This is a genomic window from Candidatus Gracilibacteria bacterium (assembly GCA_041661045.1).
Taxonomy (GTDB): domain Bacteria; phylum Patescibacteriota; class Gracilibacteria; order UBA1369; family 2-02-FULL-48-14; genus 2-02-FULL-48-14.
In genome coordinates this window covers 692,059-807,401 of sequence record JBAZVE010000001.1, presented here as the reverse complement: position 1 = coordinate 807,401, position 115,343 = coordinate 692,059, and the positions used below count along the sequence as shown (strand labels likewise).

Sequence of the window (115,343 nt, the reverse complement as noted above, 5' to 3'; positions counted from 1 at the left end):
ACTCCGATCAAAGTGGTTTTGCCCGCCCCATTGGGTCCCAAGAGCGCAAAAAAATCTCCTTGTTCGATTTCAAGATTAATATTCTCCAAGGCGTGCACGCCATTGGAATAGATTTTGGAAAGTCCTTTGAACGAAAGAGCGGGAGCAGAGTTTTTCATGTGCGGACATCATAGCACCTTCTTGCCACGGACAAACGCAGAAACGGAGCGGAAGAAAATAAACAGAATCGGCGTGGTGAACAGCGAAGTGATTCCGGAAGTGAGCAAGCCAAACATAATAACGAGCGAAATGGAACGATACTGTTCACTGAGGACGGCAAGGGGCGCGAGCGAAGCGAGCGCCGTAAGTTTAGTAAGGATTACTGCGCGAAAACGGACTCCGGAAGCATAACTGATGGCTCGAACTTCATCCCACCCTTCATGAATTTTTTGTTTGGCCGCATCAATAAGGAAGATCGCCACATTCTCCACCACTCCCACCAAAATAATGAGTCCAATGATTTCGAGGAAGCCGAATTGTCCTCCACCAAACAAAGCAAGCGCCGGAAATACTCCCAAAAAAGTGAGTGGAACCGTGTACAAAATAACCAAAGGCTGAGTGAAGGACTCAAAGAAAACCACCAAAACGACATAAGTAATAACAATTGCCAATGCCAAAGCCGTGAACAATTCTTGAAACGAACGGATGAATCCCGCCGTATCTCCTTCACTGTATTGCTCCATCTCCACCCCATTGTCCAAAGGATTCTCCTCATAAAAGTCCAAAACCACCTGAGCTGCCATGGCAGCGGACCCAGGATCTCCATGCTCGTCAGTAAGTCGGCCCTTCACCACCGCAATGGTTTCTCCATTCACGCGTTGAATACTGGATTGACTCTGCTTCTCCTCAATGCTCGCAATGTCTTTCAAGCGAAGCACCGTTTCCCCCTGTGCAAAAAGCACCGTGTTTTTAATTTCATCAATGGAAACCGGATCTTTCGCCATTTTTTCCAAAACAATGTCCAAATCTTTTCCGTCCACAGTGATTTTTCCAACCGCGTCTCCATTATTGATGCTAAACAAGTTTCGAAGCACCGCGTTCACATAAGCGGTGAGCGGAGCACCCGGGATGGTGAGTTGAGCCGCTTGAAGTTTTTCCCGATCCAAAATCACTTCAATCACTGAAGTTTCTTTCCCGGCATAGCCATCATCCACTTTGGTGATCACCCTTTCGCCTTCACAAGAAGCATTCATACTAAAGGCATTGGATTCAAAACAAAGATTTTCAAGATCGCCTCCCACCTCCTGCGCCGCCTTCTGCAAATCCTGCAAATCAGAAGACTTGAGGGCCAGAGCAATCTGATAATTGGCCGTGGGGGGCCCGTTGGAAATCACCCCAATTTGAAGATCAAAGAAATCCTCAAGCAAAGAATCTGCAAAGACTTCATTGAGGTCCTCCGCAATGTCCACCGAAAGCGTGTCCCCTCGTTCAAGCGCCGGCTTAAGCAAAGCCATATACACATCCCCTGGCATGGGGAACACTCCCAAAACTTCTTCATTGGCCACAATAGTTTTTAAAACTTTCTTCTCCAAGCGAACCCGCTCCGATGCACTCGTATCCGACTTATGCACAAACCCAAGCTGCAAATAATCCGCATTGTCACTGCTCGCAAATTGCACACTTTTCACCGCTCCACTTTGAAACGAATACCCCGCAACCATAAGAGGCACCACCAGTGCCACAAGAATAATCAAAAACCGCAAAAACCGGGAATGATTGAGCACCCATTCATTAATAGCAATCACAAGTTTAGCAACGCCCCACAAGTTTTCTTCTTCATCCCCTGTCTTTTTAGGATTGGGCTTCAAAAAGAATCCACCCATCCAGGCCAAGAAAACCAAAGGAACAATATAAGATCCCACTACAGCGGGGATGATGGTCATAGGAATATACGCAATAATTTGTCCTAAAATCCCGGAGACCACTCCAAAGGGAACGAACACAATGATGCTGGTGAGACAGGCTAAGAAGAGTCCCATTCCGGTGTCTTTGACCGCAGCAATCGCCGCTTCCTTCCCACGAAGCCCTGTGTCCACTTTTCTTTGAATGCTTTCCAGCAGAACCAAAGCAGGGTCCACCACCAAACCAATGGCCAAAACCAAAGAAAAGAGCACCAAGGTGTTCAAATTTTCTCCAATCGCATAAACGAAAAGAGTGGAGAACATCAAACTGAGCGGAATGGCCAAGGCCGCCACAATGGCCGCACGAAAGGAAACAAAAAGCACCATGACTAAAAACACCAACTGCATCCCTCCCAAAAACCATCCGGCATAAGACCAAGGCGCATCTCCATGCAGTTCTCCACCAATCAAACCCGCAACCACTTCCTCCACTTGTCGTTTATTGTCGTTGTTGACGGAATAATCCTCAATCACCAAGGCCTGCTCAAAGCCTTCCTCGAATTCAAAATTCTTCACCAACTGCACCGTGCCCAGCTCTTCAAAAACCGCTTCCACTTGTTCAGTGTAATCTCCCATATCGGTGTTCTTAACCGCCTTCACTTGAAAGTGCAGTGCCTTAAGCACCAAAGCATCCCCATCACTATGAATACCAATAAAAGACTCCTTATCTCCCACGAACGCATAATCCCAATCTATTTTTGCAAAATCTTTAAGCCGAGCAACCCCAAACGAGAGATTCTTAATATCTTCCAAGTCTTCCTCATCAAGCCGCGTCAAAAGACTACGATTCTCCCCATCCAAATCCAAATCCGAGGCCACGGGTAAAACTTCTCCAAAAGAAGACAGTGCCTGCTGCACCTGCATGGCCGTGAGACCCAAACTTGCCATCTTGCTTTGATCCAAAATAATCAAAAGTCGTTTCTCAATGGCCGTGAGCGGCGCCACTTGGGCGGTTTCCGGAATCTGCAAAAGCTCCGCCTCAATCGACTCATACAAATTGTAGAGTTCTTCTTCATCCTTAGAAACCAAGGAATACAAAATATCCGGCCCTGCAATAGAAGGAACACTCACTTCAGGTTCTTCACTGCCCTCCGGCAACTGCACGCTGCTGAGCGCCGCATTCAACTTGGTCACCACCGTATCCGTCTCAAATCCATCCGCCACCGTGACTCCTATAAAAGAGAAAGAATTGTTGCTGGTGGAAGTAAAACTGTGCACCCCGGGGACATCGCGAATCGCGGCTTCCAGAGGTGCCGTGACCTCCTGCGCAACGGTTTCGGAAGAAGCCCCAAAATACAAAGTTTGAATTGAAGCAAATTTAAGATCCGGACTCGGGAAACCTGTTGTTTTGAGCAAAAGGGCACTGCCCACCCCCAAAAGGACCAAAAACAGGAGACACAAAACTGTTAAACGATTGTTGTGAAGAAAGAACGAACTGAGTCGAGTATTGAAATCCATAATTTGAAACGGTATTATCCACAAAGAACCCTCACCTGTCAAGATTCCCATGAAGAAACCGCTTATCCTTTTCACCCTCTTCGCCCTCTTACTCAGCTTCAGCGCGTGCTCAAAGGAAGAGCCTTTGCATGTAGACATGCAGAGTGAGCTCAGGAAACGACCCACAATAAATTTGAGTTTGGAGGATGGAACTTCCATACCCGGAATTTCGGGAAACTACTGCACCGCCATCGTATGCATGAATTTTCCGGATCCCGATTTTTCCACGCTCTCTTACACTCCCTACACCAATGGAACGGACCTCTTCTTCACCGTGGAATTCACCGACTCCATCAACGCGCTCGGTATTAAAACACTAAACACAGCGGGTGAAGTTACGCACCGTGAATTGCCTTACACCATGCAAGATGCAAATACATTTGTTTTTGAAGAACCTTTTCCCGACGATGAAAAAGAAATCGTGCTGCACATTCTTATAGATTTTGTGAACGAAGGCCGTGCGCATTATTACTTCCCGCTGCAACTGCAGTAATAAAAACCGTATAACAAAAAACTCCACCCGGAGGTGGAGTTTTGGCGTAGAGAGGGCTTAACGTCGTTTTGCAGCCTTCTTCTTTGGCGCTGCTTTCTTCACAGCCTTCTTAACAACTTTCTTAACAACCTTTTTTACGGGTTTCTTAGCAACCTTTTTCTTAGGTGCAGCCTTCTTGGCTGGCTTAGATGCTTTCTTCTTTTTTACCGGCATGGCGTTGTGGGTAATGAAGTAAAAAAAGAACTACAAAAAATCTCCTCTTTTTCTCATCACTCGACAAGGAGGATTTTTCAAAATGACTCACGCAAATGTAAATTTATTTTCTAAATCAGGTCTATGTACTCAGAATCACAAAATCGTGCTACACTACAAAAAATAAACATGCAGTAATTTTTTTAAAAAGCGATCTTCATACACAATGAGTCTCATTCATCGTGCCAAAATCGACCCCAAAGCATTCACACAATTGTATGAAGAGCATGTGCAAGCCGTGTATCAATATTTTTTGATTCGTTTACACACAAAAAGCGAAGCGGAGGATCTCACCAGCATCGTGTGGGAAGCCGTTTTAAAAAATATTTCGCACTTAAATTCCAATAAAGAAGTTGTGTTCCGCGCATGGCTCTTCACCATCGCACGCAATGCGCTGAATAAATACTTCAAAGAAAAACAAAACCAAAAAGTCGTGGAGCTTGATGAAGAAAAAAACACATTCAAAAGTTCTGAACGGTCTCCGAACGAACTCGCGGAAGAGAACGAAGACGCAAAACAAATTCAAATTTTAATTGAAGCGCTTCCAAGCGAACAACAAGAAACACTGACGCTGAGATATTTTTCGGATTTAAAAAACAAAGAAATCGCCAAGCTGCTTTCCGTTTCACAAAAAACAGTAGCCTCCAACCTGTCCCGCGCCCTAAAAACGCTGAGGGATCGCTGGAAAAACCTGCAGTAATTTTTAATTTTTCTTCTCTCTATAAGCATGAAGCACTTCTCTTCCAATAAAAAAATCTTGAAGGCCCTGCAGGCCAGTCGAAAACCCGCAGATCCCGCTTTTGTGGACGCACTCAAGCAACGCTTGCTCATGCGAGCGGAAGAAATTTTATTGGGGGATAAAGCTTCGAGCTTAGACTTAATCCTACATTCCATGAAACGGTATTCATTTATATATGTAAGCGCACTGGTGCTTGTGGCCATGGGCATTATCATCACCGTACCAAAACAAATAAACTCGCAGGAATTTTTAGTGAAAGCCTCCGAGCTCTACCAAAATCAAAATGGAATTTTTCACGAAGAACGATTGAGCCAACGCTTTGAAAATGGAGTCGCTGTGGAAGCATCTTTGGAAGAAGTATGGACCGACGACGAAAATTTCCTTCACATCGTTCGCAATCCGGACACCAAAGAAATCGAACAAGTGGTACTGGAGAACATGAATGAATTTGGAGACAATTTCTCTTTTCACTCCACCTCAGCCATAGAAGAGCATGGACTCATTGTGGAGGAAGGGGATGAATGGTCACAAATTTTTATGGGAGAAAAATATATTTGCGCGCAAATAGAAGAGACTGTGGACGCTCAAATCAGCTCGCTCCTGCGCATCGCGGAAGAAGATCCCACTGTTTACATGGTGATCAATGATAGCATTCCTTTAAACGAACAAGGTCAAGAAGAGGAAATAGATACCGAACACATTCTTGGAGAACTGCTCAGTGGAGAGAACTCTGCTTCAAACATGCAAGAGATATTGGAAAATGCAAAAGCGTACCGTGAGGATGGCTACCTAGTGTTTCGACAAGACTTGCGCGCTCGCGATGGCGATGGAGTTCACATGCGCACCCTCTACGCGTACTTCAACGAAGAAACTTACAAACTTGAAAAACAAAAACTCACCTTTGCTGATGAACCCAATCGTTATGACCTCACCACTTTCCTCACGCAAGGGTATGAAGAAGGGCTGAACGCGGAAGAGATTTTTGATCCTTCCAAGTACGATGTAGAAGCCACCGGAATGAGTTTTTCTGCAAATGTTCCGGAATTCGTGCAAGAGAATGGTTGTTATTATAAAGGAGAGAAAATGAGCGAAGCGGATGCAGCAGCCTTGTTGAATCAAGTGCCTGAGGACGGAATTCGTGAATGGAACGCAGGTTTTACGGATCTTGTGGAAGAGCTTTATAATCCCAGCAATTCCGGCAATGAATATGAGGGCCTTGTTGGACAAGAAGTCGACGAAGCCCAAACATCAACTGAAGAAATCTTCACCGGAGATTTGGCTTCCATCTTCTCTCTCTTGATACCAAGCCAAGGCTCGTTAACTCAAGGATTCACGGAAAGGCACAACGGAATCGATATCGCAAATGCAGAAAAACCAACCGTTTGGGCCGCAGCAGATGGCGTGGTGGTCTTTACCTCCGCAGACGGAGGCTGGAATGGGGGCTACGGAAATAATATTTGGATCGATCATCAAAATGGATTCATGACTCGTTATTCTCATTTGGACAGTATTTCTGTACAAGTGGGAGATACCGTGAGCAAGGGCCAAGCAATTGGAGTCATGGGGGCCACAGGACGAGTGTATGGAAATACAGGAATTTTATTGCACTTTGAATTGGAATTGGACGGCATGAAGGTAAACCCATTGGACTATTTCGAAATCTAAAGGGAACTGCTAAGATGGGCTCGTGAAAATAAAGAAAAGATTTATCTTTCTCGGGCTCATCTTGGTTTTGTGCGGGGTTATATTTTTTCCGGCGCTGCTTAAAGTAGCGGAAAGCGGAAAAATCTACAGCGCGGAAGAAAATATTCCGGCAGCACCGGTGGCTTTGGTTTTTGGAGCGGGATTGAATGTGAATGGACGGCCATCGGATGCGCTGGCCGATCGCCTCATCGTGGCGGCGGGCCTCTATTTAAACGGAACCGTGGAAAAAATTCTGGTCTCGGGTGACAATATAACGGACGAATATTACAACGAGCCCGCCGCCATGAAGGAATTTTTGGTCTTGTGGGGAATCCCAGAAGATGCCATTGCGGAAGATTTTGCGGGCGCGCGGACTTATGATTCCTGCCTCCGTGCCAAAGAAATTTGGGGCATCGAAGAAGCCGTTCTCGTCACGCAAAAATTTCACCTCCCGCGCGCCCTCTTCACTTGCAACGCGCTCGGTGTTCAAAGCATCGGCATGATCGCCGACCGACAACCCTATGTTTTTGAAGATTACTACGATCTTCGCGAATGGTTCGCAGTCTACAAGGCTTTGTTGGATCTTTATATCAAGAGTCCGGAAACCATCGGTGGTGAACCCGAAACTCTCTAAACCCTCCCACTCCAATGTTCAAAAAAATCCTTCCGGCTTTCCTTCTCATTATTACCGTTGTCCTCTTCTTTTTGGACATCAATCCTCCTTCGGACAGCAGCAGCTCCTATGAAGAAGTCCTGGAAGCCACGGTCGTGGAACTCACCACAAGCGAGCAACAAGAAACGGTGGATGGACCGCAATACTATCAAGTACTGCAAATGGAGGTGACAAGAGGTTCCCTCAAGGGAGAAATCGTGGAAGTGGAGAATGGAATCATGCCCAGCATCTATTCTCAAGAATATAAATTGGGGGATCGCCTGGTGCTCCTAAAATCCGCGAGCGGTTACGACGAAAATATTTTTGCCATTGTAGACACCGTGCGCCGCCCCCTTTTATTTTGGCTTTTCCTCTTATTCATAGCTGTTGTCCTAGTCGTCTCTCAAAAACAAGGTCTCCGCTCTTTGCTCGGCATGGTGTTCTCTTTCTTCGTCCTCTTCCGACTCGTACTGCCGCTCATCCTTGCGGGATTTAGCCCCGTATGGGCGGCCATTTTGGGTTCGGCTCTCATCATTCCGGCAAGTTTTTATCTTTCTCACGGCATCAATCGCAAAACCACCGTGGCCATTCTTGGAACTCTCGTGACTCTCATTTTAACAGGACTCTTGGCCGGCCTTTTCGCCAACTGGGGCAGTCTCACCGGACTGGCGGATGAAGCCGCCTCTTTCCTTAAATCTGATACAGGTGAACGGATCAACTTCCAAGGCCTCCTCCTCGCCGGAGTGCTCATCTCCATGCTTGGAGTTCTGGATGATGTCAGTATTTCCCAAGCCTCTGTGGCCGAGCAACTGCAAGGCGCCAAGGAAAACATTTCCTTTTTTGAACTCTACAAACGAACCATGAGCGTGGGTAAAGATCACATCGCGAGCATGGTGAACACTCTGGTTCTCGTCTACACGGGAGCTTCCCTCCCTCTTCTTTTACTTTTCATCGATCACTCTCACAGTTTTTACGAAGTCCTGAATTATGAATTTGTGGCCGAAGAAATCATTCAAACCTTGGTGGGCAGCATCGGACTGATTTTAACGGTGCCCATCACCACACTTTTTGCCTGCACAAAGATTTCCACTTTCAAAAGTCTCAACTTAAGGAGACAATAGTAAAAACCACAAAGAATGAAAAGTAACCCCGTACTGGAAGTGGAGAATCTAAGCATCATGCTGGGCAAGCATCGTGTGCTTGAAGAAATCAGCTTCAGCATTCAAGCGGGAGAATATGTGGGGATAGTGGGACCCAATGGCGGGGGAAAAACAACACTATTAAGAGCCATGCTGGGTTTGATTCCATTCGACAAAGGAGAAATTTACATCAAAGGAAAGAAGAATAAGAATTTTGCGGCTCGTAAAAACATTGGCTTCGTACCGCAGCACTTCACCACCAGTTCCTTCCCTTTTGCCATGAGCGTGCATGAAGTAGTGGCCACGGGGCTTGCAAGCCGTCGTGGATTCGGATGGTTGGACAAGGAGGATCAGCGCGCCATCGATGAAGCGCTCGAAGTGGTTTCCGCGAGCACACTCAAACGACGCATGTTTTCGGATCTTTCGGGCGGACAACGCCAACGAGTGGTGATTGCCAGAGCCATGGTGAGCAAGCCTTCCATTCTTTTTTTGGATGAACCTCTCAGTGCCGTGGACCTTCCCTCTCAAAAACATTTCTATCAAATTCTTTCCGATCTCAATAAAAAGAAAAAACTCACCATCGTAATGGTCACCCATGATTTAGAGATGGTCACCGCAAAAGCATCTCGAGTCCTTTGCCTCAATCACCGTTTGCATGCCAGTTGCAAACCGGCAGAACTCAGCACCCACGGAATGTGGGACAGAACTTTTGGAGAAGAATTTAAACCCATAAAACACAGCGCGCATCATGTTTGATTTTTTTGAATACAGTTTCATGACCAGAGCCCTGGTGGCGGGACTCCTTGTGGGAGCCTCCGCTCCCCTTTTGGGAACTTTTCTGGTGGCCCGTCGCTCCAGTATGCTCACGGACACACTCTCACACACCGCCTTGGCGGGAGTTGGAGTCGGCATGGTCGCCGGGGTCTCTCCTTTATTGGGCGCACTTTTCGTGAGCATTTTAGCCGCAACCGGAATTGAAAAGATCGTGGCACGGGGCAGATTGGGAACCGAAGCCGTGCATGCGCTCTTCCTCTCGGGAGGATTGGCTCTCGCCGTAGCCCTCATCAGTCTTTCTCACTCCACGCTTTCTTTCGAAAGCTATTTGTTTGGAAGCATCAGCACCGTCAGCACACAAGATCTCGTGCTCTTGAGTCTGCTTGCCGTGGGAAGTTTTGTAGGCATAGGCCTATTCTGGTGGCCCCTCGTCACTTTGGCTTTTAATGAAGAACTGGCCGAGGCCTCCGGCCTCCGTGTTCAGTTTTTCAAAACAGGTCTCGGCATTTTGGCCGCTCTCACCGTTTCCCTCTCCTTAAAAATTATCGGAGGCTTGCTCATCGGCGCACTCATGGTCATCCCGGTGCTCGCGGCCCTACAAATGGCCAACAGTTTCCGCTCCACCGCCGTTCTGGCCATTCTTTTCGCAGAAGCCGCCGTCCTCATTGGACTCATTCTCTCTTATATAAGCTCTGTTCCCAGCGGAAGCTCCATCGTATTGGTCTGCATCGTCGGATTCTTTATTTCTCTCATTTTAAAGCCCGTAATCAAGTAGCCCTTGCTTTTTTAAAAAATTATAGTAATATAAGTCCTTAATTTCATCTTTTAAACCCTTTCTATGAAAAAACTTATCTCCTTACTGAGCCTCGCCATGTTGATGGCCGGCAATGTGGCGTTCACTGCGGTGGCCGCCTCCACCTACTCCGGCGTGGACAACTCCAACGCCTTCGCGGATTCCGTTATTTATACGGAAGGCGTGTCCACCTTCGAAAAAACTTCGGATGCCGCTGACGCCAACTCTTCCGATGTGATTGTGGGAGAAGCAGTGGGAGATGACTTTTATTTTGGCTTTGCCCAAGCCTTCGATGGAGTTTCCATTGATATCGGTACTTCGGCAAGCAGCGGAGAGTTCATCACTGAATATTGGGATGGAAGCTCTTGGGAAACCTTGCTCGCCAACAGCACAGATAACATTCAAAACGACAGCACGAGCGGAATTTTTGCGCTGGAGTGGGAACGACCAAGCGACTGGACCAAAACCACCGTTGAAATCGATTTCACTGCGTCTGGAGAAGTAAATGTCCCAAGCCCAAGTCTCTACTTCGCTCGCATCCGAATCACCAACGATTATTCCAACACCATCAAAGCCGACCAACTCGGAATTTTGGATTACAACGCCGTGTTCAATGTGGATTCTGAATTGGGTGACTGGGTGAGCATGGGGGAAGGCGATGTTTCTTTCAGTTCTTCAACAGGAGACACCACCATCTACGCGGAAGGATTTGTACACGATGATTCTTATGCCTACGCCCTCTACACACCAAGCACAACCACCTACACCGCCACATTCACTGTGGATGGTTTTGTACAAAAAAGTGCATCCGTTTCTTTAAGTGAAGCCGTACGAACCACAAGCATTGAATTGCAATACACCCAAGTACTCGTGGCAGAAGATCCTGATACCGGAAACGGAGTGGAAATCGACTCTGCAACTGCAGGTACAACCGGTGTTGCCTGTGTGATGGACAACGATAAAGCCTACTGTCCCGTTACTGCCGCAAATGACAATTCCACCGCCACTATTTATGCCGATGGATACGCGCCCACCAGCATCGCTCTTCAAGATCGAAGCAGTGACAGCAGCGCACAAGTCACCAACACAGCGGTCCTCAATTACGCCTACATCGCAACCGTAAAGGATGAAGATGGAGACACCGTGAGCAACGCCAGTGTAGAAATGGGAAGCAGTTTTGATATCGATTGTGAATACATTTCCGCCGGTCAATACGGATGCGTGGTTCCAACGGACGAAGATGCAGAAATTCGTATCAGCGGAAGCGGTTTTGATACCGTGACCAGCGAATTCTCCAGCACTCGTGACTCCAACTCCGATTCTCAAGTTACAAAAACATTCACCGTTGGAGAAAACACCACTTCCGATGGTCCGGATCTTTCCGTAGAAACCATGGATTGGGACAGTGATGGAGACTTCACATTCACTCTTCAAAATGAAGGGAACGAAGCCGTTAGTAGCAGCGAAAATGTTTATGTGGCGATTTATGTCGACGGAGACCGTGAATACTACGAATACTTCGAAAACGAATCCGGTGACGATTGGTTGGATGCCGGTGAAGAAGAGGACTTCGATCTTGGCGACAACTTCTTTGATGACGAAGACGAAGAGTACGAAGTGGAAATCTGTGTGGATTCCACCGACACCGTGGATGAAGAAGATGAGGACAACAACTGTATGGAAGAAACACTCAGCATCAACGGTAGCGGAGATGGAGTGGATCTTGAAGTGGAAGACCTCTACTTGGAATCCGACGACGACCTGATTGTTGTAGTAAGCAATACCGGAGACGACGATGTAGATGACAGCGAAAGCGTGAAACTCTATGTCTATGTGGAAGGAACGGTGGAATACACCCTTGTGATTGATGAGAGCGATGATACATCTGATTTCTTCCAAAGCGGAGACAGCAGCACCATCAATGTGGGTGATAATCTCCTCGATGATCATGGAAGCCAGTACGATGTCGAGGTGTGTATCGATGTGGGAGACAGCGTGGATGAGGATGACGAAAGCAACAACTGTCGTGAAGAAGACGAAGATGAACTCGAAGAAGATCCTGAAAATGGCTCATGTGGAGATTTCGTGGACATCGACGGTCACTGGGGTGAAGAGTACATCTGCAATCTCTACGATCGTGATGTCGTGGATGGGTACAACCAATACTACTTCAAGCCCGATGATGATGTGAGCCGTGCGGAATTCCTCAAAATGGCTTTGCTCGGAGCGGAAAAAGATACCTACGACACTTCAGTCTATTACGATGATGTGGATGACAGCGATTGGTTCTACGAATTCGTGAGCTACGCCACCACCAAGGATTTCGTGGAAGGCTACAGCGACGGAACATTCCGTCCCAACGAAGACATCAACCGTGCCGAAGCGCTCGTGATCATGTTCCGCATCGCCGGTGAAGAAGACTACGATTACAGCTCCAGCGATATCGATTTCTCTGATGTGAGCTACAGCAACTGGTTCGCTTGGGCCGTGGTACTCGCCGATGACCTCGACATCATCAACGGTTACAATGACGGATCCTTTGGTCCTTCCAACGACCTCTCCCGTGCCGAAGCCGCCAAGATCATCGACCTGGCTTACGAAGAGTTCTACAATTAGTCCTGCACTAAAAACCTAAAATTAAAGAGACCGTGAGGCGCTAAAGTTCATCTGCGCCGGAGCGGTCTCTTTTATTTTACCACCCTCATTCTGTGTTCCTGCACCTTCACATTAATGGAGTGTGCAATGAGGTGATGTTCTTTGCAGAGTGGTGCTAAGTAGTGCGGATCGTGCCGATGACTGAGCGCAAAGGTTTGCGTATGATGAAGCTGCTCGGAGGGTTTTTGGCAACCTGGAACAGAACACTTACTGCCGTGTTCTTTTTCGAGGACTTTTTTGGTTCGCACCGGTACATGACGGGACTGCGTTTCAGGCAGGCTTACTGCAATGGCTTCTTTTTCCTCCGCAATTTCCTCTTCATGGCGGTCAAGCAATTCCGTGAGCAAAGCACTGACATCTATTCCTTTCTCTTGCAAGTGCTCGAGCCTGCTTTTGACAGCATCCGAAATTTGTAGCGGAACCCTTTGCCCGGGCAAAGATTTTTCATCCCGCACCAAAGTCTCCAAAGCTTTTTTGGGAAGAAGCTGAACCTGCTGCGCCCAAAAAGATTCATTCTCTGCGGTGACCACGGATTGAATACGAACCAGCTTATTCACACTCACCTCACCTCGTTCCAAAAGAGCCTTCAAAGCAGGCAGGTCCGAAAACCGTTTTTCCAGGTTCAACGCCATTCGTACTTGCTCTTCACTCAGTCCGGCCAGCTTAAAAGCAAATTCAAACACAGAACCAAAACCCTTCACCAGGTAGAGCCGACGCTTCTCCACTTCCGGCAGTAAGCCCATGAACTTCCTCCGCCACAACAGGACATTCTTTCCATAAAGTTTGGCTTTTTCATACAGTTCTTGGTCTGTCATAGTGGAGGGGTTAAGGAAACTCAATTCTACCACAAAACCACCCAATTAACAGATTCAAACCCTCATTTCCACATGACAAAAACCATGGTGAGGGTATAGTCACCTTTGCCCCGCCGGCCTATTTCAAATTCGGCCTGATCCGCGAAACATACACGGCATAAGTGCATTTTTCCTGCGCCGCGTAGTACGCCTTGCGCTCCTCTTCCGGCAAGTCCGCGACCCCTTTGCACTCCGGTGTACACGCGCCATGCATGCGCTCACGGCAAGCCTCACATTGTAAAAAAAGCAAATTGCACGCCGCGTTGGCGCAGTTCACATAACGATCACAGCGCACATCACATTGATCGCACTCACTGAGCACATCCGGCGTGATACGCTCACTAATCCGTTCATCAAACACATAATTGCTCCCCTTGAATTTGGACGGCAGGCCTTTCTGCTCAATCTCGTGTTTGTACGCAATAATCCCACCGTGCAATTGATTCACATCCTTGAATCCTTGATGCTTAAGGTAAGCGCTGGCCTTTTCACAACGAATGCCTCCCGTGCAATAGAGCAACACTTTTTGATCCTCCTTTCCCTTCAGGGCCTCCAAAGCCATCGGCAACTCTTCCTTAAAAGTATTGCTGTCCGGGCACACCGCTCCCTCAAAATGACCAATCTTGCTTTCGTAAAAATTGCGCATGTCCACCACCACCGTATTCGCATCCTCCAGAGCCTTATTGAACTCTTCTGCCGTCAGATGATTTCCCACTTGCGAAAGGTCGTAGCTGTCCTCCGGAAGTCCATCCGCCACAATCTGATTTTTAACCTTAATGGTGAGCTTGTAAAAAGACTCGCCCTGCTCCACCCCTATCTTGAGCGGCATCGCCTTAAAGGCCGCGTGGCTCTCCAAATTGGCTTTAAACGCCTCAAACTGCGGCTCCGGCACACTCATCTGTGCGTTGATCCCCTCTCGAGCCAAATAAATCCGCCCAAACACACCCAACTCACTCCACTCCCTATACAGTTGATCCCTAAAATCCCGCGGATGCTGAATCTTGGTATATCTGTAAAACGATAGCGTAATCCGTTTAAACGGCTCCGCCGCCAAATTTTTAAGGCAAGTCGCCTTATCGAGTTTATTTTTTAAGGTAAACATAAATGCCCCCGGATTTTAATGAAGCCCCGTGGAGATGTAAAGAGGCCTAGACCTCCGCTTGGGGATAAGTAGAGGGCTTTCCATAAACCACGACCCTATCACGACCAGGCAGCACATTCCGTTCCAAAACGCGGTCCTCAGCATCGAGTCGATGCCCCTTGGCCAAATGCAAAGCGGCATCAGCCTTACGATAAGGAGCATCCGTAGCAAGATCAGCTCCCGTACAGTGAGCCAATCCAATAGACAGGGTTTTCTTGATCTCCGTTCTGGTTCCACTATTCGTGGGCAATATAAAGGTACTCTCTGCCACTTTATTACGAATCAGTTCTGCAACCTCCTCCGCGCGACCATCCCCATTGGGAATCAAAACCCCAAACTCATCTCCACCCCAACGACAAATATCGTCATAACGAAGAGTACTTGAAAGATCACTGATAAAGCCACCGAGTTGATACAAAGCCTTATCTCCGGCCAGATGACCAAACTCGTCATTGAGGTCCTTAAATTTATCCAAATCAAAAACCATAAAGACAAATGGAGCCGCCGGCTGCTCTTGAGCTATTTTGCGCATTCTTTCCTCCATGGCTCTCCTGTTTGGAAGAGTGGTTAAGCTGTCGGTAAGAGAATCCGCCTGAGCCTCCTCAAAACGGCGTCTAAAGTGGTCTCTTTCATCCCCTACCGCATTGAGATCCTCCAGGAGCTCATCTATTTTATTTTTTGCCGCCGCCCGTTCACGCAAAAGGAGCACATCTTTTTTAATATCCCGTTGAAGCGCTCTCAGATTGGGACGAACATACTCAAGCCAAAAATTTTGCGGCAACATATTCTTCAAATTCACTGCTGGCAAATCCATCACCTCATCCATAAATCCACGCAAGCTCTGGCGAAGGTAAGATCCCGAAGCCCCCGACGAAAATTCCGGCCCAAACTGTTCTTTTATACAAGTGAGGGCAACCCTACTAAGACAGGAAGGAAAACGAAGGCCAGGTTTGAGAGAGTTGAGCCCAGCTTCAACAAGAAATCGTTCAGCAACATTATCCGGAAATTTAAAGTCCAAAGGGAACATCCCCTCTATAGCGGCTTCAGCTTCAGTTCCAGCATCCGCCTCCCAATCCGCCACTTGTGCTTCAACAGTCATTTGGATTAAAATAAGATTACCTAACCTTAATATTATACCACAATACAACTTTAAATCAAGAGGGTGGCGCTGGGCAGTGGTTTTGCTCGTTTTAGCGATCGGAACAGCTGCAGTGGCGGGAGCATACTGGAGTAGAGAAAAAATTCAAGTGCTCCGAGCGGAAAGGTTGGAGGGTCCGGTGGCACCGGTGGCAATAGATCTGGAGGATCTGCCCCAAGTGCAAGAAACCCTCCCCGCGCAAGTCAACATCGATATGCCTTTTTACACGCAAGCCCCCTACTCCAACTGGGATTACCCCTGGCAGGAGGCTTGTGAGGAAGCCAGCGTGCTGTTGGTGGCCAACGAGTATAAAGATATGAATTTGGATCGGGAGGCTTACAACGCGGAACTCTTGCGTTTGGTGGATTGGGAAATAGAAGTGTTTGGAGCCTACGAACACACCACAGTAGCCCAAACGGTAGAGATGATTGAGACGCAATACGGACTCGAAACCGTGGTGCACGAGGATCCGAGTTTCGAAGATTTTCAAAAGATTCTGGCCAGCGGTCACCTGATTATTGCGCCTTTTGCAGGGAAACTGCTCTACAATCCCAACTTTCAAAATGGAGGTCCCATCTACCACATGGTCGTGGTGAAAGGGTACGATGCGGATAAAATGCAGATCGTGACGCACGATGTGGGCACACGCAACGGCGCGGATTATGTCTACAGTTGGGAAACCATCCAAAACGCCCTGCACGATTACCACGACACGGATATTTTATTGGGCGAAGCTCGCATAATTGAGGTTTTACCCTGATGCTTTCACACGCACTAAAAAATAAGATCGTTTGGTCCACCGTGGTGCAGCTTTTTGGGAAAGTGGCGCAAATAGTGCTGGGAATTGTGAGCATTAGGATGGTGACGCATGCCTTGGGGCTGGAAGAATATGGCGTGTATGGCAAGATTTCCGAGTACGCCTTGTTCTTTTCTGTGGTGGCAAACTTGGGGATTTTTGGAAACACGGTGCGCAAAATGTCCGAGAGCCCACACGATGGAAAACTCTTTGTAAACGCCCTGGTGCTGCGCATGGGTACAGCCGGCACTTTTTTTGCGGTGGGAGCCCTTTTCGCTTGGATCTGGATTCCAAACAGCATCTTTTTCTTCGGCGTGCTCTTTTTTATGAGCTCTTTATTTTTGGATTACATCACCTCCGTTTGCGACGGAATGCTGCAGGCCAATTATAAAATGGGGCGCGCCACAGCGGCCCTGGTGCTCGGCCGAGCCGCCAGTCTGGGGCTCATCGCCTTATTGATTTATTTAGAAGCGCCCGCGAGCGCACCCCTTTTCTTTTTAGGCCCCCTGACGGGGGCCGCCGTGGCCAGCACGCTTTCTCTCCTTTTTGTCCGCCAACTGATCCGCTTTGAATGGAAGCTGGATCCCGCCCTCATGAGAATGCTGCTGCTCACCGCTTTGCCCTTCGGAATCATCAACATCCTCAACAATTTGTATTTCCGCTTTATGCCCAGCTACTTCATTTCGCAAACCCTCACGGACGCGCAATACGGCTCCTACAATCTCAGTCTGCATCTTGCCAGCACGGCGAGCCTGCTGTCCACACTGCTCATGTTCTCTTCCCTCCCCGCCCTCAAACAGGCCATTCAACACAAGGAAAGTAAAAAAATCTGCGACCTTTTCCGCACCCTCAAAAAAACCCTGCTCCTCATGGCCCTGCTCATGATTTTAGGGGGCTCCTTCGTCGCCCCCACCGCCATCGAACTCCTCAGCGGCAAAGACTTCATCCTCCCCGAACTTTGGTTCCTACTCCCCCTCCTCCTCATCCTCGCGGGCGTTTCTTATTTTTATGATCTGGTCCTCATCACCCTTTTCGCCTACGAACAAGACCTCTGGCTCCTCAAACGCGAAGGCCTCGCTCTCCTGGTCTTCCTCATCATCCTAGGCCTCTCCCTACCCCTCCAAGACCCGATCCTAAAAACCTTCCTCATCCTCTTTTCCGCCATCGCCGCGGAGAGCACCGTGACCCTGCTCGGACTTAAAAGGATTTCGCAAACGATAAAAATCTGCTAAAACAGTTGCATGTCGGGGTGTAGCGCAGTTGGCTAGCGCGCTTGGATGGGGTCCAAGAGGTCGTGGGTTCAAGTCCCGCCACTCCGACCATTTTTCTTTGACTAAGAAAACGATTCTGTTAAAATCACCCCTTACCTAAAACTTATCACTATATGCACCGTTTGGATTCCTTAGAGGGTATAACCAGATTGAAGGATCAAATAACGAGAAGCTCAGTACTCCAAAAAAGAATAGACGACATGCTGACCGATCCCAAAAAAATGATTGCCTTTACTAAGGCGGGAGGAATAGAGGAAATCATGGAAATCCTTGGGATTGAATACGCATTTGAAGTTGAAGTAAAGATGATGCGAAGCCCAGAGTATAAAGCCTTTGCAACGAAAAAAGCACTCCTTAGACTGTCGACAGTACCTATAAGACTGCCAATCTATTTACTCCAAAAACATACCAAAAAAACAATACTAGCTATCTTGATGGCCACACAATTGGATGGGTGCCAACACGCACTTCACCTGCCAACGGAAGTAGATTATATCGATTTCTTTAACAAACAAGGGGACCTTGATCTAAAAGTCGGACCCGCTGCTTGGGATGTGGAATTAGATCAAAGTCAAGGGGAATAATATTAGTATTTCCCATTTCGTCCAATTCAGATATTCTATAGGTTTTTCAACTGTTTTTTCGTACTACTCTGCAGATAATTCCCCTTTGAAATCACGCTTCGTCCCAATTCCTTTTCTGCGTGCTTGCGGGCACTACCCGCCACTCCGCCTCCATGTCTAGCCACTTTTTTATGCTCCACCATCACTTTTGGCTTTTCTTCGTGAGAAATTTCGGTTGTCATCTTTTCTCCGAGCATCGTGAAAATCAGTTCCAAGTCCGTCATGTTATCGTGTAAATTTGCTTTTGTTTTCTCGGGGATATTTTTGTATTTCTTGTATTCGCTCGGCGTCATGCCAAACGAGGCTTTAGAGATCTCAGCAGTCAAAATCACATAATCTTTTTCGTGCGTTAAGCCGCGATTCCTCCATTCATCCGTCAAATTCTGCCGAATCGCAATCCCACGCAAGCGCTTATCAATCCAATCTTTTGAATATCCTTTCTTTTCATACAATGCTTTCATCCGTTCTTGCGCCAATTCTGGATTTTCTATCTCATCAAGCCTCTCTTTCCCAATCTCAGCAAGCCACATTTTGAATGGCTCTGCTTTTGGAGAAGGGATGGATTGAATGGCTCTAAGTAAATCCTGAGTTGAAAAACAGTCTGTTAAATATTTTTTGCCATCAGATGAAGTCAATTTCAGCTGTACGATTTTTTCGTACAACTGACTTCCTTCTTTATCGAGTTTTTTTAAGATCGCTCCAATATCTTCTTGGCACTGTAGACTCCGTCAACACAGCGATCACATCAACGATTGAAAAATACCAAATCTTCCCCAGGTCATCCCAATGTCTGCGGATGCCATTCTGTTTAAACATGATAATCGAAGTCACTTTTTCACTCATAAGTTGAGAAATTAAATACAATCTCATTGTAGGTGAGCATCTACTCACCGCCAAGGCCTTTTGCGACATACACCATCACTCATTCTCGCTTTTCCCCCAATTCAGTCGTAAAATGTACTGGAATTTCCCTAACCCCACCCCCATGAACAAAGTCGTACATTTTGAATTCCCCTGGGACGACAAAGAACGAGCAAAGAAATTCTATGAGGGTGTTTTTGGATGGAAGCCTACCGAGTGGGAACAGTTCGGCTACACCAGTTGGCAGACTGGACCGATCAACGAGCAAATGCAGCCCAGCGAGCCCGGTTTCATCAATGGTGGATGCAGCAAGCGCGATCCGGAGATGCCTCACCCCATGTTTTACATGGATGTGGACAACATTGACGAAACTCTGGAGCAAATCGTAAAAAACGGCGGCGCCGTGGTCCGTGCCAAAACTCCTCTTGGCGAAGGCGGCTCCATGGGTTACCTCGCTTGGTTCAAAGATTCCGAAGGCAACATTTTGGGCCTCTCTCAATACACCAAGCCCGAGTAAATCCTTGCCCGGGCACAGATTTTGCCTCAATTCATGGCTTAAATAAGCCATTCTCTTTCATATTCGCGCTTTTCTTGACAAAAGCCAGCATCAGCCCGTAATATGCGGTCTCTTAAAAAGATCGCATGACTCTACTCACAGGATTTCCAGATCCAGATGCCGTAGAAGAAGAACCCTATGAGTTTCCCACCCCTCCAAAGGGTATCGAAAAAACATGGGACCTGGATGCAAGTGCACACCCTCTCATACTAAAGACGCGCACGCGCGTAGCTGGAGTTGAAAGTCTCCCCCCTCAAAGCACCGACGAGTTCTAAACCCTCACTTCTTTAAATAAGCCTTCAAAGTTGCGGCTGATTTTTTAAGTTGTTTCTTTTCGAGTCCATTCAGGGGAAGTTCAATGATTTGGGTCACGCCCGTGCTGTCGAGCACACATGGAACGCTGAGCGCCACGCCCTCCACTCCCCCAAAGCGATGGCCTTTTTCAAGGGGAATCGAAAGGGGCAAAACAATCCGTGAGTGTTGGAACACATGCACCATCAGCTCCTTGATCACCGTTCCAATCGAATAACAGGTGTAGCCCACATCATGAATGATGCGATACGCCGCCTCGCGCGTGTCTTTGTAAGATGCGCTCGCCATGCTTTTTGTGAATCCGGGCATCTTGGCCAGCGGCATCCCACCCACATTGGCACTGCTCCACACCGGGAAAGAGGTGTCGCCGTGCTCCCCCAAAACAAAGGCCTCCACACTTTTTGAGCTCAAACACAGTTGCTCCGAAAGATGAAAACGCAGGCGTGCGGTGTCGAGCATGGTTCCCGTTCCAAAAACCCGGCCCCAAGGCAATTTCGTCATTTTATAAAACTCATAAGTCAAAACATCCACAGGGTTGCTCACCAAAACAAAAATCGCCTTGGGCGAAACTTTTATGATTTTGCCGGCAATGTCTTTTAAAATGGCGCGGTTCTTGGCAATCAGATCCAAACGCGTCTCACCCGGCTGTTGCCGAGCCCCCGCCGTAATCACAACCAAGTGGGAATTTTTCGCATAAGCATAATCATCCGTCCCCAGCACTTTTGTGTAATTGAGGAAAGACATCGAATGTTCCATGTCGAGGACCAAGCCCTCCGCCTTCTCTTTGTTACGATCCAAAAGCACCAACTCCGTCGGAGTCCCATCCATGAGCATGGCATAAGCCGCCGTGGCCCCGACATTCCCCGCCCCAATCACGGTCACTTTGAATTGCGTTTGAAAAGAAGGAAGAGTGCAAGCGTTGGGCATGGTATATTGGCTAGATGGATCCAGTATAGCACCAAGTCTCTTCTTTTCTTGTAAGATTTTTGCTAGGCTGGCGTTACACCTAATGTTAGGCATTTTATGTCGACTCAAGAGAAGTTTGCCGAGGCGTACGACAAGTATGCGGATGCCATCTTTAGACACTGCTTCATCCGAGTCTACGACAGGGAGCTGGCCAAGGAGCTCATGCAAGAATCGTTCATGAAAGCCTGGAAGCATTATGGGGAAACGGGCGAAGGAGACATCGAAAATCTAAGAGCGCTGCTCTACAAGATTGCGACCAACCTCATCATCGACCACAGTCGTCGCCCCGGATCCAAAAAAGCAGCTTCCCTCGAAGATCTTGTGGAAGCGGGACTGGAACCCGGAGAAGACCACAGCAAGCAAATGAAAGATCAGCTGGATGCCAAAGAAGCGCTCAAGAGTCTAGACCTCCTGAAAGAAGAATACCGCGAAGTCCTCACCCTCCATTATCTGCAAGACCTCCCCTTGAACCAAACCGCCGAGATTCTAGGGATCAGTCCAAATTTAGTCTCCGTACGGCTCAACCGGGCCATGAAAGAACTCCGTAAACACTTTAAACACCATGAAAGAACTTAATCCGCTCAAAACCGCACTCGGCATCGTCCGACTCACCGTTCAAGAAAAAGAACAGGGTCGCCGCGAATTCATTGCATTCATGGAAAAAAAGAGCTTCTTAAGCCGATTCTTTGGTTCCATGCGCCGCCCGGCCATGTCCTTGGCCGCAAGCCTCGGAATTCTTGCCGTGTTCAGCAGCGGAGTTTCTTATGCCGCCGAATCTTCCCTCCCCGGAGACACATTGTATCCCATTAAAGTGGAGGTGAATGAGGAAGTTCAAGAGTTTTTCCGTTTCACCCCGGAAGCCAAAGCCGAATGGGACTTGGAACGGATGGCCCGCCGAATGGCCGAAGCCGAAGAACTTTCCACCCAAGGAAAACTGAGCGAAAAGGCTAAAATCGAGCTCAAAGCAAAACTGAAAGAACACGGGGATGAAATGAATTTCCGATTAGAAGAGCTCAAAGCCTCCGGCGCGGAAGAACAAAGCACCCAGCTCAGCGACAAACGAAAAGCTCTCTTCGACCTGCACCAAACAGCTACCCAAGAACTGCAAGCACCTTGATGTGCTCCCGTACCTCTCCCGCAACAATCATCCAAGCGGTATGGTGTGAATAATAGGCACGCCACAGGCAGAGGAACTCTTCCGCGGCAATTTCAATGCGCGCCCGCAAAGGATCATTGAGGATCAAAATCAATCGTTCCCCCTCTTCTTCGCGATACCCCACCACCACGCAATAATGACCATCCATATGCTCCGCACGCTTTCCATTCGGCAAAGGAAAATCTTTTATATTATGGAATTGCCACGCATCCGGATTCTTTGAATTCGGATCCCCCTCATCATAGGGAATCAAGAAGTTGATCAAAACCGGGTGACCCTCATCAATGGCTTCCACAATTTCCTGAATACAAGCCCCCTGCCTCACCCTGCAGTCAAAAAGTCGCATGAGGATAGTCGCCAAATCATCATTATCCACATCGGCTTCCTTACTGTGGCACAGCCCTTCTTCATCCACATGCTTCCAAGGCAGCTTTATGTTGTCTCCCGCACGAAACCGCCAAAGCATCTCAGCAGAATGCTTCCCACACCCATAGTGCTCATACGGTTGCCCCTCTAGCGGAACGGCCAACATCACCTCCATAAACCTGTTTTAAAACACAATCCTAACTCATCCCCCTTCCCCCTTCAAGAACTTTGCATTACACTGAGGCCCATCGGGGTGTAGCGCAGTTGGCTAGCGCGCGGCGTTCGGAACGCCGAGGTCGTGGGTTCAAGTCCCGCCACTCCGACCAATTCAAACTCATGCTCACCCCCATAAAAACCCGTTACGAAGCCTTCCACGAACTTTTCCCAAATGAAAAGGCCTTTCGTTGGAAGCAAATTGAAGAGAACCTTTTTAAACCTGAAAAAAAGGGGTGGATGGACATCACCAACCTTTCCAAGCCCATGCGTGAAGTTCTTGCGGAACAAGTTCCCTGGCTGGCCTACAAGGGCTCCCAAATCATGCGCAGCGCCAAAGGGGATACCCACAAAGCCCTGCTCGAGTTGGAGGACGGACAAAAAGTGGAAACCGTGCTCATGGAAAACAAACGAGGTGATTGGACCATTTGTGTATCGTCCCAGGTTGGCTGTGCCATGGCCTGCACTTTTTGCGCCACCGGAAAAATGGGTCTGCTCCGCAGCCTGACCAGCGACGAGATCACCGATCAATATCGATTTTGGCAGCATTTCATCGCCGCCGAACTCCAGGGCGAGCAGCGCATTTCCAATGTGGTGTTCATGGGAATGGGCGAACCACTCGCCAATTATGAAAATGTAAAAAAGACCATCCACACCTGGCTCAAAAACACCGATCTGGGCCCCACTCATATCGTGGTTTCCACCGTGGGTGTGCTCCCCATACTCGAAAAAATCCTCATCGATCCCGACTGGCCCGATGCCCGCCTCGCCATTTCCCTTCACAGCGCCGATCCCATCACCCGTAAGGAAATCGTGCCCAGCTCTTTTGAAGAGTTCATCCCCAAGCTCAAAGACTGGATCCAACGCTACCAGCAGATCCACGGCAACCGCCGCCACCACCTGTCGTTTGAATATGTCATGCTGCGCGCTGTCAATGACACCGACCACCACGCCGAAGTCCTGGCCGACCTGGTCCGCGAACTCAGCCAAACCCGCCGCCACGCCCACGAGCCCCTCAAAGTGAACATGATCCCTTACAACTTCACCGACATCGGCCTCGAGCGCTCCACCCGTGCCCAAATCGACCGCTTCAAAGCCATCCTCGAATCCCGCGGCGTCCCCGTCACCCTCCGCAAAACCATGGGCGACGACATCGCCGCCGCCTGCGGCCAATTGATAGTGCTGGGCGGGAAGAAGGGAGCTTAATCTTGAGAAGCTCCGTCTATCAAGCGCTTAAACTCATGACCCAACTGGCTTGCTATATTTTTCGTTGCCTCCACTGGATGTTTCCGTGCCCCATAATCAGTGAAATCGCTTACCATTGCATCAACAATGCATGCAGCCAAAGCTACATCTCCAACAACTTGATCACCAGTCCTTGTATAAACCCGTTCCCCACCAACATCAACAGCCACATAAGCTACACCAATCTTTACAGTAACCCCTCCACTGGAAGTATCTGTAACCGTAAGTAAATCATATCCGCTATATCCAGGCCCATGCTCACTCCGCTGTTCAATTAAATAAGATTTACCGTTTATTGTAATTTCTCTACTCAAGAACTGAAGCACTCCCTGAGTCTGAGCTTCTCCTATATATGGAGTCAACAACAGAACCTTCCAAATCGAAGCTTCCAAGACACCAGTTTGAACTTCAGGAGCTCCTGAGACAGCTTCTTTGTTACTCATCATTTAAAGGGTTAGTATTTTAAGTATAATATAATTAACAAAAAAGTCAAGTCGCCCACCCCGATGCAAGTGCTTTAGCCAACCCCTTTGCATCTTTCTTTAAAATGGTCTAAATTACCTCCATCTAAAAGCGAACGAGTCTATGCAGGACGACTTAAGGGACCGATTTGCACGCTTAAAAGAGAAGGTGCTTATAAAAAGACCTGTACTTAACGCCATTCTAAAGAAACGAGGTTCAAAAAAACTCTTCGAATACTCCCATGATTATGTGGATGTGAACCTGCCCCCTACCATTCCTCGAAGACAAAATGAATTCCTGGGTGTAATAGCGGAAGTAGTGGAAGCCCGTTTTGGTAAGAAATTGGCAGATTCCGTGGTCAATCAGCTTAAGAAATACTATTTCGTTTCTACCGCCGATCACGATGGCCCCATCACCCACCCCTTCTTTTTGAATTCCAATTTGCTGACGGCAGCAGCCATGGCTGATCATTCAGACTCTGCGATTCAAAATGTCATAGTGCTGGCTTGCGCCAATATTTCCGTGGACAATTCTTCCTTTCCCCGTGGACTCTTTTTTCACAATGTACGAGAAGGAAAACTGCAAACTCACCGCATGTCTTTCTTCTCCGCCAACACTCGCCCCGCCGCTGTTTACACCCTCCCTCCATATACCAAGGTAGAAGTGGAAAAAATTCTAAAAGAACTCAAAATCAAGCTCGATAAAGCTGAGATTGGCTCTATGGAATATGAAAAAATGAGTCAGCTCATGAAAGAAGTCTACGACCAACCCGAAGTGTACAACTCAAGTACTTACACAGAGCAAATCAGCAAAACCAATTTCAAACTTTGGCCACGACTCTTCGAAGCCAGCAAGGTGAAACTCCCCAACCTGGTTTACCTGGAATTGGAGGATATTGTCGTCCGCCTGCTCATCAAGCATCACCTCAATCAAGACACCATCTTAAACCACATCCTCTTTGACCCCACTTACGAACCCTACATCAATCAGTACTTTGAAGGGATTTTTGGATCTTTCTCACGAGCCGATGAATCAGGAACCTATCTGTTCTGGGCCCTGCCCAAAGGGAGCAAACACAATCTTCAACTCTGGAGAAAGGGCAATTTCTTGGTTTCCAAAGATGAATCTTACAAGATCGAACTCAAGCCAGAAATTATTCAAAAAGCCATGGAAGAAAAAGAACTTATCCCAGGTCTCTTACTGGCTTTTTCAACCGTTTCTTTTTACTACGGCGTGAAATGTCTTGGGGGATTCAACCAAGTGAACTACCTCACTCACATGAAGAACGGATACATTAAAATGAATGTAGATATTGGGAATTACCGCAGTATTGAAGTCTGCGCTCGGGCTCAAACCAAGGAAATCTGTGACGGACTCAGCTTTGCCTTTATGGAATATGGCGATCACGAGGTAGCCCTGGCCAGTGGCCCCGATTTAATTCTTTATGGTAAGGAGGACAGCTGGCAACGCCTGGTAGATTCCGCCAAACAAATCACTTTCGAAGAAGCCCTGACCCCACTGATGCCTGAAATGTACAAAATCTCCTACGACAAATCCGAATGGGACCCCGATTTGGAATCGATAACCGAGAAGGACCTCAACACCATGATCGGACTTCACGATAAGGCTGAACCTTGTATAGAGATTCCAGAAGTTTAAAGCACCATCTGTCGGCTCACTTCTACTGGAGCTGAATACCACCAGTCATCATTTCCCTCGAGAGGTTTCCCAAATGGGGGTGGCATAATCAAGTGCCCCCTTCTAGGAGCCAAGATTGGTGACCGCCCTTGTTCAGTAGCGTCAATCATTACAGGCTCTCCTTCTTGTACTTCCGCATAAGGTTCGAATTCGCGAGCCATAGTATAGCCAGCAGGTGCCCAAGCCCAGTCGGTAACCGTGTATAAGCGTTGTTCCATTTCTCTTGACTTTAATCCATAACGGCTAGGATCAATCATTCCCAATTGAGCCATAACAGAAAGCGTTCCTTGAGCAACGGTTTGACGCACTCGAGGGGTTTCTTTACCTCCTCCTTCTATTTCAGCAACTGGAATAGGATTATGCAAACCTCCGATGTAGTTTCCAAAAGCCACAGTCTTAGGTCCAGTAGGATTCTCTGCATCAAACTGGTTGTTGGTGATGTCAGCAATAAAAGTTTCAAGACCAATAGCATTTGCAAAAGCAGGATCACCCTTCTCGTGGAGTTTAAATCCAGGAATCTTTGAATGAGGGATAGTATGGAGATCCAAACCGTGTGTTGCTTCAAGTAAACCTGCTTGTGCCAACGCTCGCATTCTTTGAATATCCACAGAAGGATTATTCACATGAGCTTGAGCTAGAACATCATCTGCGGGAAGACGGTTGTAATTCAATCCACCAGGTATCACACGCTTTCCGTTTCGCGCTGCAGCAAGATTATTGGCCGCTACAATCACACGACCTCGCTCCAGTTGAACTTTTCCACTCATAAGTGCAGGGAGAATCGCACCTGATCCGGGTTCATCTCCATGAGTATGAGTACCAATGAACAATACTGGATCAGAAGGTCCAGCTTGCTCTCCGCGGAATTCTTTAACCCCGGGAACTCCTCGGTATTCTGAATCCATCAATCCCTTATTAGCTCTGTCGAGAGTTCGCTTTGAGTAATCAAATTGGCTTGTTTCCATTGGATAAGGGAGTTATAGTTGCTAGCTCAGGAGCATATAACATATTAACTTGCTTGTCAAATGCTAAATCAAGCCCCAGGCAGAACGGAGTACACAAGAGCTGCCGAACTCAGCGCTCGAGAAGATGTTTTACAAGAGCCCGTTACTGAAGAAGTAGCGGCTCTTCGGTCTAAAATCATCTGTTTGTTACAAATGGAAGCCGAGGGAAAACTGCAATCCAGGCCCGTTAATCTTGCCAACTATGGTTTAGAAGAAGCCCCCACCGATGCCGTGGTGGATGCTCAACTGTCTTATTTAGAAGCAGTGGTGAACGGCCTGCGGGACGACTGCCCTGAGGAACTGCTGGCCAAACAGACACTTTTGGAAGTGTATTATGTAGGTTTCGATGGCTTGACTCATAAGGGCCAAATAGTGGTGGATGAGGAGCTGGCAAACGAGGTGGAAGAGGTATTTGCTGCTGCTTTTAAGACAAAGTTTCCCGTCCGATCCGCTATCCCCGTTTCCCAGTTTGAATGGGATGACGATGCCTCCATGCTGGTAGACAACAGCTCCGGCTTCAATTACCGCACTATTGCAGGCACCACCATCATGTCCCGACACGCAAAGGGGCGTGCGGTGGATATCAATCCCCTGCTGAATCCCCATTACCGCAAAGACGGCAGCATCGTCCCCGAAGGAGCCATTTATGAAGCAGGAAAGCCAGGAGTACTTGTTGACGGTGACGCCGTGGTATCCACATTCAAAGCCAAAGGTTGGGAGTGGGGCGCCGAATGGAACGGGGAGCAAGATTGGCAACACTTCGACAAAGCATAGCAAGACCCAGCCAAACCCGTTATAATCACAGAGCATCTATGTTTTTTCTGCAATCCCAAGCCGGTACAAGCCCAGCTGAACAGAAGGCGTTCATATTCGAAAAACGCCCTCTGCTTAAAGAGTTGATCGAGAAATATGGGGATCTGTCTTTAAAGGACTTTGCCATTGCCAACCTGAAAAACCTACCTACCCCCGCCCAAGAACGCCAGGAAGAGTTTTTACGCAGCTTTCATAAAATCGTAGCTAGCCGCCTGAGCATAGCCAAAGCCGACGAGGTCAAAACTCAACTAGAGCATTATTACGGAGCCTCCAGCGCCGATCACCACGGAACCCTCAACTCCAGCCTGCCAACCAGCGCCGACCTGATGCTGGCCGCAGCAGCCGCTGAACTCAACGACCCCGTGCTAAAAAATGTGGTAGTACTGTCCTGTGCCAGCGTTTCTCTCAATAACGAAGACTATCCCCGTGGCCTTTTGTTCCACTCAGAAAAAAATGGTTCCTATGAACTCCAAAAGCTCTCTATTTTACCAAGCAACAGCCACAGCAGCCTGGTTTATGGTTTCAGACCCTACACTCTGGAAGAAATTGTAAAAATTGAGAAGGCCCTGCATGAGAAAGTGCGGAACGGAGAAGTCAGCCCTCAAGAAGCCGACAAACTCTTTGCGGTACTCACGGAAATTTATAAAAAGCCTGAAATCCTCTCAGCGCCTTCTTTATGTGATCAATTCACTCAGATCAACTATGAACTGTGGGAAAAAATCTTCAAAAACGAGCCCCAGGCCAAAAGCCTTATTTATGTGGATCTGGAAACCCTGGTCACAGAACTGCTCCTAGAGAACCACCTGCAAAGCGAAAGCCTCATCCATAAACTGATCTTCGACCCCAGCCAAGCCACATTCCTGGACTCCCTCACAACAGCCATGGAAGAATTTTTGCGTCAAGGCAACCTGGCTACCCACCTCTTTTGGTGGGTGAATCCAGAAAAAAATACTCGAACTAAACTTCAAAAAAAAGACGGCCAGCTCTGCACCGAAGACGGCGCTTTCAGCCTCCCCTTCACCCCCGAGGCCGTGGCCCAGGCTTTGCGGAAAAAAGCCCTCATGCCCAACCTGCTGCTCATCTACACGGTGATACACCTGTATTACGGCTTCAACTGTTTGGGCGGCTTCAACCAAATGCACTACCTAGCGTCCATGAAAGAAGTCTACAACCGAGCCGGAGCCGACTCAGACCTCTGCCAAGCCAACAGTACTTTATATAACTACGGACTCAACACCCTTTTCTTGGAAGCGAAGCGCCCAGCCCTCAACCTGGACCTCCTGCTCCACGGCACAGGAAAGACCTTGGAGGAATCTCAAGAAGCTCTAAGCAAGATCATTCTTGCGAATGCCTTTGAAAGCAACTGGCCAATTATTTATGATATCCTGTGTAACGAACCCCAACCCTAATGATCATCTGCATCAACGGAAAATGGATGAACGATAAACAAGCCAAAATATCTGTTTTGGACAACGCTTTCCTCTATGGCGATGGTTTTTACGACACCATGCGCACCTACAAAGGCAAAGTCTTGGAACTCGAATTGCATGTCCAAAGGGTTTTACACTCCGCTCAAGTCATGAATATTGAGCTTCCTTGGACAGAGAAGCAGCTCAAAAATTGGATTCAAGGAACCGCCGATCGAAATAAAGCAAAGTCAGCACGAGTACGCATCACGATTTCTCGAGGAGTGAATGATTTTGATTTCACCTGCACCAAAAATCCTCTTGCCGTGGTCACATGCGAGCCTCTTATCCTCAACCCAAAAGATTATTCCAGTGGAGTTTCCGTGGTAACCATGCATTTACAGCGCATTTTGCCAGAAATAAAAACTGTGGGCCTCACTCATATGGTCGTGGCTTATAAAGAACTTTTTCCAAAAGGTATTTATGAAGCTCTTATAGTAAGCCCAGACGGAAACATTCCCGAAGGAGCCTCAACCAACCTGATGATTGTGAAAAACGGGAAAATCATCACACCAAAAACAGGCATGCTACCAGGGCTCACTCGAAAACGAGTTTTGGCCCTTGCCAAAAAACTAGCAATCCCAGTCATCCAAAAAAACATAAAACTCGGCGCCCTCAAATCCGCCGATGAAATCTTTCTCACCAATCGCCCGCGAGAGCTTATTCCCGTCACCAAGCTCAATAATAAAAAGGTGGGCAACGGAAAACCTGGACCCATCACAAAAAAACTCATGGACGCTTACCAGGACTACATTGCGGAATATATGGAAGCAAATGCCGCCTCAACCATGGGTTGAATTTCCGCAAAGGCCTTAAAAGAAAAATACGCTCCATAACCGATCAAAACCATAGATCCCACAAACATGAGCTTTTTAATCATCCACGCATGGAAAACTTGACGAACCGCATAAGTAAGACCACAGACAATTAAGCCAGCGGCAACTCCACCCAAATTTACATTCATAGCAAAAGTGGCAGGACCACTGGAGCCCGCATAAGAAGCATAAAGACTGCCCACAATCATAAGGGAAAAGACCACCGCCATAGGATTAAACAAACTCACTATAAATCCCTTCACAAAATCGTTGTCAAAAAAAGTGAGCCGATGCCCATGAAGTTTAATATAAGTCAAACGACCTGGTTTTTCATGGAGAGAGTTGAAGCCCATTCGAATCAAAATACAACCCGCAAAAGTCCACATCACCACCTTGACCCACTGATTTTCAACAAAGTGCGCAATGCCATAAGTGGCCATGAGCAAATAAACAATATCCACAACAAAAGATCCCAAAATAACCTGAAGTTGATACCAAAAACCCTTCTTTGGATTCAATCCTTCACGAATAGCATAGAGACTCAATGGGCCAAGGACAAAACCTTGAGTGAACCCGAACAGAAATGCTTCCGGCGTGAACATATTTATTTTTGTTTCCCTGTATTGTAACACAATTTACGCAACTTTGGAAGGGCTGACGCCCCTCAAATACTTAATGGTTCGGCCCTGAGCAAGATACTTTTTTTCGTATTGAGTTTGGATTTGGGTCAAAATCGAATCGACCCCCATGGCGTCATCCTCGGCGGCGCCATAAATGTCAGCCAGGGCCTCCTCCACCATAAACCCTTCCAAAGGCAGCATTTCTTTGCTGAATTCAAACAAAGCGGCGTCGTCCGTCTTCAGGTGCAGCAAGCCGCCGGGCTTTAAAATGCGCCGATACATTTCCAGGAATCTGCGCGAGGTCAAACGGCGTTTGGCGTTGCCCTTGGTGGGATGCGGATTGGGGAAAGTGATCCAGATTTCATCCACCTCGCCATCGGCAAAAAAATCTCCCAAATTTGCAATTTGTGTGCGCAGAAATTTGGCGTTGGACACCTTAAGATCCGCTGCTTTTTGCGCGCCAAACCACATCCGGCTCCCTTTAATGTCCACGCCAATCACCGTGTTGGTCGGAAAACGCTGGGCCAGCGCAAGCGTGTAATCCCCTCCTCCGCACGCCAATTCCAAAACAACGCGAGGCCCCCACGAGCCCCGCAAATCCATTTTTTCACCCCGTTGAAAAGCCAGGGTCGGCTCAAAAACATGTGCCATTTCTTTCATCTCCGCAAAATGTTTGAGTTTTCGTCGCGCCATCTGATGAACTTGTAAAAATAGAGAGAGAAAGCTAAGCTAAAACCGAACTTCAAAAAATCTTATGACACAAAGAATTAAAAAAATCCAGATGCAAATCGTTCCCATTTTAAAAAAAGCGGGCGTGGTCCGTTCGGGAATTTTTGGATCTTTTGCTCGAGGCGAAGAAACCCCTGAGAGCGATTTAGACATCTTGGTGGAACTGGAAAAAGGCAAGACCTATTTTGATCTCGTGCGCCTAAAAAGCGATTTAGAAGAAATCGTGGAGAGAAAGGTAGACATAGGGACTTACAACTCGATCCGCCCCTCTCTAAAAGAAAGAATCCTTAAAGATGAAGCAAAAATCTTATGAAGAAAGATGAACAGGAGTATCTCAAGCACATTCTTGAGTGCTTGGAATCGATCGAGGCATACACGAAAGGAATCGATTTGGTAAATTTTTTGTCAGATGAAAAGACCCAAGACGCAGTTCTAAGAAAATTTGAAGTGATCGGAGAGGCCACAAAACAATTACCCCAGGAATTTAGAAAAGACCTTGCTCACATCTCCTGGAAGGATGCATGTGGAATGCGCGATATGATTATTCATCACTACTTTGACCTCGACATGGAATTGATTTGGAGAACCATTCAAGAAGATCTTCCTCCTTTCAAAAAAGACATTCAAAAACTAATAAAGTGAAAAACTCCAAATTCCTCACCCTTTTCATCATCGTCTTTTTAGATTTGATGGGGATTGGGATCATGATTCCGGTGCTGGCGCCCATGATGCTCGACCCCATGAGCACCTTGGTGCCAACACTGTGGACGGAGGCCACGCGGAACATTGCGCTGGGCGTGCTGGTGGCGGTGTATCCGCTGGGACAATTTTTTGGGGCGCCCATTCTTGGCACACTCTCGGACCGCTATGGACGCAAAAAAATGCTCTCCATCTCTTTGATAGGAACCTTTTTTGGGTATTTGCTGTTTGCCGTGGGAATCGTGACTCAACAACTGTGGTTGCTCTATTTTAGCCGCGCCCTGGACGGATTTACGGGAGGAAACATCAGTGTGGCCAATTCCGCCATTGCCGATATGAGCACCGACGAGACCCGCGCCAAAAACTTTGGCCTTATTGGAATGGCGTTTGGGCTGGGCTTTGTGGTGGGACCATTTTTGGGCGGAAAGCTGGCCGATCCATCTATATTACCGTGGTTCGGCCCCGCGGTACCGTTCTATTTTGCCGCACTGCTTTCCGCCCTCAGCCTCACCTTGCTCACCTTTTTCTTTAAAGAAACCCTCAAAAACCCAACCCATCAGCGGGTACACCTCTTTTTGGGCTTCCAGCACATCGCCAAGTCCTTCCACATGAAACATCTGCGCTCCATCTTTTTGGTGGTCTTCCTCCACGCCCTTGGTTTTTGTTTTTATACCCAATTTATGCCAGTCTTCTTGGTTCAAAAGTACGAAATGAGCAGTGCACAAATCGGCACCTTGTTTGGTTTCGTGGGGATTTGGATCGCCCTAAGTCAGGGGCTTTTCACACGCATCGCCGCACGATATTTGAGCCCACAAGGCACGCTTCGCTTCTCCATACTCTGCCTCTCGGCCACTCTTTTCGTGGTTCCATTTATTCCCAGCGTCACCCTCCTTTACCTCAGCCAGCCCTTTCTCGCCCTCTTTGAAGGACTCACCTTCCCCAACACCACCGCCGTGGTTTCACAGATCAGCAAACCCAGCGAACAAGGCGAAGCCATGGGCATCACCCAATCTTTGCGCGCTTTGGGCCAAGCCATTCCCTCGCTGGTGGCCGGATTTTTAGTGACTATAAACGAAAATTTAGCCATTTTAACAGGTGCGGTGATAATCCTCTTGGCATGGATTATTTTTGTGATATCCTTCAAGCCGAAGCGCAGCGGAGGCTAAGCAAAAAGGTTGCGAAAGCAACATCAATATCAAGCCGCAGCGAACCACAACCTAACTTTCCATCCTATGAATCGCACCGAAACCACTGAAGCTCTTAAAGAAAAATTCCAAACCTGGGCGGATGAACTCGAGGAACTGCAAGAAGAGTTTGATAATTTGTATGACACCGACGAAGACTGGAGCGACACCGACGACGAAAACGGCGAGGTTTTGCATGATCTCCACATGGGTTTAGAAAACATGCGTCTCACCCTGGATGAACTCGAACAATCCGACGAAGAAGGCTTTGAAGAGATTCTGGCTGCCCTCGAAAGTGAAATGGAGGAATTCGAGGAAAGCATGAGCCAAGCGCGAGACCTGGTGAAAGCCGCTTAATGGATCTCTACTCCTACCCGCTTCCCAAAGACCGTATTGCAAAAAAGCCCGCTTCCCCGCGAGATCATTCGAAGCTGCTCATTTACAATACTCAAACGGATCAAGTCCAGTTTGATCGTTTCATCAACCTGCATAAATATCTCCCGACGGATTCTTTTTTAGTGATGAATGAGAGCAAAGTGCTCCCCGCAAGAGTACTGGCCAAACGAGAAAATGGTGAAGAAGTGGAATTGATGATTTTGCCCAGCGAAGTGGATCACGCTGCCGGCACAGTAAAGGCCACCGCCAACAAACGGCTCCGTTTGGGGCAGCGCATTGTGCTCAAACCAGAGGCCCTTTTAGAAGTGACCGAAGACACCGAGAAAGCATTCACATTCCGGGCCCTCTTTGACCTTCACCAACTCCCAAAGCTCTTGCTGGAGATCGGCCACACCCCTGTTCCCCATTACATCGGGACTTCCGAGCTCAGCGAGGCGGAGCTCCGCAAAAAATATCAAAGCATTTTTGCAAAAAATCCGGGCTCCGTCGCAGCCCCCACCGCCTCGCTGCACTTCACGCCTCGCGTGTTCAAAAAACTGGCGGCGGCCGGTATCCCAAGCTGTTTCGTGACGCTGCACATCGGCCTGGGGACTTTTGCGCCGGTGCTTCCGGAACACTTTGAAACCGGCACCCTCTACCAAGAACACACCACCATTTCCCCCCAGGCCGCCAAAGAAATTCGCGCCCTCAAAGCCGCCGGCCGCCGCTGCACCGCGGTGGGCACCACTGCCGTGCGAACACTGGAAAGTTTCGCCCTCGGCCACAAAGAAACCACCAATCTCTTCATTTTTCCACCTTTTGAATTCGCGCTGGTGGACCAACTGCTCACCAATTTCCATCTCCCCAATTCCTCTCTCATGATGCTAGTCGAAGCCTTTTTACAGCACAAGAAAGCCAAACGACACCTCAAAGACCTCTACGCGCTGGCTATCCAAAATGATTTTCGCTTCTATTCATTTGGCGACTCGATGCTCATCCTGTAAAATAAACTCACCTAACCTCCGCCGCCATGACTCTCACTCTGCTTGCCCTCCTCATGCTTCCGCTTGAGTTCAAAATGGTCCTCGACCCCAAAGGCACTCGCCGCATCCTCAAAGATTTTGCCGACTCCGAAGGTCTACAATTCTTCACCAGCATTCTGCTCCTCGTTTTGGCCTTGCTCATGCTCACCACTTCTTCCGTAAGTTTCAAATGGGAATGGGAAAGTTTGCTGTCTTGGCTGGCCGTACTCACTGCCGTTAAAGGCGCCGCCACCCTCATCCCCAGCCTCAACAAATGGAAAGTAAAACTCCTCACCGAGGAAAGACTGCCCATCGCAGGATTCATCAGCATGCTCCTGACCCTGGCCCTCATTTACATCGATACCCAGGTGCTCTAAGCGGCATCCTCTTCTTCTATGCAGAAAAAAATCTTCCAAGTTCTCTCGGTCATCATGATTTTGGGTTTGCTCGCTGGCACATTGACGCCGGTTCTGCTATCCTTGGGCTCCTTAAATACAACCGATGCCCAAGAAGAAATCCCAACCCAAGAAGTCAGCCCCCAAGAAACAGCTGATTGATGGAGACATGCTGATTGGAGATGTCTTGAACCGCCTGCCCGAATCCGCGGAAATCATGCAAGACTTTGGCTTGCACTGCACCAGCTGCAGTGTGAATGTTTTTGAACCCCTCAAAATGGGCGCCATGTCTCACGGGATTGCCGAGGAAATAGTGGATGAAATGATCGATCGCATCAACGACCTGGCCCTTGTCCGCAAACGCGCTCCGGACGATGGCATTTATGTCACCGAATTCGCGGCCACCAAAATCAAAGAATTCGCCAAGGCCGAAGATAAGGAAGGCTACGGCCTCCGGATCACCGCGCACTCTTCCAGCAGCACCCCGGAAAAAGAACCCGCTTACGCCATGGACTTCACCGAACACGGCGAGTCCAAAGACAAATCTTTTGAATTTCACGGCGTCGAAATTTTCCTCGATCCCGAATCTCTCCAAAATCTCCTGGGCGCCGAAGTCGACTTCATCGAAAGCGCCTACGGCAGCGGCTTCAAAATCAGCAACCCCAACTTCGTGGGCGCCAAAAAATTCGGCTGCTCTTGCGGCTCCGGCGGCTGCGGTGGTGGCTCCTGCGGCAGCGACTCCAATGACTCCTGCGGCTGCGGCGACGAGAGCTGCTAAGCTCTTAACCAGAGCACCGCACCATGATTGTGATCACTAACGGAAGCCTTTCGCTCCTCAATGGACTCCCCACCACGATGAAGAGACCGCACGGAACGCACAAGAACCTTCCCATCAATGTCGTCAGGGGATTCAAGACTCGCATTTCGCCATGACCAATCCCCTGAGCCCATAACATAGCGAGTCCCCATCACTGCTTCTGAAGCAGCGACGAGCCCGCTCTTTTTGAGATTGGGTGCATCTTCTGGCACATGATAGCCTGCTGCCTTTACTGCATGATGAATCTCAAGAATAGTTGCCCAGGCTCCTCGTTCCTGAGCTTCTGCCTCATCGTGAGGCAATAGACGCAACCCACTTCGATCCCTTGGCTCTGCTGGATAATTTGTTGACCATCGTGCATTTACAATTTCTGTGGATGCCTGACGAATCTCAAGTTGACCATCTGGTCTTACCCCAACCACTTGAATGCCTTTCGGCATCCACAGGGCGGCTCTTGTAAAAGCTTCATCTCCCGCCATTTTTCTCCGCAATCGTTCTATAACCGCATCATTAACACCCACATCATTCCTTCTCTGACCTACATAATAAAACGCATCACCTCCAATGACAGGGCCACCATCATATCGCTGTCTTCCCTCCTCGAAAACAAGCGGAACTAGGCCAGATTGATCAAGCCGAATCCGTGCCTGAGCTAATAAATCTCTTACGGGATCAGCCGCTTCTGATCCTACAACAGGGGCGCTCTGTATCATTTCAAAAAGATTTCGTTGTGATGCATCAAGCTGTGACATAAGTTGTGCATTAAGATTAAGCCAAGAGCGAAGGATACGCCTTTGTTCAAAATCGTCAACAGGCTGTTTGACATCCTTACAAACCATTGACCCATTCCCTCTTAAGAGTGTGGTTCGCGAGTTTTCAAAATTCAGTCAAGGCCCCTCCCCAAAAGTTTTGCCCCTGCTCGTCAAATGGAAGTGAGGCAAATCCCTTTGACCCCTTTAAAAAAAGGCCGTATCTTGGGGTACACCTGGCACAGATCCCCTATATCTTGTGTCTCACGCGATAAAACCCCACTAGAACCGGTTCGGGGCTTTATCTCCATTTCTATCCACCTTATTCCTCCTTTTTTATGGCCCAATCCATCACCCTCCCCGACCCCGTTACGAGCAAAGATCCCGCCGCCGGCGCTGCAAATACTGCAAACAAGGTGGAAAGACCCAAAGATGCCAAACCCGCAGGCAAAGCACTCAGCATCAAGCGCCGTTTCACTCAAGTGGGATTGGAGGCTTTCGACATGATCGAGTTCGAAACACGCGAAAGCCGCATCACGGAACCGGATGGAACGGTGGTTTTTGAAATGAAAGCCGTGGAAGTGCCCAAAACTTGGTCCCAACTGGCCACCGATATTTTGGCCCAAAAGTACTTTAGAAAACGCGGCGTCAGCGGAACGGACAACACCAGCGAAACCAGTGCCAAGCAAGTGGTGCATCGCGTGTCCCACACCATCCGCACATTTGGAGAGGAGCGAGGCTACTTTGCCAGCAAAGAAGACGCCGATGCTTTCGAACAAGAACTCAAATTCATGTGCATCACGCAACGCGGAGCCTTCAACTCCCCCGTGTGGTTCAACTGTGGACTGTATCACGAATACGGAGTGGTGGGAGATGCCGGAAATTATGCTTGGGATTTTGCAGAAGGAAAAATCGTGGAAATCCAAAACGCGTACGCTCGCCCTCAATGCAGCGCCTGCTTCATTCAAAAAGTGGACGATTCTTTGATGGGCATTTTTGACCTGGCTAAAAATGAAGCCAAACTCTTTAAATACGGATCCGGAACAGGATCCAACTTCTCCGCCATTCGTTCAAAATACGAAATCCTTTCCGGTGGAGGAATTTCTTCCGGACTCATGTCTTTCCTCGAAGTGCTCGACCGTGGAGCCGGAGCTATTAAGTCCGGTGGAACCACTCGTCGCGCCGCCAAAATGGTGGTGCTCGATATCGATCACCCCGAAATCCGTGACTTCATCAACTGGAAAGTGGAATCCGAGAAAAAAGCAAAAGCGCTTATGGATGCCGGCTACAGCGGAGACTGGCGCGGTGAAGCCTACCACACGGTTTCCGGACAAAACTCCAACAACTCTGTGCGCGTGATGGATGAATACATGAGCGCCGTGGAAAAAGGAGAGAAATTCTGGACTCGTTTCCGCACCGATGGAAAAAAATATGAAGAAATCGATGCGGAGGAACTTTTTGAAGATATTTGCGCGGCCGCCTGGTCTTGCGCCGATCCCGGCCTCCAATTCGACACCACCATCAACGAGTGGCACACCTGCCCACAAAGCGGCCGCATCAACGGAAGCAACCCTTGCAGCGAATACATGTTCTTGGACGACACCGCGTGCAACCTGGCTTCCCTCAATCTTGTTAAATTCCTCAACGAAGACGGTTCCTTCGATGTTGCAGCTTACCGCCACGCCGTAGAAATCTTCTTCATCGCTCAAGAAATTTTGGTGGATGTTTCTTCCTACCCCACTCCTTCCATCGCACAAAACAGCCACGACTACCGTCCCCTCGGCCTCGGTTACGCAAACTTGGGGACCTTGCTCATGATGCTCGGCGTGCCTTACGACAGCGACAAAGGCCGCTCCATCGCCGCCGCCCTCACCGCCATCATGCACTGTCACGCCTTTGTGGCTTCCGCTCAATTGGCCAAAGCCGTGGGACCCTTTGCCGGATACGAAAAGAACAAAACCGATATGCTCCGTGTGATGAACAAACACAAGGAAGCCGCCCACGCCATTGATGGGAACCTGGCCGGAACCGCACTCGCGGAAGCCGCACGAGAAGACGCCGACCTCATGGTGGAAATGGGAGAAAAATACGGATACCGCAATGCTCAAGCCACCGTGCTCGCCCCCACAGGAACCATCGGACTTTTGATGGACTGCGACACCACCGGTGTGGAGCCTGAATTCTCCATCATGAAATGGAAAAAACTCGCCGGCGGAGGACACTTTAAAATCATCAACCAATCCATCCCCGAAGTTTTGCACCGCTTGGACTACAATGAAGAACAAGTGAAAGAAATGCTGGACTTCGTGATGGGTACCGATAAACAAGAAGCCGCCGAAACTTTGGAAGGCGCGCCCGGACTCAAAGAAGAACATTTTGCAATCTTCGACTGTGCCAACAAGTGCGGAAAAGGCAGCCGCTACATCGCCGCACTGGGCCATGTAAAGATGATGGCCGCCGTACAACCCTTCCTTTCCGGAGCCATTTCCAAAACCGTGAACATCCCCAACGAAGCCACCGTGGAAGAGATCCGAAGCATCTATATGCAATCCTGGAAACTGGGACTCAAAGCCATTGCCCTTTACCGCGACGGAAGCAAACACTCTCAACCGCTTTCCAGCAAAAAAGACAAGGCCGCAACTGCCGAAAAAACGACCGAACTTCCAGAAGGCACCGTGCTCCGCGGATCAAAAATCTCCATGCCCACCAAGCGAAATGGAATCACCGTGGAAGCCGCTGTGGCGGGACAAAAAATGTACATCCGCACCGGAGAATATGAAGACGGCACTCTGGGCGAAGTCTTCATCGACACCTTTAAAGAAGGTGCCTCTTACCGAAGCCTCCTCAACTGTTTTGCAGTAGCGGTCTCCGTGGGACTGCAATATGGAGTCCCACTGGAAAAATATGTAGACAGCTTCACCTTCACCCGCTTTGAACCCAGTGGATTCACCACCCACCCCAATATTCGAACATGTACTTCCATCGTAGACTTCATCTTCCGCGTATTGGGAATGGAATATTTGGGCCGCACGGATTTCGTCCATGTTGAACCCAAGAGCACGCAATTCATGGAAAACACGCTCAAAGGAAAAATCACCGCCGCCATTCAAAATGAAGCAGCCGAAGCTCAAAGTGGTTCTGCCACGCCCAGCCTCGAAGCGCCCAGCATGGGAGCATCCGGCCTCGGCATGGGAGCCACCACCGCTCACGATGCCCTCAGCCAAGGACTCAAAAGCATGATGGGCGACGCCCCTCTCTGCGGAACCTGTGGACATGTGACCGTGCGCAACGCCACTTGCTACAAATGTCTCAACTGTGGAAACAGCATGGGCTGTTCCTAAAACCGAAACGAAGCCCCCCACTCAATTATAAAAAGAGGCCCTTCACTCCACGGTAGGGTCTCTTTACAAAACAGAAAAACAAAGTATGATACCTAGGCTATAAAATAAATTATGCCCACAGAATTTCCCGAGCCCAAGCCTAGTAATCTTTTCCACCTGCCGACCAGGGGGGCGGGTATTCGTGCCCTACCGCAGTCCACCCGAACAGAAGAAGACCCAGTCGGCGATGAGCCAATTGAGTTGATTCGAAGTTTTGGAGGTGGCTTAAAAAGAGCCGCAAAAACACCACCAGCAGCACCCAAACCTCAAGAAGTACTCCGCTTAGCTGCTCAACTGAAACGAAGTGTAGGGACCAACAGAATCAAGGATGACCGTTTGACCACAATCATCGAAGCCGCTTTAGCACTTAAAAAAATCGAGAGCCAACCGGAAACGGAACTCACTCCCGCAAGCACTTGGGATACAGCAATCAAGTGCTTGGTGACCCTCGTCATGGAGGCAAAAAAACTCGACAACCTTAAAGAAGCCGATATCGCCAATCTTCTGGCGGACCTACGCAGACTACTTTCATTAAACACAGAAACCTCTAACACCATAGTCGAGCAAACAACAAGGCTACAAATGGAAGAACGGGAGGGCATACAGGTCACAAGGTTTAAACGGGCTCTAAAAGCTATGTGCATCAACTGGAGCGCGGGCATGGGAGAAGATGAAATTTTTAACGCTCTGTTTGAGAGTTATAAGGCACTCCCAACTGAAGTATTCTGGAATGGAGTAGATGGGACCATCCAAACCTTCAATGGAAATCCCGGGGACATCGTACCCTTTGATCCCTTCTTTAAGCGCAGATTGCAAGACCACCTCAACAAGAAAAAAACGGACTACGATGACTCTCCCCCCGGTGGCATATAAGTTCTTGGCTTGACTTCTCTTGAAGCGCCACCTACAATCCCTAAGCTCTTAAAGCTTCGGCCAAGCCGAATATATGGTCAATAAACACAGTTTAAAACACGGAATGACAACGGCCAACGCAAGTCGGCCCAAGTCTAAGCAATGGAAAAGGCGAAACAAGGCAATTGCCCGCCCACGAAGTGAGGCTCGCCAAAATGCCATGAGAGATGCTCTTGCAAAAGGCAACTGATCCCAAACCCCATCCCGCCATTTATGGGTTTACTCTCGATTTTTAAACGAAATCGTCGCACGGGCCAGACCAGCTTCACCAGTTATAAAAGCCAGCGCTTTTCGAGGAGAAAGCCATTTATTCCTCGCATAAGGCCCATACAAACCGACCGTTTGAGTCGCAGAAGCACCGAAAAGACCGGCCGTTTTTTAAGAAATCTAAAAATATTCCTGGTTTTGAGCGGGGTGGTGGCGGGTTTCTATGGAATCTTTTTTACTCCTTTGTTCGAAATTCAAAACATTGAAGTGAAGGGCGAGGCGGACACCAGCCAAGAGCAGGTGGCCATCAAAGAAATTTTGCAGGAGATTTTGGGCAAAAACATGCTGTTTTGGAGCGCATCAAATCAAGAAAAGGCCTTGCTCAAAAGCTTCACCTACTTAAAAAATCTGGATATCGATCGAAAGCTCTTCCACACCATCACGGTAAAACTGGAAACCTACCCTCCCGTGGCCAGCGTACGAGTGGAATTTGAGGACGGCAGCAGCGAAAATTTTGTGGTCAACGAAAAGGGCTATATCGCCAGTGTGGGGGCCACCATCGAAGACCTTCCGCTTCTGGTCATAGATTCCACCGGGACCGATGCGGATCTGGGCGCGGTACAAACGGCAGAACCTGAGGAAACAGTGGAATCCCCCGAGACCGCGGACGAAGCGGACCCCGCCGTGCCGGAGAAACCGGATCAAATCAACGAAGAATTGATCCCACAGGAAGTGCTGAGCTCACTTTTAGAAACCAGCAAAAGTTTTGAGGGGAAATTCAATATGGATGTCCTGGAAATCCATTATCTCAAACGGGCACGGGAGCTGCACCTGTACACCGAACGGTACTTTTTCGTGTGGCTGGACATGACTCAAGATCTGAATCTTCAATTACTCAAACTCAAAAAAGCTTTGGTAAAAATAGATCTTTATACCGCGCCGTTGGACTACATCGATCTTAGAATTTCTGGACAGAATGGAGAAAAAGTAATATATAAGTTGGTGGAGTGAATCACATATAAACACACAAACCATGACAAATAATGAACAAATCGCAAAAATTCTCCGCATGATCGAGGCCGGTGAGGCTTCTTTACGCGCCGCGAGGGAGCTTTTGGGCCAGATGAATCCGGAAGCACACTCGGAGCTCAGCACGCCAAAAACAGAAGAAAGCAGCGCCTATGAACAAGGGGAAAATCAGATTGTGGAAGGGGTTTTTGACGGACAAAACATGATCGGGCCCAATGAAAAGATCTATCCTGTGCCCGCCAATTACGCGAGCAAATCGAAACTGGTGGAAGGAGACCGACTCAAGCTCACCATTCTGCCCAACGGAAGCTTTATGTACAAACAAATCTCCCCCATCGATCGAGATTTTGTGAAAGGGACCTTGGTGAAGGAAGATGGACAATTCAAGGTTTTGGCAAACGGGAAATCCTACAAAGTGCTCTTGGCCTCGGTGACTTATTACAAGGGAAACACCGGAGACGAAGTGACCCTCATCACCCCAAAAGACCGGGAGTCCTCTTGGGGCACCATTGAAGCCGTGATCCCTCAAGTGGGCGGCGTTTACAACACCGAAGAAGCCTATTAGAAGTTGTTCGAGGCGCTTATTGAAGCCCTCCGCTTGCGCTCCGGGCCCATTTGGCTTACTCTGTGATACATGGAAAACAGTGGAGACATCAGCGTGATCGAAGCCCTGAACTTGGTTCAGTCTTGGCTCAATGCAAAGGAATACGACAAAGTGGTTCAAGGGTGTTTGGAAATTCTGCAATTGGAACCTGGAAACGCCCGTGCGCTTTCTTTGATGCGTCAGGCGGAGGAGCGAAGGCACGCAGCGGTGAGTCAACCTGCCCCGGCACCGACGGCGGCACCAGCACCCGCTCCGGCCGCAAATCCCGCCCCCGTCCCAGACCCCCTCGCCTCTTTACAAGTGGAAAGCGCTCCGGACCTCACGCTCCCCGAAGAAGAAACGGAGGAAAATGAAGATGAAGGCTTTGAAAAACGAAAACTCTTCCTGGCCCTTCTCATCCCCGCAGTGGTGGTGATTCTACTCGGAGGCTCCGGAATCTGGTGGCTCGCCAATCGCGACCGCGAGGAAACCATTGAGGACTCCATCACCGACGACGAAGAACAAGACCTCACTTACCTTGAAGAAAACGACCAAAGAGTGAAGGACATGACTGCCATTTTGGAGGAAATTGAAGCCTACAAAGAAGAAACCGGCGCTTACCCCGCAGCCGCAGAAATCGAAACCATTTTGGAAGAGAGCGATGCCTTTGAAACCATCCCATCCGACCCCAGACAAGGAGAAATCGACAAGGCGGGTGAACCTTTTGGATACCTCTACGCCGTCTACGATGGCATTGGGGGAGAAAATTCAGTCTTCGTATTGTCCGCTCTCTTTGAAGATCAACAAGGATTTGGAGTGGCGTGGGCAAAAGGCGCCCCCATCCGCAACTATCCCGATTTCCGCGATTACGAAAAGGACAATATCGTTTTTGTTGGAGGAAAGGAGAAAGGTCCAAAAGTGAATCCCAACAAATAACATGGCATTTTCCTGGAAAACCGCAAAGCGGCCGATTCTTGCGCTTGCCCCCATGGCCGGCTACACCGACACCGCCTACAGGCAGCTTATTAAGGGAATCGAGCCGCGGGTGATTTGTTTTACCGAGTTCACCAGTGCCGACGGCATTGTCTACGACAGTAAAATGACGCTCAAACAACTGGACTTCAACCCCAACGAAGAGCGCCCTTTGGTGGCTCAGATTTTTGGTAAAAAGCCGGCGCATTTTGCAGAGGCCGCCAAGCGCATCGAGGCCATGGGCATCGACGCCATCGACATCAACATGGGTTGCCCCGCAAAAAAAGTGGTGAGCAGCGATCACGGTTCCGCGCTGCTCAAAAACCCCTGCCGTGCCGCGGAATTGGTGGAAGCCGTGGCCAAGGCCACGAAGCTGCCGGTTTCTGTTAAAACCCGTGTGGGTGCCGATAAAGTGGATCTCCCCTGGTTTGTACAGTTCTGTAAAGATATGGAAAGTGCAGGTGCCCAGCTCTTGAGCATTCACGGGCGAACGGCCAAGCAAATGTACACGGGCCGCGCCGACTGGACCCCCATTTACGCAGTGAAACAAGCCGTAGGCATTCCGGTGATTGGGAATGGAGACATTCGCAGCGCGGCCGACGCCCTCGCTCAGCTCACCGCATCCGGCGACTCTCCGTATGCCGGCATCACTCTGGACGGAGTCATGGTGGGCCGAGGAACCATGGGCAATCCCTGGCTCATGGCGGAAATCGCCGCGGCTCTTTATGGAGGCACATACACCCCGCCCAGTTCCTTTGAAGACAAGGTTCCCACTTACCTTCGCCATGCCGAACTCTGCGTGGAATCCAAAGGTGAGGAACGCGGCATGAAGGAAATGCGCAAACACTTCGTCCAACTCCTCCGCGGTTTTGAGGGGGCCAGCGAATACCGCTCCCAGGTGGTTCAAATCTCCACTCTGGAGGAAGCCCGAAGCATTCTCAACGAAATTGTGGAGAAGCTGCGTTCCGCCTAGCCCCCTGTTGTTACTCCGCCAACAACGCATTTTTTAAGAACAAAACCCCTAAAATCAATGGGGGGATTTTTACAAAAAACCAATTCCCATCTACGCTTAAAGACCCATCCCAAAAGCGCATGAAACCCCAAGCCAAAACACTGTACGAACTCCGACTCTGCGAAACCCGTGACTATTCCCCAAGGCTCCTCGACCATTGGCTGCACACCCTACAAAAACATCCCGGCTCCATCGAAATTCTGATCCGTCAAAAAGACCAAAAAGTACAGTTTTTCTGCACAGAAGACCTCAGCACTCACCTGCTCGGCTCTCGGTTCATCGAAACACAAGCAAGCCCCACATCGTTCCTCACCACGAGCCCAAAAACCCTTTACTTCATCCATCAAAAGAAAGGGCCTCTCCTCCCCATCAAAAGGTACAGCCAATTTGAAGATCGGATACAAAAAACACATATTTCACCCCTGAGCACCTTGATCCCTCTGTTGGCCAAAACCCCAAACAGTTTCCTCCATTTGCAGCTCATTCCCCTCAAAAATAGACAGAGAGAACGGGCCCTAAAAAAGGTGAAACAAAGCAGCTTCGAACCTGAAAGACACTTTGACCAATGGGAAAGTAAGGCCTGGTTCAGCTTCAAAGCTCGCCGTTTTCTCGGCCCGCTCCTTCGCAACTGCCTTTTTAGCTCCCCGCTCAAAACACAAAAACAGGAACCCCAAGAACAAATGGAATCCTCGCACGAACGGGAAGATCCCCGCCACGCCATCCTCGACAAGCTGTCCAGACCTCTGTTTAGAGCACAAATCACCCTGAGCCACCCCTTTAAAGATTTTGTGCACGGCTTCACCCTGCCTTATTTGGGCGAACTCAGTCTCAGTCGTAAAAACCAAGAAACCGTGCTGAGCGCCGAAGAGCTGGCGAGCCTGCTTTCGCTCCCAAATGCAAAGGAACAAGCCACTTATCTGCACACCGAACCCACCGCCCACCTTCCCGAGCCGGGGAATACAAAGCTTGAGGAAGAAGATCGCAAAAGACATCTGTACTTGGTGGGCAAAACGGGCATGGGCAAATCCACAACACTTTTGCATCTTTTTAGGGAAGATACCGAACTCGGCCGAAGCATCGTGGTGCTGGACCCGCATGGGGACTTGATTGAAGACGCCCTCCGGCTCACTCCCCTCGAGCGGGCAAAAGACATCCTCCTCCTGGACCCCGGCGATGCCGATTTTCCGCTCGCCCTCAACCCTTTAGAGCTCTGCCCAGGAGAAAATCCGAACCTCAAGGCCTCCGCCTTGGTGGAAATGTTTGAAGTCTTGGCCCAGGGCAGTTGGGGACCACGGTTGGAATATATTTTGCGCAATGCACTCCTCCTCCTGATTCTCGCCCCAAACACCACACTGCTCGACCTTCCGCGCCTCCTCACCAACGAAGCCTTTTGCCGAAAAATGCTCGAGCTCACGGACGATTTCGAATTGCACCGATTTTTTAAAGAAGAATTTTTAAAACAAGACCCGCGGACCCGGCAAGAACACAGCGCTCCGATCCTCAACAAAGTGGGCCCCTTGCTCACGCTTCCGGTCCTCCGAAACATTTTTGGCCAACCCAAGAGCAAGTTCTCCTTCAAAAACGCCTTCGCCGAAAGCAAAATCGTGCTGATCTCACTCCCCAAGGGGAAACTGGGCGAAGATGCCAGCCGCATACTGGGCATGGTTTTCATCTCAATGATTCAGTCCACCCTCTTGCAACGGGCGGAGCTCCCATCCGAAAGCCGAAAAACGGTTTGTCTCACCGTGGATGAATTTCAAAACTTCACCAGCAAAACCCTGCTCACCATGTTGGCGGAATCCAGAAAATACGGCTTGGCCCTGACCCTGGCCAACCAGTACCTCACCCAAGTTCCGCACGAAATTCAAGATGCCATTTTGGGGAATGTGGGCTCGCTGCTCTGTTTTCGCACTAGTTATGCCGACGCGCAAATCCTTGCGCCCTCCCTCAGCCTCACCGAAGAAGACCTCACCCAGCTCGCCCCTTTTCAAGCCTATGCAAAGCTCCTCCACCAGGGCAGCCCACTGCCTCTTTTTAGGATGAATGTTGAGAAAACGCCCCCCTCCAAGACCCCACTCCCGCTCGAAACCTTAAAAACCCGTTCCAGAGCCCAATGCGCTCGCCCGGTTTCCCTGGTTGAAGAAAAACTGAAAAACAGGTATAATAGTAAAGACAACTCGCCCGCCACATGAAAAAAATCATCGCCAGTTTCGTCCTCTTTTTAGCCTCTTGCGGCCTGCTTGCCTCTCCGCTGGCCTTAGCAGACAACGGATATAGCGGTTTTGATGTGAAAGAAATTTTAGATCTGGATGCCGAAGACAATCAAACCAACGACAGCACCGAAATTTACGAAAACATCACGGATGAAGCCACCGAGAGAGGGGTCTCCGTCCCCGCCGCCATCATCCTTCGCATCATCAATATTCTCACGCTCTTGATTGGAACCGTCACCTTCGTTGTGATTATGATTGGAGGTTTTATGATGGTCACCGCCGGCGGAGATGAAGGCCAAGTGGACAAAGCAAAAGGCATTCTCAGCCAGGCCATTGTGGGCTGTCTTTTAGCTTTTTTCGCCTATTTCATCACCGTATTTATTCAATCCTTCTTTTATTAAGCCCGCTCCCATGCGCCAGTTCCTCGCCCTTCTTATCCTCAGTTCTCTCCTCACCCTCCAAGGCGCTATCTTGGTTTTTGCGGATGAAGCCGCTCCAACCGAAGACCCCCTCATGAGCGAAGATGAGTTCAATGAAAGCTTTGAAGAGGGCAACGACACCACGGAAGTACTGGGAACCGACGATCAAATGGCAAACGCCATAGAAGCACCCCTGATATGTCCGTTCGGCTTAAAGCTCGAGGCCGGAGCGAACAATGCAGAAGAAATGGCAACAAGATACGAAGACTTTTATGGGCTATTCAACGCCAGTTATGAAAGTACGCTGGGAAATGCAGAATGTGGAGCCCCAAATGAAACCACCGATTATCTCGAAAAAGGAGACTGTACGAAAAATGGTCTGCTGGTGACAGAGATAACCGAAGTGATTGCCAGCGATGTCGTTTTGGATGATCAGAATAAAGTCCTCACCGTTTATGCGGGATTGTGTTGCCTTGCGGGGGTGGTGAATGGGAGTGAAGTGGTGAGTTGTGATGATGTTCGAACGCTCTACAGCCTTTCGTACGATGAATGTGCTGCCCATGCGGTGAATTGTGAAAAACGGCAGTGGGTGATTGGGGACAGCGGGATGGGACTCATTAAACTCATGGTGAAACAAATCTTCACCTTTGCCGCGCTCTCCGTGGGAAGTATTTTTATGGGAACAATCGTCTTTCAAGGAATCAAAATTTCCGTGTCCGGCGTCACCGGAGACATCAGTGAAGCAAAAAATAAAATTCTGCAGGCCATCGGAGGCATGGTTTTGCTCTTTCTGTCGGGACTCCTCCTTTACAGCATTAACCCGGGATTTTTCGGATGATAAAACTATTTAAAATCGCATTTGTATTTTTCTTTGGATTGGGCCTCTTGGGCACAGGTTTAATGCTGCACAGCGCAGTCCAAGTCCCCGTTGCGCACGCCGCAGCGGAAGACGATGCTTCGCCGGAAGATCAGGTGGTTCGCCCAGACATTCCCGCGCCTGACTTTCTCCCCTCCCCGGACACCGGACAAAGCGGCTACGACACACAAAATTATATTCTCAATGAAGCCATACCCCAGGGAATCAATATTTTTATAGGACTCATGGGGCTGCTGACCTTTGCCGGCATTTTATTTGGAGCCATTCAAATGCTCACTGCCTACGGAAATGACGACAAACTCACCAAAGCCAAAACCAATCTTCGTTACGGTCTTTTAGGATTCCTTTTAATAATATTGGCCTATGGAATCGTTTCCGTGGTGGTTTCCATTTCGCTCCCCAATGAACAAGATGGAGATTCCGCGACTTCTTTCTTTGCCATACCAAGCGCGGAAGCGGCGGAGACCACTCCTCCACAAAATTTGGATATTGAAGAAGCCCTGGATCTCCTACTTCCCAGTCAAAAAGATATTATTGAAGACCAGGATACCCAGGGGCGCGTTTCTCTGCCCGGCGGAGATTTCTTAGGGGAAATTGTACCGGCGGTGGTCACCAATGTCCTGTACGCCACGGCTTTTTTAATCTTCGTCGCGTTCTGTTACGGAGGAACCCTTTTAGTAATTGCCCGTGGAAATGAAGAAGCCGTAACAAAGGCAAAAAATATTGTGATTTATTCCGCCATCGCGCTCGCTCTTTTAGCTTTGGGCTACGCCATTGTATATGGAATCGCCAACTTGGATCTCACGGACAGCAGCAACCGAGAGTCCGATGAAGTATTTGTTAACACCGAAGGAAGCAATGATTAAAAAACTCCTCCTCACCATCGCCTTGGGACTTTCCTTCTCCCTCTTGAACGCCGACCTGAGCTGGGCGGCCTTGCAACTGGACGATAATTTGAGGCCGGACAGTTTGCCCACCATAGAAGCGGAAGAGGCCGTGGATGCAGATCATCCCGAAACTGCCGCCACCCAAACCGCCATTATGTTTGTGGGGAAGATCATCAGCCAAGTGCTGCTCTTCACTGGTGCACTCACCGTGATTTTTATTATGATTGCGGGATTCAATTACATTTTTGCCTTTGGAAAGGACGAGCGGATCGAAAAAGGGAAACGAGGGACCACTTGGGCTCTGGTGGGACTCCTTTTGATTTTGCTTTCTTATGCCATCGTACAGGGCATTTTGCAGATTGTACTCCAGGTGGACAAGTCTGCCATTTAAGCATAGGATTCCCTGTGCGCCTATATCTCTAACTCTAAAGCATGTTCAAACCATTACTCGCATCTTTCCTCACGGGAGCCCTTTTTTTAAGCGCTTGCGGTGGAACCGGAAGCACTGCGGAAAACACCGGTAAAGCCATGGCCGAAACCGCTTGTCTCCTTTTTGATGAGAGCATTGCCATGGAAGACCTGGAAGAGAACACCAAGGACATCATGAAAAAATATGGATACAGCGATCCTAAGGAAATCGATACCTACTTAGCAGAGATTCAGGGAACTGAAGAACTGAACTTGGTTTCTGAAGCGGCACGAACACACCTCGAAGCCACTTGTGCCGAAGGCTTAAGCGCCAGCGGAGTCAGTGCCGCCGAGTTGGCTGAGGCCATGGTGAGGGAATAAAGGCTCTCCGAGTACAATCGTTTCTCCCGAGACCTGATCCAGGATCTTTTGAGCAGCCTCCGGAATAATGGGCTGAAGCATTTCACCAAGCCCGCTACACAGTTGGATCAAATTGCCCAAAACAACGGCCAATCGTTTGGGGTCTGTTTTCGCGAGTTCCCAAGGTTTATTTTCATCGGTGTATAAATTCCCAAATCGAGCCAGTTCCAGCATCGCCTCAATGGAGGAGCGCATATCAAAGTTTAAGAATCCTTTGTGGTATCGTTCCCAAGTTTTTGTCCACACCTCCTCCATCTCATCTTTGCGTTTCTCCACTTTCCCGTCAAAATTCTTGATGCACAAGGTCGCCACTCGTCGCACCAAGTTCCCAATGGTGTTTTGGAGTTCATCCTTGTAAACCGCAGCAAAACGATCACGAGAAAAATCTCCATCCTCGTCGCTGGGGATTTCGCGCAGCAAGTAATAACGAACCGGATCACTTCCCCATTCCTCAATAAGTGCAATGGGATCCACAACATTACCCAAAGACTTACTCATTTTTTGTCCTTCACTGGTGACAAAACCATGCACAAAAATAGCTTTGGGCAGAGGAAGGCCGGCGGCCATCAGCATGCCAATCCAAATCCCGCAATGAAAGCGAATGATGTCCTTGCCGATCAAATGCACCGCCGCCGGCCACCATTTTTTAAACGCCTCGCTCCGCTCGGCGTAACCCAGCGCGGAAATATAATTGGAGAGCGCGTCACACCACACATACATCACTTGATCCTCATGCCCCGGCACCTCAATTCCCCAATTCAAACTTTTTTTGGGCCTGGAAAAACTCACATCCCTCAGCCCCTCTTCCAAAAGCGACAAAAATTCATTCCGCCTGGAAGCCGGCCGAATCAAAAGTTCCCCAGACTCCACCTTCTGCTTGATCGCCTCGGAATACTGCGAAAGTTTAAAGAAAATATTTTTCTCTTTCAAAATCTGCGGCTCCTTCAAATGCACCGCGCATTTCCCATCCACCAAGTCTTTGTCCAAAATAAAAGCCTCACAGCCCATGCAGTATTTGCCCTCATATTCTTTTTCATAAAACACTCCGGCGGCCTCCAGCTCAGTCCACAATTTCCGCGCCCCCTCCTTGTGCCGCTCACTGGTGGTGCGAATAAAATCATCGTTGGCGGCGTTCACTTTCTTATGAAAATCCAAAAACAACGCACTATTTGTATCCGCAAGCTCCTGAGGCGTGACCCCCTTCTCCCTAGCCACTTGCTCATTCTTGCTGCCATGCTCATCCGTCCCAACCAAAAAAAACACTTCCTCACCCTGCAAACGATGATACCGCGTCAAGGCATCCCCCTGCACCGCCTCCAGCGCATGCCCCATGTGAGGCCCTGCATTGGTGTACGCAATCGCATTGGTGAGGTAGAACGAGTCCATTGAAACAGGGGTAAATTCCGCCCCACTATACGGCTTTTACAGCAAATCTACAAATAGTGTGGATCATTTTTCCCATTCTTTCCCTAATGCACCCGCAACTCTTGCAGCCATCCTAGCCTGCTCCTTTTGCCGAGTACCATAAGGGTTCGGATCAATATCCGCCTCAGGATCTTCACCCTCCATCAAAGGTCTAAGCGTTAAAAAGTATTCAATGGTAGCGGGCTGAACGCTCCTCTGACTCGGGGAAAAAGCTCCTTCATGCTTAACTTCAGAAAAAGAAGCATGCCACCTAAGTCCTTCCTCCTCACTACTTAAACGCCTTGCCACCAATCGGCGTTTGGCCGCAACCTCCCGCTCATGTACACCCGTACCGGAAGGCCCCAGCTCAAAATACCCATGAAGCAAACGATCCAGCTCCGTGCCCATCAAAGAAAAGCTTCCACCTTCTTGAACTTTAAGCCTAGTCTCCAAAAACCTCTCCAGCTCCCGCAAAAGAGCTGCCTCCATTTGCTCCTTTTTTTGCGCCGCCAAGGCCTGCACATCTGCAGCTTCCTGCGCCTCCAACTCTTGCCTCGAAATCAAATCTTGAGGTCCTGGAATCGCCATAAAAATTTGATTAAAAAATAAATACTAATGAGATTGTCCTTCCCCAAGCACACCTACAAGGTCCTCCATTGTAGAAGAGGCCCCCTGCTCAACGGGATCCTTTTGCTCCAAAGGGGTGAGGGTCAAAGTGTCTTCTCCCGATGTACCGCCTCTCCGTTCAGGGCCTCGAGGAGGGCCTTCTCCATCGCTTCCATGAGATTCGCTTCCCTTAGATAAAGAGGCTTGCCAGCCCAAAGGCCTCAAATACTCCTCCACGGCATGGATCCGCCCCGCAATCAAGCCCAAACATAAGTTTCTGAAGTCAAAAGGGTCCGTCACCTCAAAGGGCAAATTGGCTCTAAAAACCTGGTCACTAAGTTCCCACCCCTCCTTTGTCCTATTCAAAGAAAAGATTCCGCCTTCCGCTCGCACTCTACCCGCTTGCACCTCAGAGCCAATAAACGCATCCAATTGGTGCAAAAGAAAAGCAATGTGTGGGACTTCACGAGCCTCTATCACCGCCATATCAGCTGCAGCCTTTTGCGTCTCCAATTCTTCTGTCGTAAGCAAGTCACCGGATCTTGGAATCGCCATAAAAAAGGGTAAAACTTAGAATACAAAACTATAGCAAAGGGCTTGGGGATTGGCAAATTTCGGCTCAGGACTGCCAGTCGGGAGGAAGGACGACTGTGGGCTCCGCAGGTCGCATCACCAGGTGCAAGGAAGCATGAATGGCGGGATTGAAGACTTCGGACCGTTCGGTGGAAAAAAACGCCGCCATGCCGTACTCCCGCTCCAAAAGATCAATAATAGCGTTCATGCGAAGCAGAATGTCCCTGGGGGCATTGCTGGAGTAAACTCGCTTGTCTTGTGCATCCACCCAGGAAAGCCGTTTACTGAGAAGTGCAAAAATCATGTCTCCGCGAGTGATGGGCATCTCCCAAGTTTTGGTCTCTTTCCATTTGTCCTCGACAAGAGACAGGAACCGACGCGTGTAAGTCAAAATGTTCTCCAAATCCTCCTGCCGAGCGGCAAGTTCTTCCGCTGGAATCGGGGCTTCGTCCTCCAGGGAATCCTCTGAAAGTGCAAGGTGTTCTGTCATAAAAAAGGGTACAAGAGACCATTATAACTCAATCCTCCCTGGTGTGGTAGAGCACAAAATCAAAGACGGGGAGGTTTTCACCTTCTCGCACCAAGGTCTGGAGGACTTGGCGGACTTCGGCAATACCGGTGCTGTCGGCCAAAGCGTTGATTTCGGTGTATTCACACACCACACCGCCCAGCTCAGCCGAGGGCACGCCGGAACCGGGGACCCAGTGCAAACGGTAGTAAATGCGTGCATCCTCGGCCCCTTGAATGATATTGGTGAGCACCAAATAATTGTAATCGTGATTTTCTAAGAAAGTCGCGATGGAATAGCTGGGGTAAAAATGCGAGGGCGTTCCGGAGTCATAAAATTTAGCATATTTGTAGCCATCCGGAACCGTGCCGGAAGCTCCGGGCCCAAAGACCGAAGGATTCTCGGGAGAAGTACGGTTGTTGGTGGTGTCGAGCGGAATGTATTCCGAAATCGCCTCCGTTTGTGCGTAATAAAGTCCAAGAATTTTCCATCGCAGCACATCCTGTTCCGTCAAAAATTGAGTCATGTCGTTGAAGAGCGGATTTTCTTCTTCATCTCCCACAAAAAATTCAACTTTAAAAGAAGTGTTTTTCAAAAAACTTCCGTCTTCCTTCGTTTGAGCAAACAGAGCCAACTGAACCGATTCGTTGGGGTCGAGGACACCCCAGCCGTCTTCACTCTGCCCCTCACAAGGCACCACCGTTCCACGGGCACTGAGCTGAGCGGACGCGATGCTGGTTTCATTGAGGGAATAGTCCAAAAAACTCGGCTCATAACCGGGGAGATTTTCTTTAACAGAATAGAGCCCCAACTCCGTCACGCCTTCGGCCGCGTACAGTGCCTGCACCCCGCTCACCATGCTGCGAACCGCCACGGTGTCCCTCAGCACCAGGGTACTCACGGAGATGGACGCCAAAAGCAAAACCGTCATCATAAAAAAAGAGAGCAACAAAGCGGAAGCCGGAGAAGATCGAAAACGAGGAGGCGAAAAAATCATTGGTAGAAACGGCTGGTTATGGAGCTTTGAAGCAGGACGCTCACTTCTTCCTTCACGCGCCCGGGCAAAGAAAATTCCAAGAGGATTTGAACGGTGGGCTGATATTGAAGACTTGCTTCGCTACGATTGGAATAGGGATCTTTCTCAGGGAAAACGCGGAAAGAAACAAAGCTCGCGCTCGTGGCGGGGCCGTGGAGCAAAAGGGCTTCGCCGGAGCTGCCATCGGCGGCGGTGCTCAGCACCGAAAGCGCTTCATTTTCTTTGTCCCAAGCATACAAAAGGCCGGTTCCATCGGGGCCGCGCAGCGCCAAATTCGACTCATCCGAACGATCATAATCCACCCGATTCTCCTTCACTGCCTCGGTGAGCGCGGCCATGGCGGCCTCGGCTTCAAGCATGATGCTGCGCATCACCAAAGCCTCCTGGTTCGTGCGATGATAAGACAGATACACGCCAATGCTGAACCCAATAAAAATTGTAAAAACCGTAATGGCAATGATCATCTCCAGTAGAGTAAACGCCGGCATGGATCGTACTGTTTTTTTCATTGCCAATTGCTTAAGTAAGTAGAAACCTCAATGCTGCGAGTCTCCCCTCGTTCTTGCCAGGCCACTTTTGCAATCACCTCCACCGTGCCGGGAAGTCGATTTCCTTCTTCATCCAAAACCGTTTTAAAAAGCACCGAACGAATATACTCATTGCCGCCCAATTTCACCGTGGCTTGTTCCGTAAAAGAAGTGAAGGCAAAACAAGGAGGACAATCTTCCTCTTTGAGCAAAAGCTCCACCTCTTCCCCATCACTCAATGCAAAATCCCCACCCCACAGCGGAGTGCCTCCATCCCACGCATAGTTTTGAAGCCAATTGCTGTCGCGCATAAACCGCAAAGCCTCCAAGCTTTCCTGAGCCAAAAAAGCCGCCTGAACAGAATGAATATTGCGTTGATTGGAAAGCAAAGTGCTCAAGATAAGACCCGTGGTCGCCGTAATAACCACCATGACCAAGGTGATGGCAATCAGCGTTTCGATGAGGGTGAATGCGGAGGACTTATTCTTCATTTTCTTCATTGCCAAGCGATAAAGAGGCTAAATCGGTCTGAGTGGAAATCTGCAGAAACACTTGAAGTGGAATTTCGGTTGCAGCAGCAAAAACAAGTGTAGCATCTCCCTCCAAAAATTCCCCGTCCGATGAAAATAAAAACACCTCTCCTTCGGGAGGGCTATAAAAGGCCCACAATTCGTCCTGCCCGGCGGCGCCCACGGTAATTTCCTCAATAAAAGCGGTGCCGGTGCTGAGTCCATAGGGCAAAAGTTCAAAAGAATCCCCCTCGCAAACGCCTGCTTCTCCATTGTAATCCGCCACGGCCGATTCCGGGGCCTGTCCCTGTTTAAAAAAAACGCCTTCACACAAAAAGATTCCATCTTCCCTCCGCAGCTTTCCCGCCTGAACTTCCGCCCGTGCTTGTTGAAGCATGGCCAGGCTTTGGTCCGCCATAAAGGAAAGCTCCTGCCGCTGTTTAATGCCGGAAAAATCCAGAATCAAAACGCCCGTAAGCACCCCAATAATGGTGATCACCACCAAAAGCTCAATAAGAGTGAATGCGGGCTTTGGCTGAAGAGAGGACAAACTCATGAGACAAGGGTTGAGAGCGAAAAGATGGGCCCGAGCAAAGCGAGGGCCATCACTCCCACACTGAGCCCGACCAAAACAATCACCAGAGGTTCCAAAATGGTTGTGAAATTATTTAAGGAATGCTCCACTTCTTGTTCATAATGTCGGGCCAGTTTTTCTGCAATTTTTCCAAGCTGTCCACTGCCCTCTCCCACCGAAACCATCGCCACCACCGTCTCAGGAAACAAGAACGGAGCCTTGGCCAAATTGTCTGCAATTTTTTCTCCCCGTTCCACGCCACTCCTCAGCGTATTCAAAAAATCTTTATAGAGCACATTGCTCACCGCTCCGCTGGAAATACGAATGGCTTCATGAATGGGAACGCCCGCCTCCACCAGCAAACTCAACAGTTGAATGAACCGGGAAACATTGAGTTTTCGCACCGTGTCGCCCACAAAATAAAAAGACAAAGACCAAGTGTCCACTTTGCGCTTTCCATTCTCCGTGCCCACAAAAAAACTTCCCAAAAGAAGCAAAAAGAAAACCAAAATCACAAAAAGCCAGGAAAACTGAATGAAGAAAGAGCCCGCGGTCAAAACCACCCGAGTCAAAAAGGGCAGTTCAAAATTCGCCTGCGTAAAAAATTCCTCAATACGAGGAATCACAAAAGAAACCACAATAGCGCCGGAAATCAAAAGAGCGATCAAAACCGTGGCGGGATAAATCAAAGCACCGCGCACCTTGAGCGTAAGAGCATGTGTGCGTTCGCTCTGCTCCGCCAACTTAAAAAGCAACAAGGCCAAGTTTCCAATGCTTTCACCGCTGCGCACAATGCCCACTTCCGAATCCTTAAACACATCGGGGAACTTGAGCATGGATTGGCTCACTAGCTTTCCCCGTTCCACATCATAAGCCAAGGTATTGAGGATCCGTGCAAACCGTGGATTTTCCGTTTTTTTTGAAAGCACTTTGAGCGCCTTCATGATGGGGATCCCCGCATCAATCATCACCGCCAGCAAATGGAAAAAATAAGATTTTTCTTTTACCCCAACCCTTTTACGATCGATAAAAAAATCCTGTACTCGCACCAAAATCGGCTGATCGATATTACTATAAACTCCGTAAACGACGCTGGTTTCTTTCATGATCCTTACTGGTAATAGGCCTCAATATTCACACTAAACGAAATGTCCGCAGAAGAAACTCTTTGAACACTCATGTTGGTGACTCGAAGCAAACGATCCGCCCCCTCCAGTTTTTGCAAAAATCCAACCAAATCCTCATAAGTCCCGGTAAAGTTTGCGGAAATTCCAATCGTCTTTCCATAATCCTGGCTCACCGAGTCCGAAAAGTTCACCGCGTTCAAGGCAAAGCCCAAGTCCTTGGCAAGTTCGGAAAGTTCCAAAAGCAAAGCATCCTGGTCGTACCCCACGGGAACGGCGGTCTTCAAAGCCTCTCGAGTGCTCTCGCTCTTCACCACTTCCTCGGAAAGCGCCTTGAGTTCGGTGTAGTCACCCTCCAAAGCTTCCACCTCGGTGACCCTAAGATCCCGGCTGGCTCGAAGTTCCTCCACTTTTTTGCGCATGGGCAAAACAAAAACCACACTGCACACCAGAATAAGGAAGAGCAGAACAATGGAAACGAGTTGAGAAAAAGAGTTGGATTTCACTGAGGAAGGAGGTCAAGTTGAAGAGTAAAAGACACCACCGGCTGACCATCGGAAGTTTTTCCCGCAGTCACAGACGGTACAAAAACATGTAAAAAATCGGGCGATTTTTCCAAACTTAAAATCGCATCCGCCACCGATCCAAAACTATCTCCAAGTCCACTCACCTGCACCTCTCCCAGTTCACTCAAGCTATAAGAAGTCAAAAAAACAGTCACCGGCGTCAAATCTTGAAGAGAACGGACCACTTTGGACCAAAGCACGGTGTCTGCTTCCAGACGATCCCGTAGTTGTTCGGCAACAAAAAGTTCTTCAATCTCCTGCGCACGGAGCTCTTCCATTTGAGCCTCCACTTCCACCTTTCGCGCGTCCAAATCACGGACAGCTCCCTTAAGGCTCAATTGCTGAAAAAACAAAAATAAAACAAAGAGCGCGGTGAGCACAAAAAGGAAGAAAGCCAGCGTTGACAGAAGTCGGCCCCGAGGGGCTTCGTAAGGAGTATCCATTTTGAACGGAGGCGTGTAATATAGATCGGATGAATTTTACTGTTATCAACGAAGGTTTTCAATGCGGAAACTGTGGCAGCGCGGTCGCTCCTCAAAGGGGCAGCTGCCGCAACCACTGCACCGAGTGCCTCTATTCCTTGCATGTGGATGCCGCATTCCCGGGCGACCGCGCCTCAAACTGCAAGGGCTTAATGAAGCCAATTGGCGTGACGCAGTCGGGCAAAAAAGGGTGGATTCTCTTGCACGAATGCACAAAATGTTCTGTAACTATTCGCAATAAAATGGCGAATGATGATAATATGGTGCTCGCCGCTCGTCTCAGTACAAATCCAACCTGAGCCGACCCCATCTAATGAAACTCAAACTCGACTTAAAGTCGGTCCCCAAAGAATCCACGGTTATTGTGGGCGTTTCGGGGGGCCGAGACTCGATGGCTTTGGTGCACGCACTCATCCACCAGCGCCCGGATCTTAAAGTCATCCCCGCCCATGTCAATCACGGTCTCAGACCCTCCGCCGAAGACGATGCTGCTTTCACCAAAGGAATGATGCAACGATGGGAACTTTCCTGTGAATTTTTTAAACCCCGCCCGCCCGAAACCGGCAATATCGAAGAATGGGGCCGAGAAAAACGCTACGAATTTTTTGAAAAACTGTTTAAAAAACACCACGCCGATTTCATTTTCACCGCCCACCACCAAGACGACGATTTTGAAACCATGCTCCTCCATGTGCTCCGTGGAACCCGTGTTAAAGGCTTGGCCGGTATGGCTCCCGTGCGCGGGAAATTGGTCCGTCCACTCCTCTACACTTCCCGCAGCGAGATCAACGCGTACGCCGAAGCTCACCAAATCCCCTACCGCAACGACCCCACCAACGAAGACGAGCGCTACATGCGCAACTTCCTCCGTCACAAAATCATCCCCGTGCTCAATCATGTGTACCCTGGCCTGGCCGACCGTTGGCAAAAACAGAAGCATTATTGGAATGAACTTCAAGTGATGCTCGAAAAAGAAGCCCTCACATTTATGGAAGAAAATCTGGACCCCAAAGAAGGCCTTCACCGAAGCGCCTTCACCAAACTCCCCTATCCAACCCGCACCACAGTCTTGGAACTCTGGTACTTGGAAAGCACGGGCAAACGCATCCCCGACAACGCCACCTTAGACCGTTGGGACGAAGCCATCCGCACCCTGGATCCCCGCAAAAAAACCGAATGGGACCCTCTCGGCAAAAAAGGCCAAAAATTCCTCCTCCTCACCAAAGAACGGGCAAAACTGCAGTAAGCCCCCCTCCCAAGATTTGTGGGCTAAATTTTATGCATTACCCGGGAACGAAGACGCGCCTTACGACCCCGAGTGCTCAGAGGCTCTTCGCTCAAGTCCAGCCTCTGACGACCACTGCCTGAATCTAGAAAGCCCAGGCACACAGTATTTCCGTTCCTATGCATAGTAGCTTTGCCGGTGATTCCATCATTCTTTGCCGGTAAAACCGTGTAGGTGCCAAGGGTTCCATCGCTACTAGTGAGCTCTCTATTGATATCGTCACAGTACTTACCTTCCATTGCCTTCAAAACCTGGAGCATGGCGTATTCCGCGCTGTCCATACTGGAAAGGCCAGTTTTCCAAACCTGATGGTGAGTGTTGAAAGCATCGCTTCGAAACCCCAGTGTCATGTGATCGGCCTGATTGTAAGAATCGTCAGGATCACCTGCTTTGGCCGTGGAGTCATCTGAAGAATCTCCCAATGTCCAGGCATATTCCGTGATGGATTCCGTTTGCCGTGAGTTTGGTGTACGACAGGCGTTGATTGCTACTTCATAGTTGCTATGCATAAAAGGATCCACTTGGCCACCTTGGTGCTGAAAGAAAGGCATTAACTCTGGTTTGCTCAGCACTTCTTTGAAACGAGCTCCGGAGACCATAGGGGTGAGAAAAAAACGGATCTCACGGCCGGCCACTTCCAAGGCTCGCAGGTGATTGACCTGAGCATTGGTAAGCTTTTCGCGTACGGCGTCTATAATATCAGCCTTGGCGGGCACGGGGCGGTCTCCTTCTCTTAAGAAGTGTTTTTCAATGGCTTCTTTGGAAAAATAATAGTCCACCCGTAGCTTGTTCTCTACCCATTCGAAGTTTTCACGGGTGAGTTCGGGGGGAATGGGGTCGTCTTCTGGAGGCTTGGGAGTGTCATCCTCACCTCCAGATTTTCCCTTTCCACGGGGATCATCATCTGAAGGAGCAAGTGAAAACAATTCCCCCACTTCGGATGGGAGTAGGTAGGGATTTTCGTTTGAAACCACCTTCGGCCCATCCGGCTCACCCCCACTGAGCACGCCCGTGAGTTCCATAATCGTCCGTGCCAGTTTGCGTTCATCTTCATCCATGCTGAATTTGGCGCTGTCTAAAAAGTTGACCAGTTCGTCTTTCAAGTAGGCCTTGAAGGGCTTTCCTTTTGCTCGCTCATTGGACCAGCCTTTAAAAAGAGAAAGGAGCGTTCCCGTGTCCAAGAAGTTTTTATCCAAGTGGATCTGATCCAGTTCGCCTCCAAAACAGTCCGCGAGCATTTTTCGATTTGCTTCGGGCAAGTCTGTTGTGAGTGCTCCAACCGACCGATCGTGACACATCTGCATGAGTCTACCGGCTTTCGTCAACTTTCTTAAAAAAAGCAGTTCGGTTTTTGGGAAGGGCAAAAGGCCAGTCGGATCCATGAGCTGAGCCAGCACCACTTTATAGTGTTCTTCCTCGCTCATGTAAGGCACTTGAATCGCTGCTCTGTACATACGGAGCACCGCGGGATCCGTTTCTTCACGATCTCTGGTGCGCTCATCTTTGATGTTCCCCGTGGCAATAAGTCCAGGAAAGCTTCTGTCTCTTTCCAGTTTGTTTAAAGTCGCCTTGATCCCCATAAAAAGACGATTGGGGCCGGTGGTTTTTTCGTCTAAAATAAGCACTCGGTGTTCCCGTTTTGCCTGCAGGATTGGGCCTTCGACGAGTTCCGTTTCCATCTGAGCCGTGCCCACTGCTTTAATCCCCAAACGGCCCATCAGGTCTGCCACCGTCATATTTTCGTGCACTTCCACGACTATCGGTTCTTTGCCACCCGAAGCGATTTTGGCCACCGCGATGGCGAGTTCCGTTTTACCCGTTCCCGTAGAACCGAGTGCAAGAACCTTTTCTCCATGTAGCATGGCCTGAAGCATACGATCGATCATTTTCTGCCGACTCGGTGTGAGGGCAAAGCCTCCGTTTGTATCCATTTGATTTTTGTAGCCCAAAAGCTCCTGAGTGAGGAGCCAACCCCGGCTTTGTTCGGGCAAGCTTCTTGTCTTCGTTGCGAAATCCTCTTTGGCTTGTGTTACCCCACCTTCCAGTGCGCCGATATTGGCTTCGGTAGTGGCCTGAAGGGTGCCGTAATCTGCTCGATCTTTTTGATAGAGCGCTGTTTGTTTATTTCGAGCCAAGTGTATGAGTTCATCCAGTTTGGCTTTTTGTTTGAGTATGGGGAGTGCCGCTCTGAAACGATTTCCTTCCGCTTCCAAGACCTCAAAAAATACCTGATCCGCTCCGGGCAAACCCAAGAGTCCCATGAGTTCACGCCGTACAGCGTCTTTGCGAGTGAGCGGGTTTTCCGTGGAGCTTGTGGGCTCCGCATCCTCTCGAAGTGTCTCAAGAAGCGCATCCGAGCCTTGTTTTGCGGGCACTCTATAATCTGTACCGGCAAGCGTTTCATCACCCACGGCGTAATATTCCGAAAGGAGTCTTAGCACCTGCAAACCGTGAGCATGCGTGAAGGCAGTGACTTCGCCTTCAGGTATAGATTCGGCACTTTCTCCATTTGCCAAGTGGGCTCGCCAGGATTCGGCGTTTGTTCCAGGAACTTGTCTTTGCTCGTAGGGTGCTCCGGGAAGAGTGGGTTTTCTTTTTGCCATGGTTTTGTATTCCTTTTATTCTACCTGAAAATCAGAGTTTTCTCAAGTGCTGAACGAGAAGACGATGACGGGTGAACGAGGCCTGCCGCACATCTTCAATGACCACTGCGGAATCTTTGTGCGCCTCGTCGTGGCAGAGCACACGGATGGACTGAGCTTGCGCTCCAAATCCAATTCCCTGCACCACGATGCCTTTTTCTCGTAGTTGAGCGACTATTTGTACACATTCCGCTTGATTCGCCACTTCTCCATCGGAAACAATGGTGAGGACTTTGAGGAGTTTTTTGTCTTTGATTTTTTGAAGAGTTTCGGGTTTGAGCGAGGCTTCATAATTTTGAAGGGCTCCCAATAGATCTCCAGCTCCAGTTTGGGTTTGATCCAATGCTTGGAAGAGTCGAGCCAGCGCTTTTTTATCCAAAGCTTTGCTTGGATTGTGTAAGAGTTCCACCGTTTCTTTACCTTTGAAGGCTTGCAAGTGACTCCGCAAAGTGAGCGGATGGCACATGGCTCTACGATTGGCATCCAGATGGAGTCGATCATTGAGTTTCATAAGGTTGTAGAGGCCGGCCAGAATCATCTTTTTCTGCTCTTCCACGGGCAAGGCTCCACTCACTCCCGCGCTCGTCATGGAGGTAGTGAGATCCATGATCGCGTCATCCTCGAAAGCCAAAATATCGATGTGTTCTCTTGTTTTCAGACTTGGGAGTTTGAAGCCCATGGGGTCCTCTTCACCACTTAAAACATCGATCACCGCCATCGTTGGATCGTAGAGCTCATCTCCTTCGCTGGCCCTCACCGGCCCTCGGTAGGCGGGTCTTGGTACTTTTCTTCGTTTGAAGAGGAGGTCAAAGAGTTTTCTCCACTGCTCTCCCAGTGTGGAGGCCCGGCCGTCGATGCTGTGCTCAGCCAAAACCGGCGTGGCGTTCACCGCCTCGATGAATCGTTCTACTTTTTGCCACTCTTGGAACGAGATCCCTTCTTTTTCTTTGAATAGGACTTCGGGCGTTGGCGCTTGATCAATCCGGCCCGCTTGCTGGAGCAAATCTTTATACATTCCTTGGATTTCTTCAAGTTCCAGTTCTTCCTGAGCTTCTTCCTCTGGAGCCTGTGCCTCCCCAAAATCCCCTTCCTGAGACTCGCCTTCTTCCTCTTCTTGCCTATCGTCTTTTTCTTTGGCGGGAGTGGCCTCCATTCGTACCCATTCTTGCCCATTCCACCATTCTCCCCAGGCGTGTCCCGTGCCTGACAGGGCCGCGAAATCAAAGCGCGGATCTTTGGTGACAAAACGACCGGCAACCAAGCGGTGATGGATACCCAGGGTTTGTGCGAGAGCGCCGGCAAAGAGGTTGCTCCAGTAACAATCGGCAACGCCTCCTTCACAAAGGGCTCTAAAATGATCTGTCGTACTGGCGCAATTTGAATTCATCTGGTCTCGTTCGTTCACATCCGCCGGATATTTGAATTTTTTTCGTACAAAAGCTTCGATCCGTTTTATTTTTTGCGTGTCTGAGGCTCCCGGTAGCCTTTGGAGTGTATTTAGGAATGAAGCGGTTTCTTCATCCCAAGTGGTGCTTGGCACTTCGGGTTCATCCGTTGGCCCATCTGTGAGTCTGTTCTCCGGCAGATTGGTGAGTACAAAATCAAAATTCAGGGTTTTTGGAAGGTCTTTGGCGAACTCTGCTGGGCTCTTCGGCACCAGGTAAAAAGTTCCCGACTCGGAACGACACAAACGGTGGGTTGCAGGTTCTAAAGATTCCACCAATGGGATCGCATCATAAGGGAGTTCCAGTGCGATGGGCTCCGACCTTTTAATCAACAGTTCATAGTGGTATTTTTTGAGTGCTTCGTCGGTCTCAACTTGGAATTCGTGAATGTCCGTTTCTTCTTGAACGATCTGTTTTTGAATCGGATCCCACTTGCAAACATATTGCCTATAGTAGCCTCCGTAAAAAGGCGTAACTTTGGCTTCGATGTCTTCAGGTTTGATGGGCTCTTCATCCGATAAGCCGGTTTGTGGCCGGTAGCTAAACTTGGGTGCTTTTGCTTTTTGCAGTTGTTTAACTTGCTCTCGTACGGACTCCACTTCCCTGCAAAATTCGAGCAAAAGACTGGGTTGATAGTTGCCAGTGACCCATTGCAGTCGATCAGCCACAGAGTTCCCACCTTCGCCTTCCCACAATGCCTTGAGTTCAGCTGGCAGTTCCGGCGCCGTGCCGGTCATCAGCACTTGTTTACAGGCTTCATCAAACTGCTCCAGTAGAGAAAATTCTGCTTTTTGTGGTGCTTCATAAGGGAGGCCCTCACCTCTCAATCGATGGTAAGCGCGCCATTTAAAGATTTTGGGCAAGAGTGGGTCTGAACGATGCGGGCGGAATGCTTTTGCCCGTTCCTCGTCTGTGATCAGCCCTAGCATTTCTTTTTGAAGTGCCTTTCTTAGGGCTATTTCCATGTGTGCATGGGCACGCTCTTTAGCACCTTTGACCTCGGTACCGGCTAAAGTGCTTTCTACTCCTGTGCTGGAATCCGAATTTGACATCCTTCCATTTTAGCACAAACTACTTGATCATGCCAATGTTTGACCTGCACTGTGCACATTTGAACCCCTCGCCTCTTGACATACACTCTCTTCAGGTCTTTATTAATGCCATCCTTTAACACACCCAAGCATGGAGGGTCCCGAAGAAAACGCTGCAGCGGAAGAGATAGACCTAGATTTAGAGGGGCTTACTGAAAAACTTAATACATTTGAAAGTAGAGAATCCTACAGTAGGGAAATCGCTGGGGAAATACTACGCACTCTCGCCGATCTACTCAGTAGAACACCACAAAATCCAACCCTGCAAGACCTCACCGATCGAGCTTTGAGAGCATGCGTACAATTCGGTTACCAATGTCCATTAACAGAGGGAGAAAAAAGGAAATTCAAGAAGACAGACCTCTCAGAGGAGATAGCCGCCTTGTTCGCCCTACGGCTCATTTCACCCACAAAAGATGAATTGGGAGGGGATGTGGATGGCCCACTTGATGAGGACAGCCTAAGTGTAGTACATGAGCAGGTTCTCGCGGTCACCGCCCCCTGAGCACTCCAAGCTAGCTTTACTCGCGCCCCCGCACAGCGTAAAATGGCCGAGCTTTTTAAAACTCACGCATGGCAAATATTCTTCAAAGAAAACGACCCAATCCTTTAGTGACCTTGCTCGTAGCCACTCTGCTCATTTCCGCAGTCTATTCCATGTGGAATTCGGGCGAGCAAAAGAGCAGCGAACAAGTGTCCATCAGCCAATTCACGGAGGACATTAAAAATGGAACGGTGGAAACGGTGGAAGTTCGAGACACTCGAATGGACTACACCTTGATCGATGGCACTCAAAAATATGCCTACAAAGAGGCGGGAGAAACGGTGAACGAACTGCTTCAAGAGGTGGATAAAACCATTGTGGGCAAGCTCGAAATCGAAGTGGTGGACACCTCAAGCAAGGGGGTATGGCTGAATATTGGACTCGCCGTGATCCCATTCATGCTCATCATCGGTTTTCTGTTTTTTATGATGCGCGGAGCGGCCAGCAGCAACAACCAAGCCATGTCGTTTGGTAAATCCAACGCCCGACTGCACGATAAAGAAAAAGAGAAAACAACCTTTGATGCCGTGGCCGGAGTGCGAGAGGCCAAAGAAGAGTTGGTTGAAATTGTGGATTTCTTAAAAAACCCCAGCAAGTACACCTCCATGGGCGCAAAAATTCCAAAAGGAGTGATGCTGGTGGGAGGTCCGGGAACCGGTAAAACCCTGCTCGCTCGAGCGGTGGCCGGCGAAGCCGATGTCCCTTTCTTTAATATCAGTGGAAGCGAGTTTGTGGAAATGTTTGTGGGAGTGGGAGCCAGCCGCGTGCGGGACCTCTTTAAAAAGGCAAAACGGAATGCGCCCTGCATCATTTTTATTGATGAAATTGACGCGGTGGGCCGCCAAAGGGGAACCGGACTCGGCGGAGGTCACGATGAACGAGAACAGACCCTCAATCAAATCCTCACAGAGATGGATGGCTTTGAAACCAACACCAATGTCATTGTGATGGCCGCGACCAACCGTCCGGATGTTTTGGATCCCGCCCTGCTCCGTCCCGGTCGTTTCGACCGCCGCGTGGTGGTGGACAGCCCCAACATGGAAGATCGCGAAGAAATCCTCAAAGTGCACTCCAAAAACAAGCCCCTGGCCAAGAGCGTGGACCTGGGCCACATCGCCAAACAAACGCCCGGTTTCTCCGGAGCAGATCTGGAAAACCTCATGAACGAAGCCGCCATTTTGGCCGCCAAGAAAAATCAAAAAGAAGTCACTCAGCGCGACATCGAAATGTCCGTTGAAAAAGTACAAATGGGGCCTGAGCGAAAATCCCATGTGCTGTCCAAAAAGGAAAAGGAAGTCACCGCTTACCACGAAACCGGTCACGCCATCGTGGGCCATTTGATGGAAGATTGCGACCCACTCCGTAAAATCACCATCATCTCTCGTGGGATGTCCCTGGGGTCCACTTGGTTCATGCCGGACGAAGACAAACACATGGTCACTCAACAAAAGTTTGAACACGAAATGGCCTCCCTGCTTGGAGGATTCGTGGCCGAAGAAATGATCTATGGACAGGTCTCCACAGGCCCCTCCAACGATTTGGAACGCGCCAGCAGCATCGCCCGCCGCATGGTCACCGAGTATGGAATGAGCGCAAAAATCGGCCCCACCGTGTTTGGTGAAAAGAGCCATGAAGTCTTCCTGGGTCGTGACTACGGACACACCAAAAACTATTCCGAAGAAGTGGCCGCTCAAATCGATAAAGAAGTGGAGGCCTTGGTTCAAAAGGCCTACAAAACCGCCAAAGAAACGCTCACCACACACAAAAAAGGCCTTGAGCGCGTGGCCAAAACCCTCATCGATAAAGAAACCCTCACCCGTGAGGAATTCATTGAAATTTTTGAAGACACTGCGAAACACAGTGGAGCGGATTCCAAAAAGAAGGCTTAACGGCTCCTTAACCCTGGCGTTTTATTAAATAAGGTTTTAAACTGCTCTCATGAACCAAGTCGGGATTGGACAACTCAAGTACGCAAACAAGACGGAGGCTCCAGCCGGGGCCCTCGGTAAAAATAAAGTGCCGGTCAAATTGAATGCACGCCCTCAGCAAAGTCCAAAAGGAGCGGGCGAAGCCAATCAAGAGGGGAAGCTTTCGGTGGATATTTTGCAACGAGAAGATCGAATGATCATCATTTGTCCCATCGCAGGAGTAGAGAAGCCCGACATCAAGGTATCCATTCAAGATGATGTGCTCACCATTCGAGGCGAACGAAAAGAAGTGGAGGACATGCCTAAAAAAGATGCCTTGGTCCAAGAGCTCTTCTGGGGAGTTTTCTCCAGATCCATCGTGCTCCCCGATCACATCGATCGAAAAAACATCAATGCCAGGGTCCACGAACACATGCTCATCATCACTATTCCAAAAACGGAAGATTTTAAGTCGCGAATCATTCATATAGAAGACGACGCCCGTGCCCATGAATAAACCTGTTCGAAAAGCCGTCATTTTAGCAGCGGGCCTTGGGACCCGTTTTTTGCCCATGACCAAAGTGATCCCCAAAGCCATGCTCCCCATTCTCAATAAACCGGTCATCCAGTATTTGGCCGAAGAAGCGGTGGCCAGCGGGATCGAAGAAATCATTATTGTAACGGGAATCGGAAAACGCGCCATCGAAGAGCATTTCGACCCTTCCTATGAACTGGAACATGAACTCCTTAAACGGGGGAAGCAAGATCTCTTGGCGGAAGTGCAGAAAATAGAGAAATCCGCCCAATTTGTGTTTGTGAGACAAAATGAACCGAACGGAGACGGTCACGCCCTGCTCTGTGCCAAAGATCTGATTGGAGACGAGCCTTTTGCCGTGCTTTTTGGCGACGACATCATCGATGCCCCGGTACCGGCGCTTGCCCAACTTCTCACCGTATATAAGGAAAAGGGAACTTCTGTGCTCTGCACCGAGCGCGTGCCCAAAGAACGAATCAGTGCGTATGGAGTCATTGCCCCGGGTAAAACAGAAGGCCGCATTATAGAAGTGAAAGGTTTGGTGGAAAAACCAAGCCCCGAAGAGGCCCCCTCCAACCTGGGCATCATTGGGAAATACATCTGTACACCGGAAGTCCTTAAGGCCCTGAGCAAGAGCCAATCCAGCCATCCGGACGGGGAAATTCGCCTCATCGACGGTCTGATGACACTTTTGGCGCAAGGAGAAGCCATTTTTGCCCTGGAAGTGGAGGGAACTCGCTACGACACCGGCACCCCACAAGGGCTTCTGGAAGCCAATATTGCCTTCGCAAAAAAGACCCCCGACCTCGAGCCGTGAATTCACCACAATTATTCCGTTTAACAAGTCTACCCGGCTTGAAGAAACTCGGATTTTTTGCTATAATGACAAGATACATAAAAACAAAAACAAATGTACGACGATCTCCTCAAACAGGCGGATAGCCTCAAGCTCTCTGGAAAACACGAAGAAGCCATCCAGCTGGCAAACAAGATGATCCTCATGGATCTTGAGTTTGTAGAGGCTTACGAGGAAATCGGAGACAACTACCTCAGCTTACGAGAATACGATAAATCCATGAAGGCGCTTAAACATGCCCTCAAACTCAAACCCAAGAGTCCAAACGCTCTCTATTTGCTCGGATTCCTTTATTCTTCTTTGGGAGATTTCGGAAAATCCATCGAAACTTTGGAACTCGCCAATCAAGTTCAACCCCACCATCCGGAAATTTTGCGCTGCCTCGGCTGGTCCATCTTCCACGGTGGAGACCGCAAACGGGGTCTCGTGATCTTGGAACGGGCAAAAGCCATGGCTCCCAGCGATACCCTCATCATGTGTGATCTCGCCGTCTGCTATCTCAATGACCGCCAATTCGAAACCACCATCGCCCTGTTAGAAACCGCCCTACAACTGGAACCCAACAACGAAAAGGCAAAAGACTGCCTCGAAACCGCGAAATTCTTCCGACACGAATTCAAGAAGCTCAAAGAGCAGAAATAGGTGCTAAAAAAAGCACTTTGACAAACTAAATCTTGTTCTGTATTGTGGGGTTTGTTTTCAAATTTATGAATCAATCCGCAACAACACTTCGCCTCACTCACCTTACAAAGTATTGCTTTGTAATTTGGGCAAAGCGAGGAGTTCTATAGGGTTTGATTCTCAACATTAAACCTCACTCCTCGCCCACAAAGCGGGGATTTTTTATTTTTTACCTCAAGTAATATGACCCATTCAGAAGAAGCTCTGGAAGACCCAGATCAAACCCCCTCTCCCATTATTCTAAGACAAGGTCGCGTATCTCTTCCTCCAGAAGTCCGCACAGCAATTCGTCGGGTTCGTATGGAAAGCAAGCTAAGTGGCCGTGACCTCATCACAGAACAAAACCGTGCCGCAGCCGCCGCACGCAACACTTTAAACTCTTAAACCTTTAACCCCAAAGCTTATGTCACCAGAAACACCATCAGGAGAAGAACCGACCATTATCATTATGGACCGCATCCCAACAAAAGATGGTTCTAGAGAGACAACACCTGGAGAAGATTCGCAGGCATGGGGATTCACACCGATTGAAGGTAAAGGTCTTGCACAATTTCCAATGCAGGCCCCGGAACTGCGCGGAGTTCCAGTTCTCAACGCCCGTCCGACAGAAGGAAGGCGTATAGACCTCAGCTCTCTCTCAGTAGAGGAGCAACAGGTAATTTATGCGAACTTGATCAGAGCTGCACAAAGATCACGCCCACGCGCTTGACGCAGAGCTGAAAAGCTCGCATACTAGTTCAGCTCCTTGTGACCGCGCTCTTTACTCTTCGGAGAAAGGGTGAGGAAAGTCCGAGCAAGGTAGGCAGGAAAGCCGCTAACGGCGGCCGCCGCGCGATCTCAAAAACGCGCAGTAGGGAAAGTGCCACAGAGACGCACCAACATGAAACGCCCCCTCTGTTTAGCCCCACGCAAGTGGTGGTGGAATATGGGGAGCCCTCTCGAGAGAGAGTCGGCTAGGTAAACCCTTTTCCTTGCAAGGTGGGAATGGAGTGCGGGACCCGGTCAGCCTAAGACCCCCGTGCGCCCACCGCTTGAGCCCTCTAGCAATAGAAGGCCCAGAGAAATGGTCACACTTGCAACACTAAACTCGTTGCAAGACAGAACTCGGCTTATAGGGAGTAAGAAGGAACACTCGAAAGAGTGTTTTCTTTTTGCTACACTGCGCACATGAAACGCTCCGAAATAGCTTTTGGACTGCTGCGCATCCCCGTGGACTTCACCATGGTGGTGCTTGGATTTTTGTTGGGGTACAAGCTCCGTTTGATGGGGGATTTTATCCCCGGACGAGATTTTGAAGTGATGCCCGCAAACTTTCTTCCCCCGGAAGAATATTTGGAATTTGGCCTGCTCTTTGGTCTCATGTTGGTGGGCGTTTTTGCTTTTTTTGGCCTATATCGCATGCGCAACACCGCAAAGGCCCTCACCGAAACACGACATGTGTTCACCCACTCTTTGGTCTGGATGCTCCTCATCATGGCGTACTTTTTTCTGACTCGTGAGCTTTTTTTCTCCCGCCTGGTGCTGATTTTTGGGGCAGTGCTCAGCGTAATTTTCATGATTGTGGCCCGTCTGGTGCTGAGACAAATCGAACTCTTGTTCCTAAACGCCGACATCGGCAGACGGCGAATCCTTTTGATTGGGGCCAATAAAATCACGGATAAACTGGCTAAAAAACTCCGGAAAGACCCCCACTACACAGTGGTGGGCTACCTCACTGAAGGAAGCGCGCGCATCGAAAACGCAAAAATGCTGGGCTCGCTCAAAGAACTGAAGCGCATCACCAAGCGGAATAAGGTAGAAGTGATTTTGCAAACCAGCCAAGAACTGAGCGAGGTGCAGGATCACGAAATTCTACAGTTCTGCCAGGAACATCACTTGGAATACCGTTTTGTCCCGGACATTTTGGCCGTGGAACGAAGCAATATTGAAATTCAAACCATCGGAGGCTACCCCATCATTCACCTCAAACCCACGCCGCTGGACGGTTGGGGGCGCATTTACAAACGCAGTGTCGATCTGGCCTTGAGCTCCGTAGCTCTCTTGCTGCTCAGTCCCGTCTTTTTGGGCATAGCTATTGGAGTGAAGCTGGATTCCAAAGGTCCCATCATTTTCAGCAAACTGGAAGACGGCTCCCCAGCGTACCGAATCGGACAGGTGGGTGACCGATTCAAGTTTTACAAATTCAGAACCATGCAACACAACACGCATCACCTCCGTTACAGCGATTTAGCCGAAAAAAACCACAGAAAAGGACCTTTGATGAAGATTAAAAACGACCCTCGCATCACCCCCTTCGGAAAGTTTTTGCGTAAAACCAGCTTGGACGAACTTCCCAACTTGTGGAGTGTGCTCAAAGGAGACATGAGCCTGGTGGGCCCCCGCCCTCACCTCCCGGAGGAAGTGGAAAAATACGAACAACGGCACCATTTTTTGCTCACCATCAAACCTGGGATTACAGGACTCAGTCAGACCAGTGGACGAAGCGATCTAGACTTTGAAGAAGAAGTGCGCCTGGACAGCACCTACATCAAACACTGGTCTCCTTGGATGGACTTCAAAATCATCCTCAAAACCTTCTGGGTGGTGTTGAGGGGGAAAGCCGCCGACTAGGCCTAGTGTGAAGCCCATAAACCATGTTATTCTGCACGCATGTCGGTCATTCAAACACTCAATAAAATTTTCGGGGATCCTCAAAACAAGGAGCTGAAGCGCGTGGCCAAAGTAGTGGAAAAGATCAACGCCATTGAGGTGGACTACCAAAGCAAACTCACCGCCGAGGATATTCCTAAGAAGACATCGGAGTTCAAAGAGAGAATTGCAAAAGGAGAAACGGTGGAAGATTTGCTCCCCGAGGCCTTTGCTTTGCTTAAAAACGCATGTCGACACTTGCAAGGAGCTTCCTGGAAGATCCGCGGTTACGATTACACCTGGGACATGGTGCCTTTTGATGTCCAAATGGTGGGAGGAATCGTGCTGCACGAAGGCAAAATTGCGGAGATGAAAACGGGAGAAGGTAAAACTTTAGTCTGTACTTTGCCGGTTTACCTCAACGCCCTGGAAGGCAAAGGCGTACACATCGTGACCGTGAATGATTATTTGGCTCAACGCGATGCCGAATGGATGGGAGGCCTCTACCGGTTTTTGGGACTCAGCGTGGGCGTGGTGGTGCATGGACAAAATCGAGATGAGAAAAAAGCAGCCTACGCCGCAGACATCACCTACGGAACCAACAACGAATTTGGTTTCGACTATTTGCGGGACAACATGGCTCCAAGTTTAGAGGCCTTGGTCCAACGCCCACTCCATTACGCCATTGTGGACGAAGTGGATTCTATTTTGATCGATGAAGCTCGCACTCCGCTCATTATTTCCGCCCCTGCAGAGGAGTCCACACAAAAGTACGATCAATACGGGAAATTGGTTCGCCTACTAGATGAAAACACTCATTTCAATATCGATGAAAAACAGCGCAGCGTCACCCTCACGGAAGAAGGCGTCAAAAAAATGGAGGAACTCTTGGGAATAGAGAATATTTATACAGAAAAAGGCTTTGAAGAGGTGCATCACATTGAACAAGCGCTCCGCGCCCACGCCGTCTACAAAGCCGATGTGGATTATTTGGTGAAAGATGGACAGATTATGATTGTGGATGAGTTCACCGGCCGCCTCATGCCGGGTCGCCGTTTTGGACAAGGACTTCACCAGGCGATTGAGGCAAAAGAAGGAGTGGAAATCAAACGAGAAAGCAGAACCCTGGCCACCATTACTTTTCAAAACTATTTCCGTCTCTACAAAAAACTGGCGGGCATGGCGGGAACCGCAAAAACGGAAGAGGAAGAATTCGAAACCATTTATGGATTGGCCGTGTACGAGATTCCCACCCACCGTCCCGTCACCCGCGAAGACAAGTCGGATGCCATTTATAAAAACACCGCATCCAAATTCAGAGCCATCGCCCGAGTGGTGAAAGAGCTGAATGAAAAAGGGCAGCCGGTTTTGGTGGGCACGATTTCTGTGGAGAAATCCGAATCGTTGTCCAAATTATTCAAGGCCGAGGGCGTTCCCCATCATGTGCTCAATGCAAAATTCCACGAGCAGGAAGCGGAAATCATTTCAAAGGCCGGCGAACGCGGCGCGGTGACCATTGCCACGAACATGGCCGGCCGTGGAACCGACATCAAACTTGGCGAGGGTGTAAAGGAGCTTGGCGGACTCTGTGTGATTGGGAGTGAACGGCACGAAGCGCGGCGCATCGACAACCAGCTCCGCGGACGAAGCGGTCGCCAAGGAGACCCGGGGCTCACTCAATTTTTTGTGTCCATGGAAGACGACTTGATGCGTATTTTTGGCGGCGACCGCATGAGCAGTCTCATGGAAAAACTGGGCCTACCCGAAGACACCCCCATCGAAAACAGCCTCATCAGCCGAAGCATTGAAAGCGCGCAAAAAAAAGTGGAGGGTCACAACTTTGATATCCGCAAACACTTGGTGGAATACGATAGCGTCATCAACAAACACCGCGACATCATTTACACCCGCAGACGAAAAATTCTGGAGAATGAAGATCTTAAAAATTCCATTTTGGTGCTCATTGAGGAAGAAGCGGAACGCATCGTGCTCAAACATCCCGGAGACACCAAAGAAATCTTCGAGAGCGTGAGCGCCCTTCACCGCGACCCAAAGACTCCCCTAGCTCGTGAGACTCTAGAATCTCTGGGTCAAGAAGGCCTCATCGAAAAAATCAAAAACTATTTGCTCGAAGAATATTTGGAAAAAGAAAAAGCCCTGCCCTCCCCGGACATTTTGCGCCGTGCCGAACGGATGATCAGTCTCCGTACCCTGGACATGCTCTGGATGCGCCACATCGACGAGCTCAAAGATCTCCGCGACGCCGTGTCCTTAAGCGGGTATGGCCAAAGGAATCCCCTCATTGAATACCAAAACAAGGCTTTTCAATTGTTTGAAGAGCTCATGGACAGCATGAATCAAAACACCGTGCGTAGCCTTTTCCATGTGAAAATCAATGTCCAAGTGGTGCAAAAGCCCACCCCAATGCCCATGGTCACCAACGACCAAGCCATCGATCAAAACACCGAAGAATCTGCGATCGCCACAACCAAAAAAGGCAGCATCGATCTCGACGAAGTGGGCCGCAACGACCCCTGCCCATGTGGAAGTGGAAAGAAGTTCAAGAAATGCCACGGCGCCTAACGGCTCATTTTTCCGCCTTCAAAAATAGTCCGATGTGTTTTTTCACATAAGACAGCGGAGTGAAAGCAAAAATCTTGTGGGCTCCCAAATGTTTTTTACCCTCTTCACTGAGCCACATCTCTCGATCCCCCCTCAATGCAAATCCAAGTTGAGGCTTTTTGCCTTCATAAAACTCAAGTGCATCCACTTCCTTCTTAAAAAACTCATCATCCCCCACCAAGGCCAAAAAGAAAATAAGCTCTTCAATCGCATCAAAGCTTGGCACCTTAAAGGGATCCAGCTCCTCATCACAGTACAAAAGCCCCATCCGTACTTCTTTAAAAACTTTCCGAGCCTCCTTCAAAACAGTGGGAGTAAAACGAGGCCCATGAGCAGAATTGAGAATTTGGAATTGGAAGGTCATATAAAAATTAATCTCTCTCCACAAACACATCCCGTGGTTTGCTGCCTTGAGCCGGACCAATAACTCCAGCCTGTTCAAGTAAATCGATGATTCGTGCGGCACGCGAATAGCCAATGCGCAGGTAGCGTTGCATTGAAGAAGTGGATGCCGCTTTACGGTTCTTTTTGAGACATTCAATGGCCAGGTTCACCAATTCCTCATCAGACTTGGCTTCATCCGGAATGTCCGGAACACCTTGCACAGATCTTTGTGCCGTCTCTTTGGAAGTAATGTCCTGCTGATAAACGGGTTCATGCGTGAGCTTGAGCCGATTGGTGACTTTTTCGATCTCTTTGGAAGAAACAAAAATACCTTGAATGCGCACCGGCTTACCCATGGTTCCGGAGATGTAGAGCATGTCTCCACTTCCCAACAAATCTTCCGCGCCATTGGTGTCCAAAATCGTGCGGCTGTCCACTCCACTCGCCACCGTAAAGGCGATGCGCGCCGGAATATTGGCTTTAATCAAACCTGTGATAACATCCACCGAAGGTCTTTGAGTCGCCACAATCAAGTGCATGCCCACGGCGCGCGCCATCTGCGCAATACGGCAAATCGAAGCCTCCACCTCCTTCTGTGCCTGCATCATGAGGTCCGCCAATTCATCAATCACAATCACAATTTTTGCCATCTTTTCAGCCGTCTTGCGATCCGCATTGTAGTCGGCAATATTGCGGTGCCCGGCCTCCGCACAAACCTTGTAGCGTCGATTCATCTCCGCCACCGCCCAACGGAGTGCCGTGGCCGCTTTTTCAGGATCCGTGATCACCGGCGTGAGCAAATGAGGCAGCCCGTTATAAGTGGAAAGTTCCACTTGCTTGGGGTCAATCATAATAAACTTTAGTTCCTTGGGAGAGTTGTTGTACAAGAAAGAGACCAAGAAACTGTTGAGTCCCACGGACTTACCGGAACCCGTGGCTCCGGCAATCAATAAGTGGGGCATTTTGGCCAAATCCGCAACCATGGACCGGCCGGAAACATCCCGCCCCAACGCAATTTTGAGTTTGGAACTCTCTTTTATATATTCAGCCGTTTCCATCATTTCACGCATGTGCACCGTGGTCCGTGAAGCACTTGGAATTTCAATCCCAACCAGAGATTTACCCGGGATGGGCGCTTCAATACGAACGGCCGGCGCCGCAAGTGCCAACGCAATGTCATTCTTTAAAGAAGTGATTTTAGAAAGCTTCACTCCGTCCGCCGGCCTTAAGGTGTACTGCACCACCGTGGGCCCCACATGCACTTCATTCATCGAGACATCAATTCCAAATTGTTCGAGCTTCGTTTTAATAAGATCCGCTTTCCGTTTCAAATCGCTTTGATTGATTTCAAAAGATTCTTTGCCCACCTCCAACAAATCCATGGGCGGCGGACTCCATTCCACACTGTCTTCTAGTTCCGGCTCCCCTTTTTTCTTTTTCTTGGAAGTCACCACCACTTCCTCTTCCCCAGTCTCCACCGGAACACTGTCGTCATCTTCGGGCAAAGCCTTGGCCATTCGTTCTTCCACTTCCTGCATGCTGAGTTCCTTAATCGTCATGCTGAGCAACTCTTTGGCGGGAGCAGTGGAGGCCGGGCTCACAATGCGGAGTTCATCCTCCTCCCTGGGAAGAATGGTGAACTCAGGGGTAGCGGTGTCAATAACCTTGCGAACCATTTTGGGCGAAGGGGTGATGAAACGCAAAAGCGCGCCCAAGCTCACCTGCAGGGTCAAAAGCACGCCGATCAAAAAAGAAGCCACGAGCAGAACAAAAGCCCCCACGCGGCCGAAGGCCGCGGTAAAAATAAAGCTGGACACAAATCCAATATAACCACCCCCTTGTCCCATCTGTGCCGTCTCCAAAAGTTCCGTCTCCGGAACCCCCATGTGCACAAAGCCCAAAATCGAAACCGCGAGCGCAAAAACACCGGTCAGCCGCGCAAGCCCCCAAGAAATTTGCTTGGAAAAAAACACCGAAGCTCCCATAAACAGAAGCACAAAAGGCACCGCCTCCAAGCCCACCCCAAACACGGGTCGTAAGCCGGAAACCCATAAATCTCCCAAAACGCCCAACTGTTGATTGAGCGAGAGCCAGGTGAGCGCGGCCAAAGCCAAGTAAGCCACCGCCCAAATTTCCCTCATAATATGACTCTCCACCTCAAAATTGAGGATGGGGTTGCCCTTGCGCCGTCGAGTGAGTCGTCTTTTTGCCATAAATCGCTGGTAATCCTAGCAAATCAATCTGGAAAAGTCTATGCCGAGCGACTAAACTCAAGCCATGACTAAAAAACTTCTCATCATCAGTTCTATTGGCTTTGTCTTACTCCAAATCATCCTTTTCTCCGCTCAAGCTTCTTGGTTTTTTGAACTCTTCACGCATTACGCACATTATTACGCGATGCTAACGGGCCTCCTGCTTCTGGCAACGCTGCAAAAAAAATACTGGACCCTCGCTCTCCTGTTCAGCACATTTTTTTCAATTCACGCCGGAACCCTTGCCCCTTACCTGCAAGCCCACACAGAAGTCGCCACCCAAGACCAAAACCTCACCGTTTTGGCCAGCAATTTTTATTACACCAACACTCAATTTGAAGAACTTTTCCCCGTGCTTCAAAAGGAAAATCCGGACCTCTTCATCATTCACGAAGCCAATGCGGATTGGGAAACCGGCCTCACCCTCTTTCAAGAAGACTACCCCCACCAAGCCCTCACCCAAAAAACAGGAGTTCACGGCATCGCCATGGCCAGCCGCATCCCGGGCTCTTTCAAAGAAATCCCCTTGGGCACGGAAGTTGGCCTGGAATTCACTCCGGAAGATGCGTCTTACCACATTTTGGGGGTCCATCCCATGGCCCCCCTCACCGCCGCTTGGGCTGCAGAGCGAAACACTCAATTCCAAGACCTGGTCGCCTACACAAAAGCCAGCCCCGTCCCCATCCTCATCATGGGCGACTTCAACGCCACCCCCTGGTCCCCGCATTTCATAGACCTTCTCAAAAACGCCTCTCTCCAAGATGCCCGTGTGGGCTTTGGTCTTATTCCAACCTGGCATGCCCACAATCTGCTCTTTCAACTCCCCATCGACCACGCTCTCTTGAGCTCAGGATGGGAAGTTTTGGATTTTCACGCAGCAGACCGCCTTTCGGCAGATCACTTGCCTATCGTCGTTCGTTTGAATCATTTGAAATCCACCAGCATCTCCCCGTTCAAGGAAAGATCTTCAAACACCGTTTCCGAAGCATCCGAATAGCCCCCGCTCAAATGAGTGATATAAATACGCACTCGCATCGTGGAGTTTTCAGCATTCAAAACAAAATCCTCAACATCTCGAGTGGGATCGGTTTTTGAAGTGTACTCCGGCAAAACTTTTTCCAGGGCCATAAGATCAAAACTCAAAATAGCTCCCTGGCGACCCAGGGTAAGCATACCGGAAGGTGAAAGACCAAGCACAAGAGTTTCCTCCTGAAGAGACAGGGTCTGTGTGGCGACCTCGGGAAGATGAGGGATATAAGAAAGGTCAACGCCCCCCTGAAAATCAAAACCGGAGATGGGATAAAAATCCTCCGTTCCAAACGAACGCGAAGAGTGAGAGAACCTCAGCAGTCGCCCCTTATCTCGTATACCCCACGGCTGATATTCAAGACCCATGGCCTTCATAAATTCCTCACCAGACCTTCCGTCAAAAAGATCCACACTGGTCCACTCCTGTAAATCACTCAGACGATCTCTTCGAGATAAAAAGTGAACGATTGAAGAGATTTGAACCACGGTCTCATCGGGAACGGTTGAAGCTTCCACAAGAACCAAACGGTCATCCTGCAAGGCACCGATTTCGATGAGCACCGCCTCGAGCCGTTTTTCTTGAGATCGAATGGGCAGTTCATTGGCCCCCCAAGGCCCAACCGCAAACACAAAGGCAGCAATCGCCAAAGGAATCAGCATCATCTGAAGTCGTTGTCTCTTAATAAAAGCAAAGTAAAAAGACTCCAAAACAAGACATGCGCCAAGGATCAAGCCCAAGTAACGCATTTCCGTGAGACCATACTGTTCAATGCGCATTCCAAGCGCGATGAAATACATCGCCAGAAAAGGCAGAAGTGCCGCAAAGAACCAGCGTTGCCAAGTTTGTCTCCAAGGATAAGAAATGAGGTAAAACCCAAAAGTCACCAATGAGAGGTAAAGCACCGGATACGCCACCTGCCCGCTGGGCCATTCTGTTGTAATAAGAATCTTAAGCGCGTACACCGTCAGGATTCCAAAGAACAATACTGAAATGGGGGTGAGCAAATAGGCACTGAGCGGTCTAAAAAAATGAGGGTGCTCCGTATTCTTTTCCAAAGTCTTCCAATCTTGAGGAAGCCCAATATGCACAAACATGGGTAAGACAAAAAAGAAAGCGAACATTGCCATGGTCTCCATCCAACGATAATCAATATCCACCTCAAACAAAGTACGAATACTCTCAAGAGCCAAGGTCAAAGATGCCGCCAAAATTCCACTACACGCAAAACCTAAAATCAATATAAAAAGAATCCGCGTGCAATAGGTCCAAAATCCATTGTTTTGATTATTTTTCCAGTGTGGCAACACAAAGAGCAAGCTATAAAAGGCCCCGCCCCACAGCATAAACACCTGAATGTCTTCCTCCCGCATCGTATCCTCCGTGGTGAAGAATAAAAACAAAGCCGCCCCCAAACCCAAAAGCAGGGGCCAACGCTTTTTAAAGAAGAGAGAAAACGCCGTAAAAATGGGGAGCGTCACCCAAAAAATAACAATGAGTTGCATGATCTTTTCATCTTTAAATTCATGGGGCGTCCAAAGATCCAAGACCATGAGAGAAAAGGCCGCAAGAATAATGGCCATGCTCACCGGAAACCGGTAAAACGAGGCTTTGGTCCGTACGAGCAAAGATTTAAAAAAGGATTGGAGTTTATTCATGAAAGGCGGTTAGATGCCCAAAGCCTACTCTTGAATTTTAAAAGTGAAAAGCCTGTGTTACACTGCCGCCATGATTAAAACTCGCTTTGCCCCATCTCCAACCGGTTACCTCCACATTGGAGGACTCCGCACCGCGCTCTATTCCTACCTGTTTGCCAAGCAAAACAAAGGTATTTTTGCCCTCCGCATCGAAGACACGGATCAAAAACGCTTTGTGGAAGGCGCCGTGGAAAGCCTGCAAAACGCCCTTCATTTTTTTGATCTGAACTGGGACGAGGGTCCGATTTTTCAATCCAAACGAACCGAGATTTATGCAAAATACGCCAAAGAATTGGTGGAAAACGGCCACGCCTATCCCTGTTTTTGCACCTCTGAACGGCTCGATGAAATGCGTAAAGCACAAGAAGCCCAAAAACTCCCCCCCAAATACGATGGCCTTTGCACACACTTGAGCCTCAGCGAACGACAAGCACGCATCGAAGCCGGTGAAGCCCATGTCATCCGTCAACGAATCCCCCAAGAAGATCTTTTCTTTAATGATCTCGTTCGTGGCGATCTTCAGTTTCACGGCAAAGACATCGACGATCAAGTCCTCATCAAATCCGACGGCTTCCCCACTTACCACTTGGCCAATGTGGTGGATGACCATGAGATGGAAATCACCCATGTGATCCGCGGTGAGGAATGGCTCCCTTCCACCCCAAAGCACCTTTGGCTCTACAAAGCTTTTGGATGGAAGGCCCCCGAATTTGCCCACCTGCCCCTGCTCCTCAATCCGGACCGCAGCAAACTCAGCAAGCGCCAAGGCGATGTCGCGGCCGAAGACTATATAAAGAAAGGCTACCTTAAGGAAGCCATCGTTAACTTTATTGCCTTTTTAGGCTGGAACCCGGGAACGGAGGAAGAGCTCTTCACTCTTGAACAATTGGTGGAACGGTTCAGCCTCGATCGCGTTCAAAAAGCCGGCGCCGTGTTCAATCTGGAAAAGTTGGATTGGCTGAACGGTCACTACATCCGCCAAAAATCTCTCCCGGAATTAGAGGTGCTGATTTTGCCTTATTTAAAGGATGAACCCTGGTTCAAAGGTGAACTCAAGCCCGAGATTCTGGCCTCCGTTCAGCTGCGCATGAAAACCCTCTCCGAAGCCCCAGCCCTCCTCAAACCTCTTCTTCTAGAGGAGTTCGACTATGACCTTGGTCTTTTCCTCAACGAAAAAATGAAAGTGGACAAGGCTACCGCAGTTTTGGCGCTCGAAAATTCCATCCCCGCTCTGGAAAATTTAGCTGATGGAGCAGATGAAGAAGCCATCAAAGCTTGCCTCATGGAAGTGATCGAAAAATTGGGCCTCAAAAACGGCCAAGTCCTCTGGCCTCTCCGCATCGCACTGAGCAACGAACAGTATTCCCCGGGGGTCTTCGAACTGGTCAAACTCTTGGGCAAAGAACTCAGTATTAAAAGGGTAAAAAGAGCCCTTGACAAAATTAGATAGCTGGCTTATTCTGATATAAGGCTTTTTAACCCCAAGCTCCTATGTCACACAATTCAAACGGTCCAGAAAATCCTGATAATGATGTCGAAGTCGATCCCTTAGATGTGGATGGAGAGGTAGATATGGATGGAGAAGACGGCGCCCCCGTAGAAACTAATGAAGCCCCCGAAGGCAGTCTGCCAATGGAGATTCTCGGTATTTTACAAAAAAACGCTACAGCAGGGGCAGACATCGAGGCCCTCACCTTTGCCGCCAACAGCTTTGCCAGCAGAAATGAAAGAGCGGTTCAAATTCTTACTGAGCTCTCTGACGAAGAAAAGATGGCCTTAATGGAAAAAGGTCTGACCGGACTCTCCTTCAGTCGATTTGAAAAAATCGTCGCTGTACTTTCACCGGGAGCAGTGCTAGGGAAAAAGCTAGTCGAAGCGCTGTGGGGAGGGCTCAAACGCAATTTCTTCGCAAAATTCATCCCGGATCCCTTGATCAGTGACATCTCCATGTTGGTCAACAAGCCTACCGTTGCGGCCATGTTTTCCTTGGGAATCGTTCCTGCTTCAACGGAAGTGGCAGCCGCTGCCGATCAAGCTTTCTCAAACTTCATAAAAACGAGTAAAACCGCTGGAACTGTTCTCAAAGTGGGTGGCATGGTCACCGGACATGTAGAAGCTACAGAGGCAGGTGAACTTATTCAGAGGGGAGTGACAATGGGAAATCTAGTGGTGGAACGGATGCCCAAAGTGCGTGAACACATGAATGCCGAACGAGCCGCTGAAGCGGAAGCAGCAGCTCAGGTACAAGCTGCTCAAGAAGCAAAGCATGCCGCTGAGGCAGACGCCGTACAGCCTGAAGTCGCACTCGATGCAACACCTGGAGCGCCACTCAAGAAAAACATCGGAGCGCCACCTGAAGTAATAACTCCAAAGCCACTCGAGGCAACAACCGGAAGGCCACCTGAAAGGATAACACCAGCGCCACTCCACGCAAGCCCCGCATTCGAAACCAAGAGAGCCGCGTAAGTGATAAAAATCGGCAAACAAAGGCCCGTCATGGAAAATCCTGACGGGCTTTTTAAATCGCCGCCTGCGTCCTTTTCTCCCATACTTTTAGATTCACTGAATGCGCCAAAACATGGTGCGCTTTGCAGAGCGGCGCAAGATAGTGAGGATCGTGGCGGTGGCTCAGCGCAAAGGTTTGCGTGTGATGCAGTTGTTCTGCTGGGCGTTTGCAGCTGGCGATGGAACATTTGCTACCATGTTCTTTTTGAAGGACTTTGCGGGTTCGTACAGGCACAGGGCGAGATTGCCTTTCAGGCAAATGTGCAGCAATGACTGCTTTTTCTTCTGCTATTTCCTGGTCTCTTCTGTCCAACATTCCCATGAGGACTTCATTTAAATTGAGGCCTTTTTCTTGTAGTTCCAACAAGCGGGCGGTGACTTTCTCATCCAAGTTTAAGTTGTGCGCGCGCACAGATTTTCCTTCAATTTGTGGCTTAAGAAAGCCATTTAATTTTTGAAATCGCTCATCTCGCACCAAAGTTTCCACTGCCGCCTGGGGCAAAAGTTTCACTGCTTCCGCCAGGTCTTCCTGGTTCGCCACTGTGGCAATAGAAGCCACCCGGGCTAACTTATTCACACTCACCCCGCCAGTCTCCAAAAGTCCCTTCAAGGTGGGCAGCTCCTGAAACCTCCTTTCTAGCTGCAAAACCCGCCTCACTTGTTCTTCACTCAGTCCGGCCAGTTTAAAAGAAAACTCAAAAATAGACCCGAAGCCGCGCTTCTCATACAACCGCCTTCGCTGCACTTCCGGGAGGAGGCCCATAAACTTCCTTCGCCAAAGGAGGGCGTTCTTTCCAAAAAACTTAGCTTTTCTATACAGTTCGGCATCGGTCATAGTGAGGGGGTTACTGAATCTTAATTCTACCACAAAACCACCCCATTAACAGGTTTAAACCCCCATTCCCCCATGACAAAAGCTATGGGTGAGGGTGTAATCACCTTTGCCCTGTGGGCCCACTCAACCGAGGCGCCCCATCAAGCAACCGCCGCGCCGCCCCTGAAGCACCCCCTCCGGCAAAAATTCGCTGGAAGCAGCCGAAGAAAAGCGCTAAAATAGAAGCACCCCTTAAAGAACAATATGAATTTTCATGACCTCAAAGCCATTGTGGGGCAAATCAAAAGAGGTATGCGTTGCCAAACCTGCAACGGGAAATACACCGATTTTGATGTGGATATTATTGGGATCACAAGCTGCGAAGAGAGTTTCTTTCAAGTTTTTTGCCCAAACTGCAATATGGAGGCCGTGATTCATGTACACACCGATATAGCTGGAGTCCCCTATGATGAAGAGGATATGCCAATCCGTTTAGGAAGCGCCCCACGAATGGAATATATTTCCTCCAACGAAGTCTTGGATATGCACAACTTTCTTAAGAACTTCTCCGGAAGTTTCGATGAAATCTTCAAAGAAAAACATCAGAATTCTTAAGGCCGCCGCCATGAAATTGCCGACCCCACTCCTCCTCGCCACCCTTTTACTTCTTCCTGCCTGCAGTATGCTCTCAAAGGCCACACAGGAGTCTTTGGAAGCGGTGGAAAATATTAAAAATGAAGCCGTGGAAATAAAGGATGAAGTGGTGGAAACGGTTGACCAGGTGAATGAGGCTAAAGATTCAGTAGTCGAGGCCACCGGTGCCGTGAACGAAGCGGTGAGCGATCTCAAGGCAATCGGCGAATAAAACGAATAAATCCGCACCCAAAATGGAGGACTTTTTAAAGCAAGTTTGGGACCGTGCGAAAGAAAATCCCAAGCGGATTGTTTTTGCAGAAGGATCTGAGCCCCGCGTTGCAGAAGCCATAAAAATCATCAGCAAAGAGAATTTGGCAATTCCAGTTGTATTTGGCGAACCAAGTAAAGATCCCCGTTTTGAAACTCTCGTTAAAAAATTCATGGAGCTCCGTGGCGCACGAGAAGAAGAGGCGCGAAGCAAGATGCGAACGGCCCACTATTTTGCCACCATGCTTGTACACGAAGGGGAAGCGGATGGAATGATTGCCGGCCCGAGCGCCGCCTCCCGTGAACGCATTCTTCCAGCCCTGGAAATCATAAAAACAAAAGAAAAAGGATGGAAGGCCTCGGGCCTCTTTTTTATGGTGCTCCCTACGGATACGAACCCGGACGCCGCCAACGGCGGCGTCCTCGTCTTTGCGGATTGTGCCGTAAACACTGATCCTTCCGTGGAGACACTGACTCAAATTGCTTCCGACAGCGCGGCAAGCGCGAAGCAGTTTGGCTTGGAACAAAAAATCGCCCTGCTCTCTTTTTCCACGGGAGAAAACAGCCAAACCCCTCAAGCTCAAAAATTGCATGCCGTCGCCAAACTGGTGAAACAACAAAATCCTTCCTTGAGCATTGAGGGCCCCATGCAAGTGGACGCCGCGCTCATCGATGCCGTGGGCCAGTTCAAAGACCCCAGCTCCCCTCTCGCCGGCCATGCCAATATCCTCATCTTCCCAGATTTAGAAGCCGGAAACATTGCCTATAAACTAGTGGAGCGGCTCGCGGGCGCCAAGGCCATCGGCCCCATTTTGCAAGGACTACAAAAACCCGTCAACGAACTCTCTCGCGGTGCTTCCGTCGAAGACATCGTTCATCTGACCGCCTTCACCACGGTCCAAGCGCAAATGAAATATTGACAAAAAAACCGTTTTTGATAAACTCAAGGTTACTATGACACTTCATTCAACCCATTGCCGCAAGTTCGAAGCCCAATTGGGTCTTGCTGTGTCTAGCCTCGCCATTATTCTAGTCCTAAACTAGCAGCGAGGTTTTTTTATTCACAAACCTCGCTTGCACAAGCGGGGCGTTTTTATATTTAACCCCCTATTCTATGGCCCCTCGAAACTTTCCCGGACTGACTGAAAATCCTTTCCAACAAATGAAGAGAGGAGAAATGCCTCACCGCGGATTTGAAGCATGGCAAAAAAGCACCGGCCCAGAGACCAGGGTCGACACGAGCCACAAAGTCCACGAGGCATTGGCAGCACCAAGGGCCCCGCACGGCGGCCTTTAGCTCTTCCACTTGAGCACTTTCACTTCTTTGGGATCGTCGCCGGTCTCACAAATGGTGGATTGATGGTCACGGATCTTTTGCTCCAAAAGCGCGATGAGTGTATCGCGTTTTTTGGCAACCGCTTTATTGTGCGGCGAGGCCAAGCGGATCATGTCCATACTCAAGTGGTAAAAATCCGTTTCATTCACCACCTTAAGATCAAAAGGAGTGGTGGTGGATCCGCGTTCCTGGTAACCATGCAAACTGAATCGTTTGGCATCCACAAAGGACCAAAGCACCTGCTCCATGTCATTGGTGTACCCATGATAGTTGATGACCACCGGCTTATCTTTTGTAAAATATTTCTCCACCATGGCTTCGTTGATGCATGCGTGAGAGCTACCACAGTAGTCTCCCATACACAGCCCGGTGAGTTCAGAAATATTCACCATGCGAATCTTCATTTCCGGCACCAGTTCTTTACACAGTTGAATGGCGTGCATGGCTTCCTGCGTCATGTAATCTCCGGCGCTGGCCAAAACAACATCCGGATTTCGACTCGCCTCGCGGCCCGTCGCCCACTCCCAAATTCCAATACCCGCCTTGGCCTGCTCACGGGCCTCCGCCAAACTGAGCCACTGAGGCACTTCGCGTTTGTCCGCCACAATCACACTAATGGTGTTGGGTTTTTGAAAAGCTTCTTCCATGGCCGCCAAAAAACTGTTGGCATCACAGGGGTAATACACTTGGCAAAACTCCCCATGCTTTTGCAAAAGATTGCTCACAAAACTTGGATTTTGGTGCGAATATCCATTGTGCTCCTGCCTCCACCCCACACTGCCCAAATGATAAACCAAAGGAGGCACGGGCTTACGCCATTTCACTTTAAAGCTCTGTTTTAAAAACTTGGCATACTGATCCACCATGCTCGCAATAATCGTAAGAAAAGCCTCATAACTGGAGAAGAATCCAAAACGACCGGTGAGCGTGTATCCCATCATCCAGCCCTGCAAAGTGTGCTCCGAAAGCATCTCCAGAATGCGCCCGTCGGGCTGCATGTGCTCATCATTTTTGTTGAGTGGCCACATAAAGCCCCGTCCCGTTTTTTCAAACACGGCTTTGAACAAATTCGATTCCAATTCATCGGGACAAAAGATGCGAAATGTCTTAGGATTGAGCACCGTAAGGTCTCGTAAAAACTCCGCACCCACCGGCGTGCTTCCCGCCTGTACCTGTCCCCGTTTCTTAAATTTGAGCGCATACTTCCCCGCCGCCGGCAATTTGAGCGGCTGCATGATATTCCCTCCAATAGCATGCTTGCATGCTCCGATGCGCTTGGCCCCCGTGGGCACAAACTCCAAAACCTCCGGCTTGGGCCGCCCCTGTGCATCCACCAATTCTTGAATTTTATAAATCTTGAGCCAGCTCTCAATAGCCTTGAGCGCCGTGGGATCTTCCTTGGGATGTCCAACGGGAACGCCATGCGCACGAAAAGATCCTTCAATACTGTGTCCATGAAATTTCTGAATCCCCTTCCAGCCCTTGGGAGACCGAAGCAAAATCACAGGCCACTTGGGCTTTAAAAATGCTTTCTTGCTCTTCCGTGCAGCCTTTTGAATTTTACGAATGCGTTGATACGCCTCCTCCATCACCTCCATCATCTTGCTTTCCAAATTGGGGGCTTCCACAATAAAAGGCTCATAACCATAACCCACAAACAAGGATCGAAGTTCTTTATCATCCATGCGCCCAAAAATAGTGGGGTTTGAAATTTTGTAACCATTGATGTGCACAATAGGAAGCACCGCTCCACTGGTCCGTGGATTGAGAAATTTATTACTGTGCCAAGCCGCCGCGATGGGCCCGGTCTCCGCTTCTCCATCTCCAACCACCACTGCTGCAATCAAGTTGGGGTTATCCATCACCGCGCCAAAGGCGGTGGCTAAACTGTAACCCAATTCACCACCTTCCAAAATGGACCCGGGAACTCCGGGCGTCACATGACTGGGAAACGCCGTGTGCGGCCAGCTAAAATCATGAATCAATCGTGCCATTCCCTTCCCATCCCGCGGAAAATCCGGATAAAATTCCGTCAGTGTTTTTTCGGCAAACAAGTTCGCTAAAATAGACGGTGCACCATGCCCCGGCCCCGTGACCAAAAGCATTTCCGCATCGTGCTTCCACACTAAATAATTCAAATTGGCATAAATAAAATTGAGTCCGGGAACCGTTCCCCAATGCCCCAAAATGCGTTCTTTAATGTGCTCGGGCTTGAGCTTTTCCGCAAGCAAAGCATTGTCCTTTAAATAGAGCTGCGCCGCCCCGATGTAATCGGTGTAACGCAAGTATTTTTTAAGCCACTGCAGGGCCTGCTTGTCGGTTTTAGTCATGGCGAGACTTAAGAGACAAGGTCATTCTAACGATAGTCCTTAAGAAGAACAATGTTTCCCTCATTTTTAACCATTTCATAGTAACTTTTATCTGCCGTAATAAAAGGGACTCCTTTTGTAAGCGCCAAAGCATGGTAGGCAGCATCATAAAAAGATATTTTAGGATATTTTCTTTTGAGTCCAAAGGCCACCGAGGCGATGGAAATATCAATGAAACATCCAACGAATCCAAGCATTTTAATTTTTGAAAAATGGCTTTCGGCAGAGTCTAAAAATTTCTGAGCAAACACATTGGAGACCTCAACAAAAAAGTGCTCCGGAACCAAAATACGAAATTGCCCCTCCCCATGCCGGTAATATAGTTTTAAGGCCTGTTCCAAATCCTCTTCTTCTGGAGAAAACCATTTAAGAACCAAAGAAGCGTCCACAACAATAAACTTATTTTCTTCCATAATTTTTTGCTTCAATGATCTCTTCTGTCGTGAGTCGCAGGGTATTTTTGGCTCTCAATTCATCAATCATTTCCATGGCTTTTCGCCTTTTAAGAAGGCTCAGTGCCTCCTCAAAAGCTTCATTTGCAAAATTACTCCGCTCCCCTTCAGGAACATACTGTTTCATTTCTAAGACCAGCTTTCGGTCAAGCATGAAATTCACTTTCTCTCGATTCAATCGTTTATGTGAATGCATGGGGTAAGTTTATTACCCCATTATCTTACCCCACTTTTACCGGTGGATCAAGACCATTCCCATCACATTTTTTATGTGTTAAAGTTTGCTTACGCCATGGCAATTCTCGTTCTCAATGCCGGTTCTTCTTCCCTCCGTTTTGCGCTCTTTGATGAAGAGTTGGATCAAGTCTACAAGGGTCATATCGATGCCATTGGACAAAAACACTGTCATTTTAGGAGGTCTTTTAAAGATGGCCCGGAAGAGACCGTCCCCACAAAAATAAAAAACCACGAAGAAGCCTTGAGTTACGGCTTGGGCCGTTTACAAGATGATGGAATCGTAAAAAATTTAAAGGAAATCAAAAAAGTAGCCCACCGCGTGGTGCACGGCGGAGAAGCCTTTAAAAAACCGACACGCATCAACTTTTTGGTTTTAAAAAAACTTGCGGGACTCAATGCTCTGGCCCCTTTACACAACCCGTCCAATCTCAGCACTCTCAAAGCTTGTCTCAAAAAAATCCCCTCAGCCAAACATTTTGCCGTCTTCGACACCGCTTTTCATCACAGTCTTCCGGCAAAGGCTTTTCTTTATGGACTTCCCTATGCACTGTACAAAAAAGAAGGGATTCGTCGTTATGGTTTCCATGGAACCAGCCACGCCGGAGCAGCGGAAGCGGCCTCCAAACACCTCAAAAAAAAGTCGCCCTCGCTCATCACCTGCCACATTGGCAATGGGGTGAGCCTCTGCGCCATTAAAAACGGGAAATCCATAGACACTTCCATGGGTTTCACCCCACTGGAAGGCCCCATGATGGGCACTCGCTCCGGCAGCATTGATCCCGCCATCATTTTTCATCTCCAAAAGAAACAAAAACCGGAGGCCGTGCATCATCTTTTGGAGCATGAATCCGGATTCAAGGGTCTTTCGGGCATCGGCTCCGATATCCGTAGCCTGTGGGCAAAACCCAAGGCACCCGGAACCCTCCGCACCTTTGAAGTCTTCAGTTATCAAGTGGCCAAACTCATCGGCAGTTATTTCATACCGCTGGGCGGCCTTCCCGATGCCATTGTCTTTACCGCCGGAATTGGTGAAAACGCCTTCTACCTCCGCCGCCAAATTTGCGATTATTTAAAACCCTTTGGCCTGGAGCTGGACGAAGCTGCGAACAAGAAAAACGCAGTCTGCATTTCAAAAACAAAATCCAGCATTAAAGTTCTGGTCCTGCCCAGCCAAGAAGAAAAGTTTATGGCCCAACTCATAAAGAGTAGTGGAGGAAAATAAGAGGATCGTGAGGGAGTAAGACTTGGCCTAGCGGCCCGGAGCGCTCCCAAAGGAGTCTTCTATTTCTGATAGTCTATTCAAAACTCAGTTCATACAAAGCTTGCGTAGTGGTGAGCACAATCACATTGCGATCTTTATCGATGAAAAAGTCAACGAGCGTACCTTTCAAATCTTCAAAGACATATTGAGCGTTATAAGTGAGATCCGCATTCTTGGCGCTCTTATCAAAGATAAACAGTCGATCATCGGAAGGATCCAAAATGTAGAGCTGATTGATTTCAAGATCCGTATACACTTGGCTGGCCCCTTCCATGGAAGTGAGAGGCGCTTTTTTGATCTCAAATTCAACGAGACTACCGCTCAGATATTTGAGCAAACCGCCATCCTGATTGAGCAACCAAATGCTGCCGTCCACCGCCAAGGAAACCGCATCCGTCAGATCGATTTCATCAGAAAAGTAGGGCTGAGCTCCTCCGTAACCATCGGTTCCCCGTTGGTATCGCCAAATTTGATTGGAAATCGGATCCAAAACATAAACTTTGTTGGAGTAAGTCGCAATATCCACGCCCGTATGCCAGTCCACATCCGCGGTATCGGCAAATTGCGCGTTGCCATTGGTGTATTCAATAAGATTTCCTCCCGCTGTCACCATCACCACCGTGTCATAGTCTTCAAAAAACTCTCCAGCAAGAACCTTATCATTGGCATCCAGCAAGTCGGGAGATTCAACTTGATCCAAAAGAATTTGATATGCATTTTGAGCCGTGTACGCCACGATGCGGTCGCCATAAACATCCACTCCAATCAAGGAGGCTCCCGCCAAAGAATCACTCAGATCCGCGAGCAAACGAATGCTGTCTTTATCCACCACTTGAACATTGTCCAAAGCATTCCTCTGATCCTCCACTTCATCCAAGATTTGGCTGGCTTCTCCACCCGAAAACCCGGAGTCGAGCACGGTGATCGCCAAAGCCTCCGCCTGATCCAAAAGTTCATTCGCCGCCGCTTTATCAAAAGCACCCTGCGTTTGAGCTTGAGTGATGTTTTCTTGAGCCAAAGCCAGATTGTCCTCCATCTCCTGAATTTTCCTTTGTTTCCCAAGCACCGAGGTCATGAGGAACAGTCCAATCAGAAGAACGGCACCCACCGTTCCCAGTGCAAATAAGAGTTTTTTCTTTTCCCAAGATCGAACCGTGTCCAAAAAGGCCCAAGTTTCTTTACGAGCCGCAAATTTACGAAGTTCTTCAATCCCCTTGTTCAAGCGCCCCACACGAGGTCGATCCTCATCCGCATGGAGCGCCGAAGGCACCGGCCGCTCATCTTCATCCTCAATTTCTTCTTCCCTCTTATGGTCCCTCACCACGGGAGCTTCCGAAAGAGACTCTGTTTTCTCCAAAACCTCGAAAGCCAACAGCATCATTTGATCCTCCATATCCCCCTGCAAAAGATCCTCCAGCTCTTTCATGGCATCCGGCAAAGCTTGCTCGGAAAAGATCTTAGACAGATCATTTGGCGTCACAAACTGAATGAGCGGACCTGTAACGAACATCAAAGAGTCCCCCACTTCCATCCCTCCACTCGCAATATTTTGGAAAAGCTCTTCTTTATTCTTCTCATCATAAAGCCCCTCGGTGATCGAACTCACATGTCGTTTGCGAAGCAAATAGCCTTGCGCCTCCCCTCGTTGAGACAAAAAGACCATGTCCTTTTGAATCACTCCAATAATCACATTCACATTGGGCACAAATTTGAGGTCTAATTCCTTCTCTTTCTCATTCACCATCCTGTTGATTTCCCGCAGCGCACTCTCAAAACGATCATAAGGATCTCCCGAAAGGTCATCCAAGAAGTGGTCTTGCAAGAGTTGAAAGGCTTCTTTGGCCACTTCGGGCCCGGGAACCTGAGTGCTGTGAATAGAGATGAGTAAGAAGAGGGAGATTTTCTCCTTTCCAATGCCGTCGTCCCACTCCGTATAGAAGTGCTCGGTAAAACCCTGAGGTTTACGGCCCAAAATCAGGGATTCTTGTTGAAGTTGTAGAAACATAGATAAACGGTATCCAGATGAACCCACTGTACAAAAGATTTTGGCTTTTAGCAATCCTCTCTCCAATACCCTTGACTTTCGTGAGAAGCCTGAATAAAATCACCGCACTACCAAGCGAGCCCAAAAGGCTTGCTAGGCAATAACGCCGCGTAAGCGGCACCAACACAACCATGTTAGGAAAACTTAAAAGACGGAAACGAGCTCGAACCCATGGCTTCCTCAAGCGAATGTCTACAAAAAGTGGACAAGCGGTGCTGAACCGCCGCCGCGCTAAGGGCCGCCATCAGCTTACGGTATCTGTTCGTCGTGATAAAACGAAGTAAACGAATTCATGGTAAGACGGCGGTGGGAGCTATTTTAAAGGATGAAAAGTCCATAGCTACCCCTTTTTTTGTGGTATTTAAGAAGGAGAATGGCCTTGGAGAAAATCATTATGCCGTGCTTGTGGGGAAGAAACTCGAGAAATCCGCAGTGAAGCGAAACCGAAAACGCCGACAGATCTATGAGATCGTTCGCCTCTTGGAAAAAGAAGATCTCGTGCCAAAGACAAATTCTTTTGATATAGTGCTTCTAGCTCGAAGACCGGTGGTCAAAGCCTCCTTTGACGAGCTGCAATCCAGTTTAAAAAACATCCTCAAGCCATGAAAAAATTCAATATTTTCCCTTACCTATTGGTCTTTTTGGCCACTATTTTGATTATGCAGGCCTTCCAAGGAGGGAAAAGCGACACTTCTCTGGAAAGCGGTGATCTTGCTTTCAAAACTCAAAAAAATGAATATGCGATAGGAAAAGAGGTCAAAGTGGTGCTCCAAAACAACAGTACGGAGCCCATAACGCTGACCTACGAATGTGTGGATTCCGGAGCGGAGGTCGATTTTCTCCACCCTCCTTTTAAAGTTTTGCGTTATGCGGATGAAGCCTTTACAGAAGTGAGCAGCCAAAACCTGCCCGAATGCACCACGAACAAAGATCAAATCATTGAACCCGGGAAAAAGACCACCATCAGCCTCTTGAATTACAGTTATTCCTATTTTGGAGAGCTGGGCCGATACAAATTGGAATGGAATGAGTTCAGTTCTCCGGAATTCGAAATCCACAATCCCAGCGTACTCACCAAATTGTGGCGCACTCTCATTTATCAACCGTTGCTCAATGTTTTGGTGGGCATCCTTATTTATATGCCCGGACATCACCTGGGCTTGGCCATTATTTTGCTCACTTTGGTGATTCGAACCATTCTTTTGGTCCCCTCTCAAAAGGCAATGAAGGCGCAAAAACGCATGCAAGAGCTCCAACCTAAATTGGAAGAACTGAAGAAAAAGTACGCCAATGACCAAACCCGACTGGCGCAAGAAACCATGTTGCTCTGGAAAAGCAGCAAAACAAATCCTCTGTCGAGTTGTTTGCCCATGCTCATCCAATTTCCAATCCTTATTGCTCTGTTTTATGTGATCAACGGAGGGCTTTCTCCAGATCGGATCACTCTGATTTACGATTTTCTTCCGGCCTTTTCTCTTCACGAAATCAACTCCTCTTTCTTTGGTTTTGATCTGCTCACCAAAAGCGTCATCGTCTTGCCCATCATTGTGGGGGGATTGCAATTTTTACAGATGCAATTGATGCAGGCCAAACAAAAGAAGAAGAAAGATGAAAAGAAAAAGGACGAAAAAGCGGGGGATGCCAAGCCCAATGAGATGGAAATGGCCAACAAAATGATGAAATATTTGATGCCCGCCATGATCGCGGTGTTCACCGCCCAGCTCCCCGCAGCCGTGGGTCTATACTGGGGAACTTCAACTTTCTATGGCATACTCCAACAACTTGTGGTAAATAAAGAGGGCCCAAAAAAAGAGTCCCCTGAAGATTCCGTTCAAGTACGAGTGATCGACCGCAAACATTAGATTACCCTAAACCATTCGTTATTATGGAAAAGCAAATCAAAAAGCTCGTATCGGAGTTCCTCGTAAAATTAGGCATCGATTTCACCGATATTGAGATTGAGGAGACCGAACCGAAAAACTTCCGTGTGAATTCCGTTTCGGAAGAACCCAGCCTTTTGATCGGCCACCATGGTGAAAACCTTTTGGCCATGCAAAAAATTCTCACCGTTATGTTCCACAAACAGTTGGGAGAAGACATCACCATCTCCTTTGATGTAGACAACTATCGCAAGCGCCAAGAAGAAAATGTACTCACCATCGCCGAACAAAAAATGAAAGAAGTGGAAAGCAGCAAAATCCAAGCCGCTCTTCCCCCCATGTCTCCTTATTTCCGCCGTCTCGTTCACATGATGATCAAGACCAAAGGCTACGACAATTTAGTCACCGAAAGCATCGGCGAAGGCAACTACCGACAAGTCGTGATTAAGTATAAACAGTGAGGTCCATCACCTTTTTAGGTCCCATCCTCGCTTCTCTCCTCCTGGCACCCGGCGTCACCTCCGGAGCTTTAAGCAGTTGGTACACGGATGTTCCGGATCACCATGCCTATTACGACGGGGTTTATTACGGAACTCAAGCGGGCTTTCTCACGGGATACGAAGATGGATCTTTTGGCCCCATGAACCCGGTGAATCGAGTGGAGGCTTTAAAGATGATTCTGGAGGTGAGTGAAGTGCCCCTGGAGTGGACAGAGGTCGCCAGCTTCCCGGACATTGAAGTGGACGCTTGGTATATAAATTATGTGAATACTGCAGCCGAGCTGGACATTGTAAGCGGCCATGAAGATGGATCCCTTAAACCTCTGGACACCGTGAACCGAGCCGAAGCGCTTAAAATGTTGATTTTGGCCACGGGACTCCAAAGTGAACTCCCCGGCGTCGCAAACGATGCCTGGTACACCGCCTACCTCCAATACGGAATTGATCACGCCCTTATTGTCCCCGATGACACCGGGGATTACCTCCCCGGCAGTCCCCTCACCCGTGGGGAACTCGCCGATTTGATTTATCGTTTTAAAAAACAGCCCTTCACCAGCCAAGTGGAATATGGAATCGCCTCGTACTACGGCTACAGTTTCGATGGGCACAACACCGCTTCCGGCACAGCCCTCGAGGCCTACGGCTTCATGGCCGCCCACAAAACCCTTCCTTTCGGAACTTTAGTTCGCGTCACCAATCTGGACACCCAAATCACCGTGGTGGTGGAAGTGGTCGACCGTGGCCCCTATACCGAGGGCTATATCATCGACCTCACCCCAGCCGCTTTTGAACAGATTGGAGCCCTCTCCACAGGCTTACTGAACACTCGACTGGAAGTCTTAAATCAGTAATGGTAAAGTAAAAGCCATGATGGATCCACTCACCCACGCCGTTCGCCCTTTCAAGTGGAGAAGAAGCCGCAAGCCCCTTTCCCTTGAAGTCCGAAGCACTTATCAAATCCTCATTGGGACGCTGCTCTTTTTGGCCATCAGCAGCACCGGAACTTATCTCTACATGAACAGCCGCGGACCCGCAAAAGGCTACGAGTTGAAGCAACTGCAAATCGACTACGAATCTCTTCAATCAGACCTCCGAAAACTCGACCGAAGCGTAGTGGAGGCGCAATCCTTCATCCATTTGGAAGAAAGCGAGATTTTGCAAGAAATGGAAGTGACCGAAGATCAAGATCTTTCCTACCTCGAAGAAAGCGGTTTTGCCCAAAACTCCAAAACTTCTTCCATGACGGATGATTGAGACGCTGCTCAAAATACTCGATCAAGAATTCCCAAACCCGGAGGCTCCCCTCGAGCATCGCAATGCTTTTGAATTGCTGATCTCCGTGATTTTATCGGCACAGTGCACGGATGAACGGGTGAACCTCATCACCCCGCTGCTCTTTCCAAAAGATCACGGCTGCACTCCGGAGGATATTTTGGCAATGGGAGAAGAAACGGTGAAAAAAATAATCTTTCCCTGCGGCTATTTCAACAGTAAGACCAAGGCCATCATGGGCTGCGCCAGGGCGATTCAGGCGCTTGGGGGAGAAGTTCCCAGCACCCTGGAGGCGTTGACCTCTCTCCCCGGCGTGGGCGCAAAAACAGCTCAAGTGGTGCAAGCACAATGGTTCAACATGCCCGCCTTCCCTGTGGACACTCACATTCATCGCGTGTGCAACCGTCTGGGCTTGGCAGATTCCGGAAAGAATCGGGATAAAACCGAGCGCCAGGTCAAAGCCGTCGTGCCCAAAGAACATTGGTCTAAGCTGCACCTCCAGTTGATTTTTCATGGCCGCAAAACCTGCACCGCCCGTAAGCCCAAATGTGAAAGCTGCCCCTTGTACAAAATCTGTCCCTGGCCTGGGAAAACGACAAAAAAACGGAGATAAGGTGAAAGAGGAATGAAGGACTTGTGAGCTACATAAAGGCTCTCGTAGCGAGCAAGTCTTTCATCCCTCTTATTTACATCCTATTTCCGTTTTTTTCCGCGGCCTCGTCTCCAGATCCAAAGGGCAATGCCCACCAAAATCAGAGGCCAGCCAAAAATAAGGAGATAAATGGCGGAGTCCGCCAAATCCTGCAAAAAGACAGCCCAGTTGCTCAAGGCCTCCCGCAAAGTGCTGAGCGGCCTCCAAGTTTCTTGCACCGCCTGAACACTTTCATCTTCGGTTAAATAAAGCTCAATGGTGGAATAGTCCACGGTGCTGTCGTAATATTTCAGCTGTCCTTCAATGCTTTCAATCTCATATCGAACCGCGGAAAGATAATCGGTAACCTGTAAAATCTCCTCCACCGTCGTGGCCCTGTCCAAAATAGCAAGGTACTGAACTTCCGCTTCTTTTGCATTACTCAGGCGTGCTTCAAGATCCATGTACGCTTCCGTCACATTGGACGCATTGGTGCTTTCGCTGTCCACATAAACCGCCAAAGCCTTGAGTCCCGCCAAAGCGGTATCAAACTGGGCAGAAGGCACTTTCACCGTCATGTTCGCAACATAAGCATTTTCATAACGATTCACATTGGAGGCACTTACTTCCCCACCCCAAAGCTTAACATTAGACTGGATAGCAGCCACTCCATCTTGAACACTCTCCATGTGCAAGGCGAGCGATCCCGTTTTAATCACTTTTTGCTCCACCCCTTCCACCACCCCACCCCCATTGATCACCAAAGAAGAATCCATCTTCCTCTCGACACTGTCCGCCGCCATTTCATAACTCTCCTCCATCATTTTAGGTGCATCCGTACTGCCAAAATCAGAATCCGTTACCGTGTCCCGAGTCCCAAAAGAGCTACAACCGCTCAAAACGAAGAGCGCAAGAATAAAGAGTGTAAGTTTTTTCATATGGCGAGGTGAAGATGAAAAAAGGTTATCATCAAAGAATAGAAAGCGCAAATTGGCATGTTCCAATGACATCAACCTACACGGGATTGACACAGTCTCAACATATGTGGTTTAATCCCCTCTTGCCCATAATTTACAAAAATGACCGACCTCAAGGACATTTACGGAGGCTTCCAAGACATTGGTGAGCTGGAGTGGAAAAGAGCGAAATTAGAAGAAGGTCAAAGCACCGAGCGAAGGCATCTTCATCAAAAGCACGAAGCAGAATTGTTAAGGTTAAGGGTACAACATAAAGTAGAAGAAGAAGAATTAGCAGCCAGTCAAAAGATTCAAGCAGATTCAGAACCAGCATTCAGTGCAAAAGTGGAAAGGGCACTAAAACTGAAAGCCCAAATGCATCAAGCACTCATGCAGATTCTTGATGAAACAAGGTCTACAGACCACTACTATGCAATAGACCTGGCGGATCGACTCATTAGTGGCATGGACCTACAAGCAGAGCCACCCCTGATCAACTTGGACTCTGGCACCCTCAGTCTTCAAGAGGCAGAGGACATTATTAGAGGCGTTGCCAAAGAAATTGGCCTCACAAGAGAAGCTGTACTGGCAGCATTCAAGAGCAAAAGATTGGACGATGCACGGATCGAAGAAATTAGAACTGAAATAAGTCAACATAGACGAGTGGGTGCGAAGGCACTCATTAAAGCGTAGCTTGCACTCTATCGAAAGAGGCGGACGGATTTTATTCAAGCAATAATTTTTACTTACTCTTTTTCCAGCTATTTGACAGGCCTTCATTCTATGTTAAAATCTACGCATGGACAATGGACTTACTGAGGCAGACCGTAGAATCATCATTGACGGAACCAGACTAAGGTCCAATGCAGTCAATAGAGGGTTAGACTTATCGGGAGAGGGTTTTGAAGCAGCTCTGTTGGAATGTGTTGCACGAACAAAGAAAGGTGAACTCTTTGAATATCCGGATTATTCAGACCCGGAGCAAGCCGACAAATCGGATGGAAATATCCGAACACCAAGTGCTGCAAGAGTGCAAGAACTCTTAAGGGCTCAGCTTATTAATGCTAAAAACATCCTTATTGTTTCAGGATTTGGTGCTAACGGAAATATTCTTGCAAATTATGGACAGGCCGCAGAAGTCACCGTTGTGGATTCAGACCCTGTAACTGTAGCGTGGCAAGAGGCAATTCAACGCTATTACTATAAGAAAGACCCAGAAACAAATTTTACTTTAGGGGAACTTGTAATAGCGCCACTTACTCCTTCCATAGGTCGAATACATTTTACTCCCAATGTTCTTGACCCCATATATCCAGGCTACAAAGCTCCAAGTCGGGCAAAATTGGAGTCAAAATTAGGTGATAGTGAATATTATACGAACCTAATAAAAAGATGGGTAATAGCCAATGAAAAAGCTCAGCCACTAGAAAATCTGCATATACAAAGAGCAGAATTAGGAGATTTATGGAATTTCTCTCATTCAATAACAAGGGTGCTTGCGGATAGAAATAACCATTTTGACTCTGCAATTGTGCCATTCTTAATAGATCAAACCAATGGAGTTATAGGTAGAACAAAAATAGAAAAAAGTTGTGATGAGATCTGGGAATTATGCCACGACGATTCATTTTTCTTTATTGTTTCCGATGGTGATCAATATTTGAAATACATTCCAAAAGACAGGTTTGAAAAAGTAGAACCAGATAAAAGCCTGTACCTTCCTTTTCAGTATAATAGTCGTGTAGGCTTTCACCTCTTTCGAGTGAGAAAAGATCGCTAAACGCTCGCAAACCCCCGCCAAGAACTCCACCCTGCGGGCGGTCTTGTTTGTGTGGTGATCCCACGGAGAATCGAACTCCGATTTACAGGATGAAAACCTGTTGTCCTAACCGTTAGACGATGGGACCCTGTTCGGCGAAGCCAAATCTGCTCCTGTTTGAGGGCTAGTCCAGTATATTGAGAAGCTTTTTGAAGTCAATAGGCACTAAAAAGGTCGGCCACGGAAGGGCGATTTTTCAGGTTGGCTGATCTGAAAGACACCACAGCTTCTATATTTTGCAAGCCTTTGCGCTTTCCAACCTGATAACAGGTTACTATAATCGGATCAGTTTAACCCCTAACCCCTATCGTTTATGGCTTACTCAGTCACAAACAGCAAAGGTCAAACCTACTTCCTTCACGGAAAGATGGTTACCCTCCGCGGAGGACGCAAACAGCAAATCTATTACTTTGCTCGCAAAGAAAAAGATGATGCTCTCGATGCTCTCCCAGATGGATACAAGACGACCGAAAACAAGCGAACTGGGCTTCCAATGCTCAAGAAAGCTTAATTTTCCTTGCTTCTTAAGTAAAAAAGCCCCGCCATCCGGCAGGGCTTTTTTCGACCAAAGCAAAACCCATTATTCCAGGACTTCCGTAACTTCGGTCCCGAGCTCAGACTCCAACTGCTCCAAAGAAAAAGATTCCTGCCCGGTCAAAGGCACAAGAATCAATGAAGAAACAAAAACCAAGCCGAGCATCCACAGCAAAGCCCAGACCAAAATGCGGAGTCCAGTCATGTGGCTCTTTTTATCTTGAGCGTAGTAAAGAGGGAATCCAAAAAGCAAAATGCCTTGGACCGCCAAAAAGAGCGTTACAAAAAAGACCACAAAGAAAAGATCCATGGAATAAATTCCATTTTGGTAGAGCCATTCCCCCACTTGCATAAAAAGAAAAACCGTAATGCCAATCGTGAGCAGTGACATGAGCGCGAGTACAAAACCAATCATGGCCGTTTGACGGTGCGAGAGCGTTTTACTTTTGAAGAACATGCTTGAAGGAGGCTAAGGATATAAGGAAACCCAACGATGACCAAAGCAGTGAGAATGAGATAGTGCATGGCTGGATTTTACTGTATCTTAGCTCCGATCTTTAGAAGCCGCAATGACAGTTCCAAACCTCTCGCCACTCGAAATCCTCGGCTACATCGTACTGATTGTTCCCACTTGCTACGCCATGATCGCAGGCGCTCCTTTTGTGCCCACCGAAATGGTGCAAGTGGAACGAATGCTCAAAGCAGCACACATCAAACCCGGCATGAAAGTTTACGACCTTGGCAGTGGTGATGGCCGTTTGGTGCACAAGGCCGCAAAAGAATACGGTGCCAATGCCGTGGGTTATGAATTTTCTCCGCTCGTGTGGCTCTGGGCAAAATTTCTTGGTCTATTTTGGTGGCGCAGCAAGGCAAAACTTAAGTTCGGAAATTTCTGGAAAAAAGACCTCAGCGACGCGGACATTATTTTTTGTTACTTGCTCACCCACTCCATGAAGCGGATGAAGGAACAACTGCTTCCCCAACTCAAACCCGGCGCCTTGGTGGTGTCCAACGCCTTTCTTATTGAGGGTTTAGAGCCTTGGAAAAAACTCCCCAGGATTCGAGACCAAAAGCTCGGGCCAATTTGGATCTATAAAAAAGAAGAGTCGAAAAAACAAGCACGCACAAAAAGAAAATAAAAAACTCCAAACTCAGCGGCATCGCAATGTCCGCATGGGGAATTTTTGCGAGCAAACGCACCACACCGATCACCGCTTTTAAATAGACTCCGGCCAAAAGGCTAAACAGTTCTCCTCCAATCAAAGACAGTGCCGAAAACAGCATCGAGAAGGGCAAAAGCGGAGCAACAAGCAAATTTGCAAGCAGGGAAATAATGGAAAATCGTCCAAAATAAAAGGCGATAAAAGGGGTTGTCGCCAACTGCGCGCTAAGGGTCAAAAACAAAGCCTCCTTCAAAAGCTTTGACTTGATCTTTTGGAGCGGAAAAGCTTTTTCCAAGATGGGAACAAAGACCAAAATGCCAAGGGTCGAGGCAAAGGAAAGTTGAAAGCCAATATCAAAAGGGAGAATCGCCGGATTCCATATCGTCATGAGCACGGCGCTCCACAGCAAAGCAAAAAACGCCTGACTCTTGCGCCCGATGTAAAGCCCCCACGCCGTCAAACTCCCCATGATTCCCGCCCGCACCGCCGCCGCCGAAGCTCCCACAAAAAGGACAAAAAGAGCCACCATGAGCACACTCAAAACCACTCGTTTTTTTATCAACAAAAAAGAAAAACTCCAAAAGATAAACGCAATCACCAGGCTAATATTGTACCCGGAAACCGCCACAATGTGCGTGAGCCCCACCGCCTGAAAATCCGCCGTGAGCTCCTCGCTCATCCCCTTTCGGCTTCCCAACAATAAGCCGGAAACCAAACTCGCCTCCGGCTCAAAATAAAGCCGGTTGATTCTTTTTTGCACCACCCCTTTAAATGCATACAGCGACCCCCGCAACGAAGTCCCCGCACCCTTTAAGACTTCCACCCGCGCAGAGTTCATTGTGTAAAGAACTTTATTTCGAAACAAATACCGCGCATACGAACTCCCCTGCTCCGGAACTTCCAATTGGCCCCGCAGTTCCACAAAATCTCCATAGTGCACCAACTCATACAAGGACAGCTCCGCCAAAATCCTTCCATACTCCGTGTCCACTATAATGTTTTGGTGATCAATCCGCGTGTCCACTTCAGACACAATCCGCCCCTCAAAAACGCCCTCCTCCAAAGCCACAATCGAAGCCTCCCCCAAGCTCTGCTCGTACACATTCATCCTCAAAACCCCGAACAAAAAGGCTAAAATCAAAACACCCAAAAATCTTTTCTTAAAAAGGCAGCCCATTGCGATCACAAAAATCCAAGCCATCTCACCACGCAAAAGATTCCACTCCCCAAACGCCGCCACCAAAATCCCAATGAAAAAACTCAGCGCCGATAACAGTGGAAGAATCATTTCACAAAAATCATAAGATAAAAATCAAAACCCTAAAGTGGACTCCGAATTCCCGCCAAACTCACCTGACTCACTTGCGTATACCTTTCTGTAGTACGAATGGCACTGTGTCCAAGCAGTTTTTGAATGAAGCGACTGTCCACTCCATTTTCCAAACAATGCGTCGCAAAACTGTGCCGCAAAGAATGGAACGAAGCCTCTTTCTGCAGTCCCGTTTTCTCCAAAGCCACCGCAAAAACCTTTTGAGCCGACCGTGTACTCAAAGCCCCACCCCGTTCACTCTCAAACACAAAATCCATCGCCACTTTCCCCACAACAAAACTCTTCAGCTCTTCCCTCAAATTTTCGGGCAAAAGCGTCACCCTCGCTTTGCCACCCTTCCCTTCTCGCACCACAAGCAGCTTCCGTGCAAAATCAAGATCTGCAACCCTCAACCGAACCACCTCACTCACGCGCAGCCCCGCCCCATACGCCAGCGCCACCAAATAACGGTGCTTTGTGTTGGGAATAAATTCTAAAATCTTAAGGATCTCCTCCCTCGAAAGCACCACCGGCAAGCGCACATTTCTTCGCGCAAAACGAACTTTCACAATACCCTTAAAGTGCAAACATTGTTTATAAAAAAACTTCACCGCACAAAGATAAAGATTCACCGTCTCCGGCGCCGCCCCAGCTTCAAGCTTCCCAAACAAAAACCCTTTGAGCTCCTCCTCCCGATACGCCAAACTTTTCTTCCCCGAAAAATAAAGCTCCACACATCTTAAGTAATTTTTCACCGTTTTAGAGCTGTAATGCCTCAGCCGAAGCTCTCTTTCCATTAAGGCCAAAGCTTCTTTGAGTTCCATAAGTAAAAGTAAAAAAGTAAGGAATACCCCCACTCTATAGCCCAAACCTGAAAAAATCCTGAATTTTTTCTGAATTTTTCCTTAAACTTTCCTGAATTTTTCCCACTCCCACCCCGCCCTTCTGACAAATTCATGACAAAAACCTGACAAATTCCTTACAGAATTCACCTTTTTGTCACCCCACTCCCCACAACTCGTTTCTTCACTCCTCCTCCCCCATTTCACCAAAACACCCCATTCCCCCTTGCTAGCCGCACTGTTTTCCGTTAGAAACGAGTTATGTGCCATTCCATTTTTTAGAGAAATGCTTTTAATCACTTAATCCAAAAAATATGCGTATCGAAGGCGGCGACAGCCAAAGAGATCATGTATTAGACATTATTAGAAATAATTTTTCTCGAGGCTGTAAACTCGATCGTCAGGCACGCAATATGATGGGGGCCATCCAATATGCCTTTAGTGGGCAAGATACAGGTGGAAACCCTCGCAGATTTCTCCGTAATTACGAAGAGTATTTGCGTAGCACATATAACGAAGATCAAGCAGATCTGGCTATGCAATTAAGCAACCCTGAGGCTATCGCCGCCTTTGATTCCATCATGAATGAACTTAGACAGAATTTTGATACAATAACAGCTAGTGGTGCTGAAGCGGTTGAAGAATATTGCAGTCGTTTACTAGAACTCATCGAAGGGAAGTAGTAAAAGCATTTCTCTGTTCACTTTGCTCACATTTGCTCCCTTCAGTCGCAAATGAAAAATGAAACAGCACATAACAGTGTGTTAGCGGTTCGGCCTTTCCTCCAGAAAAGCCTCTCACAAGTTTGGCCGTGGTACGCACTTCGTGCTAATTTTACCACGTCCAAACTTCGCCAACACACGGACGTTACATGAAATGCATATTTTCCTTTTGGCTAAAGCCAATTCTTAAAAATGAGATCTGATTTTGTTTTCTGTTTTATAGAGGGGAAATAAGGAGTTTTCTCCGCTTCGCTCCGAAAACAATTTACTATATAATACAAACCATGAAAAACGCTCTAACAAAAACATTTAATAATAGAACAAACCAAGGCATTATTTTTGTTTACATATTGTTAGAGCTGTTAATGTGGCATTTTAATTTTTCTATAATTTGGCTAGTAGTTTTAACGTTGATATTGGCCTTGGGGATAATTTTGGAAGCAATATACAAATTTCCACTCAAAAAAAGCATACTGATTCAGCTTGGAATTATTTTTTCCTTCATTATTTTTTCTATACTTTACGGCATTATTACTAATTTAACGTGATACAGACTTATGAAAACTAATTCCTCCAAAAAACCAATAATAATCATAGTTGCCTTTTGGACACTTCTTATTGGTGGCTTCATGTTTTACGTTCTCAGGCCAGATATTCAAGACAATTCATCAAAAAATACCATTGAGGAGATAACATCTTCACCTTTCTATGACGTTTGTCTTTCTGAAGCCGCCCAAAAAGGAAATGAATTTCTGAATTCTCAGGGATACATAACTCAACCAGATGGTTCTTTCGTAAATTCTCAAGGCGAATATCCGACCTTCGAGCTTGAAGACGAAGAAGAATCGTTAATGACCGATATTCTTTTTGATTGCCTTGAAAAGTACGAAAAAGATTCACAATCAAAACAGAATTACGTTGCTGTTCAGTATCGAAAAGATTCCGTTAATCTCGATAGTTCATATTTTGAATACTTAAATACATCAAAAAGCTCTTTCATCGAAGGCGCATGGTACGACAAAAGCAACAGTTACTTGATTATGAACATTAATGGAAAATATTATCACTATTGCGAAACACCAAAGTCAATTTGGGCAGAACTGCAAAAAGCATCCTCCTTTGGCAGTTACTATAACGCCAACATAAAAGGCAACTATGATTGTAGGGAACATTCTGTTCCCTCATACAATTAAGGTGTTTTTTATAGGGTAAAAAGAGTATCATCCACAAGCAATGGAAACACTAAAATTAATCACATCAACTGAATTTATCGAAAAATGGCAAACGCTAATTGGCTCTGCCCTAGGTCCATTTTTAGCAATCATTCTCTCAGTTATTGGATTTTTAGTTAAAGGGTGCCTACAAAAGAGATCAAACAGAAAAGAAGCAATCAGGCGGACAGAGATAGCTTTTTCTCAAACATTAAGTCATTTACTTGTCGCAGTCAGTCAGCTTGAAGATTTTATTGCCAGAGCAAAAACAATTGTGGAGCAAGTTCAAGTAGTAACCGACCCAAATTTTTATGCTATCCAAGAGACTAATTTCCCAGCAACCATTGCCATTTACTTTGATGAAGATCTGATCAAAATGAGACTCAAAAGTTATTATGTTCACAACAAAATTTTAATCACTGATTACTTGGTAAGATCAGCAAACGGCAATATTAAACAATTTCGATATGACTTTGAAAGGTTGCTGGATCGCAATGAGAGAATGGCAACACCCGAACGAATGAGACCGCCAGCTCAACGAACAGCTTTCGTCGAAAATTTTGGCGGATTCATAACCATGATTGAGACATTCGTAAATTCACTCAAGATTGAAAATGCCCTCTCCATTGCCGAAGCAAAAGTTTACAACCTCAAGCTGATGAAAAATCGTCTTTGGACAGTATGGAAATACGAGGGAACAACTCTGAAATACTTCAGGGATAAGAAAGTAATGGAAAGATATAACGGAAGTATGGATGCAGTAGACAGAATTAATGATCTCATGAAAAAGGAAGCAGAGAAATTAATGCAAGAAGCACAAAATAGGATAGCGCAAGGAGACGTGGAATGAGGAGTTTTGGGCTCGGGCATTCACCCCTTAATCCCCTCTGCCCTCGCCCAAAACAGAAAACAAAATCAGTCTCTTTTAAAGAAGAATTCCTTTTCAAGAAATTAAGGAAAATATGCACATCATGTAACAGGGTATAGGCGGTTCACTCAGTCGCTTCGCTTCTTCGTTCTCCCATATTGTTGCGCGGTGAGCCACTTCGTGGCATATTTTACCGCGCAACAACATCGCCTATACCCAGCCGTTATATGGCATTATTTGCCTGCACTACCTCTTAAAAAACATTTATGAGAAAAAACATCACTTACAATCAGCCGTTAGAAAAAGAAATTGGGTTTTCGCGGGCTGTAAGAATCGGCAACTTTATCGCTGTCACTGGAACTGCGCCAATTGCGGAAGATGGTTCAGTTCATTCTCCAGGCAATGTATATGAACAATCGAAACGTTGCCTAACGATTATCAAAAATGTTATCGAGCAAGCCGGCGGTTCGCTTGAAGATGTAATTCGCACACGTATCTTGTTAAGAGATATGAAAACGTGGAAAGATGCTGCAAAAGCTCACGGAGAATTTTTCTCTAACATACAGCCCGCCTGTACTTTCGCAGAAGTGTCTGGATTTATAAATCCAGAATGGCTGATTGAAATTGAAGCAGATTGCGTCTTGGAAGATGGCAAATAAAACCATATAACACGCACTATGCGGTTCAGGTTTTCTGATGGGCTGGCTTCGCGCAGCCTGAAAACCTTCACCCAACTTGTACAGGTGTCCGCCTTCGGCTATTTTACACCTGCACAAGCTCGCATAGTGCGGGACGTTAAGTGACATTGCGCTGATTTTCCCGTAAGCTAAATTTGCATTTAACCAAAACATTTATGTCTCAAACAAGCAAAATGGTACTCGTTGCAGTTATCGCTGCATTGATTGGTGGTGGAGGAGTTTACTTTTGGCAAACGAATGAATCGCAAGAGTCGCCATCAGTTTCCGTCCAAGAGCAAGAACTAAACGAACCTGAAACTATAACTGAAGTCACTTCATCAAATGAATGGGACGAATTAGTTGGATATAACTGTGAATTAAGTGGCGGTTCATTTAGCGACAGTGTTTGTGAATGTCCGCTAGAAGAAAGGCAAACGCAAGAGATGATGTACGACAAAAAAACAGGTTACTGCCAGACGACATTCGGCGGTCCAGGTGGAGCCGCTTTTGCTGTGTCTGTTGGCTTGCCGAACCCAGAAGGGGCATATTATTTTTGGACTGATGTCGTAGGGAATAACTGTACGGAAACGGATGGCGACTGGTTAAATGCCCGTTGCAGCTGCTCCGATGGTAAGACTTATGACAAGTCTACTGGATATTGTAAGTAAAAATCAGCACAACACCACTTAACAGAGAATATGTGGTTCTCTCCTTCGTTCCACTCAGTCGCTCACCCAAGTTTTGTAGTGGTGAGCCCTTCGGGCAAATTGTACCGCTACAAAACTTCACATATTCTCGGCCGTTATACGAAATTGCTTTGAGCAGTACAATAATCATATTCAATCAAGCCAATAATTAATTTCATCAATATGCATCATCCAAAACATCTTTATGTGACAGGTCTAGTAACAGGTGTCCTCTGCGGTCTTATTTCTGCACTAACCGTATACAGCACAATGCAATATATTGCTTCACAAGACTTAGAAACAACAAATCCAGTTATTGCAGTTGTAGTTATAAGCCTTTTAGTTGGAGGCATTATTGGCTCGATCGTGTCTTTCACAGTACATCAAGTTAGTAAATCAAAAACCAAATAGTGTTTGCTCAAAGCAACACCGTACAACAGCGCATATGCAGCTTGGCTGAGGCCTCGCCCAAATGCTCGCGCGGTGTAGCACTGCGTGCTAACATTTTACCGCGCTCGCACTTTGCATATGCGCGAACGTTAGGCGAAAGTTAGAGGTACGAGAAGTTTTGTAAAAACAACAACTTCCGATATGATTCAAGTATCATTTAACAAGTAAATATGAAAAAATTTCTACTCCTATTCGCTATCACAGTTTCTTTTGCCGCCTGTTCGTCACAAGTAGATGATACTGCTATAAATTCCGGTATTACCATTGAAACAGATGATGTCGTCGCAGTCGAAAGCCCAGAAGCCCTGCTTACCTCCTTCACATTCGGTAGCATTAATTATGAATTAGATTACCCTTCATCTTGGACTTATGCTGATGAGACTTATGATTCAGGAGGAGTTTATACACAGTTTTACGACGCAAAACAGGAGAAAACAATGATGATCGACTGCGACTGGCAAGGCGGCATGGAGGCTGAAATACTTCAATCCGACACTCGCACTTTTGAGAAACAAGACGAATTAGTAAAAGTAAAATACTCAATATTTGGCACTCAAGATAATGTTGGAAATGGCAACATCGGTCTCAGTCTTGCTGAATGGTCAGAAGAAAAATCTCAGGATTATTATTGCCAAATATTTTTTCAGCCCCCAGTCGCAGAAGCTGGTTTAGTCGAAGAAATTTTTTCATCAATTCGTTAGCACCCCTAACCAACGCCTAACAGTGAATAACCGGCTCACTTCGTTCGCTCAAAGTTGCTAATGGTTGGCCTTCGGCATATTTTACCATTAGCAACCTTCGGTTATTCACGGACATTGTACGCCATAACAAAAAATGCTATAATCATCTGATAGACCATAATTTAACAAACATTTACATGTCTGACACAAAAAAAACAGAATCTCCTGTAACTGCATGGGAGGCTTTGCCACCTGCCAAGCCAGAATCTCCTGCTGTTACTTGGGATGGTTTACAACCTCCAGTTGTTTCACAAGCAGGTGATACAGCAAAAAAAGCTGGGGAAGTAGTTTTCGAACCTCTAACTACGCCAGAAGTGGCAAAGCCTGTTGTTCAATGGGTTGGTGGAGTTGAAGAAAAGAAAGATAAATAGTTTGTCATCGCATTTTTTATTACAGCGTACAACACGCACTATGCGGTTCAGGTTTTCTGATCGGCTGGCTTTGCGCAGCCTGAAAAACCTTCACCCAACTTGTACAGGTGTCCGCCTTCGGCTATTTTACACCTGCACAAGTTCGCATAGTGCGGAACGTTGTACGAAACCGTGAAAAATGTTATAATTAGAGTAGTTTACATTCCTAATCACCATGAAATATGGAGAATCCACGTACCCTTTCCCCTGAAGAAGCAAAAGAATTGCCTAGATTTACTTTTTCACAATTTAGCTGGATGAGTAACTTTGGCCTTAAACCCTATGACCCTACCAAACAATTTCATGGAGAAGTTTTGGAAAACAATCCTGACGGAACATCTACTATCACAAGACTATATGATTTAGATGGCAATTGGGTTAGTGGTGAATTAGGTACAATTACCTGTCTTCCAGTAAAAGAGTAGCCATTTTTCACGGCATCGTACAACAGCGCATAAACAGCTCACTTCGTTCGCACAAATTGACCAGCGGTAACCCTACGGGATATTCTACCGCTGGTCTTCTTCGTTTATGCGCGACCGTTGTACGAAATTGCTTTGAACCATATAATATAAAAGAGTCTAAACAATCAGGGTAATAATTTACTTTACACTTATGCATCATCCAAAACATCTCTATACAACAGGCATTGCAACAGGCCTCCTCTGTGGGCTAGTCTCAGCTCTCACCGTCTATAGCACTATCCAATTCATTGTCTCTCAAGATTTAGAATCCTCAAATCCAGTTGTGCCCGTTGTTTTCGTTAGCATGATTGTTGGTGGAGTTATTGGCCTGATTGTTTCGCTCATCGTACATCAAATGAGCAAATCGAAAGCAAAATAAAAAGTTCAAAGCAACTTCTCACAACAGAGACTATGTAGCTCCACTTCGCTTTGCTCGTTTCGCTCAAATTTGCCAGTGATCCGCCTTCAGCATATTTTATCACTGGCAAACTTTACATAGTCTCGAACATTGTGTGAAATTTTGCTGCAGCTTTTATGACAATGTGTCAGTAATTACACTCCACATATAATTAGGCCCCTCCGATATATGCTCGGGAAAGCTAGGGTCCAAAGGTGCCCACTGACCTTCCTTTACTACAAGCGTTTTCTCTACCGTACGAATGGGCTGTCCATTAGTATCTAATTCAAATTGATACTCCCAAACAGCATCGCAATAACCACCTGCTTGCTGTATAGCGGGGTAATTCTCATCTTCTAATGTCTTAAATGTCACAGAATTGCCATTCCTAGACAAAACACCAACAAGCCCATTTGGATATGTTGTAGTTCGTACTCTTATTTTTCTGGGCACCTCTGATATCTCCAGTCCATTAAAATGTGGTTGATCTGAATCGGTAGTTGACTTCATGTAAAAGCTTTAGGGATAAGTAAGAATTATAACACTTTACATATATTTTGTCTATAGACGCTGGGTAACTGCAGCAAAACATCACACAACAGAGACTATGAGGTTCACTCCTTCTCTTTGATCAGTCGTTCACCCAAATTGGACAGGTGTACGCCTTCAGCGTATTTTACACCTGTCCGACTTCTCATAGTCTCGGACGTTGTACGCCATACTAAAATTTCCCTAACAGGATTGAAAGAGTGGCAATTTTTGCTTAAAGACTTTCGCTGAACTTATCTCCAAATGCTTGAGCAATCAACTTAAAAATAGGAGTTCCTTCTTGAACCCAAACATGAAGATTAGCTACAAATTCATCAGGATTCAGTGGCCAACCAGATTGTTCCAGAATACTTTGGTTCCGATTGAGCAAATTTTGCAGAGAAACTTTATCATATACATACAATGAGCCAGAAAAACCAGGCCATCCTCCGCCCGTGAATATACGAGTTTCGTGACCTCTCTGACGACATTCTGCTACAAATACATCAAAATTTTGACCACAATAACCTGTGATGGTTTCTACTGGCAAATACCCTACTGGTTTTTCTGGCCCAATAGTTCTAATTTGATTCAAAGCGTGTTGCTTATCTTGCTCAATCGGATCGTCGTAATTAGGACCTTCCATGGCCATAGAACAAAAAGTTAATTCTTTACATTATAGCAAAAAATTGCCACTCTTCCAATGCTCGCTGAACGCGATCAAATTTTAATACAGCGTACAACAGTGAATAACCGGCTCACTTCGTTCGCCCAAAGTTGCCAACGGTCCGCCTTCGGCATGTTTTACCATTAGCAACCTTCGGTTATTCACGAACATTAGGCGAAATGAATTTTCCCACATTCAACTTGACAAATATTATGATTGACATATAATAAATTCTATTTCAAAAACCATGAACCACAAAGAAATTCTAGACATCAGTGTTAAACCCAACGAACCATATAACGCAAAAGAAGTTACTCTTAGAGAATATCTCCGTCAACTTGCCGTAGCCCCATGGACAAATAATCCGGAAAGAATTTTTGATGGTAAGAGATTTAATGGGTCAGGTAGCTATGATTTTGCTGTTTTTGAAAGCTTAATTAGGGCTGGAGTACTTAATGGTAAATTAGATGAAGACGGATATGTTGAGGAACTAGACGTAGAGCAAGCTAAAGCATTTGTACGTGAATTGATTTCAAAGATTTTTGAAAAAGAAGAAGAAGCTACTAAATAATTGGAGAAAAATTCACATCGCCTAACAATGACTATGCGGTTCATTCCTTCGCTTCGCTCAGTCATTCCCAACATTAGCTGAAATTTATTGCATGCAATCGAAATATATTATAATGCACTGACATGAGTATAGATGACGAACCAGTTAAGCGAAGTGCCCACGAAAAAGTAGTTTTGGGTTTGGCAAAGATCATTAAGATGCATTCTGAGTCCTCTGACGCTGCCACATTATTAAATGTTGCCAGAGAACATCCTGAGGATACAATCCTCACAGATATTTTAGTAGACTTTGCATCCACTGGAGTTACTAATCTATCGCCAGACGAAACAAGCGCCATCGTTAATGGTGATTATTCTGATTTATGGATTGCTGCAAATCACATCCTAGGTAAATTTGGATATGCGGAACAAAATCCAACTGATATATCTATTTAGTAAACATCAGCTAACAGCAGTATAGCTGGTTCGGGCTAGATCAGCCCTCACCCAAGTTTATACTTGGTTGGCTTTTCGGTCATTTTACCATGTATAAACTTCAGCTATACTGCGACCGTTGTACGAAAAAGGAAAAAATGCTATAATGAGAGGACAATTTAAAAAATCACAAAATGGCTGAGTCATGTGCGTCCAGCAATGAAGAAACTCCTCAAGATATTGCCCACGAAATCTGGAGCAACCCACAAAGAGGAGATGTTTTTACTGGCAAAAATCACCTTGGCACTCGAGGAACTGTTGTTATTTTGGGAAGAAAAAATGACATTGTGGTATATGCTCTCACAGTAAATGGCCCTGTCATAAACGCTTCTCTATCTGAGTTTCAAGAAAAATACCCCTCTTCAGAAATGGGGGCACCACTTAGGAACATTACGGGCAGTCTCGTCACTGACCTTGACTATCTCCTCTAGAAAGCCATTCATTTGTGCTTTAATTGCGACGCATTTTTTTCTTCATCGTACAACAGCGCGTTAGCAGTTCGGTCTTTTTTTAGGCTGGCTTCGCTCAACCATAAAGCCCTCACCCAAGTTGGCCAGTAGTCACACTTCGTATATTTTACTACTGTCCAACTTCACCAACGCACAGCCGTTGTACGAAATATCCAGAATTGGTTCTTTTTCAAAACTTTAATTTGCAAAATTTGAAATATATGATATAATTTAAAAATGGAACTAGGCGAAACATCACCATCAAAAATCACGCCGACTCAGTTAAGAGCAGCCGCACTTGAACATTTAAGTGAGACTAGTTTGGGAGAAGTCTTTGCAAAAATACAACCTAGAACAGACAATGAAGGCAATATACAGCCACAGATAATTCAAAATTTACGAATTCTGTTAAAGACAAGAGCTGAAGGAATTCTAGAGGATGTTGTTGTGCACGAAAAATATAAAAGAATGCATAATTTTTTAGAAAAATACGAAGAAGCAAATTAAAGTTTTGAAAAAGTTAGTGAGCTGGATACTTCCGACAACACTACATAGCTGGTGAGGGCTTTTCTACAAAAGCCCTCACCCAAGTTGGCTACGCAGGGACATTAGGCAAAATACATTTTTCTCTTTTTCCATCCCGTCAACTTTTAAAAAGAAACGAAAATTTGATTTTCTGTAATAGAACCATATTAGACAATAAATTTTAATCTTGACGAGTCGACGGTTCCAACCTACAGTACACCACTAAATACTTAACTAACACTTGCATGGGTACACAAGGAATAGTATCGGTATGTGAACATGATGAAGTCGTAATGAAAGTCATTGCCGGCACGGATGGATATAACGCTCCAAATGTTGCCAAAAGATTACAACAAGAATGGCCAGTTAGTGCTGAAAGAGCATATGACATTGCCGTTGAGGAAGTATTTGGCACAGCACATGATTTAGTAGTTTTGACACTCGGACAAGCTGTTTTTCAAGGAGAGGAAGACCTTGATCCTAGATATCAGGCAACTTTTGGAGATCCTAATTTTAACCCAAGATGGGAACTAGGAATTGCTGATCATGTTGAAGTTATTGACATATAATGACGGAAAATCAAATTTTTATTCCCTTTAAAAGGTGATTTCTTTTAGAGATCAAAGGATTAAACCAGAAAAATTACATCACTTAACACGCACTTTGCCATAGAATAATTTTGACAGGACGCTCAATTAGGATTCCTTACGAAAAACTAAAACGACATAATCAGTTCCTCTAAGATTGGCAATCACTCCCTTATTATGGGTATACCTATAACGATGAGTTAATTCATCCACCATGGTAAAGCCCATTTTGCCAAGTCTATACGCCCAATCATGCACTACTCTTTGTGCATTTTGTGCTTTTGTTCCCAAACGCAAAATTCCTCCTTGTTTTAAAACACGATGAAATTCAGCAAAAGTTTTTTCATCACCAACAAATGAACCGTTCGCAACCAACTCATCAAAACTTTCATCCTCAAATGACATTTCTGTTCCATCTCCATGCACAAAATGCACACGATCTCCGTATGCTTCTTTCGCGGTCTGCCAAATCCAGTGATTAAAAGCAACTCTTGGTAATTCCAACGCAGTATAATCTTCTCCTTCCTCTAGTAACAAGTTGCGTTCATTTGGTGCTAATTTCCTCAAATTCTCGCCATGTTTTTGGTGCATTGGATTCGAGCCCGGCCCTATTTCTAAAATTCGTTTCATTTTAATTTTAATTATCTCATTATACCAAAATTGGCGTAATTATTCTATGGCAACACGCAGTATGCGGTTTCGCTCGGTTGCACCTCGCTACACCCATATTCACTGGCTGCACTGCACTTCGTGCGATATTATACAGCCAGTGAATATCGCATACTGCGAAATCTTATGTCAAAATATAGCAAAATCATTCTCTCCCTCCTCTTAGTCTCATTAATTTTAGGGGCCGGAATTTACTCGTGGCAAAAACGAGAAGCCATTCTCGAAATTGAAGATGCGGAGGATGAAAATATAAATACTTGGGGAGGTAATGGGTTTACATTTGAGTACCCAAGCACACTGGTTGCACACGAGAATTGGTGGTCACCACCTTCCCAAGAAGGTTTGTGGGAACAAGATGTATTTGAATCTTGTCTTGATTTTGACCTAGAAGGCTTTGTTGAATCCCTTCCACCAGGTGACATGATCGCACCATGCACGGTCCCTAACATTGGAGTGAAATCTGAAACAACGGACTTAACTCTCGAAGAGTATATTGGTAAAAACTACAACTATCTCACCACATCTCCCGAAGAGATACATTTGGGAGAGAATGATTTTACAAAAGGTATTCTTGAGGATTTGAACGGTACAACATACTATTTCGCAGCAAATAAAGGTACAGTAGTAATTTTTTATACTCTTGGGATACATGAAGTTTCTGATCCACCAGCTGATGATCTAACAGAAATGATGTCCACTCTAAAATTTGAATAAAAATCAGCGCAACGAGAGCCAACAATGAATAACAGGTTCACGAACATTAGGCGAAAGGCCCCATAAAAACAGCTGCAATTGCTGCTCGTGTCTTACCAATTTCTTCTTTACCAGCTGCAGTAAGCTCGTGTCTTATTGATCCAGGTCCACGGCCAGAAGCAGGCAGTACTTCTGCAGGAGTTATTAACCCCTCTCGAGTTAATTCCTGTATAATTCGATGATAAGTAGAACGATGAGCGTCAACTCCAGAATCCACTAGCGCATCACAAAGCTCCTGAACAGTTCTTGGTCTTTGACTAAGCAGATGAAGAGTAGCAGCTCTATTGAATTTGATGTCTATTGCACTCATTCGAAGCCAATAAAATTAGTAAGCAAACCTAACAACTTATACACGAAATAGCAAGATCTAATCCCCTAACGGCAGGGTAAACGGTTCGCTTTGTCGCGAACATTGTACAAAATTGCACTGACCTCTATACTGCCAACAAGAAATAATTCTTAACTCATAAAACCATGAATGAGCAAAATTCCAAAGGCATCCTTCCCGTCATACTCGCAGTTATTATTACGGCTGTAGCAGTCGGCGGAGGGATGTACTGGTGGCAAAGCTCCCAAACTCCAGTGCCAACAATCGAAGATGAAACGAAAACTGTGGAGGAAAGCTCCGCCGAACCAGAAACGGAGGCCGATTATGCATTATCAGTAAATCAAGATACGGCGGGAGCAAGCGTAATTACTGTAAGAGACACATTCAACGAAGGTGCAGGATTTTCACTGCAGTTTCCTTCTTCTTGGGGATTTGTAAGCGTGAAAAAAAGTAATCTTACCGATTGTGGTTTCGGTTGCAATCCACCGCAACGAGCAAGTTATACCTTTACATCAGAATTTAGTGGAAACCACTATTTTGAAGTAATCATTTCG

The 115,343-nt window shown here is 47.8% G+C and carries 114 protein-coding genes, 3 tRNA genes, 1 other RNA gene and 4 pseudogenes (2 of these 122 only partly in view); 85 read left to right on the top strand and 37 right to left on the bottom strand.

Annotation, left to right across the window (positions count from 1 at the left end):
* A protein-coding gene (locus WC777_03940) for an efflux RND transporter permease subunit (protein ID MFA6024335.1) crosses the window boundary here: on the bottom strand, positions 1 to 3,398 show its 5' portion. The gene continues 724 nt to the left of window position 1, outside the view; only the first 3,398 of its 4,122 coding nucleotides appear in the window; its start codon is at positions 3,396 to 3,398; its stop codon lies beyond the left edge, outside the window.
* Positions 3,399 to 3,447: 49 nt separating this feature from the next.
* Between WC777_03940 and WC777_03935 the strand changes: the two genes are divergently transcribed.
* Positions 3,448 to 3,930: a hypothetical protein gene (locus WC777_03935; GenBank protein ID MFA6024334.1), complete on the top strand. Its 483-nt coding sequence runs from the start codon at positions 3,448 to 3,450 to the stop codon at positions 3,928 to 3,930.
* 57 nt (positions 3,931 to 3,987) lie between these two features.
* On the opposite strand, the gene WC777_03930 is transcribed toward WC777_03935, so the two are convergent.
* Positions 3,988 to 4,143 carry a hypothetical protein gene (locus WC777_03930; GenBank protein MFA6024333.1) on the bottom strand — a complete coding sequence of 52 codons (156 nt, stop codon included), beginning with the start codon at positions 4,141 to 4,143 and terminating at the stop codon, positions 3,988 to 3,990.
* Positions 4,144 to 4,348: 205 nt separating this feature from the next.
* On the opposite strand from WC777_03930, the gene WC777_03925 reads away from it, so the two are divergent.
* The 7 genes and pseudogenes from WC777_03925 to WC777_03895 all read left to right on the top strand — a co-directional run bounded on the left by WC777_03925 (position 4,349) and on the right by WC777_03895 (position 12,578).
* On the top strand, positions 4,349 to 4,882 hold the full coding sequence (locus WC777_03925) for an RNA polymerase sigma factor (protein ID MFA6024332.1): 534 nt from the start codon (positions 4,349 to 4,351) through the stop codon (positions 4,880 to 4,882).
* A 27-nt stretch (positions 4,883 to 4,909) separates the two neighbouring features.
* The gene (locus WC777_03920; protein ID MFA6024331.1) at positions 4,910 to 6,586 is read left to right on the top strand and encodes a M23 family metallopeptidase; all 1,677 of its coding nucleotides are present in this window, start codon (positions 4,910 to 4,912) and stop codon (positions 6,584 to 6,586) included.
* 22 nt (positions 6,587 to 6,608) lie between these two features.
* Positions 6,609 to 7,238 carry an ElyC/SanA/YdcF family protein gene (locus WC777_03915; protein ID MFA6024330.1) on the top strand — a complete coding sequence of 210 codons (630 nt, stop codon included), beginning with the start codon at positions 6,609 to 6,611 and terminating at the stop codon, positions 7,236 to 7,238.
* A gap of 14 nt (positions 7,239 to 7,252) precedes the next feature.
* Positions 7,253 to 8,377 (top strand): YibE/F family protein, encoded by a 1,125-nt coding sequence (locus WC777_03910; GenBank protein ID MFA6024329.1) that lies wholly within the window; start codon positions 7,253 to 7,255, stop codon positions 8,375 to 8,377.
* A gap of 15 nt (positions 8,378 to 8,392) precedes the next feature.
* Positions 8,393 to 8,887, top strand: a pseudogene (locus WC777_03905) (ATP-binding cassette domain-containing protein).
* A 256-nt stretch (positions 8,888 to 9,143) separates the two neighbouring features.
* Positions 9,144 to 9,944 carry a metal ABC transporter permease gene (locus WC777_03900; GenBank protein MFA6024328.1) on the top strand — a complete coding sequence of 267 codons (801 nt, stop codon included), beginning with the start codon at positions 9,144 to 9,146 and terminating at the stop codon, positions 9,942 to 9,944.
* 63 nt (positions 9,945 to 10,007) lie between these two features.
* Positions 10,008 to 12,578, top strand: a complete 2,571-nt coding sequence (locus WC777_03895) for an S-layer homology domain-containing protein (protein MFA6024327.1) — start codon at positions 10,008 to 10,010, stop codon at positions 12,576 to 12,578.
* A 71-nt stretch (positions 12,579 to 12,649) separates the two neighbouring features.
* Here WC777_03895 and WC777_03890 read toward each other — a convergent pair whose 3' ends face one another.
* The 3 genes from WC777_03890 to WC777_03880 form a co-directional block, all read right to left on the bottom strand.
* Positions 12,650 to 13,432 carry an HNH endonuclease signature motif containing protein gene (locus WC777_03890; GenBank protein ID MFA6024326.1) on the bottom strand — a complete coding sequence of 261 codons (783 nt, stop codon included), beginning with the start codon at positions 13,430 to 13,432 and terminating at the stop codon, positions 12,650 to 12,652.
* 118 nt (positions 13,433 to 13,550) lie between these two features.
* Positions 13,551 to 14,573 (bottom strand): rhodanese-related sulfurtransferase, encoded by a 1,023-nt coding sequence (locus tag WC777_03885; GenBank protein MFA6024325.1) that lies wholly within the window; start codon positions 14,571 to 14,573, stop codon positions 13,551 to 13,553.
* A gap of 46 nt (positions 14,574 to 14,619) precedes the next feature.
* Entirely contained in the window at positions 14,620 to 15,711 is a 1,092-nt protein-coding gene (locus WC777_03880; protein ID MFA6024324.1) for a GGDEF domain-containing protein, read from the bottom strand.
* Between the two features lie 82 nt (positions 15,712 to 15,793).
* Here WC777_03880 and WC777_03875 point away from each other — a divergent pair, with 82 nt between their 5' ends.
* The 4 genes from WC777_03875 to WC777_03860 all read left to right on the top strand — a co-directional run bounded on the left by WC777_03875 (position 15,794) and on the right by WC777_03860 (position 18,401).
* Positions 15,794 to 16,528, top strand: coding sequence for a C39 family peptidase (locus WC777_03875; GenBank protein ID MFA6024323.1), 735 nt, complete (start codon positions 15,794 to 15,796; stop codon positions 16,526 to 16,528).
* A complete protein-coding gene (locus tag WC777_03870; GenBank protein ID MFA6024322.1) occupies positions 16,510 to 17,778 on the top strand; it encodes a hypothetical protein in 1,269 nt (422 codons plus the stop codon). Before WC777_03875 ends, WC777_03870 begins: the two co-directional genes overlap by 19 nt.
* 13 nt (positions 17,779 to 17,791) lie before the next feature.
* Positions 17,792 to 17,868 (top strand) — tRNA-Pro (locus WC777_03865).
* Between the two features lie 149 nt (positions 17,869 to 18,017).
* Positions 18,018 to 18,401 carry a hypothetical protein gene (locus WC777_03860; protein ID MFA6024321.1) on the top strand — a complete coding sequence of 128 codons (384 nt, stop codon included), beginning with the start codon at positions 18,018 to 18,020 and terminating at the stop codon, positions 18,399 to 18,401.
* A 35-nt stretch (positions 18,402 to 18,436) separates the two neighbouring features.
* Here the strand turns inward: WC777_03860 and WC777_03855 are convergent, their stop codons facing one another.
* Positions 18,437 to 19,243, bottom strand: a complete 807-nt coding sequence (locus WC777_03855) for a BRO family protein (GenBank protein MFA6024320.1) — start codon at positions 19,241 to 19,243, stop codon at positions 18,437 to 18,439.
* Here WC777_03855 and WC777_03850 point away from each other — a divergent pair.
* Positions 19,237 to 19,818 carry a VOC family protein gene (locus WC777_03850; protein MFA6024319.1) on the top strand — a complete coding sequence of 194 codons (582 nt, stop codon included), beginning with the start codon at positions 19,237 to 19,239 and terminating at the stop codon, positions 19,816 to 19,818. The two genes, WC777_03855 and WC777_03850, sit on opposite strands and share 7 nt — an antisense overlap.
* A gap of 333 nt (positions 19,819 to 20,151) precedes the next feature.
* On the opposite strand, the pseudogene WC777_03845 reads toward WC777_03850, so the two are convergent.
* A pseudogene (locus tag WC777_03845) lies at positions 20,152 to 21,096 on the bottom strand (L-lactate dehydrogenase).
* Positions 21,097 to 21,192: 96 nt separating this feature from the next.
* Here WC777_03845 and WC777_03840 point away from each other — a divergent pair.
* The 4 genes from WC777_03840 (at position 21,193) to rlmN (ending at position 24,076) form a co-directional block, all read left to right on the top strand.
* A complete protein-coding gene (locus tag WC777_03840; GenBank protein MFA6024318.1) occupies positions 21,193 to 21,711 on the top strand; it encodes an RNA polymerase sigma factor in 519 nt (172 codons plus the stop codon).
* Positions 21,698 to 22,645: a DUF5667 domain-containing protein gene (locus WC777_03835; GenBank protein MFA6024317.1), complete on the top strand. Its 948-nt coding sequence runs from the start codon at positions 21,698 to 21,700 to the stop codon at positions 22,643 to 22,645. Before WC777_03840 ends, WC777_03835 begins: the two co-directional genes overlap by 14 nt.
* A gap of 261 nt (positions 22,646 to 22,906) precedes the next feature.
* Positions 22,907 to 22,983 (top strand) — tRNA-Pro (locus WC777_03830).
* Between the two features lie 10 nt (positions 22,984 to 22,993).
* Positions 22,994 to 24,076: a 23S rRNA (adenine(2503)-C(2))-methyltransferase RlmN gene (gene rlmN / locus WC777_03825; GenBank protein ID MFA6024316.1), complete on the top strand. Its 1,083-nt coding sequence runs from the start codon at positions 22,994 to 22,996 to the stop codon at positions 24,074 to 24,076.
* Here rlmN and WC777_03820 read toward each other — a convergent pair.
* Entirely contained in the window at positions 24,073 to 24,558 is a 486-nt protein-coding gene (locus WC777_03820; protein ID MFA6024315.1) for a hypothetical protein, read from the bottom strand. The genes rlmN and WC777_03820 overlap by 4 nt on opposite strands.
* Positions 24,559 to 24,700: 142 nt before the next feature.
* Here WC777_03820 and WC777_03815 point away from each other — a divergent pair, with 142 nt between their 5' ends.
* On the top strand, positions 24,701 to 26,236 hold the full coding sequence (locus WC777_03815; protein ID MFA6024314.1) for a hypothetical protein: 1,536 nt from the start codon (positions 24,701 to 24,703) through the stop codon (positions 26,234 to 26,236).
* On the opposite strand, the gene WC777_03810 is transcribed toward WC777_03815, so the two are convergent.
* Positions 26,233 to 27,240, bottom strand: a complete 1,008-nt coding sequence (locus tag WC777_03810) for a hypothetical protein (protein ID MFA6024313.1) — start codon at positions 27,238 to 27,240, stop codon at positions 26,233 to 26,235. The two genes, WC777_03815 and WC777_03810, sit on opposite strands and share 4 nt — an antisense overlap.
* Positions 27,241 to 27,300: 60 nt before the next feature.
* Here WC777_03810 and WC777_03805 point away from each other — a divergent pair, with 60 nt between their 5' ends.
* Genes WC777_03805 through WC777_03795 form a run of 3 tightly spaced genes read left to right on the top strand, consistent with a single transcriptional unit; the run spans position 27,301 to position 30,394 of the window.
* Entirely contained in the window at positions 27,301 to 28,053 is a 753-nt protein-coding gene (locus WC777_03805; GenBank protein MFA6024312.1) for a M15 family metallopeptidase, read from the top strand.
* Between the two features lie 38 nt (positions 28,054 to 28,091).
* The gene (locus WC777_03800; GenBank protein MFA6024311.1) at positions 28,092 to 29,501 is read left to right on the top strand and encodes a hypothetical protein; all 1,410 of its coding nucleotides are present in this window, start codon (positions 28,092 to 28,094) and stop codon (positions 29,499 to 29,501) included.
* Positions 29,501 to 30,394, top strand: coding sequence for an aminotransferase class IV (locus WC777_03795; GenBank protein ID MFA6024310.1), 894 nt, complete (start codon positions 29,501 to 29,503; stop codon positions 30,392 to 30,394). The genes WC777_03800 and WC777_03795 overlap by 1 nt, the downstream gene beginning before the upstream one ends.
* On the opposite strand, the gene WC777_03790 is transcribed toward WC777_03795, so the two are convergent.
* Together WC777_03790 and trmB are read right to left on the bottom strand one after the other, a co-directional pair.
* Entirely contained in the window at positions 30,307 to 30,975 is a 669-nt protein-coding gene (locus WC777_03790) for a LysE family transporter (GenBank protein MFA6024309.1), read from the bottom strand. The genes WC777_03795 and WC777_03790 overlap by 88 nt on opposite strands.
* 33 nt (positions 30,976 to 31,008) lie before the next feature.
* A complete protein-coding gene (gene trmB / locus WC777_03785; GenBank protein MFA6024308.1) occupies positions 31,009 to 31,686 on the bottom strand; it encodes a tRNA (guanosine(46)-N7)-methyltransferase TrmB in 678 nt (225 codons plus the stop codon).
* Positions 31,687 to 31,747: 61 nt separating this feature from the next.
* Between trmB and WC777_03780 the strand changes: the two genes are divergently transcribed.
* The 6 genes from WC777_03780 to WC777_03755 all read left to right on the top strand — a co-directional run bounded on the left by WC777_03780 (position 31,748) and on the right by WC777_03755 (position 36,175).
* Complete coding sequence (locus WC777_03780) at positions 31,748 to 32,119, top strand: nucleotidyltransferase family protein (GenBank protein ID MFA6024307.1); 372 nt, start codon at positions 31,748 to 31,750, stop codon at positions 32,117 to 32,119.
* A 241-nt stretch (positions 32,120 to 32,360) separates the two neighbouring features.
* Positions 32,361 to 33,587, top strand: coding sequence for an MFS transporter (locus WC777_03775; GenBank protein ID MFA6024306.1), 1,227 nt, complete (start codon positions 32,361 to 32,363; stop codon positions 33,585 to 33,587).
* Positions 33,588 to 33,653: 66 nt separating this feature from the next.
* The gene (locus WC777_03770; protein MFA6024305.1) at positions 33,654 to 33,962 is read left to right on the top strand and encodes a hypothetical protein; all 309 of its coding nucleotides are present in this window, start codon (positions 33,654 to 33,656) and stop codon (positions 33,960 to 33,962) included.
* Positions 33,962 to 34,984: a tRNA preQ1(34) S-adenosylmethionine ribosyltransferase-isomerase QueA gene (gene queA / locus WC777_03765; protein ID MFA6024304.1), complete on the top strand. Its 1,023-nt coding sequence runs from the start codon at positions 33,962 to 33,964 to the stop codon at positions 34,982 to 34,984. The genes WC777_03770 and queA overlap by 1 nt, the downstream gene beginning before the upstream one ends.
* A gap of 26 nt (positions 34,985 to 35,010) precedes the next feature.
* Positions 35,011 to 35,379, top strand: coding sequence for a hypothetical protein (locus WC777_03760; GenBank protein ID MFA6024303.1), 369 nt, complete (start codon positions 35,011 to 35,013; stop codon positions 35,377 to 35,379).
* A 124-nt stretch (positions 35,380 to 35,503) separates the two neighbouring features.
* A complete protein-coding gene (locus tag WC777_03755) occupies positions 35,504 to 36,175 on the top strand; it encodes an iron-sulfur cluster assembly accessory protein (GenBank protein MFA6024302.1) in 672 nt (223 codons plus the stop codon).
* Here the strand turns inward: WC777_03755 and WC777_03750 are convergent.
* A complete protein-coding gene (locus WC777_03750; protein MFA6024301.1) occupies positions 36,172 to 36,966 on the bottom strand; it encodes a hypothetical protein in 795 nt (264 codons plus the stop codon). The two genes, WC777_03755 and WC777_03750, sit on opposite strands and share 4 nt — an antisense overlap.
* A gap of 335 nt (positions 36,967 to 37,301) precedes the next feature.
* On the opposite strand from WC777_03750, the gene WC777_03745 reads away from it, so the two are divergent.
* From WC777_03745 to WC777_03690, 12 genes are all read left to right on the top strand, one after another.
* Positions 37,302 to 40,304 (top strand): vitamin B12-dependent ribonucleotide reductase, encoded by a 3,003-nt coding sequence (locus tag WC777_03745; protein MFA6024300.1) that lies wholly within the window; start codon positions 37,302 to 37,304, stop codon positions 40,302 to 40,304.
* Positions 40,305 to 40,415: 111 nt separating this feature from the next.
* On the top strand, positions 40,416 to 41,216 hold the full coding sequence (locus tag WC777_03740; protein ID MFA6024299.1) for a hypothetical protein: 801 nt from the start codon (positions 40,416 to 40,418) through the stop codon (positions 41,214 to 41,216).
* 252 nt (positions 41,217 to 41,468) lie between these two features.
* Positions 41,469 to 42,506, top strand: coding sequence for an FtsQ-type POTRA domain-containing protein (locus tag WC777_03735; protein MFA6024298.1), 1,038 nt, complete (start codon positions 41,469 to 41,471; stop codon positions 42,504 to 42,506).
* Positions 42,496 to 43,056 (top strand): hypothetical protein, encoded by a 561-nt coding sequence (locus tag WC777_03730; GenBank protein ID MFA6024297.1) that lies wholly within the window; start codon positions 42,496 to 42,498, stop codon positions 43,054 to 43,056. The genes WC777_03735 and WC777_03730 overlap by 11 nt, the downstream gene beginning before the upstream one ends.
* A gap of 69 nt (positions 43,057 to 43,125) precedes the next feature.
* Entirely contained in the window at positions 43,126 to 44,010 is an 885-nt protein-coding gene (locus WC777_03725) for a hypothetical protein (GenBank protein ID MFA6024296.1), read from the top strand.
* A 1-nt stretch (position 44,011) separates the two neighbouring features.
* Complete coding sequence (gene dusB, locus WC777_03720) at positions 44,012 to 45,019, top strand: tRNA dihydrouridine synthase DusB (protein MFA6024295.1); 1,008 nt, start codon at positions 44,012 to 44,014, stop codon at positions 45,017 to 45,019.
* Between the two features lie 119 nt (positions 45,020 to 45,138).
* Positions 45,139 to 47,283 (top strand): type IV secretion system DNA-binding domain-containing protein, encoded by a 2,145-nt coding sequence (locus WC777_03715; GenBank protein ID MFA6024294.1) that lies wholly within the window; start codon positions 45,139 to 45,141, stop codon positions 47,281 to 47,283.
* Entirely contained in the window at positions 47,247 to 47,672 is a 426-nt protein-coding gene (locus WC777_03710) for a hypothetical protein (GenBank protein MFA6024293.1), read from the top strand. The genes WC777_03715 and WC777_03710 overlap by 37 nt, the downstream gene beginning before the upstream one ends.
* 10 nt (positions 47,673 to 47,682) lie before the next feature.
* Positions 47,683 to 48,531 (top strand): hypothetical protein, encoded by an 849-nt coding sequence (locus WC777_03705; protein ID MFA6024292.1) that lies wholly within the window; start codon positions 47,683 to 47,685, stop codon positions 48,529 to 48,531.
* Positions 48,525 to 49,433: a hypothetical protein gene (locus WC777_03700; protein ID MFA6024291.1), complete on the top strand. Its 909-nt coding sequence runs from the start codon at positions 48,525 to 48,527 to the stop codon at positions 49,431 to 49,433. The genes WC777_03705 and WC777_03700 overlap by 7 nt, the downstream gene beginning before the upstream one ends.
* The gene (locus WC777_03695) at positions 49,426 to 49,845 is read left to right on the top strand and encodes a hypothetical protein (GenBank protein ID MFA6024290.1); all 420 of its coding nucleotides are present in this window, start codon (positions 49,426 to 49,428) and stop codon (positions 49,843 to 49,845) included. Before WC777_03700 ends, WC777_03695 begins: the two co-directional genes overlap by 8 nt.
* A gap of 41 nt (positions 49,846 to 49,886) precedes the next feature.
* Entirely contained in the window at positions 49,887 to 50,243 is a 357-nt protein-coding gene (locus WC777_03690; protein MFA6024289.1) for a hypothetical protein, read from the top strand.
* On the opposite strand, the gene metG is transcribed toward WC777_03690, so the two are convergent.
* The 8 genes from metG to pilO are packed head-to-tail and all read right to left on the bottom strand — an operon-like array spanning position 50,187 to position 57,649.
* The gene (metG, locus tag WC777_03685) at positions 50,187 to 51,668 is read right to left on the bottom strand and encodes a methionine--tRNA ligase (GenBank protein MFA6024288.1); all 1,482 of its coding nucleotides are present in this window, start codon (positions 51,666 to 51,668) and stop codon (positions 50,187 to 50,189) included. The genes WC777_03690 and metG overlap by 57 nt on opposite strands.
* A 36-nt stretch (positions 51,669 to 51,704) precedes the next feature.
* Positions 51,705 to 52,274: a hypothetical protein gene (locus WC777_03680; protein MFA6024287.1), complete on the bottom strand. Its 570-nt coding sequence runs from the start codon at positions 52,272 to 52,274 to the stop codon at positions 51,705 to 51,707.
* Between the two features lie 24 nt (positions 52,275 to 52,298).
* A complete protein-coding gene (locus WC777_03675) occupies positions 52,299 to 52,847 on the bottom strand; it encodes a hypothetical protein (GenBank protein ID MFA6024286.1) in 549 nt (182 codons plus the stop codon).
* A gap of 28 nt (positions 52,848 to 52,875) precedes the next feature.
* Positions 52,876 to 53,190, bottom strand: a complete 315-nt coding sequence (locus WC777_03670) for a hypothetical protein (GenBank protein ID MFA6024285.1) — start codon at positions 53,188 to 53,190, stop codon at positions 52,876 to 52,878.
* Positions 53,147 to 54,370, bottom strand: coding sequence for a hypothetical protein (locus WC777_03665; GenBank protein MFA6024284.1), 1,224 nt, complete (start codon positions 54,368 to 54,370; stop codon positions 53,147 to 53,149). Before WC777_03665 ends, WC777_03670 begins: the two co-directional genes overlap by 44 nt.
* A gap of 16 nt (positions 54,371 to 54,386) precedes the next feature.
* Complete coding sequence (locus WC777_03660) at positions 54,387 to 55,427, bottom strand: prepilin-type N-terminal cleavage/methylation domain-containing protein (protein MFA6024283.1); 1,041 nt, start codon at positions 55,425 to 55,427, stop codon at positions 54,387 to 54,389.
* Between the two features lie 27 nt (positions 55,428 to 55,454).
* On the bottom strand, positions 55,455 to 57,125 hold the full coding sequence (locus WC777_03655; protein ID MFA6024282.1) for a type II secretion system F family protein: 1,671 nt from the start codon (positions 57,123 to 57,125) through the stop codon (positions 55,455 to 55,457).
* A gap of 5 nt (positions 57,126 to 57,130) precedes the next feature.
* Positions 57,131 to 57,649 (bottom strand): type 4a pilus biogenesis protein PilO, encoded by a 519-nt coding sequence (gene pilO, locus WC777_03650; protein MFA6024281.1) that lies wholly within the window; start codon positions 57,647 to 57,649, stop codon positions 57,131 to 57,133.
* A 532-nt stretch (positions 57,650 to 58,181) separates the two neighbouring features.
* Between pilO and WC777_03645 the strand changes: the two genes are divergently transcribed.
* Together WC777_03645 and tilS are read left to right on the top strand one after the other, a co-directional pair.
* Positions 58,182 to 58,505, top strand: a complete 324-nt coding sequence (locus WC777_03645) for an RNHCP domain-containing protein (protein MFA6024280.1) — start codon at positions 58,182 to 58,184, stop codon at positions 58,503 to 58,505.
* Complete coding sequence (tilS, locus tag WC777_03640; GenBank protein ID MFA6024279.1) at positions 58,505 to 59,437, top strand: tRNA lysidine(34) synthetase TilS; 933 nt, start codon at positions 58,505 to 58,507, stop codon at positions 59,435 to 59,437. The genes WC777_03645 and tilS overlap by 1 nt, the downstream gene beginning before the upstream one ends.
* A gap of 23 nt (positions 59,438 to 59,460) precedes the next feature.
* On the opposite strand, the gene WC777_03635 is transcribed toward tilS, so the two are convergent.
* Positions 59,461 to 61,917: an AAA family ATPase gene (locus WC777_03635; protein MFA6024278.1), complete on the bottom strand. Its 2,457-nt coding sequence runs from the start codon at positions 61,915 to 61,917 to the stop codon at positions 59,461 to 59,463.
* Positions 61,853 to 64,615: a transglutaminase-like domain-containing protein gene (locus WC777_03630; protein ID MFA6024277.1), complete on the bottom strand. Its 2,763-nt coding sequence runs from the start codon at positions 64,613 to 64,615 to the stop codon at positions 61,853 to 61,855. The genes WC777_03635 and WC777_03630 overlap by 65 nt, the downstream gene beginning before the upstream one ends.
* 130 nt (positions 64,616 to 64,745) lie before the next feature.
* Between WC777_03630 and WC777_03625 the strand changes: the two genes are divergently transcribed.
* The 10 genes from WC777_03625 (at position 64,746) to secA (ending at position 74,388) form a co-directional block, all read left to right on the top strand.
* On the top strand, positions 64,746 to 65,267 hold the full coding sequence (locus tag WC777_03625) for a hypothetical protein (protein MFA6024276.1): 522 nt from the start codon (positions 64,746 to 64,748) through the stop codon (positions 65,265 to 65,267).
* Positions 65,228 to 67,087: an ATP-dependent zinc metalloprotease FtsH gene (ftsH, locus tag WC777_03620; GenBank protein ID MFA6024275.1), complete on the top strand. Its 1,860-nt coding sequence runs from the start codon at positions 65,228 to 65,230 to the stop codon at positions 67,085 to 67,087. Before WC777_03625 ends, ftsH begins: the two co-directional genes overlap by 40 nt.
* Before the next feature lie 49 nt (positions 67,088 to 67,136).
* A complete protein-coding gene (locus WC777_03615) occupies positions 67,137 to 67,622 on the top strand; it encodes an Hsp20/alpha crystallin family protein (protein MFA6024274.1) in 486 nt (161 codons plus the stop codon).
* Positions 67,615 to 68,481: a UTP--glucose-1-phosphate uridylyltransferase gene (locus tag WC777_03610; GenBank protein MFA6024273.1), complete on the top strand. Its 867-nt coding sequence runs from the start codon at positions 67,615 to 67,617 to the stop codon at positions 68,479 to 68,481. Before WC777_03615 ends, WC777_03610 begins: the two co-directional genes overlap by 8 nt.
* 69 nt (positions 68,482 to 68,550) lie before the next feature.
* Positions 68,551 to 69,138, top strand: a complete 588-nt coding sequence (locus tag WC777_03605) for a tetratricopeptide repeat protein (protein ID MFA6024272.1) — start codon at positions 68,551 to 68,553, stop codon at positions 69,136 to 69,138.
* A 222-nt stretch (positions 69,139 to 69,360) separates the two neighbouring features.
* Positions 69,361 to 69,561 carry a hypothetical protein gene (locus WC777_03600; protein MFA6024271.1) on the top strand — a complete coding sequence of 67 codons (201 nt, stop codon included), beginning with the start codon at positions 69,361 to 69,363 and terminating at the stop codon, positions 69,559 to 69,561.
* 19 nt (positions 69,562 to 69,580) lie between these two features.
* The gene (locus WC777_03595; GenBank protein MFA6024270.1) at positions 69,581 to 69,913 is read left to right on the top strand and encodes a hypothetical protein; all 333 of its coding nucleotides are present in this window, start codon (positions 69,581 to 69,583) and stop codon (positions 69,911 to 69,913) included.
* An RNA gene (gene rnpB, locus WC777_03590) (RNase P RNA component class A) lies at positions 69,914 to 70,305 on the top strand.
* A 39-nt stretch (positions 70,306 to 70,344) separates the two neighbouring features.
* Positions 70,345 to 71,787 carry a sugar transferase gene (locus WC777_03585; GenBank protein MFA6024269.1) on the top strand — a complete coding sequence of 481 codons (1,443 nt, stop codon included), beginning with the start codon at positions 70,345 to 70,347 and terminating at the stop codon, positions 71,785 to 71,787.
* 39 nt (positions 71,788 to 71,826) lie between these two features.
* On the top strand, positions 71,827 to 74,388 hold the full coding sequence (gene secA, locus WC777_03580; GenBank protein MFA6024268.1) for a preprotein translocase subunit SecA: 2,562 nt from the start codon (positions 71,827 to 71,829) through the stop codon (positions 74,386 to 74,388).
* A gap of 410 nt (positions 74,389 to 74,798) precedes the next feature.
* On the opposite strand, the gene WC777_03575 is transcribed toward secA, so the two are convergent.
* On the bottom strand, positions 74,799 to 77,024 hold the full coding sequence (locus WC777_03575; GenBank protein MFA6024267.1) for a DNA translocase FtsK 4TM domain-containing protein: 2,226 nt from the start codon (positions 77,022 to 77,024) through the stop codon (positions 74,799 to 74,801).
* Positions 77,025 to 77,088: 64 nt separating this feature from the next.
* Between WC777_03575 and WC777_03570 the strand changes: the two genes are divergently transcribed.
* The gene (locus WC777_03570) at positions 77,089 to 78,060 is read left to right on the top strand and encodes an endonuclease/exonuclease/phosphatase family protein (GenBank protein MFA6024266.1); all 972 of its coding nucleotides are present in this window, start codon (positions 77,089 to 77,091) and stop codon (positions 78,058 to 78,060) included.
* A gap of 665 nt (positions 78,061 to 78,725) precedes the next feature.
* Here the strand turns inward: WC777_03570 and WC777_03565 are convergent.
* A pseudogene (locus WC777_03565) lies at positions 78,726 to 79,748 on the bottom strand (DUF4153 domain-containing protein).
* A gap of 70 nt (positions 79,749 to 79,818) precedes the next feature.
* On the opposite strand from WC777_03565, the gene gltX reads away from it, so the two are divergent.
* Together gltX and WC777_03555 are read left to right on the top strand one after the other, a co-directional pair.
* On the top strand, positions 79,819 to 81,237 hold the full coding sequence (gene gltX / locus WC777_03560; GenBank protein MFA6024265.1) for a glutamate--tRNA ligase: 1,419 nt from the start codon (positions 79,819 to 79,821) through the stop codon (positions 81,235 to 81,237).
* A gap of 41 nt (positions 81,238 to 81,278) precedes the next feature.
* On the top strand, positions 81,279 to 82,253 hold the full coding sequence (locus tag WC777_03555) for a hypothetical protein (GenBank protein MFA6024264.1): 975 nt from the start codon (positions 81,279 to 81,281) through the stop codon (positions 82,251 to 82,253).
* Positions 82,254 to 82,305: 52 nt separating this feature from the next.
* On the opposite strand, the gene WC777_03550 is transcribed toward WC777_03555, so the two are convergent.
* On the bottom strand, positions 82,306 to 83,127 hold the full coding sequence (locus WC777_03550) for a hypothetical protein (protein MFA6024263.1): 822 nt from the start codon (positions 83,125 to 83,127) through the stop codon (positions 82,306 to 82,308).
* A 243-nt stretch (positions 83,128 to 83,370) separates the two neighbouring features.
* Between WC777_03550 and WC777_03545 the strand changes: the two genes are divergently transcribed.
* Genes WC777_03545 through WC777_03535 form a run of 3 tightly spaced genes read left to right on the top strand, consistent with a single transcriptional unit; the run spans position 83,371 to position 84,950 of the window.
* Positions 83,371 to 83,721 (top strand): hypothetical protein, encoded by a 351-nt coding sequence (locus WC777_03545; protein MFA6024262.1) that lies wholly within the window; start codon positions 83,371 to 83,373, stop codon positions 83,719 to 83,721.
* Between the two features lie 10 nt (positions 83,722 to 83,731).
* Positions 83,732 to 83,971: a hypothetical protein gene (locus WC777_03540; protein MFA6024261.1), complete on the top strand. Its 240-nt coding sequence runs from the start codon at positions 83,732 to 83,734 to the stop codon at positions 83,969 to 83,971.
* A gap of 22 nt (positions 83,972 to 83,993) precedes the next feature.
* A complete protein-coding gene (locus tag WC777_03535; GenBank protein ID MFA6024260.1) occupies positions 83,994 to 84,950 on the top strand; it encodes a phosphate acyltransferase in 957 nt (318 codons plus the stop codon).
* 352 nt (positions 84,951 to 85,302) lie between these two features.
* Here the strand turns inward: WC777_03535 and WC777_03530 are convergent, their stop codons facing one another.
* The 3 genes from WC777_03530 to WC777_03520 are packed head-to-tail and all read right to left on the bottom strand — an operon-like array spanning position 85,303 to position 88,362.
* Positions 85,303 to 87,675 (bottom strand): phosphoketolase family protein, encoded by a 2,373-nt coding sequence (locus WC777_03530; GenBank protein MFA6024259.1) that lies wholly within the window; start codon positions 87,673 to 87,675, stop codon positions 85,303 to 85,305.
* A 26-nt stretch (positions 87,676 to 87,701) separates the two neighbouring features.
* Positions 87,702 to 88,127, bottom strand: coding sequence for a type II toxin-antitoxin system VapC family toxin (locus WC777_03525; protein ID MFA6024258.1), 426 nt, complete (start codon positions 88,125 to 88,127; stop codon positions 87,702 to 87,704).
* A complete protein-coding gene (locus WC777_03520) occupies positions 88,114 to 88,362 on the bottom strand; it encodes a hypothetical protein (protein ID MFA6024257.1) in 249 nt (82 codons plus the stop codon). The genes WC777_03525 and WC777_03520 overlap by 14 nt, the downstream gene beginning before the upstream one ends.
* A 96-nt stretch (positions 88,363 to 88,458) precedes the next feature.
* Here WC777_03520 and WC777_03515 point away from each other — a divergent pair, with 96 nt between their 5' ends.
* Positions 88,459 to 89,625 carry an acetate/propionate family kinase gene (locus WC777_03515; GenBank protein ID MFA6024256.1) on the top strand — a complete coding sequence of 389 codons (1,167 nt, stop codon included), beginning with the start codon at positions 88,459 to 88,461 and terminating at the stop codon, positions 89,623 to 89,625.
* Between the two features lie 73 nt (positions 89,626 to 89,698).
* On the opposite strand, the gene WC777_03510 is transcribed toward WC777_03515, so the two are convergent.
* Positions 89,699 to 91,669, bottom strand: a complete 1,971-nt coding sequence (locus tag WC777_03510) for a hypothetical protein (protein ID MFA6024255.1) — start codon at positions 91,667 to 91,669, stop codon at positions 89,699 to 89,701.
* 170 nt (positions 91,670 to 91,839) lie between these two features.
* Between WC777_03510 and rpmH the strand changes: the two genes are divergently transcribed.
* The 6 genes and pseudogenes from rpmH (at position 91,840) to nth (ending at position 95,973) form a co-directional block, all read left to right on the top strand.
* Entirely contained in the window at positions 91,840 to 91,992 is a 153-nt protein-coding gene (rpmH, locus tag WC777_03505) for a 50S ribosomal protein L34 (protein ID MFA6024254.1), read from the top strand.
* Positions 91,976 to 92,296, top strand: a pseudogene (rnpA, locus tag WC777_03500) (ribonuclease P protein component). The gene rpmH and the pseudogene rnpA overlap by 17 nt, the downstream one beginning before the upstream one ends.
* A gap of 14 nt (positions 92,297 to 92,310) precedes the next feature.
* Positions 92,311 to 93,570, top strand: coding sequence for a YidC/Oxa1 family membrane protein insertase (locus WC777_03495; GenBank protein ID MFA6024253.1), 1,260 nt, complete (start codon positions 92,311 to 92,313; stop codon positions 93,568 to 93,570).
* A gap of 23 nt (positions 93,571 to 93,593) precedes the next feature.
* Positions 93,594 to 94,067 (top strand): R3H domain-containing nucleic acid-binding protein, encoded by a 474-nt coding sequence (locus WC777_03490; protein MFA6024252.1) that lies wholly within the window; start codon positions 93,594 to 93,596, stop codon positions 94,065 to 94,067.
* Complete coding sequence (locus WC777_03485) at positions 94,046 to 94,939, top strand: septal ring lytic transglycosylase RlpA family protein (GenBank protein ID MFA6024251.1); 894 nt, start codon at positions 94,046 to 94,048, stop codon at positions 94,937 to 94,939. Before WC777_03490 ends, WC777_03485 begins: the two co-directional genes overlap by 22 nt.
* A 395-nt stretch (positions 94,940 to 95,334) precedes the next feature.
* Complete coding sequence (gene nth / locus WC777_03480) at positions 95,335 to 95,973, top strand: endonuclease III (GenBank protein ID MFA6024250.1); 639 nt, start codon at positions 95,335 to 95,337, stop codon at positions 95,971 to 95,973.
* Between the two features lie 80 nt (positions 95,974 to 96,053).
* Here nth and WC777_03475 read toward each other — a convergent pair whose 3' ends face one another.
* Positions 96,054 to 96,929 (bottom strand): DUF4349 domain-containing protein, encoded by an 876-nt coding sequence (locus WC777_03475; GenBank protein ID MFA6024249.1) that lies wholly within the window; start codon positions 96,927 to 96,929, stop codon positions 96,054 to 96,056.
* 141 nt (positions 96,930 to 97,070) lie between these two features.
* Here WC777_03475 and WC777_03470 point away from each other — a divergent pair, with 141 nt between their 5' ends.
* Both WC777_03470 and WC777_03465 read left to right on the top strand, forming a co-directional pair.
* The gene (locus tag WC777_03470) at positions 97,071 to 97,640 is read left to right on the top strand and encodes a hypothetical protein (GenBank protein MFA6024248.1); all 570 of its coding nucleotides are present in this window, start codon (positions 97,071 to 97,073) and stop codon (positions 97,638 to 97,640) included.
* A gap of 106 nt (positions 97,641 to 97,746) precedes the next feature.
* Positions 97,747 to 98,727: a hypothetical protein gene (locus WC777_03465; protein ID MFA6024247.1), complete on the top strand. Its 981-nt coding sequence runs from the start codon at positions 97,747 to 97,749 to the stop codon at positions 98,725 to 98,727.
* A 52-nt stretch (positions 98,728 to 98,779) separates the two neighbouring features.
* On the opposite strand, the gene WC777_03460 is transcribed toward WC777_03465, so the two are convergent.
* Positions 98,780 to 98,854, bottom strand: a tRNA-Glu gene (locus tag WC777_03460).
* Between the two features lie 225 nt (positions 98,855 to 99,079).
* On the opposite strand from WC777_03460, the gene WC777_03455 reads away from it, so the two are divergent.
* A complete protein-coding gene (locus tag WC777_03455; GenBank protein ID MFA6024246.1) occupies positions 99,080 to 99,277 on the top strand; it encodes a hypothetical protein in 198 nt (65 codons plus the stop codon).
* Between the two features lie 69 nt (positions 99,278 to 99,346).
* Here WC777_03455 and WC777_03450 read toward each other — a convergent pair whose 3' ends face one another.
* Positions 99,347 to 99,757, bottom strand: coding sequence for a hypothetical protein (locus WC777_03450; GenBank protein MFA6024245.1), 411 nt, complete (start codon positions 99,755 to 99,757; stop codon positions 99,347 to 99,349).
* Positions 99,758 to 99,869: 112 nt separating this feature from the next.
* Here WC777_03450 and WC777_03445 point away from each other — a divergent pair, with 112 nt between their 5' ends.
* The gene (locus tag WC777_03445) at positions 99,870 to 100,439 is read left to right on the top strand and encodes a hypothetical protein (protein MFA6024244.1); all 570 of its coding nucleotides are present in this window, start codon (positions 99,870 to 99,872) and stop codon (positions 100,437 to 100,439) included.
* Here the strand turns inward: WC777_03445 and WC777_03440 are convergent.
* Both WC777_03440 and WC777_03435 read right to left on the bottom strand, forming a co-directional pair.
* The gene (locus tag WC777_03440; protein MFA6024243.1) at positions 100,321 to 101,751 is read right to left on the bottom strand and encodes a ComEC/Rec2 family competence protein; all 1,431 of its coding nucleotides are present in this window, start codon (positions 101,749 to 101,751) and stop codon (positions 100,321 to 100,323) included. The genes WC777_03445 and WC777_03440 overlap by 119 nt on opposite strands.
* Positions 101,752 to 101,783: 32 nt before the next feature.
* A complete protein-coding gene (locus WC777_03435; GenBank protein MFA6024242.1) occupies positions 101,784 to 102,596 on the bottom strand; it encodes a tyrosine-type recombinase/integrase in 813 nt (270 codons plus the stop codon).
* A 332-nt stretch (positions 102,597 to 102,928) separates the two neighbouring features.
* Here WC777_03435 and WC777_03430 point away from each other — a divergent pair, with 332 nt between their 5' ends.
* From WC777_03430 to WC777_03385, 10 genes are all read left to right on the top strand, one after another.
* On the top strand, positions 102,929 to 103,297 hold the full coding sequence (locus WC777_03430; GenBank protein ID MFA6024241.1) for a hypothetical protein: 369 nt from the start codon (positions 102,929 to 102,931) through the stop codon (positions 103,295 to 103,297).
* A gap of 323 nt (positions 103,298 to 103,620) precedes the next feature.
* Complete coding sequence (locus tag WC777_03425; protein ID MFA6024240.1) at positions 103,621 to 104,529, top strand: KTSC domain-containing protein; 909 nt, start codon at positions 103,621 to 103,623, stop codon at positions 104,527 to 104,529.
* 40 nt (positions 104,530 to 104,569) lie between these two features.
* On the top strand, positions 104,570 to 105,502 hold the full coding sequence (locus WC777_03420; GenBank protein MFA6024239.1) for a hypothetical protein: 933 nt from the start codon (positions 104,570 to 104,572) through the stop codon (positions 105,500 to 105,502).
* 179 nt (positions 105,503 to 105,681) lie between these two features.
* On the top strand, positions 105,682 to 106,074 hold the full coding sequence (locus WC777_03415; GenBank protein MFA6024238.1) for a RidA family protein: 393 nt from the start codon (positions 105,682 to 105,684) through the stop codon (positions 106,072 to 106,074).
* 194 nt (positions 106,075 to 106,268) lie between these two features.
* A complete protein-coding gene (locus WC777_03410; protein ID MFA6024237.1) occupies positions 106,269 to 106,760 on the top strand; it encodes a hypothetical protein in 492 nt (163 codons plus the stop codon).
* A gap of 201 nt (positions 106,761 to 106,961) precedes the next feature.
* The gene (locus WC777_03405) at positions 106,962 to 107,189 is read left to right on the top strand and encodes a hypothetical protein (GenBank protein ID MFA6024236.1); all 228 of its coding nucleotides are present in this window, start codon (positions 106,962 to 106,964) and stop codon (positions 107,187 to 107,189) included.
* A 209-nt stretch (positions 107,190 to 107,398) separates the two neighbouring features.
* A complete protein-coding gene (locus WC777_03400; GenBank protein MFA6024235.1) occupies positions 107,399 to 107,929 on the top strand; it encodes a hypothetical protein in 531 nt (176 codons plus the stop codon).
* A gap of 176 nt (positions 107,930 to 108,105) precedes the next feature.
* Complete coding sequence (locus tag WC777_03395; GenBank protein MFA6024234.1) at positions 108,106 to 108,339, top strand: hypothetical protein; 234 nt, start codon at positions 108,106 to 108,108, stop codon at positions 108,337 to 108,339.
* A 221-nt stretch (positions 108,340 to 108,560) separates the two neighbouring features.
* Positions 108,561 to 108,803, top strand: a complete 243-nt coding sequence (locus tag WC777_03390; GenBank protein MFA6024233.1) for a hypothetical protein — start codon at positions 108,561 to 108,563, stop codon at positions 108,801 to 108,803.
* Between the two features lie 190 nt (positions 108,804 to 108,993).
* Positions 108,994 to 109,221 carry a hypothetical protein gene (locus tag WC777_03385; GenBank protein MFA6024232.1) on the top strand — a complete coding sequence of 76 codons (228 nt, stop codon included), beginning with the start codon at positions 108,994 to 108,996 and terminating at the stop codon, positions 109,219 to 109,221.
* A gap of 781 nt (positions 109,222 to 110,002) precedes the next feature.
* Here WC777_03385 and WC777_03380 read toward each other — a convergent pair.
* Entirely contained in the window at positions 110,003 to 110,419 is a 417-nt protein-coding gene (locus WC777_03380; protein MFA6024231.1) for a hypothetical protein, read from the bottom strand.
* 262 nt (positions 110,420 to 110,681) lie between these two features.
* Here WC777_03380 and WC777_03375 point away from each other — a divergent pair, with 262 nt between their 5' ends.
* The 5 genes from WC777_03375 (at position 110,682) to WC777_03355 (ending at position 113,021) form a co-directional block, all read left to right on the top strand.
* Complete coding sequence (locus WC777_03375) at positions 110,682 to 111,005, top strand: hypothetical protein (protein ID MFA6024230.1); 324 nt, start codon at positions 110,682 to 110,684, stop codon at positions 111,003 to 111,005.
* A 122-nt stretch (positions 111,006 to 111,127) separates the two neighbouring features.
* Positions 111,128 to 111,439, top strand: a complete 312-nt coding sequence (locus WC777_03370; GenBank protein ID MFA6024229.1) for a hypothetical protein — start codon at positions 111,128 to 111,130, stop codon at positions 111,437 to 111,439.
* Between the two features lie 173 nt (positions 111,440 to 111,612).
* The gene (locus WC777_03365; GenBank protein ID MFA6024228.1) at positions 111,613 to 111,909 is read left to right on the top strand and encodes a hypothetical protein; all 297 of its coding nucleotides are present in this window, start codon (positions 111,613 to 111,615) and stop codon (positions 111,907 to 111,909) included.
* Between the two features lie 255 nt (positions 111,910 to 112,164).
* Entirely contained in the window at positions 112,165 to 112,434 is a 270-nt protein-coding gene (locus WC777_03360; protein ID MFA6024227.1) for a hypothetical protein, read from the top strand.
* Between the two features lie 263 nt (positions 112,435 to 112,697).
* Complete coding sequence (locus WC777_03355; protein MFA6024226.1) at positions 112,698 to 113,021, top strand: hypothetical protein; 324 nt, start codon at positions 112,698 to 112,700, stop codon at positions 113,019 to 113,021.
* A 126-nt stretch (positions 113,022 to 113,147) separates the two neighbouring features.
* On the opposite strand, the gene WC777_03350 is transcribed toward WC777_03355, so the two are convergent.
* Positions 113,148 to 113,669, bottom strand: coding sequence for a methyltransferase domain-containing protein (locus tag WC777_03350; GenBank protein ID MFA6024225.1), 522 nt, complete (start codon positions 113,667 to 113,669; stop codon positions 113,148 to 113,150).
* Positions 113,670 to 113,834: 165 nt separating this feature from the next.
* Here WC777_03350 and WC777_03345 point away from each other — a divergent pair, with 165 nt between their 5' ends.
* Positions 113,835 to 114,422, top strand: a complete 588-nt coding sequence (locus tag WC777_03345; protein MFA6024224.1) for a hypothetical protein — start codon at positions 113,835 to 113,837, stop codon at positions 114,420 to 114,422.
* A 46-nt stretch (positions 114,423 to 114,468) separates the two neighbouring features.
* Here the strand turns inward: WC777_03345 and WC777_03340 are convergent, their stop codons facing one another.
* Complete coding sequence (locus WC777_03340) at positions 114,469 to 114,771, bottom strand: hypothetical protein (protein MFA6024223.1); 303 nt, start codon at positions 114,769 to 114,771, stop codon at positions 114,469 to 114,471.
* A gap of 164 nt (positions 114,772 to 114,935) precedes the next feature.
* Between WC777_03340 and WC777_03335 the strand changes: the two genes are divergently transcribed.
* Positions 114,936 to 115,343, top strand: the 5' portion of a protein-coding gene (locus WC777_03335) for a hypothetical protein (GenBank protein MFA6024222.1). It continues 177 nt past the right edge of the window; 408 of the gene's 585 nt are visible here — the first part of the coding sequence; the start codon lies at positions 114,936 to 114,938; the stop codon falls past the right edge of the window.